This window comes from Sphingomonas folli (genome assembly GCF_019429525.1).
Classification (GTDB): domain Bacteria; phylum Pseudomonadota; class Alphaproteobacteria; order Sphingomonadales; family Sphingomonadaceae; genus Sphingomonas; species Sphingomonas folii.
Window position 1 is genome coordinate 229007 of the sequence record NZ_JAHXZL010000005.1, and the last position, 102484, is coordinate 331490.

Consider the following 102484-nt stretch of genomic DNA (forward strand, 5'->3'; position numbering starts at 1 on the left):
ATGTGGACATGGACTCTCCCTCTCGTCCGGCGGTCGTAACAGACGCGACGACGAGGAGGGAAGGGTCGCGCTCGCGGTCGCCGGGCGCCAGCCGGCCGGCGACCCGGTGCGGCGCCTCACTGCCCCAGCGGCGCCTTGAGCCAGGTGCGCGGGCTGCGCGTGCACAGGCGCGCGCCGACCACCTGGCACTGGCCGCCGGTGGTGTTGAGCGCGCGCGCCTTGCCGTCCTCGACGCTGGCGTCAGCCTGGACGCGGAAGCGCGCGGCGGGGTCGACCGGGTCGGCGGGGCCGGCGGAGAGCCGGTCGCGCGCCATGCTGAGCAACGTGGGTGGCGCGGCTTCGACCGCCTGCGGGGCGGGCAGCAGCAGGAGCAACGCGATCATCCGCTATTCCCCTTCTCACGCGCCGCCGCGGGTCGGCGCCCGAGTCGCGGTACGCCAGCCTAGTCCTGCGCGGCGGGCCCGCCTAGCCGCGCGACCCCGAGCCGCGGCAGCTCGATCGCGGGGCAGCGGTCCATCACCACCTTGAGCCCGGCCGCCTCGGCGCGCGCCGCGGCGGCCTCGTCGATCACGCCGAGCTGGAGCCACACCGACTTGGCGCCGATCGCGATCGCCTGGTCGACCGCCTCACCCGCGGCCGAGGAGCGGCGGAAGATGTCGACCATGTCGATCGGGTCACCCAGCTGCGCGAGCTCGCGGAAGACGAACTCGCCGTGGATATGCTCGCCGGTGAGCTGCGGGTTGACCGGTATGACGCGATAGCCGTGCGCCTGCAGCGTCTTCATCACGCCGTTCGAGGGCCGGTCTGGGCGGTCGGACGCGCCCACCAGCGCGATCGTGCGGGTCTCCTCGAGCAGCTCGCGGATATCGTCGTCGGCGGTCAGCGGCATCGGCGCTCTCCTCGGTCGCGGCGCCCGTGGCGCCTCTGTCGGGACGAACGAGCGGTTACCCTGACGGTTGCGCAGGCCGGCGCCGTAGTTCCCGCGCGCGCAGGAACCGAGCGTAACAGACGCTACATCCAGTGACCTGGGCTCCCGCGTCCGCGGGAGCCTACCTCCCTCAGTTCGCCGCGAGCCACGCCGCGACCTGCGCCGCGATCGGCGCGAAGACGCGGTCGTCGTCGCGCGCCGCCGGGGGCTCGCCCGCGTCCGAGGCGATCCGGATCGCCAGGTCGAGCGGCACGCGACCGAGGAAGGCGATGCCCGCCTCGCGCGCCGCCGCCTCGGCGCCGCCGCGGCCGAACGGGTCGGACACCTCGCCGCAGTGCGGGCAGATATAGCCCGCCATGTTCTCCACCAACCCGATGATCGGCACGCCCGCCTTCTGGAACAGGTCGATCGCGCGCCGCGCGTCGATCAGCGCGAGGTCCTGCGGGGTCGAGACGATCACCGCGCCGGCGGGGCGATGCTTCTGCACCATGGTGAGCTGGACGTCGCCCGTCCCCGGCGGCAGGTCGACCACGAGCGTGTCGGTCAGCCCCCAGTCGGCGTCGATCAGCTGCCCCAGCGCGCCCGCGGTCATCGGCCCGCGCCACGCGATCGCGCGGCCGGGCTCGACCAGCTGCCCCATCGACAGCAGCGGCACGCCGTAGGGCGTCGCCACCGGCAGCAGCACCTTGTCGCGCGCCTCCGGCCGGGTGCCCTCCACCGCCATCAGCCGGGGCTGCGACGGGCCGTAGATGTCGGCGTCGACCAGCCCCGTCCGGCGCCCGCCGCGGGCCAGCGCGATCGCGAGATTGGCCGAGAGCGTCGACTTGCCGACCCCGCCCTTGCCGCTCGCCACGGCGATCAGCCGGCGCCGCGCGCGCTCGGCCGTGACGACGGTGCGCACGTCATGGCCCGGCCGCGCCGCCGCCATCCGCACCGCCGCCTCCAGCGCGTCGCGCGCGGGCGCGTCGAGCCCGCTGGCGTCGATCACCACGCCGATCCGCTGCCCCTCGACGCGCACGGTCGCGCGCTCGCCCGCGACGGCGCGGACCGCCTGCCTCACGTCATTCTCGTCCATGGACATGATCCGTTACGCCTCGCGTCGCGGCTTGCCACTGTTTTTCGGCCGATCCGCACTTATAAAGGCGGGATGATCATCTCGCGACGCTGGCTTCGGCGCCCCATCCCCCTCGCCGCCCCCATCCCCCTCGCGGCACAGAGCAACGGGCCCTGGGGCAACGACGACAACGTCGGTCCGCGCAATCCCTGGTCGGTACCGCCCAGCGCGAAGCGCGCCGGTGCCAAGCCGACCGCGCTCGACGAGTTCATCCGCCGCGCGCGCGGTGGCGGGGGTGGCGGCGGCGGCGGCGAGGGCGGCGGGCCGCACTTCCCGATCGGGGCGAACGCGCGGATGCTGTGGCTGCTCGGCGTCGGCGTGCTGGTGGTGATCTGGCTGGTGCTCACCTCGCTCCACCAGATCGGCCCGCAGCAGCGCGGCGTGGTCACCTATTTCGGCCGCTACTCGGGCATGCTCGAGCCCGGCATCCGGGTCACGCTGCCCGCGCCGATCGTCAACGTCACCAAGGTGGACGTGGAGCAGGTCCGCACCGACGAGTTTTCGCGCGACGGCGGCGAGACCGTGCTGACCGGGGACCAGAACATCATCGACCTGGCCTATACGGTGCGCTGGCGCGTCTCGGACGCGCGCAACTACGTCTTCGAGATCAAGGATCCGCAGGAGACGGTGCGCGCCACCGCGGAGAGCGCGATGCGCTCGGTGCTGGCCACCACCACGCTCAACCAGGCGATCGGCGCGGGGCGGACCGAGATCGAGGCGCGCGTCGCCGAGACGATGCAGCAGATCCTCACCAGCTATCAGGCCGGCGTCCAGGTCCAGGGCGTGTCGATCAAACAGGCCGCGCCGCCGTCGCAGCTCGCCGACGATTTCAACGCGGTGACCGCGGCGCAGCAGGAGGCGGTCGGCAACCTCAACAACGCGCGCTCCTACTCGCAGCAGGTGATCGCGCGCGCGCAGGGCGAGGCCTCGGCGTTCGACCAGGTGTACGAGCAATATCGCCTCGCCCCCGAGGTGACTCGCCGCCGCATGTATTATGAGACGATGGAGGCCGTGCTGGCCAAGACCGACAAGACGATCGTCGAGACCCCGGGCGTGACCCCGTACCTGCCGCTCGACCGCGCGCGCCGCCTGCAGGAGCCGAACGCGGCCGCGGGCGGCACCGCGACGGCCCAGCCGAGCAACGGGGGGGCGCGCTGATGCCCGTGTGGCTCCGCAACCCCGTCGCCGCCGGCCTGCTCGCGCTGGCGCTCGTGATCGTCGCCGCGGCGACCTTCGCGATCGTGCCCGAGACGCAGCAGGCGGTGGTGCTCCGCCTCAACAACCCGGTGCGCCTGATCAACCAGTGGCAGCCGGGCCAGTCGATCGGCCGCACCGGTGCCGGCGTGATCGCGCGTATCCCGTTCGTCGACAAGATCGTGTGGGTCGACAAGCGCGTGCTCGACGCCGACCTCGACAACACGCTGGTGCTCTCGACCGACCAGCTGCGGCTCAACGTCGACGCCTTCGCGCGCTTCCGCATCGTCGATCCGCTGCGCGCGGTGACCTCGACCGGCAGCACCTCGAACACCGAGGAGCGGGTCGCCGACCAGCTCCGCCCGCTGCTCGGCACCGCGCTGCGCAACGAGCTCGGCAAGGTGCCGTTCGCGACGCTGCTGAGCCCCGAGCGCGGGCGCGTGATGGACGAGATCCAGGAGTCGCTCGGTCGCTCCGCCAAGCAGTATGGCGCCGAGATCGTCGACGTGCGGATCAAGCACGCCGACCTGCCCGACGGCAGCCCGCTCGAGAGCGCGCTGCAGCGGATGCGCACCGCGCGCCAGCAGGAGGCCAACACGATCCGCGCGCAGGGGCAGAAGCAGGCGCAGATCGTCCGCGCCGAGGCCGACGCCCAGGCGGCGCGGATCTACGCCGACGCCTTCAGCAAGGACGCGGACTTCTACGATTTCTATCGCGCGATGCAGAGCTACCGCCACACCTTCGGCGCCGACGGCGGGCCCCAGCCCGAGGGCAGCACCAACATCATCATGAGCCCGAACAACGGCTACCTGCGCGAGTTCGAGGGCGGTCGGCGATAGAACCCGCGGCGATGTCGCGCGTTCATATTCAATCGACGTTCATCGCTTGTTCGGCACAGGACGTAGCGTTCCCGCTTTATTCGACAGGGTGATTCAGAGGACATGAAGAAAGTGCGTTACGCCTACGCCCTCACCGGCGCCCTTCTCCTCGGCGGCACCGCTGCGTCGCTGACGCTGCAGAACCCCGCGACCGCGCAGGTCGCGCAGAACGAGCCGGGCGCGATCAGCGCCGCCGCCCCGCGCGGCGGCGCGCCGATGAGCTTCGCCGACATGGTCGCCAAGCTCCAGCCCGCGGTGGTGAACATCTCCACCACGCAGAAGGTGACCGTCCAGCAGTCGGCCAACCCGTTCGCGGGCACGCCCTTCGGCGACCTGTTCGGCCAGTTCGGTGGCGGCGGCGGCGGCGGTGCGCCGGTGACGCGCGAGGGCACGTCGCTGGGCTCGGGCTTCATCATCTCGGCGGACGGCTATGTCGTCACCAACAACCACGTGATCGCGCCCGCGTCGCGCGGCGCCACCGTCGAGTCGATCACGGTGACCCTGCAGGACCGCAAGGAATATACCGCCAAGCTCGTCGGCCGTGACCCGACCAGCGACATCGCGGTGCTCAAGATCACCTCGCCCACCCCGCTGCCCTTCGTGCGGCTGGGTGACTCGAGCCGCGCGCGCGTCGGCGACTGGGTGGTGGCGATCGGGCAGCCGTTCGGCCTGGGCGGCACGGTGACCGCGGGCATCGTCTCGGCGGTGCATCGCTCGACCGGCGCCGGACCGTTCGACACGTTCATCCAGACCGATGCCGCGATCAACCAGGGCAATTCGGGTGGCCCGATGTTCAACCTCAACGGCGAGGTGATCGGCATCAACAGCCAGATCTACTCGCAGTCGGGCGGCAATATCGGGATCGGCTTCGCCATCCCCGCGACGGAGGCCAAGCCGATCATCGACACGCTGGTGAAGGGGCAGCCGGTCAAGCGCGGCTATCTCGGCGTCAGCATCCAGCCGGTGAACGCCGACATGGCGGCGGCGCTCGGCCTGGCGAAGGATTCGGGCGAGATCGTCGGGCGTGTCGAGCCGGGTGGGCCTGGGGCCAAGGCGGGGCTGCGCGCGGGCGATGTCGTGAGCGCGATCAACGGTCAGCCGGTGACGCCGGACAAGACCCTCTCCTACCTCGTCGCCAACGCCGCGCCGGGCTCGACGATCCGGCTCGACGTGATCCGCGACGGCAAGCGCCAGACGCTCAACGCCACGGTGGGCACCCGTCCCTCCGAGGACCAGATGGCGGCGCTGACCGGCGGTAGCGGTGACGACGACGATAGCTTCGGTGGCGACGACGATGGCCAGCAGACCGCGCCCGCGACGAGCTCGCTCGGCATCACGGTGCAACCGCTGACGCCCCAGATCGCGCGCTCGATCGGGGTCGACTCGACCCTTCAGGGCGTGGTGGTCGCGGCGACCGACCCGTCAAGCGACGCGGCGCAGAAGCTGCGGCGCGGCGACGTGATCTCCTCGGTCAACTCGCAGCCGGTGCGCAGCGCGGCCGAGGTCGCGCGCGTCGTCGCGGCGGCGAAGGCGGCGGGGCGGCCGCAGGTGCTGCTCAACGTCACGCGCGGGCGCACCAGCGGCGTCTTCATCCCGGTGAAGATCAAGTAAGGTCGGGGTAGATCGGCAGGGTGGAAGGGCCGCCGCGCCGAGGGGTGCGGCGGCCCTTCGCGTGTCGGCGGTCGAGGAGGGCGGGACGACGCCAGGCCTTTGTTTCGCGAACGCGCGTCATGCGCGCGCACGGGGTTTGCCGCAGCATTCTCCGCGCGGGCGCCCGCTTTCGGTGCGGTGCCTCGTCGTCGCCCCGCCCCCCTCGCCGTCAATCCCGCGAACGCGGGAATCCAGACGCCCGGACCTCTCGGCTTGATCGCTGACGTCAGCGTTTCTGGATCCCCGCCCGCGCGGGGATGACGAAGTAAGAGGCGCGCCGAACGCTGTACGGCGATGGCGCTTGCCGTGCGGACGAAAAAAGATCGGGTCGGTACCGTCGCCCCCGGCCGAGCAGCGCGGTGCCGCCCGCCGCCCCCGTGACGTCGCCTCCGCCGCGTCCTATGACATAGGTGAGCGAGACCAGCGGCAGGAGCGACGACCTTGGCGGACGGCATCTTCATCGGCGCGAACGCGGGCGGCGCGCACCCGCAATGGCTCCAGCTCGCGCGCGCCAACCGCCACGGGCTGATCGCGGGCGCGACCGGCACCGGCAAGACCGTCACGCTCCAGGGCGTGGTCGAGGGCTTCTCGCGTGCCGGCGTCGCCTGCTTCGTCGCCGACGTGAAGGGCGATCTCTCCGGTCTCGCCCTGCCCGGCGCGGCGACCGCCAAGACCCACGCCGCCTTCGCCGCGCGCGCCGCCGAGATCGGGCTGACCGACTGGTCCTACGCCGCCTGCCCGGTGCAGTTCTGGGACCTGTTCGGCGAGCAGGGCCATCCCGTGCGCACCACGGTGAGCGAGATGGGGCCGCTGCTGCTCGCGCGGCTGATGGGACTCAACGAGGTGCAGGAGGGCGTGCTGACGATCGCCTTCCAGCTCGCCGACGAGGAGCATCTGCTGCTGCTCGACCTCGACGACCTCCAGGCGGTGCTGGCGCACTGCGCCGAGCGCGCGCAGGAGCTGACCTCGCGCTGGGGCAACGTCTCCAAACAGTCCGTCGGCGCGATCCAGCGCTCGCTGCTCCAGCTGCGCAGCCAGGGCGCGACGCATTTCTTCGGCGAGCCCGCGCTCGAGTTGGGCGACCTGCTCGGCCACGACGACCAGGGCCAAGGCCTCGTCAACATACTCGCCGCCGACAAGCTGATGGCGGCGCCGCGGCTCTACTCGACCTTCCTGCTGTGGCTGCTGAGCGAGCTGTTCGAGCAGCTCCCCGAGGTGGGTGACCTCGACAAGCCCAAGCTGTGCTTCTTCTTCGACGAGGCGCACCTGCTGTTCGACGACGCGCCCGACGCGCTGCTCGACAAGATCGAGCAGGTAGTACGGCTGATCCGCTCCAAGGGCGTGGGCGTCTATTTCATCACGCAGAACCCGATCGACGTGCCCGACAAGGTCGCGGGCCAGCTCGGCAACCGCGTGCAGCACAAGCTCAACGCCTTCACGCCGCGCGATCAGAAAGCGGTGCAGGCGGCGGCGCAGACTTTCCGCGCCAATCCCGGGGTCGACGTCGCGGCGGCGATCACCGAGCTGAAGACCGGCGAGGCGCTGGTATCGCTGCTCCAGGCCGACGGTTCGCCCAGCCCGGTCGAGCGCACGCTGGTGCGGCCGCCGTCGAGCCGCGTCGGCCCGGTGACGCCTGAGGAGCGCAAGGTGCTGCTCTCCACCGACGCGATCGGCGACCGCTACGACATGCTGGTGGATCGCGAGTCGGCGGAGGAATTGCTCTCGGCCAAGACGCAGGAGGCCGCGGCCGCGCGCGCGGCGGCGGCCGCGCAGGACGAGGCCGGCAAGGCCGCCGCGCTCCAGGCCAAGGAGGAGGCGCGGCAGGCACGCGAGCGCGCCGCCGCGCAGCGCGAGGCCGAGCGCAGCCAGCGCGCCGCGGAGCGCGAGCGCGCCAACGACCCGTGGAACCGCGCGATGACCTCGGCGTCCCGCTCGGCCTCCTCGGCGCTGGGCCGGACGGTGGCGAACGAGGTGACCAAGGCGGTGCTTGGCGGCGGGCGGCGCGGCGGCGCCTCGGGCGGGCTGCTGGGCTCGGTGGTGCGCGGGGTGCTGGGGGGCTTGCTGCGGCGGTGATGTGGGGGCGGTGAGCGGGACGGCGGCGATGCCGGTACGTCCCATCAGGGCGCTTCCACCCCGACGAACGCCGGGGTCCAGCAGGGAGACCTCGGTGACTGGTCCATCCGGTGCGAACCAGCGGGCGCTCCCGCGGACGCTGGAGCCCTGTGCCACGAGCGTCACGTCTCCGGGCCTGGGCTCCGGCGTTCGCCGGAGCACGGATCGATGGAGGTGGACCAGACCCTAGTGGCTCAGCCGACGGCCTCCTCCCCGGCGTTTGCCGTGGCGGCGCGCGCAGGGGGACGATGGGGCACGATCCACCCCCTCGCCCCCGTCGCGCATCGGCGCTACACGCCCGCGATGCCGACCTACACCGCCGTCACCCACGCCGAGCTCGTCGCCGCCGTCCGGAAGCTGGCCGAGTCGCTCGCCGCTTCCGACTGGGCCCCGGCGCATCTCATCGGCATCGGCCGCGGCGGGCTGATCCCCGCGGTCTACCTCAGCCACGCCACCGGGCTGCCGATGCTGGCGGTCGACTATTCCTCGCAGTCGGAGGCGCTCGCCGCCGACGCGATCGGGCGGCTGGCGGCGCGCACGCGCGCGGGCGAGCCGCTGCTGTTCGTCGACGATATCAACGACTCGGGTCGCACCATCGGCCACCTGCGCGCCATGCTCGCGCGCGCGGGCGCGGCGGCGGGCAGCGTCCGCTTCGCCACGCTGATCGACAATGTCGGCTCGGCGCAGCGGGTCGACTATGCCGCGCGCGTGATCGACCGCGCGGTGACGAAGGACTGGTTCGTCTTCCCCTGGGAGGCGATGGCGCCCGACAGCGCGATCGCCGCCGACGCCGCTGAGAGGCCAGAGCGGATCGCGTGAGGGCGGGTCGTCAAGGCGATGGTGGTCGAGCGCAGGCCTACGCCACGCGGACGGGGATCCTCGCCGGCACGGGGAGGGGGACCAGCCACAGGCTGGTGGAGGGGGCTTTCCGCCAGCGCTGCGCTGCGTGGCGAACCCCCTCCACCACCGGCCTGCGGCCGGCGGTCCCCCTCCCCGCCGAGCGGGGAGGATCTCCGGCGCCCCCTACTTCTTGATCAGCCCGATCTCGACCAGCCGCTCGTGGAGATAGCCGTTGGCGGTGATCGGCGTCGGATAGCGGTTCGGGTTCTCCGCGCTGATCGTCTGCGGCAGCGTCTCGATCAGGAAGTCCGGCGCGGGATGCAGGAAGAAGGGCATCGAGTAGCGCGAGTGGCCGCGGCGCTCGGGCGGCGGGTTGACGACGCGGTGCGTGGTCGAGGGCAGCACGTGGTTGGTCAGCCGCTGCAGCATGTCCCCCACGTTGACCACCATCGCGCCGGCGGGCGGCTTGATCGCGAGCCAGCGCCCGCTGTCGCGCTCGAGCAGCTCCAGCCCCGCCTCCTCGGCACCGAGCAGCAGCGTGATCAGGTTGATGTCCTCGTGCGCGCCGGCGCGCACGCCCTCGGCGTCGGCCGGGATCGGCGGGTAGTGGAGCAGGCGCAGCACCGAGTTGCCGTCTCTCACCGCCGGGTCGAACCAGTCCGGCGCGAGCCCGAGATGGCGCGCGATCGCCGAGAGCAGCCGGTCGCCGGCGCGGTCGAAGGCCTCGAACAGCGCGAGGAACGTGTCCTTGAATCCCGCGGGGCGCGCTGGCCAGACGTTGGCCGGCATATCCGCGGCATAGCGGTGCCCCGCCGGCAGCTCGCGGCCGACGTGCCAGAATTCCTTGAGGTCGACGTGCCGGGCGTCCTTGGCGATCTCGGTCTTGAACGGCGTGTAGCCGCGCGCACCGCCCGCGCCGGGGACGTGATAGCCGCGCTTCTCCTCCTCCGGCAGCGCGAACAGCGCGGCGGTCTCGCCCCAGGCGCGCTCGATCAGATCCTGCGGCACCCCGTGGTCGGCGACGATGGCGAAGCCGAACCGCTCGAAGGAGCCGCCCAGCGCGGCGGCGAAGCCGTCGGGGTCGCGCTCCTGGTCGGCGAGGCTGAGCGTGGGCACCGCGGCGGCGGGGGTATCGAGCATGACGTCGGTCCAATCGGTTGATGGAGGCCAGATAAACCTTCCCGTTCCGGGTTGCTACCCGCGCGCTTCGAGGTGACAGCGCGGCGCCCGCCACCTAAGGCGCGCGGCATGTCGACGCCCGCCGCCCCGCCCCCCGCGTCGCCCGCCGCCGCGCCGCCGATCCCGCTGCCCGAGTTCGTCGCGCTGATCGCGGCGCTGATGGCGCTCACCGCGCTGGGGATCGACTCGATGCTGCCCGCGCTGCCGACGATCGGCGCCGCGCTGGGGGCGCCGGGCGCGAACGAGCGGCAATATGTCATCGGCGCCTTCCTGATCGCGTTCGGCGCGGGGCAGCTGCTCCACGGCCCGCTCGCCGATCGGTTCGGGCGGCGGCGCTCGCTGCTCGCCGCGCTGGCGGTCTACGCCGTGGCGAACGCGTTGTGCGCGCTGGCCGGCAGCTTCGCGCTGCTGCTCGCCGCGCGGGTCGTCGCGGGGCTGGCGATCGCGGCGGCGCGGGTGACGACGGTGGCGATCGTGCGCGACTGTTTCGAGGGGCGCGCGATGGCGCGGGTGATGTCGATGACCTTCATCGTCTTCATGATCGTCCCCGTGCTGGCGCCGGGCTTCGGCACGATCGTGCTGCTGTTCGGCGGCTGGCGCGACATCTTCTGGGCGGTGGGCGGCGCGACCCTGCTGGTGCTCGGCTGGTTCGCGCTCCGCATGCCCGAGACGCTCCACGCCGAGGACCGCCACCCCTTCTCGGTCGCGCGGCTCGCGGCGGGGTGGAAGCTGACGCTCAGCGACCGCTGGTCGCTCGGCTACACGCTCGCCGCGACCGCGCTGATGGGCGCGCTGTACGGCTATATCAACTCGATCCAGCAGGTGATGGCGGACGTGTTCGGGCGGCCGCGGCTGCTGCTGCTGATCTTCGCGACGACGGCGGGGACGATGGCGGTCGCCAATCTCGCCAACGCGCGGCTGGTCATGCGGGTCGGCACGCGCCGGCTCGGCCACGCCGCGGTGGTGACGCTGATCCTCGTCGCCGCGCTCCACCTTTTGCTGGCGCTGACCGGGCACGAGAGTTTGCTCGCCTTCGCCGTGTTGCAGGCGGTGGCGATGGGCTGCTTCGGCCTCTCCAGCTCGAACTTCTCGGCGATGGCGATGGAGAAGATGGGGCATATCGCGGGCACCGCCTCGAGCGTGCAGGGCTTCACCAGCGTCACCGTCGGCGCCGCGATCGGCGCGCTGATCGGCCAGCACTTCGACGGCACGACGGTGCCGCTCAACGCCGGCTTCCTCTGCGCCGGCGTCATCGCGCTGGCGATCGTACTGGTGACCGAGCGCGGCCGATTGTTCGCCGCGCGCTGACGGAACCGCGCGCCCTCGCCTGCCGTTCGTTGCGACAGCGTAGATGAGGAGATCGGCATGGGCGGGCAGCATATCCACGGCCAGGGGCCAGGTGACGACGGCTATGACGAGGACGGCTACGACGAGAGCCAGCGCGCCGAGATCCTCGAGGCGACCCGCGACGGCCCGAGCGACGGCACGATCATCACCGATCTCGACCCGGACACCGGCGAGGACGACGAGTCCGAGGACGAGGACGAGCTGGAGATGGTCGACGACGAGGTCGCCGAGCAGGACGGCGAGGCCGAACCCGACGCGGTCGACGTCGAGGAGGACGAGGTGCAGGAGGAGTTCGACGACGGCAGCGTCGACGACGACGAGCTCGACGACCGCGACGACATCGCGCTGAAGCCATGATCGCGGTGCGCGGGGCGCGCGCGGGTGCGCGCTACGCCGGCCTGATCGCGGCACCGCTGCTGGGGACTGCCTGCGGCTCGCCGCAGCACGGCACCGCCGATGCCACGATCGTCCGCGCCGCGGCGCAGGCGCAGGCGAGCGTCGCGGCCTATGAGCGTGCCACCGTGCGACGGGGTGGACAATCATCACCGCGATCGTCGTGCGCGGTGGCCGCGCGCGCGGTCAGCTTCCGCCCCGTCTTCCGCCCCGTCGCGTTGACGGAGGTCCCGGTGACGTCGCGATGGACGGAGAGGCGCGCACTCGTCGCCGTCTCCACCGCCGAGCCGTGCGCGGGGTGACGCAGGCCCGCACGGCTTGACCGTATCGGCCGCGGGGTCCAGCGTCCGACGCGATGCTGTCGCTGCTCCTCGCGCTCCAGGCCGTGCCCGGCGCCGCCCCGCCCGCCACCGCCCCGCCCGAGCGCATCTCGATCCTCGTGCCCGTCGCCGACCAGCGCTGCGCGCGCGGGCACGACGACGCCGAGGTGACCGTCTGCGCGGGGGCGCTGCCCGATCAGTCGCTGCCGCTCCCGGCCGAGGCGACGCCGCCGGGGCCGACACCGATCAATCGCGATCTCACCGGTCTGGGTGCCCTTCACGCCGAGGCGTCGCCGTGCGCGACGATGCAGGGGGGGTGTACCACCGGGGTCAACCTCCTCGGCATCGGCACCGCGCTGGTGCGCGGCGTGCAGAAGCTGGTCGCGCCGGGGAGCTGCTGCGAGGAGCCGGGCGAGGCGACCGATCCCGGCCGGCTGGTGCGCGACGTCGCCGGCGCGTTCCGTGGCGGCGGCGGGTCGCCGAGGCGCGAGCGTGTAGCGATCGACCTCGACGAGCCGGACCTGACGGGTCGCGTTCGACCGTGATCGCCGCTGGCTCGACCCTCGGCGCATGCTGCCCTGCCGAGAGGAGGATCGCCGATGCTCGTGCAGGCGCGCGATCTCGCCGAGCTCAGTCGAGCAGGTGCATCCACATCGGCTCGCCGTGCAGGCTCTGCGAGCCGCGCAGCCGCTCCAGCGCGGCGGCGACGCAGCGCTCGGGCCCCTCGTGCGTGACGATCGCCACCAGCACGCTGCCGTCGGCGAGCGCACCGCGCTGGATCAGGCTCTCGATCGACACCCCCGCGTCGCGCATCGCCGCGGCGATCTCGGCGAGCACGCCGACGCGGTCCGCCACGGCGAAGCGGAGATAGGCCCGGCCGCGGCGCTCGCCGCTGGGCGCGGCGGCGGCCTCGGTCAGCGCGGCGGCGGGCATGGCGAAGGGCGGCCCGAACTCGCCCCGCGCGATGTCGATCAGGTCGGCCACCACCGCGCTGGCGGTCGGCCCCTCGCCCGCGCCGGCACCCTGGAACAGCAGCCGACCGACGAAATTGCCCTCGGCCACCACCGCGTTGGTGGCGCCGGTGACGTGCGCGAGCGGGTGGTCGAAGCGCACCAGATGCGCGTGGACGCGCTGGAACAGCCCCGCGTTATCGGCCTCGGCGACGCCGACGAGGCGGACGCGATAGCCCAGCGCCGCGGCCTCGGCGATATCCGCGGCGAGCAGGTGGCGGATGCCGCTCGCGGCGACCTGCGCGAAGGCGGGTGCGGTGCCGAAGGCGAGGCTGGCGAGGATCGAGAGCTTGTGCGCGGCGTCGACGCCGTCGATGTCGAACGACGGGTCGGCCTCGGCATAGCCGAGCGCCTGCGCCTCGGCGAGCACGTCGGCGAAGTCGCGTCCCTCGGCCTCCATCTTGGAGAGGATGAAATTGCAGGTGCCGTTGAGGATGCCGTAGACGCGCGCGATCGCGTTGGCGGCGGCGCCCTCGCGCAGCCCCTTGATCACCGGGATGCCGCCGGCGACCGCCGCCTCGAACTTGAGCGCCGCGCCGCTCGCCTCGGCGGCCTGGGCCAGCTCGAGCCCGTGATGCGCGAGCATCGCCTTGTTGGCGGTGACGACATGGCGGCCCGTCGACAGCGCGCGGCGCGCGAGCGTGAGCGCCGGGCCGTCGGCGCCGCCGATCAGCTCGACCACCACGTCGGCCTCGGCCTCGGCCAGCGCGGCGGTGTCGTCGACCCAGGCGAAGCGCGACAGATCGACGCCGCGGTCCTTGCTACGGTCGCGCGCGGAGACCGCGACGACCTCGATCGGCCGCCCGGCGCGGCGCGCGATGAGCTCGCGGTTGGCGTCGAGCACGCGGATCACCCCGCCGCCGACCGTCCCCAGCCCCGCCAATGCCACCCGCAGCGCCTGCGCCATCCCCGTGCCTCCTGTTCGCCGGAGCGTGCTAGGCGGTCGGATGGCGGCTGTCGAGCAGGGCGGCCCCCGGCGGACGATTGCAGTTAACGCAACTCGGATTGGAAATATTGCACTTGCGTCATCCCGTGGTGCGATGCACAAAAGCCGTGCCTTTCAGGCATCCTCTCCTAAAAACTTTCCGGCCGGGCTCTGCCCGGCCTTTTTTTTGGCCGTCGCCGCGGCTAGGGTCCGAGTCGCCGCAGTTCTTCGACAACAATAAGCGCGCGGGCAGGATGGATAGGATGCAGCCGGTCGGACCGGCGTGCGAGCGGAGGGGGCGGCGTGGGGCCGCCCCCTCCCGGGCGAGCGTGTCGGCCACGGCACGGGCCGGCCATCATCCGCCGCCTCGATCGACTCGATCGACCTGGTGCGGCTCTGTCATCGAGGCGCGGGCTGTGCCACGGTCGCGCGATGACTGATCCCCGCGCCGACGCCGGCCGAACGCCCACCACCGAACTCACGCTCCGCGGCATCCTGCTCGGCGGTGTCATCACGCTGCTGTTCACCGCCGCCAACGTCTACCTGGGGCTCAAGATCGGGCTCACCTTCGCCACCTCGATCCCCGCCGCGGTGATCTCGATGGCGGTGCTGCGCGCCTTCCGCGGCGCCTCGATCCTCGAGAACAACATCGTGCAGACGGTCGCGTCGGCGGCGGGGACGCTGGCGGCGATCATCTTCGTGCTGCCCGGCCTGGTGATGATCGGCTATTGGCAGGGCTTCCCCTTCCTCACCACCGCGGCGATCACCGCCACCGGCGGGATCCTGGGCGTGATGTTCTCGGTGCCGCTACGCCGCGCGCTCGTGGTCGACACGCCGCTGCCCTATCCCGAGGGGCGCGCCGCGGCCGAGGTGCTCAAGGTGGGCGAGGAGAGCCGCACCGGCGGCAGCGAGAGCGCGCGCGGGCTCGCCGCGATCCTGGGAAGCACGCTCGCCTCCGCCGGCTTCGCCATCCTCACCCAGACGCGGCTGGTCGCGGCCGAGGCGGCGACCTTCTTCCGCGTCGGCGCGGGCGCGACCGGGGTGACCGGCGGGCTGTCCTTCGCGCTGCTCGGCGCGGGACATCTGATCGGCCTCTCCGCGGGCATGGCGATCCTGCTCGGCGTCGCGGTCGGCTGGTGGCTGGTGCTGCCGATCCTCACCGCGATGGCACCGCAGGCGGGCGACGTCGCCGCCTGGGCCAACGGCGTGTTCCGCACCGACGTGCGCTTCTTCGGCGCGGGCGTGATTGGCGTCGCCGCGATCTGGACCTTGATCCGCATCGCCGCCCCCGTCGCCGCGGGGCTGCGCGCCTCGCTCGGCGCCACGCGCGGGGCGGACATGGCGGTGGAGGAGCAGGACCTGCCCTTCTGGGTCGTCGCCGCGGGGACGCTGGCGACGCTGGTGCCGATCGCGCTGCTGCTCCACGCGGTGATCGCGGGCGGGCCGCTGGCGGGCAGCGAGTGGCTGCTGATCGTGGGCAGCCTGCTCTTCGTGCTGGTCGTCGGCCTCGTGATCGCGGCGGTGTGCGGCTATATGGCGGGGCTGATCGGCGCCTCCAACTCGCCCGTGTCGGGGATCGGCATCCTCTCGGTGCTCGCCGCGGCGGCGCTGCTGGCGGGCTGGTTCGGGCGCGGCGGCGACCAGGGCCAGACCGAGGCGCTGGTCGCCTATGCGCTGATCGTCACCGGCATCGTCTTCGGCATCGCCACCATCTCCAACGACAACCTGCAGGACCTCAAGACCGGGCAGCTGGTCGGCGCGACGCCGTGGAAGCAGCAGGTGGCGCTGGTGATCGGCGTGTGTTTCGGCGCGCTGGTGGTGCCGCCGGTGATGCAGCTGCTGTACACCTCGTTCGGCTTCGCGGGCATGCCGGGCGCCGGGCCGAACGCGCTGGCGGCGCCGCAGGCGGCGCTGATCTCGGCACTGGCGCAGGGCGTGCTGGGCGGCGACCTCAACTGGACGATGATCGGCTGGGGCGCGGCGGCGGGCGGCGTGTTCGTACTGCTCGACGAGGCACTGGGGCGCGCCGGCCGGATGCGGCTGCCCCCGCTCGGCGTCGGGCTCGGCATCTACCTGCCGATGTCGGCGACGCTGACCGTCGTGGTCGGCGCGCTGATCGGCCACTTCTACGATCGCTGGGCGGAGCGCACCGCCGACGCGGAGGCGTCGAAGCGGCTCGGCGTGCTCACCGCCACGGGGATGATCGTCGGCGAGAGCCTGTGGAACGTCGTCTTCGCGGGCATCGTCTACGAGAGCGGCACCGACTCGCCGCTGGCGCTGGTGAGCGGGCACGAGCAGGTCACGCTGATCGCGGGGACCTTGCTGTTCGCGGCGGTGGCGTGGGGGCTGTACCGGCGGACGCGGCGGCTGGCGGCGCGGTGAGGGCCTTCATCCTCCCCTGCGAGGGGAGGATAAGGGCGGTCACATCTTGTCGAGCAGCTCGCTGATCGAGACGAAGGCGAAGCCGACCGAGCTGTCGGCGATGCCATAGGGCATGAACAGCTTGTCGCCGTGCTTCATCGCGCCGCACGTATAGACCACGTTGGGGACGTAGCCCTCGCGGTCCTGGTCCGCCGCGGCCAGGATCGGCGAGCGGGTGCGGCCGATCACGCGCGCGGGATTGTCCTTGTCGAGCAGCGCCGCGCCGATCGAATATTTGCGCATCGCGCCCACGCCGTGGGTGAGCAGCAGCCAGCCCTCGTCGATCTCGATCGGCGGCCCGCAATTGCCGATTTGGACGAACTCCCAGGGGAAGACCGGCTTGAGGATCAGCTCGCCCTCGTCCCAATGGGTCAGGTCGTCGGTCTTGAGCAGGTACAGGTTCTCGCCGTCCTGCCGACCGATCGAGAGATATCGGCCGCCGACCTTGCGCGGGAACAGCGCGATGCCCTTGTTGCGCGCGGCGCTGCCGGTCATCGGCACCAGATCGAAGGCGCGGAAGTCGCGCGTGCGCAGCAGCTCGGACTGGATCGTCGCGCCATTGTACGCGGTGTAGGTGCCGAGCCACTCGACGCTGCCGTCGTCGTGCTCGAAATGGACGAGGCGCAGGTCCTCCAGCCCCTTGGACTGCGCGTCGGTGATCGGGAAGATCACCGTGCCCGACAGCGTGCTGTCGCGGTGGCGATGCACCGTCACCGGCCCGGTCGGCGGCGCTTCCTCGTCGGTGCCGATCGCGTCGGTCGCGGTGGCGAAGGGCGGCTCGGGCGCGAGCTTGAGCTCATTATCCGACGTGATGATGCCCTCGCGGAAGGCGACCGAGGAGATGTGCCCCTCGCCCACCGCGCGCAGGCTCATCAGGATCCGCTGCGCGCCGTCCTCCATCCCGCTCTGGTCGGGGTGCGGCACCGCGCTGGGGTTCATCAGCGCCGCGGCCGCGTAGCTGTACTCGTGGCAGAAATAGGCGCCGATCAGCTGGCGCTTCTCGTCGCTGATGCGGCTGCCGTCGAGCCCGTGCGCGGTCGCGATCTCGTCGTAGCGAGTCATGAACACGCGGCGGGTCTGCCAGTGGCGCGCCTCGAAGTCCTTGAGCACGAGGTCGAGCTGGTCGCGCGCCTCCTGCGGGGGCATGTCGAGCACCTCGGCGATCAGCCGCTCCGAGCGGCTGACGCCATTGGCATTGGCGATCCAGCCGATGTGGAAGGGCCGCACCACGACGCGCGACGGATCGGCATGCAGACGCAGCCGGTGGTTGAACAGCTCCAAGGACCAGCCTCGCCTTAGTGAACGTCGGTACGCGCGCGCCGCCGCTCAGGCGACGTCGCGCTGCGTCCCTGCCACTTTTCCGGCGCGGATTGAAAGCCCCGAAATCGCGCACGAGGCCATTTGCAGCGCCAGGATCGACTCGGCGCCCTGATTGCGGTTGAGCCCGGTCGGCATCAGCCCGTCGAAACACCCGCCGTCGCGGTGCGTCGCCAGCGGCAGGTCGAGGTCGTTGACCCCGAGGTACCAGTCGTAGGCGCGCTTGGCCTCGTCGTACCAGCGGGTATCGCCGGTGGCGTCGAACGCCGCGGCGCAGGCGTCGATCGTCGCCTGTGCCTCGAGCGGCTGCTGGTCGAACGGCAGCGGCTCGGCGTAGACCCGGCCGAAGCTCTCCGAGCCGACCGCGCGGAAATGACCCTCCGGCGCGGTCTGCTTGGCGATGATCCACTCCAGCGTGTCGACGCCGCACGCGATCAGGTCCTGGCGCTGCAGGGCGATGCCGGCGCGCAACATCGCCTCGGGTAGGCGCGCGTTGTCATAGGCGAGCACGATCTCGAACCAGCCCCATTCGGGGCGGCGCGCCTCGTCGAGCAGCTTGAGATGCTCGTCGGGGAAGCGGCGCAGGATCTGCGTCGACAGGTCGTGCCGCGGCGACGCCTGCAGCATCGCCGCCGCGCCCAGCATCGCGAAGGCCTGGGCGCGCGGGCTCTCCAGCTCCAGCGCGAGCGTCGCGGTCGAGTCGAACATCGCGCGCGCCCAGTCGCGGTGCTTGGCCTCGTGCGCGTCGCGCGCGGTCACGCCGAGCGCCCAGAGCGTGCGGCCGTTCGAGTCCTCGGAACCGACGTCCTCGCACCACGTGCGGTCGAAGTTCATGAAGTTGCGGAAGCGCCGCGCCTCCGGGTTCCACGCATATTGCAGGAACGAGGCGTAGACCGTCATCCATTTGTCGCGGGTCGCCGCGTCGAGTTCGGGGACGGCGCTCATCAGCATCAGCGCGCGCGCGTTGTCGTCGATGCAATAGCCGTGGCGGCGGTCGGGCACCGAGTAGATCGAGTGCTGCAACATGCCCGTCGAGTCGCTCATCCGCTCGACCGCGGCGATCTCGGGAGGCAACACCTTTGTATCCGTCTCCGCATTGCCGCGGAGACGCCGTGGCTGGGTCGCGATACTCGTCACGATCTCTTCCATTGCTTGCTCCACTACACGAGGCCAGATCATCGTTCGGCCACGCGCATAGGCACGCGAGGACAGACGTCCGAGATTGCGGGCGCTGCCCAGAAGGTTGTTGATCTCGCGCGCGAAGGCGGCGGAATCGCGGAAGTCGACCAGCACCCCGTGACCGTCCGCCAGTATCTCCGTGGCGTGGACGTACGGGGTCGAGATCACCGCCTTGCCGACGCCGACGGCGTAGCTGAGCGTGCCGCTCGTGATCTGGGCCGGGTTGAGATAGGGGGTGGCGTAGATGTCCGCCGCCTGGAGATAGTCGATCAGGTCGTCATGATCGACGAAAGCGTCGATGAAGGCGACGTTGTCGCCGACGCCGAGCTCCGCCGCGCGCGCCTTGAGCGAGTCGCGATACTTCTCGCCCTCGTGCGCCACGAGGTTCGGATGGGTCGCGCCGAGCACGATGTACATCGCGTCGGGGTTCTTCTCGACCACCGCGGGCATCGCCTCGACGATGGTCTCGATCCCCTTGCCGGGCGCGAGCAGGCCGAAGGTGAGGATCACGCGCTTGCCGTCCCAGCCGAAACGCGCCTTGAACGCGTCGGGCTCGGCGAAGGGCCGGTCAGGTACCCCGTGCGGGATCGTCGCGATCGACTTGGGGCTCGCGCCGTAGACACGCTCGAGGATCTCGCGGCCGCGCTCGGCCATGACGATCACCTTCGAGGCGCGGCGCAGCAGGCCTTCCAGCACCGTGCGCTCGGACGCGCTCGGCTTCTCGAGCACGGTGTGAAGCGTCACGATCAGCGGGATCGACAACCGGTCGAGCAGCGAGAAGATGTGCGCCCCCGCCTCGCCGCCGAAGATGCCATATTCGTGCTGGAGCCACAGCACCTGCGCGCCGCTCGCCTCGATCCGCCGCGCGGTGGCGACATAGGCGGAGAGGTCGTGCTGCGGGATCGCCGCGGTCACCGCCTCGGGATAATCGTAGCGGCCCGGGTGATCGTCCATCGCGTAGACGTCGACCTGAACGTCGGGGAATCGCGCCCGCAGCGCCTGGTAGGTGTCCGTCGTGAACGTCGCGATCCCGCACTGTCGCGGCAGGAAGTTCCCGATCAGCGCGATATGGTTGACGTCCTGCGGAACGGCCGACTGGTGCATCCTTCTACCTTCGCTGGTGCAGCACGCGGGCCACGTGGGCGCGCGCTCCCACTCTGAACCAGCCATGGCGTGATTGGTTGCAGTTTTGCTGCGCCGCGACAGGCCGGTTGTCGCTGATCGAGATCAGCCGCGACCGCGGTAGGGTGCGACGCCCTGGTCGGGCAGCCACAGATCGGCCGGCGGCGCGGCCGACTGCCAGAAGACGTCGATCGGCATGCCGCCGCGCGGATACCAATAGCCGCCGATGCGCAGCCAGCGCGGGCGCATCTCCTCGTACAGTCGCTGGCCGATCCCCACCGTGCAATCCTCGTGGAAAGCCGCGTGATTGCGGAACGAGGCCAGGAACAGCTTGAGCGACTTGGACTCGACGATCGTCTCGCCGGGCACATAATCGAGCACGAGGTGCGCGAAGTCGGGCTGGCCGGTCACCGGACAGAGCGAGGTGAACTCGGGCTGGGTGAAGCGCACCAGATAAGTCTGGCCGAGGCGCGGATTGGGGACATAGTCGAGCACCGCCTCCAGCGGCGAGGCGGGGAGCGGGCTGTTCTGGCCAAGATGCATCGGGGTCATGCGCGCGCACATAAGCGCGCGCGCCGCGTAATGCGACCTGTTGCCGGCCTCGCAGGCGCGGCTATGAGAGAGGTCATGGAACCGCTCGTCCCCGCCTCCTGGCTCGCCGACCAGCTCGGCGCGCCCGACCTGCGCGTGCTCGACGCCAGCTACGACGCGCTGCTGCCCGGCGAGCCGCCGCGCGACCACGCCGCGGAATACCGCGCCGGCCACGTGCCGGGCGCGCTGTTCATGGACCTGGCGGGCTTCTCCGATACGTCGAGCGACCTTCCCTCGACCATGCCGGGCGCGGCTCAGTTCGCCGCGCGCGCGGCGCGGCTGGGGATCGAGCCCGCGAGCCGGATCGTGCTCTACGACGACGCGCCCCACCATACCGCGGCGCGCGCCTGGGTGATGCTGCGCGCGTTCGGATATGAGCGGGTCGCGCTGCTCGACGGCGGCCTGGCGGCGTGGAAGCGGGCCGGGCTCCCGCTCGAGCAGGGCGACGGCGCCGTGCCAGCGCGCGCGGTCGACGCCGGCACCGGCACCGGCACCGCGGGGCTGCGCGATCTCGCCGCGATGCGCTCGATCCAGCGCGACGGCAGCGAGCAGATCGTGGACGCGCGCTCCGCGGCGCGCTTCACCGGCGAGGAGCCCGACCCGCGCGCGGGCGTCGCCCCCGGTCACATGCCGGGCGCGCGCAACCTCCCCTACAAGCGGCTGTTCGACGAGGACGGGCGGTGGAAGCGCGGCGAGGCGCTCGCCGCCGCCTTCCGCGACGCCGGGATCGATCTCGACCGACCGATGGTGATGACCTGCGGCTCGGGGATCACCGCCAGCGTGCTCGCCTTCGGCGCGCACCTGCTCGGCCGCGACGCCGCGGTGTATGACGGCAGCTGGACCGAGTGGGGCGCGGACCCGAGCACGCCCAAGGCGACGGGGGCGGCATGAGCGACCGACCAGTGAAGCCCGCCACGCGCGTCGTCCAGGCCGGGCGGCGCGACGAGTGGACCGGCGGGGTCGTCAACACGCCGGTGTGGCGCGCCTCGACGATCCTCTACGACGACGTCGCGCACCTGCGCGCGACCGGCGCGCGCGACACGCACCACCGCCTCTTCTACGGCCGCCGCGGCACGCCGACGCAGTGGAGCCTGGCCGACGCGCTCACCGAGCTCGAGCCCGGCGCCGAGGCCACCTTCCTCTATCCCTCGGGCGTCGCCGCGATCGCGGCCTGCCTGCTGACCCTGCTCTCACCCGGCGACGAGCTGCTGCTGGTCGACAGCGCCTATGACCCGACCCGCTCGCTCGCCGACAGATTGCTCGCGCGGATGGGGATCACGACGCGCTACTACGATCCGCTGATCGGCGCGGGCATCGCCGCGCTGATCGGCGAGCGCACGCGCGCGATCTTCATGGAGAGCCCGGGCAGCCTCACGTTCGAGGTGCAGGACGTGCCCGCGATCGTCGCCGCCGCCCAGGCGCGCGGGGTGGCGACGGTGATCGACAATACCTGGGCGACGCCCCTGCTCTTCCCGGTGATCGGGCTGGGCGTCGATTACGCGGTGCTCGCCTGCACCAAATATATCGGCGGCCACTCGGACGTGATGATGGGCTCGGTGACCGCGGCGCCGGGCCGGTTCGCGGCGCTGCGCGACACCAGCTTCCAGCTCGGCCAGGTGATCAGCGCGGACGACGCCTTCCTCGGCAGCCGCGGGCTGCGCACGATGGCGGTGCGGCTGGCGCAGCACGAGCGCGGCGCGCTGACGGTGGCGCGCTGGCTCGAGGCGCGGCCCGAGGTGGCGCGCGTGCTCCACCCCGCGCTGCCGTCCTGCCCGGGACACGATCTATGGAAGCGCGACTTCGCGGGGGCGTCGGGGCTGTTCTCGTTCGTGCTGGCGGGCGGCGGCGACGCGGCGCGGACCGCGCTGATCGACTCGCTCGACCATTTCGGCATCGGCTATAGCTGGGGCGGGTTCGAGAGCCTGGCGGTGCCGATCGACCCGCAGCGCCATCGCAGCGCGACCGAGTGCGCGTTCGAGGGGCCGCTGGTGCGGCTGCAGATCGGCCTCGAAGACCCGGACGACCTGATCGCCGACCTGGAGCGCGGGCTGGCGGCGTGGCGCGGGGCGGTGGCGGGGTAGCGACGATCCGTTCTCCCGGGATGCGGGAGGCTGGCAAGATCCTCCGCTGCAACGGGAGGTGGCGCGCGCAGCGCGACGGAGGGGTATCACCGTCGGCGTCGGAGGGTGGACTCACCACCCGCGACACCCCTCCGTCAGGCCTCCGGCCCGCCACCTCCCCTCGCAGGGGAGGATCGATGGCAAATCGCTGAATTGGCGATCAGTCAGCCGGCTCGACCGAGACGCGGACCGACCTCCCCACGAGATCGCCCGCCGTCCCCGCCCCTTTACTGCTGCGGCGTCGGCGTCGCGGGCGTGGCCGCCGGCGCGGCCGGCGCCGCAGCGGCGGCACCCGCGCTGGCGCGCGCGTCCTGGCCGTCACCCTGCGGCGCGGCGATGATGTCGCGCGTGGTCTGGCCCTTGTCGACGACGTTGGTCTTGGGGTCGCCCGCCTCCGAGCGGATGCCCGTGGGCGCCGCGCCGGTGCCGCCGGCCTGGTCGACCACGCCGGCCTCGGCCGCGCTGCGCTGCGCCGGACCGCCGAACAAGGCGTCGAGCGCCTGCGCCTGCGGGTTGTTGCCCTGGGTGCGCGCGGCACCCGGCTGCGGCGGCACCAGCGCGAAATCGGGCGGGATGATCAGCGGCGCCTGGCGCGCCACCGCGAACTCGTCGGGGCGGGCGCGGTCGTAGCCGCGCTTGCCGCAGCCGGCGAGCAGGGCGAGCATCGCCATACCGGACACCGCGACGACAGACTTACGCATGGACATTCTCCGAAGGATCGGGGCGCTTCTCGCGGATCAGGAGCGCGCGCACCAGCAGAATCAGCACGCCGATGGTAATCGCGGCGTCGGCGACGTTGAAGACCAGGAAGGGCCGCCACTCGCCGAAATGAAGGTCGGCGAAGTCGACCACATAGCCCAGCCGGACGCGATCGAGGATGTTGCCGACCGCGCCGCCCAGCACCAGGCCGAGCGCGGCCTGCTCGCCGGTCTTCTCCTCGCGGAACATCCACACCGCGACCGCCACCGCGATCGCGCCGGTGAAGGCGACGAGCAGCCAGCGCATCGTGTCGGTCTCGGCGCGCAGCATGCCGAGCGACACGCCCTCGTTCTTGGTGAAGCGCAGGTCGAAGATCGGCAGGATCTCGCGATAGGCGCCGAGGAAGTCGATCGCGAGCGGGCCGGTGACGACCCATTTCACCAGCTGGTCGACCACGAACACGACGAGCGCGATGGCCAGCCCGAGGCGCGGCAGCGAGCGGCTCACGCGCCCGTCCCCACCACGGCGGCGCAGCGGTCGCACAGCGCGTCGTCCACCGTCACCTCGGGCAGGTGACGCCAGCAGCGGCCGCACTTGTGATAGTCGGTCCGGGTCACGTCGACGCCATGGCCCGGGGTCACCTTGGCCACGATGAACGTCTCGGCGAGCTGCGCGGCGTCGAGCGGCAGGTCGGGCACGGTCACCTCGGCCTCCAGGCTGGAGCGCACGATCTTCTCGCGGCGCAGCGGCTCGATCGCCTCGGTCACGCGGACGCGCAGCGCGCGCACCGCCTGCCAGCGCGCCGAGATGTCCTCCGCGGCGGGATCGGGCAGGATCGGCCATTCCAGGAAGTGCACCGAGCTCGCCTCGTCGGGGAAGCGCGTCTGCCACACCTCCTCGGCGGTGAAGACCAGCACGGGCGCGGCGTAGCGCACCAGCGCGTGGAACAGCACGTCGAGCACGGTGCGATAGGCGCGGCGCTTCACGTCGTCGGCGGCGTCGCAGTAGAGCGAGTCCTTGCGCACGTCGAAGAAGAAGGCCGACAGGTCCTCGTTGGCGAAGTCGGCGAGCAGGCGGACGTAGCGGTTGAACTCGAATCCGCGCGCCGCCTCCCTCAGCTCCATGTCGAGCGCGTGGAGCAGGTGGAGCACGTAGCGTTCCAGCTCGGGCATCTCGGCGACCGGCACGCGCTCCTCCTCGGCGAAGCCGTCGAGCGCGCCGAGCAGGTAGCGGAAGGTGTTGCGCAGCTTGCGGTACGCGTCCGAGGCGGTGGCGAGCACCTCCTTGCCGATGCGGATGTCGTCGAAATAGTCGGTCGACACCGCCCACAGCCGCAGGATGTCCGCGCCCGACTCGCCGATCACCTTGAGCGGGTCGACGACGTTGCCGAGGCTCTTCGACATCTTGCGGCCCTGGCCGTCGAGCGCGAAGCCATGGGTGAGCACCGCGTCATAGGGCGCGCGCCCGCGCGTGCCGCAGCTCTCCAGCAGCGACGACTGGAACCAGCCGCGATGCTGGTCCGAGCCCTCGACGTAGAGGTTGGCGCGAGTCCCCGCGCCGTAGCGCGCCTCGACGACGAAGGCGTGGGTGGACCCTGAGTCGAACCACACGTCGAGGATGTCGTTGACCGGCTCATAGTCGGCGAGGTCGTGCGCGTCGCCGAGCAGCAGCTGGTGGTCGGCGGTGAACCAGGCGTCGGCGCCGCCGTCGCGGAAGGCCGCGACGATGCGCGCGTTGACCGCCGGGTCGTTGAGATACTGGCCGGTGGCGCGGTTCACGTAGAGCGCGATCGGCACGCCCCAGGCGCGCTGGCGGCTGATCACCCAGTCGGGGCGGCCCTCCACCATCGAGCGGATGCGGTTCTCCGCGCGCGGCGGCACCCACTGGGTGCGCGCGATGGCGTCGAGCGCGAGCTGGCGGAGGGTGGCGCCGTTGCCACGCTCGGCCTCGTTCGCCGCAGCCGTCCCGGCAGTGGCGGAGTCACCCGCCGCCGCGCCGTTCGCCACGTCCATCGGGATGAACCATTGCGGGGTCGCGCGGAAGATCACCTTCGCTTTCGAGCGCCACGAGTGCGGATAGCTGTGCTGGAAGTCGTCGCTCGCGCCGAGCAGCGCGCCCGCCGCGCGCAGGTCGGCGCAGATCGGCCCCCCGCTAGCCACGAACTTCTTGTTGATGACGCTGCCCTGCCCGCCGAGCCACGCCCAGTCGGCGCGGTAGAAGCCCGCGGCGTCGACCGCGAACACCGGCTCGATGCCGTTGGCCTTGCACAGCAGGAAATCGTCCTCGCCGTGGTCGGGCGCCATATGGACCAGCCCGGTGCCCGCGTCGGTGGTGACGAAGTCGCCCTCGAGGAACGGCCGCGGCGTCGCGAAGAAGCCGCCGAGCTGGTGCATCGGATGACGCGCGGTCGCGCCCTCCAGCACCGGACCCTTGATGAGCGCGACGATCTTGCCCATCGGGATGCCGGTGCGTTTGGTGAAGGCGGGCATCAGCGGCTCGGCGACGAGATAGCGCCGGCCGTCGTGCTCGAACTGGAGATAGTCGATCGCCGAACCGTAGGCGAGCGCCTGGTTGACCGGGATCGTCCAGGGCGTGGTCGTCCAGATCACCGCCAGCGTGCCGGCGAGGCCCGGGTATTCGGGGCAGTCGATCACCTCGAAGCCGACGTCGATCTGGGTCGAGACGACGTCCTCATACTCGACCTCGGCCTCGGCGAGCGCGGTCTTCTCCACCGGGCTCCACATCACCGGCTTGGCGCCGCGGTAGAGCTGGCCGCTCTCGGCGAACTTGAGCAGCTCGCCCGCGATCACCGCCTCGGCCTCGTAGCGCATGGTGAGATAGGGATGGTCCCAGTCTCCCATCACGCCGAGCCGCTGGAACTGCTCCTTCTGGATCTGCACCCAATTGTCGGCATAGGCGCGGCACTCGGCGCGGAACTGCGCGACCGGCACCTGGTCCTTGTCGAGCTTCTTGGCGCGGTAGGATTCCTCGACCTTCCACTCGATCGGCAGGCCGTGGCAGTCCCACCCGGGCACATAGGGCGCGTCATAGCCCATCAGCGAGCGGCTGCGGACGATCACGTCCTTCAGCACCTTGTTCATCGCGTGGCCCATGTGGATGTCGCCGTTGGCGTAGGGCGGACCGTCGTGGAGGATCCAGCGCTCGCGCCCCTGGCGCTGTTCGCGCAGGCGCTCGTACAGCCCGATCCGCTTCCAGCGGTCGAGGATCGCGGGCTCCTTCTGCGCGAGCCCCGCCTTCATCGGGAAGTCGGTCTTCGGCAGGAAGACGGTGGCGCGCCAGTCGCGCGGCGTGTCGGGTGCGTCGGCCATGTGGGGCATGGCCTTAGCGCCGCGTCAGCGCGCCAGCAACGCCCGCGCCGCGGCGCAGTCCGAGTCCATCTGCGCCACCAGCGCGTCGAGCGTGTCGAACTTCGCCTCGGGGCGGATGAAGTCGATCAGCTCGACCTCGAGCGTCTGGTCGTAGAGATCGCCCGAGAAGTCGAAGAAGAAGGGTTCGAGCAGCTCCTTGGGCGGGTCGAAGCTGGGCCGGATGCCGAGATTGGCGGCGCCGTCGAGCACGCGCCCGTCCGCCAGCCGCCCGCGCACCGCGTAGATGCCGTAGGCGGGGCGCAGATATTTGCCCATGTCGAGGTTGGCGGTGGGATAGCCGATCGTGCGGCCGAGCTTGTCGCCGTGCTGCACCACGCCCTCGATCGCGAACGGCCGGGTGAGCAGCCGCGCCGCGCCGCGCGGATCTCCCGCGCCGAGCGCGGAGCGGATCCGCGTGGAGGAGACCGGCTCGCCGCCGAGCATCACCGCGCCCACGGTGTCGACCGAGAAGCCGTTGGCCGAGCCGGCGGCGCGCAGCGTGGCGATGTCGCCGCTCTTGCGGTGGCCGAAGGTGAAGTCCTCCCCCGTCACCACCCCGCCGACGCGCAGCGCGCCGACCAGCCGCTCGGCGGTGAAGGCGTCGGCGTGGAGCCCGGCGAGAGTCTCGTCGAAATGGAACACCACCATGGCGTCGGCGCCCGCGGCGGCGAAGAGGCGCGCGCGCTGGTCGAGCGTGGTGAGCCGGAACGGCGGCGTATCGGGGCGGAAGTAGCGCACCGGGTGGGGATCGAAGGTGGCGACCAGCGCGGGCCGCCCCTCGGCGCGCGCGCGCTCCACCGCGCGGCCGACGACCGCCTGGTGACCGAGGTGAAAACCGTCGAAATTGCCCAGCGCGACGATCCCGCCGGCCAGCCCGGCCGGCACCGCCGAGCCGCCGTCAAGCCGCTCCATGCGCGGCGCCTTAGCGGCTCGGCCGGCGCGGTGCCAGCGTCACCGTGCCAGCGTGACGAAGTCGTAGCCGGGGCGGTCGCCTTCGGCAGGGTGCGACTCGCGCGCCAGCTCGCGCCAGCCGGTGAACGCGGGGACGATCGCGTCCCCCGCCGGCTCGGCATGGACCTCGGTGAGCTCGACCCGATCGGCCCGGTCGAGCAGCAGCGCGAAGATCTCGGCGCCGCCGATCACCGCGACGCGCGCGTCCGGGTCGCCGGCGCGGGCGAGCGCGAGGGCGGCCTCGGGCGAGTGCGCCACCTCGGCGCCCGCGGCATGCCACGCCGGGTCGCGCGTGAGCACGATATGGCGGCGCCCCGGCAGCGGCGCCGGGAAGCTCTCGAAGGTCCTGCGCCCCATCACCATCGCCTGCCCCATGGTGAGCGCCTTGAAGCGCCTGAGATCGGCGGGCAGATGCCAGGGCAGTCGCCCGTCGACGCCGATGACGCCGTTGTCGGCGCGCGCGAGGACGAAGGTGATCATGCGCGCGGGTGGTAGCGGGCGGCGGTGGCGGGGGCCAGTGGTTCGGCGCCCTGCTTGTCTGCCGCCGAGCGGCTCGCCCCACACAGGCGTCATCCTGAACTTGTTTCAGGATCCACTGTCGGGCAGGCGCCGCCGACGACGGACCAGTGGCACCGTGGATCCTGAAACGAGTTCAGGATGACGCCGTTCGGGTCGTTCTGCGCCCTCACCGCCCGATCAGCTCGCGCACCTTGGCGATGCCGAAGCGCAGCGCCTGCTTGGCGTCGACGTGCGGCATCGCCGGCACCTCGGCCGGGTCGACCAGCGCGTGGAGGATCGCCGGCCCAGGTACCGCGAGGAACTCGGCCACGGTCGCGTCCAGCGCGGCCGCGTCGCGCGCGGTGAATCCCGGTACGCCGCACGCGCGCGCGAAGGCGGCGAAGTCGAGGTTGGGAAAGCCGGTGCCCTTGGCCGCGGGCAGCCCCGCCCCTTCCATCTCGAGGTGGACCAGGCCCCAGCCCGAGTTGTCGTAGACCACCACCTTCACCGCCAGCCCGTGCTCCACCGCGGTCATGAACTCGCCGAGCAGCATCGTCAGGCCGCCGTCGCCGACGTGGAGGATCACCTGCCGCTGCCGATCGAGCAGCTGGGCGCCGTTGGCGATCCCCATGCCCGTGCCCACCGCGGCGTTGTTGAACGAGCCGGTGATCCGCTGCCGACCCGTCTGCCGCAGCCAGTTGGCGGCCCACAGGGTCACCTCCCCGGTGTCGGTGACGACGATCGCGTCGGTGGCGGCGCGGTCGCTCACCGCGCGCGCCACCGCCTGCGGGTGGATTTTGTCGCCCGAGCGCGCGGGATCGGCGCGCTCGTCGAGCATCCGGTCCCAGGCGGCGCGGCGCTCCTGCGCGCGGTCCAGGAAGGCGGTGTCGGTACGCTGGGGGAGCCGCTCGAGCAGCGCGCGCAGCGTCGGCCGTACCGAGCCGACGACGCCGAGCTTGACCGGCGCGCGCCGCCCGATCGCCAGCGCGCGCTCGTCGACCTGGATGACGTTGCCGTGCTTGGGCAGGAAGTCGACATAGGGGTAATCGGTGCCGAGCATCACCAGCAGCTCGGCCTGCTGCACCGCGTCGGTCCCGGCGGTGCCGCCGATCAGCCCGACGCCGCCGATCCAATAGGGCTCGTCATAGGCCATGATCTCCTTGCCGCGATAGGTATGAAGCAGCGGCGCCTGGAGCCGCTGGGCGAGCTGGCGCAGTTCCTCGGCGGCGCCGCGGCAGCCCGCGCCGCAGAAGATCGCGACGCTCCTCGCCTCCGCGATCAGCGCGGCCGCGGCGGCGACGTCCTGGTCCGCGGGGGCGACCTCGGGCAGCGGGCGCAGGGTCGCGAGGCTCGGCACCGCGCCGGGCGCGCCCGCGGCGAACACGTCGGGCGGGATGTTGAGGTGGGCGACGCCGCGCGCGCCATACGCCTCGGCGATCGCCTGGTGGAACACCGCGGGGGCCTGCTCCGCCGCCGCCACCGTCTGGGTGTAGGCCGCGACGTCGCGGAACAGCAGGTCGGGCGAGTCCTCCTGCAGATAGTCGGTCCCGCGATGTGCGCCGGGCACGCCGCCGGTGATCGCGAGCACCGGGGCATGGTCCTTGCGCGCCTCGTACAGCCCGGCGACGAGGTGGTTGCCGCCCGGCCCCGTGGTGCCGCAGCACACCGCGAGCCGGCCGGTGAGCTTGGCCTGCCCCGCCGCCGCAAGCGCGGCGCCTTCCTCGTGCCGGACGCCGATCCACTCGATCCGGCTGTCCTGCTCGATCGCGTGGGTGAAGGGGTTGAGCGCGTCGCCGACGATCCCGAAGACGTGGCGCACGCCGACCTGGGCGAGCGTGTCGACGAGCAGTTCGGCGACGTTCGGCATTCGGCATCTCCTGACGGGTACCGCGCCCTAACGCCCTGGGATCGCGGGAGTGCCCGGATCGGTGAGCGCCTGAAGCGTGGCCCGTCGCCATCCCATCTTATTCCGTCATCCTGAACTCGTTTCAGGATCCACCGGCCCGCGAGCGCCGCCGCGTGTGAGTGCGCGGCACCGTGGATCCTGAAACGAGTTCAGGATGACGCCGTCGACGGCGTCGCGCGACTCGCACCCACCCCCTCAGCGCCGCCGCGAGCCCCGCCGCGGCACCAGCGCGTCGAGCGCGTCGGCGTTGTCGCGCCCCCAGGCGTAGAGCAGTTCGACCGGCGCGACGAAGCGCTCGCCCAGCGGCGTCAGCCGGTACTCCACCGCGGGCGGCACGACCGTCTCGACGTGGCGCGTGATCAGCCCGCTCGTCTCCATCTCACGCAGCGTCTGGGTCAGCATCTTCTTCGAGATGCCGGGCAGGCTGCGCTGGAGCACGCCGGTGCGCGCCGCGCCGCCGTGGCGCGCGTGCAGCGTGTGGAGCACCATGCTGGTCCATTTGGTGGCGAACAGCTCGAGCACGCGGCGCGGCGCGCAATCCTCGCGCCATTCGTCGTCACGGCTGCCGGCGTCCATGGTCACCTCCTGGTGCCTAGGGCACGTTCGGGTGCCGTCTAGAAGCTGTCGGCCCGGCTGACTAGCTCCTTAGCGACGCTGGACAAGCGAAAGGATCTGACGTGGCGAAGACGGCATTGGTGGTGGGCGCGAGCGGGATCGTCGGCGGCGCGACCGCGGCGCTGCTGGTGGAGCAGGGTTGGACGGTGCACGGGCTCGCGCGGCGCGCGGTCGACCTGCCGGGCGTGACCCCGGTCGCGGCCGACCTGCGCGACGCCGCGGCGACGCGCGAGGCGATCGGTTCTCTCGCGCCCGACGCGGTCTTCATCACCACCTGGCTGCGCCAGGACAGCGAGGCGGAGAATATCCGCGTCAACGCGGCGATGGTGCGTCATCTGCTCGACGCCCTCCCGGCGCCGAGTGCGCCGCGGCACGTCGCGCTGGTCACCGGGCTGAAGCATTATCTCGGGCCGTTCGAGGCCTATGGCCAGGGCACGCTGCCGCAGACGCCGTTCCGCGAGGAGCAGGGTCGGCTCAACGTCGAGAACTTCTACTACGCGCAGGAGGACGAGCTGTTCGCCGCGGCGGCGCGCGACGGTTTCAGCTGGAGCGTCCACCGCCCCCACACGGTGATCGGCATGGCGGTCGGCAACGCGATGAACATGGGGACGACGCTGGCGGTCTACGCGACCCTGTGCCGCGCGCTCGGCCGCCCGTTCGCCTTCCCCGGCTCGGCGGCGCAATGGGCCGGGTTGACCGACATGACCGACGCGGGGCTGCTCGCGCGGCACCTGCTGTGGGCGGCGGAGACCGAGGCGGCGCACGACGAGGCGTTCAACGTCGTGAACGGCGACGTCTTCCGCTGGCAGTGGATGTGGGAACGGATCGCCGGCTGGTTCGGCCTGGCGCCAGCGCCGTTCGACGGCACGATGCACCCGCTCGAGCGGCAGATGGCGGAGGACGCGCCGGTGTGGCGCGAGCTGGCGCTGCGCGAGGGCTTGGCGGAGCCCGAGCTCGCGCGGCTCGCCTCGCCGTGGCATACCGACGCCGACCTCGGCCGCCCGATCGAGGTGGTGACCGACATGGGCAAGAGCCGCCGGCTCGGCTTCACCGCCTACCAGCCGACCGACGACGCCTTCTTCGCGCTGTTCGAGCGGTTGCGCGCCGCGCGGCTGATCCCCTGAGCCGCGCGGCCCCGCCGCGAAAATCCTAACTTATGTGCAACATAAGCTGACGTCAGCACGTTCGAGCGGCAGCGTGACCGTCCCGATCCACGCCGAACCCCCGCGTGGAGGATGACGATGGACTCGCGTGACTGCGACGTGCTGATCCTGGGTGCCGGTACGGCCGGGCTGAAGGCCTACAAGGCCGCCACCGCGCGCGGCGCCGACACGTTGATCGTCGAGCGCGGGCCGGGCGGCTCGACCTGCACCCGGGTCGGCTGCATGCCCTCCAAGCTGCTCATCGCCGCGGGCCGCGCCGCGCATCAGGCGCGCGCGGCTTCGGAGTTCGGCGTCGACATCGGCGCGGTGACCATCGACTCGGCCCGCGTGTGGCGGCGGGTGCGCGCCGAGCGCGACCGCTTCGTCGAGGCGGTGCTGGACGACTATCACGCGATCCCGGCCGACCGCGTGATCCACGGCGTCGCGCGCTTCCTCGCCGCCGACACGGTGACGGTCGGCGACACGCGAGTCACCGCGCGCGGCGGGATCGTGATCGCGACCGGAGGCCGCCCCGTGATGCCCGAGCTGCTCGAGCCGGTGCGCGATCTCGTGCGCACGCACGAGACGATCTTCGAGCTCGAGACGCTGCCGCGCGCGCTCGCGGTGCTCGGCGCCGGGCCGCTCGGGCTCGAGCTCGGCCAGGCGTTCGCCCGGCTCGGCGTGGCAGTGACGGTGATCGACGCCGGGCGGAGTGTCGGCGGGCTCAAGGACCCGGAGGTCAACGAGGCCGCGATCGCCGCGCTCGGGCGCGAGATGACGCTCGCGCTCGGTGTCGAGGCGGAGGCATCCGCCACCGACAACGGCCGCGCCAGGCTGACGTGGGACGGAGGCGAGGCCGTCGTCGACCTGATCCTCGCCGCGACCGGACGCCCGCCCAGCCTGGCCGAACTGGCGCTGGAGACCACCGGAGTGGCGCTCGACGATCACGGCACGCCCGAGGTCGACCCGCGCTCGCACCGCTGCGGCGACAGCGCGATCTTCGTCGCCGGCGACGCGGGCGCGTGGCGCCCGGTGCTCCACGAGGCCGCGCGTGGTGGCCGGATCGCGGGCGATGTCGCCGCCGGGGGCGAGCCGCCGCGCGAGCTACCCGCGTTCGCGATCGCCTTCACCGAGCCCAACCTGGTGTCGGTGGGATGCGGCTTCGACTCGCTGCCCGAGGGCGCGCGGATCGGCGCGGCCAAGGTCGTCGACAACGGCCGCGCCACCGTCGACGGCGAGGACCAGGGGCTCGTCCGGCTCTACGGCGACGCCGAGGGACGGCTGATCGGCGCGGCGATCGCGGCGCCGAGCGGAGAGCATCTCGGCCACCTCGTGGCGCTGGCGATCGACCGCGGCACCGACGTGGCGACGTTCGCCGACCAGGCGTGGTATCATCCCACGGTGGAGGAGCTGCTCCAGGCGGCGGCGCGCGACCTGCTCGGCCCCGACGACTGAGCCACTTCGTGGGTCAGCGCCCGCCCGGCCGGTGAACGCACGTCATAAGCCCCGCGCGCGCTCACACCGCCACGTCGGCCTTGATCGCGCCGTGCGGGTCATAGCCCTCCACCACGAAGTCCCCGATGTCATAGCCGTCGATCGTGTCGCACCGGCGCACGAGGCGCATCCGCGGCACCGCGCGCGGCACGCGGCGCAGCTGCTCGCGCGCCTGCTCGAGGTGGTTGAGATAGAGGTGGACGTCGCCGCCAACCCATACCAGCTCGCCGGGCGTGAGATCGGCCTGCTGCGCCAGCATCAGCTGGAGCGCGGCGGCCCCGACGAAGTTGAACGGCGCGCCGAGCAGCAGGTCGACCGAGCGTTGGTACAGCAGGCAGTTGAGCCGCCCGCCCGCGCTGACGTGATATTGATAGACCATGTGGCACGGCGGCAGCGCCATCGCGCCCAGCTCGGGCACGTTCCAGGCGTGGAACAGCATGCGCCGGCTCGCCGGGTTCTCGCGCAGCGTGCGGACAAGGTCGGCGATCTGGTCGTACTCGCGCCCGTCCGCCCCCAGCCAGCGCCGCCACTGCTTGCCATAGACCGGCCCGAGCTCGCCCCAGCGCGCCGCGAAGGCGTCGTCGGCGACGATGCGGCGCTCGAACTCCTCCTGCGCGATCGGCTCGCCGGTGGCGCGGCGATAGGCGTCGAGCGGCCAGTCGGTCCAGATGCGGACGTTGTCGCGCAGCAGCGGCTGGATGTTGGTGCCGCCGGTGAGGAACCACAGCATCTCCTTCACCGCGGTCTTCCAATAGACCCGCTTGGTGGTGAGGATCGGCGCGGCACCGTCGGCGAGGTCGAAGCGCAGCATCGCGCCGAACAGCGAGCGCGTGCCGACGCCGGTGCGATCGAGCCGCTCGTCACCGCGCTCGAGCACCTGCGCCATCAGGTCGAGGTAAGGCTGTTCGGGATGGGGCATGCGGCGGGTGGTAGCGGATGCGCGGGCGGGCGTCATCTCCCGCGCCGAGATGCTCTGCTCTCCCCCTCCACCCTCGCGCCCGCCGGGGTGGAGGATAGCTCTCGCATCGATGGCGGCCTGGTACGGCCTTCGCCTATCCCGCCTTCGCCTCGTCGTTGATGCGGCACGCCCTGATCGCGGCTGGATCGGGGCGCGGTCCGGCGGCGCGGAAGGTCGAGAAATAGCCGCCCGCCGAGCGCATCTCGCGGAAATCGACCTGGGCGTAACCGACCGCCGCGAACTCGCACTTCAGCAGCGCCGGCGGGGTGCCGTGGTCGCGCGTCGGGCGGTTGGCGTCGACCACCACCACCAGCCCGCCGCGCCGCAGCGACGGTCGCATCCGCCACAGGAACTCATAGGGCTGCTCGATCTCATGGTACATGTGCACCATCAGGATCCGGTCGAAGCTATTCTCGGGCAGCCGCGGGTCCGCCGGCATGCCGAGCCGGACGCTGACATTCTCCAACCGCTCGCGGGTCACGCGCTCGGCCAGCGCGTCGCGCACCGCGGGCACGATGTCCTCCGCCAGCACGCGTCCCTCCGCCCCGACCCGGCTCGCCAGGCGCGTGGTGTAATAGCCCTCGCCCGCGCCCAGGTCGGCGACCGACATCCCCTTGCGGATCTCGGCCAGGTCCATCACCCGACTCGCCTCGTTGAGCCGATCGCGCGCCTCCTCGGTCGACCAGCGCGACGAGACGATCGTCGCCACCGGCCGGTCGGCCTCGGGGAAGGGACCGGGCTGCTTCGGCTCGTGCTTGATCAACGGCTGCGTGCCGTCGCACGCGGCGAGCAGCAGCGCGGCGGCGAGCAGCGCCGGGCGGGCGAGCGCGCGCGCCACTTAGTCGACGTCCTCCACCGCGACCTTCTCGCCGGTGACGCGCTGCGACAGCGCGGCGGCCATGAAGGTGTCGAGGTCGCCGTCGAGCACGTCGCCGGGCGAGGTCGAGGTCGCGCCGGTGCGCAGGTCCTTCACCAGCTGATAGGGTTGGAGCACGTAGGAGCGGATCTGATGGCCCCAGCCGATGTCGGTCTTGGTGGCGTTGACCGCGTTGGCCTCCTCCTCGCGCTTGCGCAGCTCGTGCTCGTAGAGGCGCGCGCGCAGCTGGTTATAGGCCTCGGCGCGGTTCTTGTGCTGGCTGCGCTGGTTCTGGCACGCCACCACGATCCCGGTCGGCAGATGGGTGATGCGCACCGCCGAGTCGGTGGTGTTGATGTGCTGGCCGCCCGCACCCGAGGCACGATAGGTGTCGATGCGCAGCTCGCTGTCGTTGATCTCGATGTCGATCGAATCGTCGATCACCGGGTAGACCCAGACGCTGGAGAAGCTGGTGTGGCGCCGCGCCGAGCTGTCGTAGGGGCTGATCCGCACCAGCCGGTGGACGCCCGATTCCACCTTGGCATAGCCGTAGGCGTTCTCGCCCTTCACGAGCAATGTCGCGGACTTGATCCCGGCCTGCTCGCCGGCGTGATAGTCGACCAGCTCCACCTTGTAGCCGTGGCGCTCGGCCCAGCGCGTGTACATGCGCTGGAGCATCTCGGCCCAGTCCTGGCTCTCGGTGCCGCCCGCGCCGGCGTTGATCTCGAGATAGGTGTCGTTGGCGTCGGCCTCGCCCGAGAGCAGCGCCTTGACCTTGTCGGCCTGGGCGCGCTCGGCCAGCTGCGCGAGCGCGGTGGTGCCCTCGTCGGCCATCTCGGCGTCGCCCTCGGCGTCGGCCATGTCGATCAGCTCGACCGTGTCGGCCAGCTCGCGCTCGATCGCGCGGGTCGCGCCGATCGCCTCGTCGAGGCGGCGGCGCTCGCGCATCACGTCCTGCGCTTCCCTCGGGTTGTTCCAGAGCGACTGGTCCTCGACGCGCGCGTTCAGCTCGTCGAGCCGGCGCAGCGCGCGGTCCCAGTCGAGCGACTGGCGCAGCAGCGCCAGCGCCGCGTTGATGGTGTCGACATGAGCCTGCGCTTCGGCGCGCATAGGGTATCTCCAGCGGTCACGTCATCCAGCAGGCGCCGGAATCTCGCGCGGCACGGGGATCGCATCGTGGCCGGAGATCCCGGCCGACGCTGGGATGACGAAAGAATGTTCAGCCCGACGACTTAGTAGATGCCCCCCTGCCTCTGCAAGAAGTCGCTGTCGCTCGCGGGCGCGCCGCTCGTCCCGGCGCTGGGCGCCGCGGTCGGCGCGGCGGTGGGCGCGGTGCGACGCGCGCGGCGCGCCTCGCTCTGCGGCTTGAACGCCTCCCAGATCACCGCGGGCTTCGGGTCGTTGCCGGTCGGGAAGGTCCCGTAGACCGGCCGCCCCGAGCCACGGTCGATCCGCACCATGCGGATGCCCGCGGGCGCGCGGAACGGCAGCACCGGCAGGCCCTCATAGGCCTTCTGCGCCCATTCCTTGAACACCGGCACTGCCACCGTGCCGCCCTGCGCGTAGCCGCCGAGGCTGCGCGGCGTGTCGAAGCCGAGATACAGGCCAGCGATCATCTGCGGCGTGCCGCCGATGAACCACACGTCCGTGGGGCCGTTGTTGGTGCCGGTCTTGCCGAACATCGGCCGCCCCAGGTCGCGCAAGGCGGTGGCGGTGCCGCGCTGGACCACGCCCTCGGTGATGTGGACCATCTGATAGGCGCTCATCGCGTCGAGCACCTGGTGGCCGCGCACCGGCAGCCGCGGCATGGCGCGGCCGTTCCAGTCGGGCATGTTGCAGCCGTCGCAGGCGCGCCAGTTCTCGGGCCAGATCACCTGGCCGCGGCGGTCCTGGACGAAGTCGATCAGCGTCGGGTCATGCCAGCGCCCCCAGTTGGCGAGCACGCCATAGGCGTTGACCATCTTCTCCACCGTGGTCTCGCCGGCGCCGAGCGCGTAGCTGAGATACGGCGCATAGTCGCCGATCTGCATCGCCTTGATCAGCTTGACCACCTTGCCCATGCCGGTCTGGGCGGCGGTGCGCACCGTCATGAGGTTGCGCGACTGCTCGATGCCCCAGCGCATCGTGTGCGGCCCCGCGCCGCGCGAGTTGCCGAAGTTGCGGAAGCATTTGTTGCCCAGGGCGGCGCCCTGGTAGACGCAGAACGGCCCGTCGACGATGATCGAGGCCGGCGTCATGCCGTTCTCCAGCGCGGCGGAATAGACGATCGGCTTGATCGTCGAGCCGGGCTGGCGCAGCGCCTGGGTGGCGCGGTTGAACGACTGGACGCTCGAGTCGAAGCCGCCCTGCATCGCGAGGATCCGCCCGGTCATCGGCTCCTGCACGACGAACCCGCCCGAGATCTTCGGCACCGAGCGCAGCGCGAAGCTGCGCCCCGCCGGCGCCACCGCGATGATGTCGCCCGGCGCGATCGCGTCGTACGCCGCGCCGCCGACGTTGCGCACCGGCATCTGCGCGGCGTCGCGCGGCAGCTCGCCGGTGGTGCCGTCGGCGAAGCCGATCCGCCACGCCGCCCCGTCGCGCGCGATCGCGATCGCCGCGCGCCAGTCGCTATAGTCGAGCATGATGTTGGTGTTGAGCAGCGCGCCGTACCAATTGTCGCCGTCCACATCGACGTGGCGCAGCGGCCCCGACCACCCGCGACCGCGGTCGAAGCGCAGCAGGCCGTCGCGCAGCGCCTCCGCGGCGAAGCCCTGGATGCGCTTGTCGAGCGAGGTGCGCACCCACAGGCCGCCGGCGTAGACGCTGTGCGGCCCGTCCTGCGACGTCTCGCCGAACTTGTCGATCAGCTCGCGCCGCACCTCCTCGACGAAATAGCCGCCGACCCGCTCGAACTTGGGCGTGCGCCGCGTGATCGCGCCGATCGGCTCGGCCGCGGCGACGCGCGCCTGCTCCTGCGTGACGAAGCCGTTGCGCACCATCTCGCGCAGCACGTAATTGCGCCGGGTCAGCGCACGATCGGTGTCGCGGAACGGGTCGTAGTTGGACGGTCCCTTGGGCAAGATCGCGAGATAGGCCATCTGCCCCAGCGTCAGCTCGCCCAGCTCCTTGTCGAAATAGGCGTGCGCCGCCGCCTCGACGCCGTAGGCGTTGCGGCCGAGGAAGATCTGGTTGAGGTACAGCTCAATGATCTGCTGCTTGGTCAGCGTCTCCTCGATCTTATAGGCGAGCAGCGCCTCGCGGATCTTGCGCGTCGGCGAGTAAGCGTTGCCGATCAGCAGGTTCTTCGCGACCTGCTGGGTGATGGTGGAGCCGCCCTTGGCGCGCTGCCCGCTGCCGAACTTGCGCGCGTAATCGACCACCGCGCCGGCGAGGCCGGGGAAGTCGACGCCGTGATGCTCGAAGAAGGTGCGGTCCTCGGCGGCGAGGAAGGCCTTCACCAGCAGCGGCGGATATTCGTTGTAGGCCAGCTCGACGCGGCGCTCGCGCGCGTAGGAATAGACCGGCGCGCCGTCGGCGCCGCGCACGTTGGTCGGCAAGGGCGGCTCATAGGCCTTGAGCTTCTCGACCGAGGGCAGGTCGCGCGCGAACACCAGCCAGAACACGCCGAAGGCGACGACGAGCAGCGCCAGGAGGTAGGTCGCCCAGCGCACCAGCCGGCGCTGCCACAGCCCGCGCCAGCGGCCGCCGCGCGGGGCCGCTTCTCCGGGCACATCGAGGGGATCGGAAGCCATCGCGCACGGCGTTTAGCAGGTTCGCGGCGCGGGGGAAGCCGCGCGCGGCGGCGCGGCGGCCGGACGGGGTCAGCGCACCGCCAGCCGGCGCGCGAAATACACCTCGACCGCGCGGCGCACCGTCTCGGCGATCTTCTCGCGGCCGGCGCGGCTGTCGAGAAAGGCGGCGTCGGCCGGGGTCGAGATATAGCCGGTCTCGAACAGCACGGAGGGCATGTCGGGCGCCTTGAGCACCATCAGCGAGGCGGTGCGATGGAAATTGGTCTTCACCGGCATCAGCGGCTTGGCCTCGCGCCCGAGCAGCCGCGCGAAGCCCGCCGAGGCGTTCATCGTCTCGCGCTGGGTGAGGTCGATCAGGATCGAGGTGACGTCGGCGTCGCGCCCGAGCTGGACACCCGCGATCACGTCCGACTTGTTCTCTCGCGCGGCGAGCAGCGCGGCCTCCTTGTCGGAGGCGATGTCGGAGAGCGTATAGGCGGTGGCGCCGGTCGGCGTGCCCGCGCCGACGCTGTCACAGTGGACCGAGATGAAGAGGTCGGCACGCAGCCGCCGCGCGATGCCGAATCGCTCGCGCAAGGGGATGTAGCGGTCGTCGTCGCGGGTCAGCGCGACGCGCGCGCGGCCGCCATCGAGCAGCGCGTCGCGGATCGCCTTGGCGATCCGGAGCGTCACGTCTTTCTCGCGCAGCGCCGCCCGCGGGTTGATCGCGCCCGGGTCGTTCCCGCCATGACCCGCGTCGATCACCACCAGCGGCCGCCCCTCGGCGCCGGCCACCTTGGGCAGGCGCAGACCGCGCGCGGGGGGCGGCACGGCGACGGACACCTTGTAGCCGGCGCGGTGCGCGTCGCGGTCGGCGCGCGACTTCCACGGCAGGAAGTCGAGCGACGGCGCCTCCCCGTCGGCGTCGCGCGGCGTCGCGGCGGCGATCGGCGCGAGCGCCACCAGCGCGGCGAGCGCCAGCGCCGCGGCGCCGCGCCTCGTCTGTCCCGTGCACCACCGTGGCGTGCGGTACGTTCGCGGTATCATCCCCGCCCCTTATCGCGCCGAACCTCACGCGTTGGTTAACGAACTGGGCCGCGCGAGGAAATAGCGGCGTGAATCGTGCCGGTTGATGCGGCGGTTCGGCGATGCTACCGGGATCATGACCGGAATGTTGCGCGATCCACGCGCGACGCAGCTCCGGCGCCACTGCCCGCCCGGCGCGACGCCGGCCCCGGGTCATCAGGTTGACGCTCGCAATGCCGCACCCCGCCCGACCGCTGCCCCGCCCGGCCTCTGCCGGCGGTCGCGCGGTCGCGGGTCGCCCCGCCAGCACCTCGCGCGGGGCGGCGCGGCACGCGACAGCAGCACCCATCACCATCCGCGCGGCCGGCCCTCACGGGCGGCCGGCAGCGCCCTATCGTCGCGCCGCCGCCCTTGTCGGGCGTGGCGGCGCGTGGAGACCGTTCAATGACCATGCGTATGCTGATCGACGCACGCCACCGGGAGGAAACCCGGGTCGCCGTCGTCAAGGGTAACCGGATCGAGGAATTCGATTTCGAGAGCGCCGAGCGCAAGCAGCTCAAGGGTAACATCTATCTCGCCAAGGTGACGCGCGTCGAGCCGTCGCTCCAGGCGGCGTTCGTCGATTATGGTGGCAACCGCCACGGCTTCCTCGCCTTCAGCGAGATTCACCCCGATTACTATCAGATCCCCAAGGAGGATCGTGACGCGCTGCTGCGCGAGGAGGCCGAGCACGCCGCCGAGGAGGCCGCGCTGCGCGCCGAGCAGGACGCGTTCGACGACGCCGAGTTCGACGGCGACGAGGACGAGCTGGACTCCGACGAGCACGACCATGACGACGCGGTCGACGACGCCGCCGAGGAGACGGGCGAGCCCGAGGACGACGCCGGCGCCGAGCCGCGCCAGCCGCGTCGTCGCCGCGGCCGCGCCAGCGTCAACGACGACCAGGTCGAGGCGCTGCGCCAGCGCCGCATGTCGCTGCGCCGCCGCTACAAGATCCAGGACGTCATCCGCCGCCGCCAGGTGCTGCTGGTGCAGGTCGTCAAGGAGGAGCGCGGCAACAAGGGCGCCGCGCTGACCAGCTATCTCAGCCTGGCCGGCCGCTATTGCGTGCTGATGCCCAACACGTCGCACGGCGGCGGGATCAGCCGCAAGATCTCCAACGCGGGCGATCGCAAGCGGCTGAAGACGATCATGGCCGAGCTGGCGCTGCCGCCCTCGATGGGCTGCATCGTCCGCACCGCCGGGCTGCAGCGCACCAAGACCGAGATCAAGCGCGATTTCGATTACCTCGCGCGGCTGTGGGACGAGATCCGCGAGAAGACGCTGTCGAGCAGCGCCCCCGCGCTGATCTACGGCGACAGCGACCTGATGAAGCGCGCGATCCGCGACATCTACAACAAGGACATCGACGAGGTGATCGTCGAGGGCGGCGAGGGGTATCGCCAGGCCAAGGAGTTCATGCGGCTCCTGATGCCGAGCCACGCCAAGAAGGTGAAGCATTACAGCGACCCGGTGCCGCTGTTCCAGCGCGCCGGCGTCGAGGAGCAGCTCGCCGCCATGTACCACCCGGTGGTGCAGCTGAAGTCGGGCGGCTATCTCGTCATCAACCCGACCGAGGCCCTGGTGTCGATCGACATCAACTCGGGCCGCTCGACGCGCGAGCACAATATCGAGCAGACCGCGACCGCGACCAACCTCGAGGCGGCGCATGAGATCGCGCGCCAGCTGCGGCTGCGCGACATGGCAGGCCTGGTCGTCATCGACTTCATCGACATGGACAATGGCTCCAATGTCCGGAAGGTCGAGAAGGCGATGAAGGAGGCGCTCAAGAACGACCGCGCGCGCATCCAGGTCGGCCGCATCTCCAGCTTCGGGCTGATGGAGATGAGCCGCCAGCGGCTGCGCACCGGCGTGCTCGAGGCGTCCACCCGCCCCTGCCCGCACTGCGAGGGCACCGGCTTCGTCCGCACCGCCTCGTCGTCGGGGATCTCGGCGCTGCGCCTGATCGAGGACGAGGCGGCGCGCGGGCGCGGCTCGCTGCTGACGCTGCGGTGCAGCCAGGAGGCGGCCTTCTACGTGCTCAACCGCAAGCGCGCCGACATCGCCGAGATCGAGGACCGCTACGGCGTCCAGGTCGAGATCATCCCCGACGAGGAGCAGGAGGGTGCGCGCATGTCGGTCGAGGCCAACGGCCCGCCGCCCGCGCACGCCCCCAAGTTCGACCGCCCCATCGTCGAGGTGGAGGATGACCTGATCGAGGACGAGGTCGAGGAGGAGTTCGAGGACGAGGAGGTCGAGGAGACCGCCGCCGAGCCGCGCGCGCGCGCCGACCAGGGCGACGACGAGGGCGGCCGCGGCAATCGTCGCCGGCGCCGTCGTCGCGGTCGTCGCGGTCGCACGCGTCCCGAGGGCGAGAGCGACGGTGACGTCGAGGCCGGAGAGGCCGAGGACGAGGAGGAGCTCGCCGAGGCCGCCGGGTCCGCCGAGGACGAGGAGGAGACCGTCGAGGTCGACGCCGAGGCACCGGCCGAGGCAGGCGAGCGCGAGGGCGGCCGTCGCCGTCGCCGCGGTCGTCGCAACCGGCGTCGCGAGGGTGACCGGGTCGAGGAGGCCGCCGCGCCCGGCGAGGCGCCGGCCGAGCTGACCGCCGAGCCGGTGGCGGACGTCGTCGAGGCGGAGCCCGAGGCCGACACCGCACCCGAGCCAGCGCCGGCCCCGAAGACCCGTCGTCGCCCGCGCGCGCGCGCCGCGGCCGCGCCGGTGAGCGAAGCCGAGGTCGAGGCCGAGGAGCCCGAGGCGGAGACGCCGACCCCGGCGCCTGCCGCGGACGAGGCACCGGCGAAGCCCAAGCGCACCCGTCGCAAGAAGGCGGTCGAGCCGATCGCCGAGGCGGCCGACGCCGGCCCGGTCAACGACGGCCTGCCCGCGCCCGACGCGGACGAGCCCGAGGCGGTCGAGCCCCCCGCCAAGCCGAAGCGCACGCGCCGCAAGAAGGCCGACGCGGCGCCCGTCGCCGAGGCACCCGCCGCGGCCGAGCCGGAGGCGGCCGCGGCGCCCGAGCCCGACGCCGAGGCGGAAGCCGCGACCGCCGACGGCGAGGCCACGCCGCGTCGCGGCTGGTGGCAGCGCACCTTCGGCGCCTGACGTCGTGCGCCGGGCTTCAGCCGCGGTTCAGTGGGACCGCGGCAGGACGCCCGGCGCATGACCTCATCGATGCTCCTCCCGGCGCCGCCCCTCCCGGACGATCGTGAGGAGAGCGTCGTCGTGACGTCTGCCACCGACAGCCGCCGTGTTCCTGCGCACGCAGGAACCCAGGGCCGCGCGCGGCGGAGCCGATCGTTTCGGCCGCTCGCTCGCGCGGCTGGACCGTTTGCATCGGGCGTTCGTCCCTCCCCATCACTCCCGAGCCGCTCCGGAGCCCAGACATGCGCGCCTTCGCCGACCGGGGGGAACGCGGCGCGGTGGATCCCGGAGCACGTCCGGGATGACGGCAGGTGGGTGCGGGCGCGCACGTCGCTCGCCCCCGTCCGTGCGTGGCGTCGCCTCGTCGCCGCCGCCGCGACCGCGATCCTCCTCCTCGCCCAGCCCGCGCACGCGCAGTCGATCCTGCGCGACGCCGAGACCGAGGCGCTGCTCCGCGACATGTCGGCGCCGCTCGTCACCGCCGCCGGTCTGCGCCCGCGCGACGTGCAGATCGCGCTGATCAACGACGATTCGATCAACGCCTTCGTCGTCGGCGGCCAGACCGTGTACGTCCACTCCGGGCTGATCCAGGCGGCGGACACCGCCAATCAGGTGCAGGGCGTGATCGCGCACGAGCTCGGCCATATCGCCGACGGCCACGTGATCACCAGCAGCGAGGGCCAGCGCCCAGCGATGGGGATCTACCTGCTCTCGATGGTGCTCGGGCTGGCCGCGATGGCGGCGGGCGGCGGCGAGGCGGGGGCGGGCATCCTCTCCGCCGGCCAGCAGGCCGCGATGGGCAAGTATCTCGCCTTCTCCCGCGTGCAGGAATCGACCGCGGACGCCTCGGCGGTGCGCTATCTCAACACCGCGGGCATCACCGGGCGCGGCATGCTGGAGTTCTTCAAGAAGCTGCAGCAGCAGGAATACCGCTACGGTACCAAGAACATCGATCCGTTCATGCAGTCGCACCCGCTGTCGGGCACGCGCATCCAGACGATGACCGCCGACCTGCAGGGCTCGCCGGCGTGGAAGAAGCCGCTCGATCCGGCGATGGAGGAGCGGTTCAAGCGGATCCGCGCCAAGCTCGACGGCTATCTGCTGCCGCCCGCGCAGGCGCTGCAGAAATATCCGGACAGCGACCAGACGGTCTACGCGCATTACGCGCGCGCCTATGCCTATCATCGCGCCGGCTATCCCGACAAAGCCGACGCCGAGGCCGAGGCGCTGGTCGCCAAGGAGCCCAACGACCCCTATTTCCAGGAGATCATGGGCCAGATCCTGCTCGAGGCCGGCAAGCCCAAGCTGGCGATCGCGCCGCTGCGTCGCGCCACCGAGGGGTCGCGCTCCGACCCGCTGATCGCGACCACCTACGGCCACGCGCTGATCGCGACCGAGGATCCCAAGAATTATGACGAGGCCAAGCGCATCCTGAAGACGGCCGTGGGGCGCGACGACGAGAATCCGTTCGCCTGGTTCCAGCTCGGCACCGTCTACGAGCTCACCGGCGACGAGCCGCGCGCCGCGCTCGCCAGCGCCGAGCGCGCCAGCATGATGGGCGACGACCGCACCGCCGCCGACCGCGCGCGCTACGCCATGGCCGGGCTGCCCAAGAACACGCCCGACTGGATCCGCGCGCAGGACATCGCCATGACGTCGCAGGACGGGCTCGACAAGAACAGGAAGAAGCGACGGTGAACAGACTGTGGCTGCTCGGCATGGTGGTGCTGGGCGCACTCTTCGGCGCGGCCGGCATGTGGCTCGCCGGGCGCGTCGCCCCCGCCCCGCTCGCCGACGGCGACCGAATCCGCATCGAGCGCGTGGTGCGCGACTATGTCCTCGCCAACCCCGAGATCATCCCCCAGGCGATCGAGCGCCTGCAGGCGAAGGACGCCTCGCGCGCGATCGCGGCGTCGCGCGGCGCGATCGAGGAGCCCTATGCCGGCGCCTGGATCGGCAACCCCAAGGGCGACGTCACGCTGGTCGAATATTACGACTATAACTGCGGCTTCTGTCGCGCCAGCCTGGCGACGATCGAGCAGCTCGTCGCCGAGGACAAGAACCTGCGCGTGGTGTTCAAGGAACTGCCGGTGCTCGCTGACAGCAGCCGGCTGGCGGCGCGCGCGGCGCTGGCCGCGGCGGCACAGGGGCGCTTCAAGCCGTTCCACGACGCGCTCTACGCCGCCGGGCCGGTGAGCGCGGCGACGATCGCGGCGGCGGCGAGGGCGAGCGGGGTCGACCTGGCCAAGCTCCCCGCCGACGCCGACTCGACGATCCGCGCCAACCTGGAGCTGGCGCAGAAGCTCGGCATCACCGGCACGCCGAGCTGGGTGGTGGGCGACGAGCTGCTGTCGGGCGCGCTGCCGATCGAGCGGCTCAGGGACGCGATCGCCAAGGCGCGGGTATCCTAGGCTTCCCATCGGAGCCTCACGACCGATCGGGTCATCCTCATCGACCCTCTCACCCACCCACGCCTACCACCGTCATCCCCGCGCAGGCGGGGATCCAGACGCGCGGACCTGCCGATGGAGGCGCAACGTCAGCGTGTATGGATTCCGCCTCCGCGGGGATGACGGCCATGGGAACGGTTGGTAGGCAACGAACGCGACGGAAAGCCGTACGCCCCCTCTTTGGCACGCGACCCCATCGCGAAACGCCGTGTTTCGCCGCTTGCCGCCCCCCGCCCCGCACCCTAACTGACGGGCGAAGCAGGGAGACGACATGCCGGAACCGATCCTGACCGTCGCCGGCGTGTCCAAGACCTACAGGAACGGTCCCACCGCGCTCAAGACCGTCGACCTCAGCGTCCAGCGCGGCGAGATCGTCGCGCTGCTCGGCCCCAACGGGGCGGGCAAGACCACGCTGATCAGCATCATCTGCGGCATCGTCACGCCTTCCTCGGGCAGCGTCACCGTCGCCGGGCACGACGTGGTGCGCGACTATAAAGCGGCGCGCCGCGCGATCGGGCTGGTGCCGCAGGAGCTCGCCACCGACCAGTTCGAGAGCGTGCTCGCCACCGTCACCTTCTCGCGCCGCCTGTTCGGCCGCTCGGGTCATTCCGACTATATCGAGCAGGTGCTGCGCGACCTCTCGCTGTGGGAGAAGCGCCACGCCAAGATCAAGGACCTGTCGGGCGGGATGAAGCGCCGCGTGCTGATCGCCAAGGCGCTGGCGCACGAGCCCGAGATCCTGTTCCTCGACGAGCCGACCGCGGGCGTCGACGTCGCGCTGCGGCGCGACATGTGGAAGCTGGTCCACCGCCTCCGCGAGCAGGGCGCGACGATCATCCTCACCACGCATTATATCGAGGAGGCCGAGGAGATGGCCGATCGCGTCGGCGTGATCTCGCGCGGCGAGCTGCTGCTGGTCGAGGAGAAAGAGGCGCTGATGGCCAAGCTGGGCAAGCGCCAGATGGACCTCACCCTGGTCGAGCCGCTCGCGGCGGTGCCCGAGGCGCTCGCGCGCTGGTCGCCGACGCTGGAGGACGAGGGGCACACGCTGCGCTACGTCTTCGACGCCAAGGCGGAGAACACCGGCATCCCCGAGCTGCTCGCCGCGGTGGCCGAGCAGCACATCGCCTTCAAGGACCTGGAGACGCGCAAGTCGAGCCTCGAGGACATCTTCGTCGACCTGGTGGGGCAGCGCGCATGAACCTGCACGGCATCTGGGCGATCTACCGCTTCGAGATGGCGCGCTTCGGGCGCACGATCTGGACCAGCCTCGCCACCCCCGTCATCACCACCACCCTGTATTTCATCGTCTTCGGCTCGGCCATCGGCTCGCAGATGAGGAATATCGGCGACGTGCCCTACGGCGCCTTCATCGTGCCCGGCCTGATGCTGCTGACGATCTTCTCGGAGAGCGTCTTCAACGCCAGCCTCGGCATCTACATGCCCAAGTTCACGGGTACGATCTACGAGCTGCTCTCCGCGCCGCTGTCGGCGGTGGAGACGGTGATCGGCTATGTCGGCGCGGCGGCGACCAAGTCGATGGTCATCGGGCTGGTGATCTTCGCCACCGCGCACCTGTTCGTCGACCTGGACATCGCGCACCCGCTGCTGATGCTCGGTTACCTGCTGCTGGTCGCGGCGAGCTTCTCGCTGTTCGGCTTCTGCCTCGGCATCTGGGCCAACGGCTTCGAGCAGTTGCAGGTGATCCCGCTGCTGGTGATCACGCCGCTGACCTTCCTCGGCGGCGCCTTCTACTCGCTGTCGGTGCTGCCAGAGCCGTGGCGCACGGTGACGCTGTTCAACCCGGTCGCCTATCTCATCAACGGCTTCCGCTGGACCTTCTTCGGCGTCAGCGACGTCGACGTGCTCGCCTGCGTGGCGGTGACCGCGGGCTTCGGCGCGCTGTGCCTCGCGACGGTGGTGACGATCTTCCGCACGGGGTGGCGGCTGAAGAGCTGAGCGGGAGCGATCCGGCAGTGCTCCCGCGCGCGCGGGTGCCCAGTGTCGCCGTCGTCGCGCTCGCCTCTTTAGGTTCCCGCCTCCGCAGCGGTACTGGCGCCGCTCACCGCACCCGCCCCGACAGCACCGGCCGGACCACCAGCGCGTTGAGGTCGATCGCGACGTGGAGCAGCACCGCCGCCGCCAGCGAGCCGCTGAGCAGATAGGCGAGCGTCAGCACCGCGCCCACCAGAGCGGTGGCGATCACCCCCGTCGCGCCCTGGTACGCGTGGGCGGCGCCGAACAGCGCGCACGCTACCGCCGCCGCGACGAGCGCGGGCGCGCCGCACAGCACCAACAGCAGCGGCAGCAGCAGCCGGAAGAACAGTTCCTCGGTCACCCCGGCGCTCACCGACAGCAACGCGCCCCAGGCGAGCTCGCCGCGCGTGGTCGGCAGCACCGACTCGACGTCGCCGAGCGTCACCGATCGGCCGCGCCAGCGCTCGACCAGCCCGGCGATCACCCCGCCCACCGCCAGACCGCCGAGCGTCGACCAGGCGAGCAGGTCGAGCGGCATCGTCCCGCCCACGAGCTCGATCGCGGCCACCCGGGCGGGCGCGAACTCGGGCGGCAGCTCCGCCAGCGTGTCGAGCCTTCCCAGCGCAGCCAGCGCCACCAGGCTCACCAGCGCGAAGTGAAGCGTCGGCCGCAGCGCGCGCAGCAGGAAACGACGCCGCCGCGCATCGCCGCCGGGGCGATAGAGCCAGCGATAGTGGCGGGCGCCACCGCGCAGGAACAGCGCCAGGCTGGCCAGCGCCACCGCCAGCCACAAGGCCGCCGCCACCTGCCCCATCGGGTCAGCGCTCGAGGCGGTGCTCGCCCTTGACCCAGCGCACCGTGCCCGACGAGGCGCGCATCACCACGCTCTCGGTCGTCATCTTGTCGCGGCGGCGCTTCACGCCCTCCAGCAGCGAGCCGTCGGTGACGCCGGTGGCGGCGAAGATGCAGTCGCCCTTGGCGAGCTCCTTGAGGTCATATTGGCGGTCGAGATCCTCGATCCCCCATTTGCGCGCGCGCGCGCGCTCGTCGTCGTTGCGGAACAGCAGCCGGCCCTTGAACTGGCCGCCGACGCAGCGCAGCGCGGCGCAGGCGAGCACGCCCTCGGGGGCGCCGCCCGAGCCCATGTACACGTCGATCGTCGTGTCCGGGTCGCTGGTCGCGATCACCCCCGCGACGTCGCCGTCGCCGATCAGCACCACCCCGCAGCCGAGCGCGCGCAGCTCGGCGATCAGCGCCTCGTGCCGCGGCCGGTCGAGCACGCAGGCGACGATGTCCTGCGCGCGCACGCCCTTGGCGGCGGCGATCGCCTCGACGTTCTGCGTCGGCGTGCGATCGAGGTCGATCACGCCCGCGGGCAGGCCCGGGCCGACCGCGAGCTTGTCCATGTACACGTCGGGCGCGTTGAGCAGCCCGCCCGCCTCGGCGATGGCGAGCACCGCCAGGCTGTTCGGCCCCGACTTGGCGCAGATCGTCGTGCCCTCGAGCGGGTCGAGCGCGATGTCGATCGCGGGACCCTGGCCGGTGCCCACCTTCTCGCCGATGTAGAGCATCGGCGCCTCGTCGCGCTCGCCCTCGCCGATCACCACGGTGCCGTCCATGTCGAGCTCGTTGAGCGCCGCGCGCATCGCCTCCACCGCGGCGGCGTCGGCGGCCTTCTCGTCGCCGCGGCCGGTCAGTTGGGAGGCGGCGATCGCCGCCGCCTCAGTGACCCGCACCATCTCGAGCACGAGGACACGGTCGAGTACCTTGCTGGCCTGGGGCATGAGTCACCTTCGCTGCGACATGGTGCCACCGTCGATACGGCGCGGACATGACGCTGTCGAGGCGGAATGTTTTACATGTTCAACGCCGGTGTGCGAGGCCGGGCCGCTGCCGCGGGGATCACAGCGTGATCGCCGCCTTCAATCCCACCACGCCGACATCGTCTACCCCGCGCATGCCGCCCGGCTGACAGACCCATTGCAGATTGGGGCGCAGCTCGAGCCAGTCGGCGGGGTGGAGGCTGTAATATACCTCGGCGGCATATTCGGCGTCGCGCGCGGGGGTGCCGGGGACCAAGCTGTCGGCGCGCGCGGCGCGGCCGTTGACGTTGGTGCGCGCGAGTGCCAGCCCAAGCACGTCGCCGGGCAGCGCCGGCACCAGCCCCTTGTAGAAGAGGCCGAGCGCGACCTGATTGTCGGTGATGCTCGTCTTCCGGTCCGCCTGGGTGACATTGAGGAACATGCTGAGCCCGTTCAGCGCCTTGCCGTCCTTCGACGTGCCGGTGAGCTGCTGCTGCATCGACAGGTACACGCCGTAGCGACTCGACCGCCGCAGCGGCGCTGTACCGGTGAGCACGAGCGGGCGATGGTCGCGATCGAGCAGCACGTCGTCGCCGTCCGCGGTCGCGAGCCAACCGCCGACCTTGTACGAGCCGACCTTGCCCTCGTCGCCCCCGCGCGTGAGCCCGCCCTCCAGCGGGATCAGGACGCCCGTCGCACCGCTGAAACGACCGACGAAGAAGCCGGTGTCGAGGTTGCGCGGGTTGATCTCATAGACCGCGCCCTGGACATAATGGCGGTCGTCAAGCGCGACGCGGACGCGCGCGCCCCATTGGCTCACCGGCCAATTGTACCAATAATCGCCGGCGAGATTGCCCGGCTGCGCGCCGCAGAAGCTCAGATTCATGAAGTGACACGAGAAAGCGGCGAAGTCCTCGCCCGGGTTGGTGCGGCCGAGCTTCACCTCGGTGCGCTCGCCCAGCTTCTGCTCCCACCACAATTGCGTCACACGCACGGTCTGGCCGCGGCCGTAGACTTCCTGCACCTGCTGCAGCGTGCCGAGCCCGGCGTCGGTCGTGAGATCATAGCCGCGCCGCCACGTCACCGTCGCCTGGAAGGCGCCGCCGGCCAGGCCGACCAGTCGCTCGAGATCGAGCAGCGCGCCGACGTCGAACTGCCCGGTCTCGCGGAACAGCCGCCGCTCGCCGCCCGCGACATTGTAGCCGCTCTCCGAGGCGTAACGGGCCGTGAGGCCGATGCCGCGGCGGCCGAGTCGGGTGCGGATCTCCTGCCAGTCACCGATCAGGCCGGGCGGCGGCGAACTCTGCGTGTCCCCGATCAGCGACGAGGGCGAGGTATCGCCCGCGCGGCGACGGACCGGCGCGCGCGGGCGGCGCTGCGTGTCGCCCGACTGGGTCGCGGTGGCCGGACCGGGCGTGGTGGCGTCGGGCGCGGGCGGTGTCCCCTGCGGCGCGGGCGCCTGCGCCGCGTCGGCCGGGGGCGACGCCCCCACGTCGACCTGCTGCGCACGCGCCGCGCCCGTCGCGAGCAGCGCCGCCGCGGCGAGCGCCGCGGCGATCATCTTCGTCATCTTACCCCTCGGCGCACGGCCCGTCGTTACGCGATGCCAACGAACGTGACGGCGATTGGTTCGCGCGATCGTCGTGGGTCCGTTCGACGCGCGCGGCCGACGTGCCGGCCCGCGCGACCTCGGCGCCCGCGCCCGCGGGAGCCGGTCGCGTCAGGCGGCGCCGTGGCAGTGCTTGTACTTGCGACCCGAGCCGCACGGGCACGGCGCGTTGCGGCTGACCTGCCCTTCCCAGCTCGCCGGATCCGCGCCCAGGTCGGCGGCGGTCGGCTGCGGGATCTGCAACGGCGGCAGCTGGGTCGTCACCAGCCCGAGCGTGCCCGCGTCGATGTCGTTGGAATTGTCCTCGCCGGTGAACGGGTCGAAGTGGGTGGTAATGAAGTCGGGCAGCTCGGGCAGCGGCGGCGGCTCCTGCATGCGGAACTGCGCGTGCGCGATCGTCTTGGTCACGTCCTCGCGGATGGCGTCGAGCATGCGCTGGAAGAGGTTGAACGCCTCCTGCTTATACTCGTTGATCGGCGTCTTCTGCGCATAGGCGCGCAGGTGGACCACCTGGCGCAGCGCGTCGAGCGTCGACAGATGCTCCTTCCAGTGATGGTCGAGGTTCTGCAGCAGGATCGACTTCTCGACCTGGGTCCAGGTCTCGGGCTCGAGGTCGGCCGACTTGCTCGCCACCGCGGCATCGGCCTCGGCCTGGACTCGCTCGGTGACGATCTCGGGATCGATCGCGTCCTCCTTGAGCCACTCGTCGATCGGCAGCTCGAGGTTGAGGATGTCGGCGAGACGCGCCTTCATCCCCTCGATGTTCCACTGCTCGGGATAGGAGTTGGGCGGGCAGGACTCGCCGACGATCGCGTTGACGGTCTCGGCGCGCATGTCGCTGACCACCTCGCCGACGGTCTCGGCGTCCATGATGTCGGCGCGCTGCTCGTAGATCACCTTGCGCTGATCGTTCATCACGTCATCGTATTCGACGACCTGCTTGCGGATGTCGTAGTTACGTGCCTCGACCTTCTTCTGCGCGGTCTCGATCGCCTTGGTCAGCCACTTGCTGCCGATCGCCTCGCCGTCGGCGATGTTGCTGCGCATCATCTTGGCGAACAAGGTGTCCGGCCCGAAGATGCGGAGCAGGTCGTCGTCGAGCGACAGGTAGAAGCGGCTCAGGCCGGGGTCGCCCTGGCGCCCCGAGCGGCCGCGCAGCTGGTTGTCGATGCGGCGGCTCTCGTGCCGCTCGGTGGCGAGCACGAACAGCCCGCCCGCCTCAAGCACCTTCTGCTTCTCCGCCGCGATCTCGGCGCGGATCTGCTCGATCGCCGCGTCGCGCTCGGGACCCTCGGGCATGCCCGCGAGCTCGTCCTCCACGCGCATCTCGAGATTGCCGCCGAGCTGGATGTCGGTGCCGCGGCCCGCCATGTTGGTGGCGATCGTCACCGCGCCGAGCCGGCCGGCCTGCGCGACGATATGTGCCTCGCGCTCGTGGTAGCGCGCGTTGAGCACCGAGTGGTCGACGCCCTCCTGGCGCAGGAACTCGCTCAGCAGCTCGGACTTCTCGATCGAGACGGTGCCGACCAGCACAGGCTGGCCGTTCTCGGCATGCTCGCGGATCTTCTTGGCGATCGCGCGGAACTTGTCCTGCGTGTCCTTGTAGAACTCGTCTTCCTCGTCGACGCGGTGCACCGGCTTGTTGGTCGGGATGGTGACGACGTTCATCTTGTAGATGTCGAAGAACTCGGCGGCCTCGGTCGCGGCGGTCCCGGTCATCCCTGCCAGCTTGGGGTACATGCGGAAATAGTTCTGGAAGGTGATCGAGGCCATCGTCTGGTTCTCGGGCTCGATCTGGACGCCCTCCTTCGCCTCCACCGCCTGGTGCAGCCCGTCCGACCAGCGCCGGCCGTCCATCATACGGCCGGTGAACTCGTCGATGATGATGACCTTGCCGTCCTTGACGATATAGTCGGTGTCGCGCTTGAACATCACGTTGGCGCGGAGTGCCTGGTTGAGGTGGTGGACCACCTGCGTGTTCTCGAAATCGTAGAGGTTGGCGCCCTGGAGCAGCCCGGCGGCCTCGAGCATACGCTCGGCCTTCTCGGTGCCGTCCTCGGTGAGCACGATCGTCTTCTGCTTCTCGTCCTTCTCGTAATCCTCGGGCGCGAGCTGCTTCACGATCGCGTCGACGCTGATGTACAGCTCGGACTTGTCGTCGGTCGGCCCCGAGATGATCAGCGGGGTGCGCGCCTCGTCGATCAGCACCGAGTCGACCTCGTCGACGATCGCCATCGCGAACGAGCGCTGCACCATCTGCTGGCGCTCATATTTCATGTTGTCGCGCAGGTAGTCGAAGCCGAACTCGTTGTTCGTGCCGTAGGTGATGTCGGCGGCGTAGGCGGCGCGGCGCTCCTCGTCGGTGAGGTTGGGCACGATCACGCCGGTGGTCAGCCCGAGGAAGCGGTAGACGCGGCCCATCCAGTCGGCGTCGCGGCTGGCCAGATAGTCGTTGACGGTGATGACATGGACGCCGTCGCCCGGCAGCGCGTTGAGATAGGTGGCCAGCGTCGCCACCAGCGTCTTGCCCTCGCCGGTACGCATCTCCGCGATCTCGCCGCGGTGGAGCACGATGCCGCCGATCATCTGCACGTCATAGTGGCGCTGGCCGAGCACGCGACGCGCCGCCTCGCGCACCGTGGCGAAGGCCTCGGGCAGCAGCTGGTCGAGCGTCTCGCCGTCGGCCAACCGCTCGCGGAAGCGAACGGTCTGCTGCGCGAGCGTGGCGTCGTCCATCGCCTCGAGCGCCGGCTCGTAGGAGGCGATCTTGGCGAGCGTCGGGCTGAGCGACTTGACGTAACGGTCGTTGGACGAACCGAAGAGGGTCTTGGCAAGGCCGCCGAACATGGGCTTGATCCTGTAACTGGGGCGCGCCGCGGCGCCGTCCTCGGCGCGCGCACGCTGATCTATGGGGGAGAGCGGGAGCGGCGCGGCGCTAGACGCGCCGGCGGCCCGCGAAGATCGGCTCGCGCGGCGTCAGCGCGAGCGCGGTGGCGCGCGGCGCGGCGGCGCTGGCGGGCAGCGCGGCGAGCGCCTGCGCCGGGCGTACCGCGACGCGGCGCGCGGCCGAGACGATCGCGGCGGCGCGCGCCTGCTGTGCCACCGCCTGCGCCGGCTGCGCCTGACGCGCGCTCGTCCCCACGCCGGTCAGCGCGGACAGCAGGGCCGAGAGGAGCAGCAACAGGTTCACGGGCTTGGACATAAGACGAGACGAAGCGCGCGTCCACCGGCGCCTCGTCGAGTAAACCATCAATTTGTCAGCGTCTGGGCGTCCCGTCGCGTGGTCGAGCGGTACCGATGACGCGCTTCATATAGGCGTCGATGTCCCGGAAGTCGCGGATAGTCCAGACGTGCGGCGGCACCCGGACGCCGTTCTCGCGCAATGTTCGGGGGATCAGGTCTCCGTTCGGCTGCAGGATGATGGAGGAGACGATGACGCCGGGGTAAGCGGCCAGGCGCCTCCTGAATGCCTCGGTCGTCAGGTCGGGTGTGGGCGGATGTTTCTTGCGCGACAGCGGGCCGTCGCCACGCGCGTCGGCGCCGTGGCACATGGCGCATCGCTCCGCATAGAGCCGCTGTCCGTTCTCGAGCGGCGCTCCGCGGAGAGCGGTCGCCGCCATGACGGCCGCGTATAGCGCGACAACACGTCGCGCCCCGCGCGCCCCGGCGCTCCCGCCGGTCGACATGCTGCATTCCCCACGATGCTGCACCACGGCGCCCCTTTGCCTGCCTCCACGCCGCGCCTAAGAGGGCGCCATGTCGACGTCCATGTCCCCGCTCGCCACTCCCTTCCCCGATATGGCGAGCGTCGCCGGCGTGACGCTGCGGGTCGCGCGCGCGCACTACAAGGCGTGGGACCGCACCGACCTCACGCTCGCGGAACTCGCCCCCGGCACCACCGTCGCCGGCGTGCTGACCCGGTCCAAATGCCCCTCGCCCGAGGTGGAATGGTGCCGCGCCGCGCTGGTGCTGGGCCAGGCCCGCGCTCTGGTCGTCAACGCGGGCAACTCGAACGCCTTCACCGGGCATCGCGGGCGCGCCGCGGTCGAGGCGATCGCGGCGCAGGCGGCGACGCAGCTCGGCTGCCAGCCGTCCGATATCTTCGTCGCCTCCACCGGCGTGATCGGCGTGCCGCTGCCGATCGACCGGGCGCAGGCCGGCGTCGCCGCCGCCTTCGCCGCGCCCGAGGCGAACTGGCGCGACGCCGCCGAGACGATCGGCACCACCGACACTTATCCCAAGGGTGCGAGCGCGACCGCGGTGGTCGACGGGCGCACCGTGACGATCGCGGCGATCATCAAGGGATCGGGGATGATCGCGCCCGACATGGCGACGATGCTCGGCTTCCTCTTCACCGACGCCGCGGTGGAGGCGCCGTTCCTCCAGGCCGCGCTCGCCGCGGCGAACGCGCGCACCTTCTCGTGCATCACGGTCGACGGCGACACCTCGACCAGCGACACCGTGCTCGCCTTCGCGACCGGGGCGGCGGGCAACGCGCCGCTGGCCGACGACGACAGCCCCGGCGCCGACGCCTTCCGCGCCGCGCTCGCCGACGTCTGCCGCCAGCTCGCGCTGCTGGTCGTGCGCGACGGCGAGGGCGCGACCAAGCTGATCGAGGTGACGGTCGAGGGCGCCGAGAGCGACGCCTCGGCGCACCGCGTCGCGCTGTCGATCGCCAACTCGCCGCTGGTGAAGACCGCGATCGCGGGCGAGGACGCCAACTGGGGCCGCGTCGTGATGGCGGTGGGCAAGGCGGGCGAGCCGGCCGAGCGCGACCGGCTGTCGATCCGCTTCGGCGCCACCCAGGTGGCGCGCGACGGACTCGCGGTGGAAGGCTATGACGAGGCGCCGGTCGCGGCGCACCTGAGGGGGCAGGAGGTCGAGATCGGCGTGGACCTCGGGCTCGGCGAGGGACGCGCCACGGTGTGGACCTGCGACCTCACGCACGGCTACATCTCGATCAACGCCGATTATCGCAGCTGAGGCGGCGCGGCGGCCGCGCCGGGACGGGATCGTAGCGACCGACAGGGGGCGCGGTGGATGCTCCCCTGCAAGGGGGGGTGGCGCGCGCAGCACGTCCGAGGGGTGTCGCGGGATGTGAGTCCGCCGACGCTCGCCGGCCGGGTCACCCCTCCGTCAGGCCTGCGGCCTGACACCTCCCCTGCAAGGGGAGGATGAGCTCATGTCGACGATTCAGTCCGCGCCCAGCGTCACCGGACCCGCGATCCCCGCCGGCGCCTCGCCCTCGACCAGCAGCAGCACGACCCGCTCGCCCGCCCCCGCCGGCACGCGCGCCTGGAGCGGCCCCGGCGCCGTGTCGCGCTTGCTCGCGACCGGGCGGCCGTCGACGAGCAGCTCGGCGCGACCCGAGACCTTCTCGAAGCGGATGATCCCGCCCTCGGCGCCGACCCGCCGCCACGGCCGCACCACCGCGCGCCACGCGCGCCAGTCCGCGCCCGACTCGCCGGGCACCAGCGCGCCGGGACGGACGAACGCCCAGCTGTTGTTGTCGCCGTCCGGCGGCGCGGCGTCCGCGGCGGGGCGCTCGCGCGACGCGGGCGAGCGGCGCCACTCGGCGAGCGGCTGCGCGCGGCGCTGCTCGGGCCAGTTGGCCGGCGGCACCACCGCGTGCCGGTCGATCGTCGCGCGCGCGCCCCGGAGCCCCGGCGCGGTCGCGCTGAGGATCACCGCGCCGCCGCCCACGCTAGCCCGCACGATCACCTGCGCGAGTCCGTTGAACAGGCTGCGCGAGACGCCCTGCTCAGGCTCGTGGCTGTTGGGATCGCCGTTGCCCAGCCCGATGATCGCGGCGCCGTCGACCGCGAAGCGCACGGGGAGGTCGGCGGTCGGCACGTGCCGGCCGCGCGAGTCGGTCGCGTCGACCGTCACCGGCAGCGAGTCCTCGCCGTCGCCGAGCATCACGCGCCGCGCCGGGGTGAGCCGCAGCGCCACCGGCGCCCCCGCGGTCTCGTGCGCGGCGCGCGCCACCGCGCGGCCGCCGCGGCGCGCGACGGCCTCGATCCGGCCGGGCGCGTACGGCACGTGCCACTCGTTGCCCATGATCCGGTCGACCTGCTGCGTGCCCAGCGCGCGACCGTTCAGCGACAGCGTCACCTCCTCGGCGTTGCTCATCACCAGCACGCGGACGGGCTGGCGCTCGCGCCCCGGCCAGGTCCAGTGCGGCGCGATCGACACGACCGCCGCGTCGTCAACCCAGTGCGCGCGGTGCACATCATAGGCGGTCTTGGGGAAGCCGCAGAGGTCCATGATGCCGAAGAAGCTCGAGATCGTCGGCCAGGCATAAGGCGTCGGCTCGCCGTGATAGTCGAAGCCGGTCCAGGTGAAGCCGCCCGCGACGAAGCGCCGCTCGGCGATCGCGCGCCACGTCGCGCGGTGCGTCCCGCCCCAGCTCGCCGCCTCGTCGTCGTAGGAGGAGATGACGTGGCGCGCCGGGTCGCTGGCATAAGCGCCGCGCGTCTCGAACGCGCTGGTGTCCTCCGAGCTGGTCATCGCGCGCGTCGGGAAGAGCCGGTGGAACCGGTCATAATCGCCCTGGTAATAGTTGAAGCCGGTGACGTCGACGACGCTCGACACGCTGTCGGGCTCGAAGAAGGCGCCGTTCATCGCCGCGGTGACCGGGCGGCTGTCGTCGAGCAGGCGCACCGCGTGCGCCATCCGCCGCACCATCTCGACGCCCGCGGGCGTGCCCTGCATCGGCTCCTCGTTGAACACCGACCAGAGGATCACGCACGGGTGATTGCGGTCGCGCCGCACCAGCCAGCGCAGCTGCGCCATATAGTCGGGCGCGGGGTTGAACTGGCGGTTCTCGTCCATGACAAGGAAGCCCAGCTCGTCGCACAGGTCGAGGAACTCGGCCGCGGGTGCGTTGTGCGAGCAGCGGATCGCGTTGCAGCCGATCGCCTTCAGCCGCTCGAGCCGCCAGCGGTGCAGCGAGTCGGGCATGGCGACGCCGACCCCGGCATGGTCCTGGTGGAGACAGACGCCCTTCAGCTTCACCGGCCGGTCGTTGAGGAAGAATCCCTCCTGAGCGTCGAAGCGAGCGGTGCGGAAGCCGATGCGGGTACGGCGCTCGTCGACGATCCCCTCGCCCGTCACGCGCGTGACGACGGTGTAGAGCGTCGGGCGCTCGGCCGCCCATAGCCGCGGCGTCCCCGCGACGAGCGTCAGCCGCGCCTCGGCCTCGTCGAGCGCGGTGACGGTCGCGTCGGTCTCGGCCCGCGCGACCTCGCGCCCGTCGGGATCGAGCAGCCGCGCCGCGATTCGCACCGCGCGCTCGTCGCGCGCGACGCTGGTGAGCGTCACCGCCACCGGGACCCGCCAGGCGCCGTCGTCGCCGCGGCGCGGGTCGCAGTGGACGCCGTCGCTCGCGATCGACACCGCCGGTCGGCGCACGAGCCAGGCATGGCGGTAGAGCCCCGCGCCCTCGTACCACCAGCCTTCCATCGCCTCGGCGTCCACGCGGATCGCCACCGTGTTGAGCTCGTCGCCGAAGCGCGCGAACGGCGTCAGGTCGACGTAGACGCTGGTGTAGCCGGACCAATGATGCGCCACGACGCTGCCGTTGACCCAGATCGTCGCGTTGGTGGCGATGCCATCGAAGTGCAGCTCGATCCGCTGCCCGCGGTCGCGCGCGTCGAGCGCGAGATGGCGGCGGTACCAGCCGATGCCGCGCGGGCGATAGCCTTGCGCGACGTTGGCGCTTTCCACGAACGGCTGTGCCGACGCCCAGTCGTGCGGCAAGCGGACCCGCTGCCAGTCGGAATCGTCATAGTCGATCGCCGCCGCGCCTTGTGCATTGCCGGCCTTGACGCTGAGATAGGTCGCGTTGTGCGTGTCGAGCCGCGGCAGCGCGATATCGCCCTCGTGGAACAGCCAGCCGCGCTCGAGCCGCACCCGCGTGGGATCGCCGACGAACGCGCGCGGCGGCAGCGCGTGGCTGGGCGCAGGCATCGGCAGCCCGTCGCCGGCGGTGCGCCGCGCGATCGGCGCGGCGGCGAGCGGCGCGCCCGCGACGGTGGCGAGCGCGGCGGTGCCGCGCAGCAGGTCACGACGATGCATCAGAGATCGGACAGCTCGGCCACGAAGTCGTACGCGTCGCCGCGATAGTAAGAGCGGGTGAACTCCACCGCGCGCCCATCGCGCAAGAAGCCGCGGCGCTCGATCAGCAGCCCGGCATGGCCCGACTCGACGCCGAGCATCCGCGCGTGCTCGCCCCCGAACGGCACCGCGCGCAGCCGCTGCAGCGCGCGCGCGGGCCGGCTGCCCGCCGCCTGGAGCGCGGTGTAGAGCGAGTCCCCGACCGCCTCGGCGGAGGGCAGGCAGTAGCCCGCGATGGTCGACAGCTCGAGCGCCATCGGCTCGTCGTCGGCGCTGCGTAGCCGGTGGAAGCGATAGACCGCCGCGCCGGGCGAGAGACCCAGCGCCATCGACTCCTCGGGGCTTACCGTCCCCGCCGCGCGCAGGATCCACTGGCTCGACGCCACCTTGCCGCGCGCCGCCATGTCCTCGGTGAAGGAGGAGAGTTTCGAGAAGCTCTTCTCGACCCGTCCCGCGACGAACGTGCCCGCCCCGCGCCGCCGCGTCAGCAGCCCCTCCTCGACCAGCCCGCCGATCGCCTTGCGGACGGTGATGCGCGACACGTCATATTCCAGCGCCAGGTCGCGCTCGGCGGGGATGGCGTCGCCCTGCTGGAGCTTGCCGCCCCCGATCCCGTCGCGGATCACCTGCTGCAGCTGGAGGTAGAGTGGCGCCGCATTGCCCCGCCGGAACTTTCCGATCTCCTCGGCGAACCCCATTCTCTTCTCCCCTGCCGGCCGTCATCGCCGGATAACAGCAGCGTACCTGAAGCGACCAGGTGTCACAATCGCCCAGCGGCGGACGATAGGACCACTCGGTGCCACCCGCCGCCCGCGCTTCGGCGACGCAATCGTTCCCATCGCTGCTGAACGAGGAAAGCACGCCTCGCCAGCGACTTAGTGGTGAATACACATCGCGTAACCAAAATGAAATTTCTTGTCGCATGATTGGTATACTTTGGTTATATCATGCTGAAATCGCGGGAGCGGGGTCAACCCGACGGTGCGGTCGCAGGGCGGACACGGGCTTTCACATCGGGCGGACGGCCATCGCGGCGGCGCTCAAAGGGGAGAAGAAGACGATGCGTTTGCGGCAATTGGTCCTACTCTCGACCGCGCTGACCGGTCTCGCCGGCACCGCGCAGGCGCAGCAGACACCGCCCGCCACCACGCCGCCGAGCGAGGCCGCGCCGCCGGTCGACGCGCCGGGCGAGGCCACCGGCGAGGACGTCGTCGTCACCGGCTACGCGCGCAGCCTGCGCCAGGCGATCGAGGTTAAGCGCAGCGCCAACGCGGTGGTGGACGCGATCTCGGCCGAGGACATCGGCAAGTTCCCCGATCGCAACGTCGCCGAGTCGCTGTCGCACATCCCCGGCGTGTCGATCGACCGCCGCTTCGGCGAGGGCGAGAAGGTCGCCATCCTGGGCACCGACCCCGCGCTCAACCGCATGCTGCTCGACGGCCATGGGCTCGCCTCGGCCGACTGGGGCGGCAACGACAACGATCCCAGCAGCCGCACCTTCAACTATTCGCTGCTCGCGCCCGAGCTGGTCGACCGGCTCGAGGTGTACAAGTCGCCCGAGGCGCGGATCGAGGAGGGCAGCCTCGGCGGCACCGTGATCGTGCGCACGCGCCGCCCGCTCGAGCTGGAGAAGAACAGCGTCTTCGCCTCGGGCGGCTACACCTACAACGACCGCGCCGACAAGGGCAGCATTCGCGGCTCCGGGCTGTACAGCTGGAAGAACGACGCCGAGACCTTCGGATTCCTGATCGCGGCCACGTACGACAAGCAGAACCTGGTGCGCTCGGGCGTCGAGTTCTTCGGCTATGACAATGCCGACGGCAGCGGCAGCCCGTTCCTGACCACCAACGCCGCGGGCCAGCGCGTGCTCAAGAACCCCAATGCGGTGATCAGCGGCGGCACCGCGGCGGACCTCGACAAGGCCGCCTCGCCGTTCGGCATCAACTATGCCTATTTCCAGCAGCAGCGCGAGCGCGCCAGCGTCGCGGGCACGGTGCAGTTCCGCCCCGCCGACGGCCTGACGCTCACGCTCAACGGCCTGCACATCGACGGCAATTACAACAATTACAGCCAGGCGATGTACACCATCCCGGGGGCGTGGACCGGCGACGTGCTGCAATCCGCGACGATCGCTAACGGGGTGGTGACCGACGCGACCTTCGCCGGCGCCACCAGCCAGAGCGCGCAGCTCGACACGCTCGTGCGCAAGACCAAGCTGAAGACCGACAATCTCAACTTCTACGCGGACTGGGAGGGCGACAGCGGCGCCAAGGTCTCGTTCGCGGGCGGCTGGAGCAAGGCCACCGGCGGGCGCAATCCCGAATATTTGTTCAACGTGCAGACCAAGTCGCCGTTCAGCTATTCCTTCACGCCGAGCTCGGCCACCGTCAACTTCACCCAGGACATCACCGACCCGGCGGCCTATTTCAGCAACCCGAACAACAACAACGCCTTCATCGAGGGCGATCCGGTGATCGTCAACGGCCAGCAGCTGGTAGCGGCGCAGATCGGCGGGCTCGACTATAGCGTCACCACCGACCGCGACATCTACGGCGGCTTCGACGCGACGATCCCGCTCGGCGGCGTGTTCAAGGAACTGCTGCTCGGCGCGCGGGTGACCGACCACGTCAACCGCATCGACGCGCGCGGGATCAACACGTACCTGCAGCAGTCGCGGCTCGGCTCGCAGCTCGGCGTCGACACCGGCGTGACCCCCGACGGCATCTTCGACGGCACCGGCGGCAGCGGCAACGCCACCCGCTTCCTCAACCTGTCCGAGCAGGCGGTGATCGACATTCTCACCAACGCGATCAACACGCCGCTGGTGGAGAAGGTCGGCGCCTCGACCAGCGTGACCGAGCGCACCGCGGCGAGCTACGTCCAGCTCAACTTCGACCAGGGGCCGGTGCGCGGCAACATCGGCGGGCGCATGGTCTACACCAAGGACGTGTCACGCTACGCGCTGACGCTGGCGACCGACCCGAACGGCACCGCGCCGGTGAAGCCGGTGCCGACCAGCACCTCGACCGACTATCTCAAGTTCCTCCCCAACGTGAACATCGCCTGGGAGATCACGCCGCAGCTGATCCTGCGCGGCGCGGCGGCGCGCGTGATCTCGCGCCCGCGCTACCAGGACCTCGCCGCGACCACCTCGCAGAACGACGTCACCTTCGACGCGGGCGGCGGCAACCCCACGCTCAAGCCGTACCAGGCGACCAACTACGAGATCACCGCGGAATATTACCCGCGCCCGGGCGCGCTGCTCTCGCTCGAGCTGTACCGCCGCGACATCTCCAACTACATCCTCAACATCCGCGAGCAGGGTCAGTCCTTCTACAACGCGCTCGCGGGCCGCGTGATCAACACCTACACCGTCCAGCGCCCGGTCAACGCCGGCAGCGCCAAGGTGAACGGCGTGCTGGTCAACGGGCAGGCCGAGATCTGGGGCGGCTTCGGCATCCAGGCGAACTATTCGTACCAGGACAGCAGCACCGACCCGGTCCCCGGCATCGACGCGACCTTCGATCTGCCCTATCTGTCGAAGCATACCGTCAACGTGATCCCGTATTTCGAGAGCGGGCCGTTCCAGGCGCGGGTCAGCTACAATTACCGGACCGATTATTTCCGCACGATCGGCCGTCTCGGCTCGCCCGAGAAGGTCGCGCCGTACAGTCAGCTCGACGCCTCGGCCTCGATCAACCTCAACAAGAACATCACGCTGACGTTCAACGCGCAGAACCTGCTCGACGAGACCTATCTCCAGTACAGCAACACGCGCGACCGGCCGTCGGCCTTCTACAAGAACGGCCGCACCTTCGTGGGGAGCGTCTCCTTCCGGATGTGAGGACGCTCGTCGTGCCCCGGCGCCGCCTGGGGCCCAGATCGGAAGGCGTCGGTGACATCCACCAGCGTCCCCCGACTAGGCCTCGGCCCTCGCCGGCAACAGGCGGGGGAGCGGCAGTGATCAGCCGTTCCCCCGCCTCCATCCGCTCTTTCTTTTTGTGGCCGAGGCATGGACGCCCGGCAGCGCATCGGCCATGATACCTCGTAATACCAAAACGTAACCAAGGGGTAGGCATGATCCGCAGCGCGCTGGGAGCCTCTATCGGGGCGGCATTGGTGGTCGCGACACCGGCGACGGCGCAGCGCGACGGCGACGTCCCCAGGCTGCTGCCCATGCCGCGCTCGATCACGCGCGGGCCGGGCACGCTGACCGTCGCCGCGGGCAGCGGTGTGGCCGCGGAGACGCCGCTCGCCGAGCCAGCGGCCAGGCTGCTGATCGATCACGTCCGCACCGCGCGCGGGATCGCGCTCGCCCCCGCCGACGCCGCGGCCGCCCGCGTTCGCTTCGTCGCCGACGCCTCGATCAAGGGCGACGAGGCCTATCGTCTCACCGTCGCGCGCGACGGTGTCCGCGTCGCCGCCTCCGCCGCGCCGGGCTTCGTCCACGGCGCGATGACGCTGGTGCAGCTGCTCAGCCCCGACGCGCGTCTCGGCCAAGCGGTGCGCGTGCCCGCGGTGACGATCGAGGACTCGCCGCGTTTCGGCTGGCGCGGGCTGATGCTCGACACCGCGCGCCACTTCCTCCCGCTCCCCGAGATCGAGAAGATCGTCGACCAGATGGCGGCGGTGAAGCTCAACACGCTCCACCTCCATCTCAGCGACGACCAGGGCTGGCGCTTCGAGGTGAAGCGCTACCCGAAGCTCACCGAGGTCGGCGCGTGGCGCACCCCGCCCTCCACCGGCGGCGCGGCACCGACCCAGCGCTACGGCGGCTTCTACACGCAGGACGAGCTGCGCGGCCTGGTCCGCTACGCCGCCGAGCGCGGCATCACGATCGTCCCCGAGATCGACCTGCCGGGCCACGCGCAGGCGCTGGTCGCGGCCTACCCCGAGTTCGGCGTGCTCGGCGACCGACCCGAGACCGGCAACGGCTGGGGCATCTTCCCCTATCTGCTCAACCCGGGGCCGGAGGGCGTCGCCTTCGTCAAGCAGGTACTCGACGAGCTGATCGACGTGTTCCCCGGCACCTATGTCCATCTCGGGGGCGACGAGGCGGTGAAGGACCAGTGGGAGCGCAGCCCCGCGGTGCAGGCGCAGATCAAAGCGCTCCACCTCAAGGACGAGAACGCGCTGCAGAGCTGGCTGATCGACGAGCTCGGCACCTATCTGTCGAGCAAGGGCCGGCGGCTGATCGGCTGGGACGAGATCCTCGAGGGCGGCCTTCCTCCCTCGGCCTCGGTGATGTCATGGCGCGGCGAGAAGGGTGCGGTGGACGCGGCGAACCAGAACCACGACGTCGTGCTCTCGCCCGCGCCGACGATGTACATCAACTATCTCCAGAGCCACCATGCCGACGAGCCGCCCGGCCCGATCCAGGTGCAGACGCTCGCCGACACCTACGCCTATGACCCGATGCCCAAGGGGCTCGATCCGGCCAAGGCGGGGCACGTGCTCGGCGCGCAGATGAACCTGTGGAGCGAGTATCTCGTCACGCCCTACCAGTATCAGCACTCGATCTTCCCGCGGCTCGCCGCGCTGGCCGAGAACAGCTGGATCGAGCGGCCGCGCGACTTCGCCGGCTTCCTGACGCGACTCCAGCCGCAGGTGGCGCGCTGGAAGCGCGGCGGGGTCGAGGTGGCGGACAGTGCCGCGGCGGTGGCGTTCGCCTTGCCGGGTTCGCGCGGCGACACGCTGCGCGGCAACGGGGTGAAGCTGACGCTCGCGCAGGACGCGCCGCAGGGCACGATCCGCTACACGCTCGACGGCTCGGCGCCGACGCCCAAGTCGCGGCGCTACGCCGCGCCGCTGTCGCTGGCCTCCGGGCAGACGGTCCGCGCCGCGCCGTTCGACACCGCTGGCGTCGCGCTCGCCGCGCCGCGCGCGTTCGACACCGGGCGGGAGGCGCTGCTCACGCGCGTGTCGGGCGAGCTGGCCGCCTGCCCCGGCGAGACCCGTGGCCTGCGCGTGCCGCTCACCGCCGACGCGACCGCCAACACGCCGACCTATGACGTCAACATCTTCAACCTGTGCAGCGTCTACCCCGCCGCGCCGCTCGACGTGGCGGGCGGCTTCACCGTCGAGGTCGCGCGGCTCGCGCGCAACCACGGGCTGGCGCACGACGTCGACAAGGTGCGGCGCCACTTCAACGTGACGCCGCACGGCGAGCTGCTGGTGATGGTCGGCTGCCCCGCGATGAAGGACGGCAAGCCCGTCCCCGACGCCCCCAGGCCGGTGATCGCCGCCAGCTTCCCGCTGCCCGATCCGGCGAGCGCGCCGCAGCGGCAGCGGTTCACCGGCACGCTGCCGGCGATGGAGGGCGATCGCGACCTCTGCTTCCAGTTCACCTCCCCGCTCACCGAGCCGCTGTACGCGATCGAGCGGGTCAGCCTCACGGACCGTCGCTGATGCGTCGTACCGCCCTGCTCTGCCTGCCGCTCCTGTTCGTCGCCGGCGCCGCGGCCGCCGCTCCCAAGACCGTCACCTCGCTCGATACCGGCTGGCGCGTGCGGATCGACCCCGCCGACGCCGCCGCGGCGAAGGCGCATCCCCGCGCCGCCGCATGGTTCGCCGCCACGGTCCCCGGCAGCGTCCAGCAGGACCTGATCGCCACGCGGCAGGTACCCGACCCGTTCCTGCGCACCAACGAGGCCGCGATCCAATGGGCCGGGCTCACCGCCTGGCAGTATCAGCGCGCGCTCGACGTCACGCCCGCGATGCTGGCGCGCGACCACCTCGACCTCGTGTTCGACGGGCTCGACACCTTCGCGACCGTGTCGATCAACGGCCGGGTCGCGCTCACCGCGGACAACGCGCATCGCCGCTGGCGGGTCGACGCCAAGAGGTGGCTCAGGCCCGGGCGCAACGAGGTGACGATCGCCTTCGCCTCGCCGATCCGGAAGCTGCAGCCCATGGTGCTCGCCGAGGCGAACCCGCTGCCGGGCGAGTATGACTCGGCGTTCGGCGACGAGCCCAAGGGCAAGCAGACCTCGCCGTACATCCGCAAGCCGAAATACCACTACAGCTGGGACTGGGGCCCGCGCATCGTCAACATCGGCGTGTGGCAGGACGTGCGGCTGGAGGCGTGGGACGAGGCGCGGCTCGACCGCCTGCTGGTCGAGCAGGTCGCGCTCAACGACCGGGAGGCGCGGCTCGCCGCCAAGTTCGAGGTGATCGCCGACCGCGCGCGCGCCGCGACGCTGCGCGCACAGGTGACGGGCCCCGACGGCGGGACCGTCACCGCCGAGCAGACCGTGTCGCTCGCGCCGGGGCTCAACCGCGTCACCGTGCCGCTCGCGATCGCGTCGCCGCGGCGCTGGCAGCCGGTCGGCTATGGCGCGCAGCCGTTGTACCGCGTCCGCGGCGCGCTGGTCGAGGACGGCGCCGCGAGCGACAGCGCCGAGCGTCGCATCGGCCTGCGCACCGTCGAGCTGATCCGCGGCGGCGGCGCCTTCGGCTTCCGCGTCAACGGCATCCCGATCTTCGCCAAGGGCGCGAACGTGATCCCGTTCGACAGCTTCCCGTCGCGCGTGACGTCGGCGACGATGCGCGGGCTGCTGCGCGACGCCAAGGCGGTCAACATGAACATGCTGCGGATCTGGGGCGGCGGCCATTATCTCCCGGACTCGTTCTTCGACGCCGCCGACGAGATGGGGCTGATGATCTGGTCGGACTTCATGTTCGGCGGCTCGGTCACCCCGCCCGACGCGGCGTTCCGCGAGAACGTCCGCGTCGAGGCCGAGGAGCAGGTCGCGCGCCTCTCGGGCCACCCCTCGATCGTGCTGTGGGCGGGCGGCAACGAGGTGCTGTCGGGCTGGGAGAATTGGTCCGATCGCAAGGCATTCAAGAAGCGCGTCGGGGCCGACGAGCAGGAGCGGATCGGCACCGGCATGGCGGTGCTGTTCGACCGCGTGCTGCGCGACGCGGTGCGCGACTATGACCCGGCGGTGCCGTACTGGCCCGGCTCGCCCTCCACCGGTTACGAGGGTCCGGTCGACACCGACGCCGCGGGCGACCGCCATTACTGGGACGTCTGGTCCGGCTCCAAGCCGGTCGAGAATTATCTCGACAGCTGCCCGCGCTTCATGAGCGAATATGGCTTCCAGGCCGCGCCCGACCTCGCCACGATCGAGGACTTCGCCGGCACGCGCAAGCTCACGCCGGACGCGCCGGTGATGCGCGCGCACCAGAAGTTCCTCGCGGGCGCGGGCAACGAGCGGCTGATGTTCTACCTGCGCGAGCGGCTCGGCGAACCGCGCGACTTCGCCGACTTCGTCTATCTCACCCAGGTCAACCAGATGCAGGCGATCGAGCTGGCCGCGCTGCACCACCGCGCCTGCCGGCCGACCAACATGGGCTCGCTCTACTGGCAGCTCAACGACGTCTGGCCCGCGATCTCCTGGTCGAGCATCGATCACTCGGGGCGATGGAAGCTGCTCCACTATGCCGCGCGCCGCTTCTTCGCGCCCCAGGCGATCGTCGCCGAGCATCGCGACGGCAGGCTTCGGATCGCGGTCGTCTCCGACGCGACCCAGCCGATCGCGGCGCGCTGGCGCGTGCGCGCCTTCGCCACCGACGGCAGCGCGCTGGGCGAGCGCGGCGGCGACCTCACGCTGGCGCCGCTGGCCGCCGCCGAGGTGGCGTCGCTCGCCGACGCCGAGCTGTTCGCCGCCGCCCCGCCCGAGGCGAGCTACGCGGTCGCCGAGCTGACCGTCGATGGCGCGGTGGTGAGCCGCCGCGTGGTCGAGCGCGTGCTGCCCAAGGCGATGCGCTGGCCCGATCCCGGCCTGAGCGCGCGCTGGGACGGGCGCACCGTCACCGTCACCGCGCGGAAGCTGGCGCAGGCGGTGATGCTCGACTTCGGCGCGACCGCGGCGCAGGCGTCCGACGACGGCTTCGACCTCTTGCCGGGCGAGAGCCGCACCATCACGATCGAGTCCGCGGCATCGCCCGCCGCGCTGAGGCGCGCGCTGGTGCTGCGCTCGCTGGGAGGAAGCAAGTGATCTGGCTGTTACTCGCGCAGGCCGCCGACCCGGTGGCCGCGACCGTCGCGACCCTGACGATCGAGGAGAAAGCGGCGCAGCTGCAGAGCACCGCGCCGGCGGACGCCAAGGCCAAGCTGCCCGCCTATGACTGGTGGAACGAGGGGCTGCACGGGCTGGCGCGCAACGGCTATGCCACGGTCTTCCCGCAGGCGATCGGCATGGCCGCGACCTGGGACGCCGACCTGGTGCACCGCATCGGCGACGTGGTCGCGACCGAGGCGCGCGCGCGCTTCAACGCGCAGGCAGTGGACGCCGATCGCCGCATCTACCAGGGGCTGACGATCTGGTCCCCCAACATCAACATCTTCCGCGATCCGCGCTGGGGCCGCGGGCAGGAGACCTACGGCGAGGACCCGTATCTCACGGGCAAGCTCGGCGTAGCCTTCATCACCGGGCTGCAGGGGCCGAACCCGCTCTACCCGAAGGTGATCGCCACCCCGAAGCATTTCGCGGTGCACAGCGGCCCAGAGGCCGGGCGCGACGGCTTCGACGTCGACCCGAGCCCACAGGACCTGGAGGCGACCTACACCCCCGCCTTCCGGCTCGCGATTACCGAGGGCAAGGCGCGCTCGCTGATGTGCGCCTACAACTCGATCCACGGCGTCCCCGCCTGCGCCTCCTCGCCGCTGCTCAACGACCGGCTGCGACGCGACTGGGGCTTCACCGGCTTCACCGTCTCCGACTGCGACGCGGTCGCCAACGTCCACCTCTTCCACCATTATCGGCTCGACGCCGCCGGCGCCGCCGCGGTGTCGGTGCGGGGCGGCAACGACCTCAACTGCGGCAACACCTATGCCGCGCTGCCCGAGGCGGTGAGGCGCGGGCTGGTGAGCGAGCAGGAGGTCGACCGCGCCCTCGTCCGCTCGCTCGAGGCGCGCCGCGCGCTCGGCATCGCCTTCGGCGCGACCAGCCCCTGGTCCCGGATCGCGGCGAGCGAGGTCGGCACGCCCGCGCACCGCGCGACCGCGCTGGAGGCGGCGCGCAAGGCGATCGTGCTGCTCAAGAACGACGGCGCTCGGCTGCCGCTCGCGGCCGGCACCAAGGTGGCGGTGATCGGCGCCAACGCCGACGATCTCGGCGTGCTCCAGGGCAATTACCACGGCACCGCGGCGGCGCCGGTCACGCCGCTCCAGGGCGTGCGCGCGCGCTTCCCGGGCGCGACCTACGCGCAGGGCTCGGTGCTCGCCGACGGCGCGCCGGTGGTGCTGCCCGAGACCGCGCTCAAGGGGCTCACCGTCGGCTATACCGCGGGCGAGCGCACCGTCCCCGCCGCGCCCGCGCGCACGATCGACCTCGACCTGAACCGCGCCGCCCCCGCCCCCGATCTGCCGGCGACCGGCTATGTCGCGCGCTGGACCGGCGCGCTCCAGCCGCCCGCGGCGGGGCGCTACCGGCTGGTGCTCGACCAGACGCAGTGCTGGAAGAACTGCACCACGCACGACAGCGCGCGGCTGACGATCGGCGGGCGCGTGCTCCACGACGGCGCGCTGCCCAAGGGTCGGGTCGAGATCGACTATGACAGCGACGGCAGCGCGCAGCCGCTCGAGCTGGTGCTCGACCATCGCAGCGAGGACGACAGCTTCCGCCTGCTGTGGCTGCCGCCCGCCGACGCGCTGCTGGACGAGGCGGTCGCCGCCACGCGCGCCGCCGACGTGGCGGTGGTGGTCGGCGGGCTCTCGCCCGACCTCGAGGGCGAGGCGCTCCAGGTACAGGTGCCCGGCTTCGTCGGGGGCGACCGCACCGACATCGCGCTGCCCGCGCCGCAGCAGCGGCTGCTCGCCGCGCTCAAGGCGACCGGCAAGCCGATCGTGCTGGTGCTCGCCAGCGGCAGCGCGGTCGCGGTCGATCCCGCGGTGGCGGACTCGATCCTGGCCCTGTGGTACCCCGGCGAGGCGGGCGGCACCGCGCTGGCGGACGTGCTGTCGGGCGCGACCAACCCGTCGGGCCGGCTGCCGGTGACCTACTACAAGGCCACCACCGACCTGCCCGCCTTCGTCGACTATGGCATGAAGGAGCGGACCTACCGCTATTTCACCGGCACGCCGCTGTGGGGGTTCGGCCACGGGCTGAGCTACACCCGCTTCGGCTATGATCGCGTGAGCGCACCCGCCGCGCTCGCCGCCGGGGCGCCGCTGACGCTCACCGCGCGGGTCACCAACCAGGGCCAGCGCGCCGGCGAGGAGGTGGTGCAGGCCTATGTCGTGCCGCCCGCCATCAAAGGAGGCAGCTTCACCGCGCCGGTGCTGCAGCGGCAGCTCGCCGGCTTCACGCGGCTCGCGCTCGGGCCGGGCAAGAGCGGCACCGCGCGCCTCACGATCGACCCGCGCTTCCTCAGCGTGGTCGAGCGCGACGGCCGCCGCCACGTGCCGCCGGGTGCCTATCGCGTCTGGGTCGGCGGCGGTCAGCCGGGCGACGCGGCAGGAAACTGGGTCGACGTGACTCTAACGGGCGAGGACGAAGACCTGCCGAAGTGAGGGCGCCTCGCCTTACCACCTCGTCACCCCGGACACGTTCCGGGGCCTACCTCTCAGCGCACCTCGCGATCGCGGCGTGCGCGGCACGGTGGATCCCGGACCGAGTCCGGGATGACGGCTTAGGAGAAGACTGAACATGACGATCGACCGCCGCACCTTCGTGGGCGCCGCCGCGGCGCTGGCCGCCGCCCCCGCGGCCGCGCGCGCCGCCGCTCCCGCGGCCTTCGCCAGCAAGCGCCCGCCGCTCGGCGAGCGCCGCTTCACCAGCCGCGCGGTGGAGCAGGAGATGCGGCGCGTCGCGACCAAGATCGGTGATCCCAAGCTGCGCTGGATGTTCGGCAACTGCTACCCGAACACGCTCGACACCACGGTGCGGCTGGGCACGATCGACGGCCGCGCTGACACGTTCGTGATCACCGGCGACATCGACGCGATGTGGCTGCGCGACAGCTCGGCGCAGGTGGCGCCATACGTTCATCTCGCCAAGGCCGACCCGCGGCTGGCCGAGCTGTTCCGCGGGCTGATCGCGCGCCAGGCGCGCTGCATCCTGATCGATCCTTACGCCAACGCCTTCCTGGAGGATCCCAAGGCCAAGACACAGCTGGAATGGTCGCTCAAGGACGTCACCGAGCTCAAGCTGGGCGTCGCCGAGCGCAAGTGGGAGATCGACTCGCTCTGCTACCCGATGCGGCTGGCGCTGCAATATTGGCAGGCGACCGGCGACGCGCGCCCGTTCGACGCGACCTGGGCCGAGGGCGCGCGCGCGAGCATCCGCACCTTCCGCGAGCAGCAGCGCAAGGACGGGCCGGGGCCGTACCGCTTCCTGCGCGTGTCCGACCGCAACACCGAGACGATGCCGCTGCGCGGCTATGGCAACCCGATGAGGCCGGTCGGGCTGATCGTCTCCGGTTTCCGCCCGTCGGACGACGCGTGCCAATATCCCTTCCTGATCCCGTCCAACCTCTTCGCGGTGAGCGCCCTGCGCGGCCTGGCGACGGTCGCGAACGCGGCCAAGCACGACGCCGCGCTGGCGCAGGAGGCGAGCGCGCTCGCCGACGAGGTCGACGCCGCGCTGCGCGCCTATGGCACGATGAGGCTGCGCGACGGGCGCGAGGTCTGGGCCTATGAGGTCGACGGCTACGGCAACGCCTATTTCATGGACGACGCCAACGTGCCGTCGCTGTCGGGGCTCGCCTATCTCGGCTGCGTCGCCCCCGACGACGCCTTGTGGCGCCGCACGGAGGCCGCGGCGTGGAGCGACGTGAACCCCTATTTCTTCCGCGGCCGCGCCGGCGAGGGGATCGGCGGTCCGCACGCGGGGGTGCGGCAGATCTGGCCGATGTCGCTGATCGTGCGCGCCTTGTCGACGAACGACCCGGCGGTGATCCGCGCCTGCCTCAGGACGATCCGCGACACCGACGCGGGCACGGGGTTCATCCACGAGAGCTTCGACCAGGACGATCCGACCACGTGGACGCGCCACTGGTTCGCCTGGGCCAACGGGCTCTTCGGCGAGCTGATCGTGCGGCTGGCGACCACGCGGCCCGCGCTGCTCGCGGAGGCTTTGTGATGGGGCGGAACGGGGTCGAGACGCTCGCCGCGATCACATGTGCCCCGGCGGAGGCCGGGGCCCAGGTGGGTGACGCTGCGCAGGGATCACCACGGCCTACCCAGCTGGGCCCCGGCCTTCGCCGGGGCACAGGCGAAGGTCGCGCCGCTGACTCGCTCACCGTCCCCCGCCTCCAGCTCAGCCGCCGCACGCTGCTCGCCACCGCTGCCGGCACCGCGCTCGCCGCCCCGCTCCCCCTCGCCGCCGCGGCGCGCGCCACACGAACCGCGCCCAACCTCTTCGTCGGCACCGGCGGCGACGGCCACACCTACCCGGGCGCGACGCTCCCCTTCGGCATGGTGCAGCTCTCGCCCGACACCGACGTCGAGCGCTGGGACACCTGCTCGGGCTATCACCACGGTGACTCCTCGATCATGGGGTTCAGCCACACGCACCTCTCGGGCACCGGCATCGGCGACATGCTCGACGTGCTGCTGGTGCCCACCCGCGGCGCGGTGAAGCTCACCCCGGGGCCGCTCGCCGATCCCGACGCGGGCTACCGCCAGCGCTACTCGGACGAGCACGCCGAGCCCGGCTATTACCGCGTGAGGCTGGAGAGCGGCGTGCGCGCCGAGCTCACCGTCACCGATCGCACCGGCTGGCATCGCTACACCTTCCCCGCGGGCGCGGCGCACGTGCTGGTCGACCTGTCGCATCTCGTGCTCGACAAGAGCGACGCCAAGCCGCTGATCGACGAGGCATCGCTGCTGCTCGACGCGGACGGCACGCTGACCGGCAGCCGCCGCGTCCATCGCTGGGCGAAGGGGCGGCGCATCCACTTCGCGCTCCAGCTCTCACGCCGGCCCGACCGCGTCACCTTCTACGGCGACGACGACGAGGAGCAGCCGGCCGGCGCCAGCGGCGTGCGGGGCAGGCGAGTCAAGGCGGTGCTCCACTTCGACGAGGCAGGCGGCGCGCCGCTGCTGGTCCGCTGCGGCATCTCCGCGGTCGACGTCGCGGGCGCGCGCGCCAACCTCGCCGCCGAGGCGCGCGGCTGGGACTTCGACTCGGTCCGCCGCGCCGCCGCGCGCCGCTGGGCCGAGCAGCTCGGCGCGATCGCGGTGGAGGGCGGCAGCGCCGACCAGCGCGTCATCATGGCCTCGGCACTTTACCATGCCATGGTCGCGCCGACGCTCTTCTCCGACGTCGACGGCCGCTACATCGGGCTCGACCGCAAGCCGCAGCGCGTCCCCGCGGGCGAGCGCGCCTTCTCGACCTACTCGCTGTGGGACACGTATCGCGCGCTCCACCCGCTGCTGACGCTCGTCGCCCCCGACCAGGCCGGCGCGCTGGTGCGCGACCTCGTCCGCCAGACGCAGCAGAGCCCCTACGGCCCGCTCGTCTGGCCGCTCCAGGGCGTCGAGACCGGGACGATGATGGGCTGGCACGGCGTCTCGGTGCTCGCCGAGGCGCAGGCCAAGGGCATCCCCGCCGACTATGCCGCGGCGTGGCCGGCGATCCGCAGGCGCTCGTTCGACTTCGCCGCGCCCGACCTCGACAACAGCAAGGGTCGCGACCTGTACGACGCCAAGGGCTATGTGCCCGCCGACGTCTGGTTCGAGAGCGTCAGCCGGACGCAGGAATATGCCTATGACGACTGGGCCTCGTCGCACCTCGCGCGCGCCGCGGGGCAGAGTGCGGACGCCGAGCGGCTGGCGAAGCGCTCGGGCAATTGGCGCAACGTGATCGACCCCTCGATCGGCTTCGCGCGCCCGCGCTTCGCCGACGGCGGCTGGTGGAAGGACTATGACCCGATCCAGCTCGGCCACATGCCCAAGCCGTGGTGGCGCGACTATACCGAGGCGAACGGCTGGCAGGCGACCTTCCTCAACCAGCACGACGTATACGGCCTGATCCGCCATCTCGGCGGCGACCGCGCGTTCGAGGCCAAGCTGGACGCGCTGTTCACCGCGCCCTCGACCCTGCCCGCCAACGCGCCCCCCGACATCGCCGGGCTGGTTGGCCAGTACGCGCACGGCAACGAGCCCGACCAGCACGCACCCTATCTCTACGCCTATGCCGGCGCGTCGTGGAAGACGCAGGCGATGGTGCGCCGGCTCTGCGTCGAGATGTACCAGAACGCGCCCAAGGGCGTGATCGGCAACGACGATTGCGGGCAGATGAGCGCCTGGTTCGTGTTCTCGGCGCTGGGCTTCTACCCGGTCGACCCGGTCGAGGCGGCCTATGTCTTCGGCTCACCCTTGTTCGAGCGCGCGACGCTGCGGGTCGGCGCGGGCAAGCGGCTGGTGATCGAGGCGCCGGGCAACCGCGCCGAGACGCCCTATGTCGCCGCGGTGACGTGGAACGGGCGGCCGTGGAGCAAGAGCTGGATCAGCCACGCCGAGCTGGTGAAGGGCGGCACGCTGCGCTTCACGATGAGCGCGACGCCGGTGCCCGGCTTCGGCCGCGCGGTGACGGATCGGCCGCCGTCGTTCGGGCGGGTGCCGGGGTGAGAGCCGCCATCCCTCTTCTTACCACCGCGGCGAACGCCGGGGTCCAGGTGTGCGCCGCACGCGAGACGCGGCGACCTCACCCGATAAGACGCCGGCACTCGCCGGAGTGGTGCTATCCTCTCACGTCGCGCCCAGATCGGAGCCGCCCATGACCGACCTCACCCGCCGCACGCTGCTCGCCGCCGGTGCCGCCAGCGCCGCGCTCCCCGCCGCCGCGCAGCGCACCGCCGCGCCGAGGCCCTGGGGCGCCACGCCGTCGCCGCGCCAGCTCGCGTGGCACGCGCGCGAGCAGTACGCCTTCGTCCATTTCTCGATCAACACCTTCACCGATCGCGAATGGGGCTATGGCGACGAGAGCCCGAGACTCTTCGATCCCACCGACTTCTCCGCCGACCAGATCGTCGCCGCGGCCAAGGCGGGCGGCATGCGCGGCATCATCCTCACCGCCAAGCACCACGACGGCTTCTGCCTCTGGCCGACCCAGCTGACCGAGCATTGCATCCGCAACAGCCCGTACCGACAGGGCAAGGGCGACATCGTCCGCGAGATGGAGCAGGCGGCGCGCCGCGCCGGGCTCGCCTTCGGCCTCTATCTCTCGCCCTGGGACCGCCACCATCCCGAGTACGGGCGGCCCGGCTACATCGACTATTTCCGCAAGCAGGTGGTCGAGCTCTGCACCGGCTACGGCGAGCTGTTCGAATTCTGGTTCGACGGTGCCAACGGTGGTGACGGCTATTACGGCGGCGCGCGCGAGACGCGCAAGATCGACGCGCCGCGCTACTATAATTGGCCCTCGATCGTGGCGCTGGTCCACCAGCACCAGCCGATGGCCTGCACCTTCGACCCGCTCGGCGCCGACGTGCGCTGGGTCGGCAACGAGGACGGCGTCGCGGGCGACCCGTGCTGGCCGACCATGCCCAACCACCCCTATGTGCAGAGCGAGGGAAATTCTGGCGTGCGCGGCGCGCCTCTGTGGTGGCCGGCGGAGACCGACGTCTCGATCCGCCCCGGCTGGTTCTACCACGCCGACGAGGACGCCAAGGTCAAGGACCCCGCTCGGCTGCTGCGGCTATACGACGAGTCGGTCGGGCGCGGCACCAACCTCAACCTCAACCTGCCGCCCGACCGCCGCGGCCGGCTCCACGACCATGACGTCGCGGTGCTCAAGAGCTTCGGCGACGCACAGGCCGCGACCTATGCGACCGACCTCGCGCGCGGCGCGGTGGCGCACGCCAGCGCCGAGCGCGGGCCGGCCTTCGCCGCCGCGCGCGTGCTCGACGGGCGGCGCGACACCTATTGGTCGACCCCCGACGCGATCACGAGCCCGACGCTGACACTCGACCTGCCGCCGGGCCGCGGCTTCGACGTGATCCGGCTGCGCGAGCACCTGCCGCTCGGCGTGCGCGTGACCCGCTTCGCGCTCGACCTGGAGGAAGGCGGCGCTTGGCGCACCGTCGCGGAGCACGAATGTATCGGCGCACAGCGGATCATCCGCCTGCCGCGCCCGAGCGACGCGCGGCGGCTGCGGCTGCGCGTGGTCGAGGCACCGGCCTGCCCCGCGATCAGCGAGATCGCCTTGTTCCGCCAGGTCGCGCCCGCCGCGGTGGCGCCGGTGCGCTCGTCCGACCCGACCGTGCTCGCCAAGGACGGCTGGCGCATCGTCGCCGCGAGCGGGGCCGGCGCCGAGGCGCTGATCGACGGCGACGCGGCGACGCGCTGGACGGTCCCCGCGCCCTCCGCGGCGGCACCGGCGAGCGTGACGATCGACCTGGCCAAGCCGCTGACGCTGACCGGCTTCAGCCTCACGCCCTCGCGCACCGTGGCGAAGGACGCGGCGCCGCCGCGCGGCTATCGCTGCGAGACCAGCGCGGACGGCACGACGTGGCAGCCGGCCGCCAGCGGCGAGTTCGGCAACATCGCCTATGCGCTGTCGACGCAGCGGGTGGCGTTCACGCCCCGCCGCGCGCGCTACCTGCGCGTGGCGTTCGACGCGGTGGCGCTGCCCGCGCCGCAGCTCACCGTGGCGGAGATCGGGGCGTACGGGGGAGCATGAGAAGGGCGCGAGGCGCCGGCCAGACCCGCGCGCCTCTCCCGTCACGCCGGGCTTGACCCGGCATCCATGACGCCGCGAGCGTCGCGTGCGCGGACAGAGGGACGCGGGCTCGAGTCCGAGATGACGGTACAAGAGGGATAGAGGCGCCCCCCTCCGCAGGCGACGTCGCTCTCAGCTCCCCATCCACCCGCCCTTGAACCCCGCGCGCTCCAGCCCGGCGCGGATGTACGGGTTGCGCTGCATGGTCTTCCAGATCAGCCCGCTGCGCCAGTTCTCGATCATGCAGGCGATCGGCCCCTGGTCGATGCCGAGATAGTCGCTCGCCACCCAGCCGATGCCGGGCACCACCTTGCCGTGCTTCAGCGGCAGCCCCGGCATCGTCAGCGTCGGGTTGAAGCTGTCGAAGAAGCCGTACTGCCCGTAGATCGCGGTGCCGTAGCGCTGGTACATCTCGCGCGCGGCGGGCAGCACGATCTCGGGCGCGAAGGCGATCGAGCCCAGCGCCGCGGTCGGCGCGATCGTGCCGTCGTCGCGGTCGCCCGGGCCGCGCGCCGAGTAGGAGAAGAACTCGCGGTTGCGCCCGTCGATCTCGCGGACGAAGTCGCCCGGGCCGTCGCACGCGGTGAGGCCCCAGACGTTCTCGTCATAGCCGCGCCAGCCCGGCGGGTTGTTGATGCAGTAGCGCCGCTGCGCGTAGGTGGCGCGGCGGCTGTTCTCGAAATAGTCGAGCCCCCGCCGCACCGAATAGGCGTCGCGCACGCCGCGGAAATCGAGCCACACCTGGCTGTATTGATGCCCGAACAGCGGCGGGAAGGCGGTGAAAGGATTGTCGTACTTCTCATCCCACGAGGGATCGAAGCGGTCTGTCCACTCGACCCAGGTGGTCGGCGGCAGCGCGTGCGTGGGCGAGCCGAGCGCGAGCACGTAGAGGATCAGGCTCTCGTTGTAGATGTTCCAGTCCGAGCCGATGAAGCCGCTCTCCGGGTGCCAGCCCATCGCCACGAAGGGCGCGCGCGGCGTGATCCAGTCCCACTCGACCGCGCGGTAGATCTGGTCGGCGAGGTCGCGGATCTGCTTCTCGCGCGCGTCGGTGGGATCGTCGAACCAGGTCTGCGCGAACAGCACGCCGCCGAGCAGCAGCGCGGTGTCGATCGTCGACAGCTCGCAGCGCGCGAAGCGATGGCCCTTGGTGGTGCCGAGGAAGTGGTAGAAGAAGCCCTTGTAGCCGCTGGTGTCGTCGCCCGGCCCCTGCGGCGCCTCGGCGAAGAAGCGCAGGGTGGTGAGCGTCCGCTCCGCCGCGGCGGGGCGCGTGATCCAGCCGCGCGTCGCCGCGATCGGATAGGTGGTCAGCGCGAAGCCGACCGCCGCGATCGAGGCGAAGCTGGGCGTCGGCCAGCGATCGGGCGCGAGCCCCCTCACCTGGTCGGTGGTGTTCCAGAAGAAGCTGACGGTGCGCTTCTGGATGTCGTCCATCAGCGGGTCGCTCGCCGAGGCGGGGGTGGTGCCCAGCTCGGGCAGCACGCCGGGGAAAGCGAGCCGCGGCACGCGCGGTACGGGGGCGGCGCAGCCCCCGGCCAGTGCCGCGCCGCCCACGGCGGCGGCGCGCAGCATGTCACGTCGATCGAGGATCATGCACCTCCTGCGAGTGGGAAGAAGCGGACGGCGTGGCGCGCGCCGTCCGCCATGGCAAGGGTCAGAAGCTGAACCCGGCCGACAGCTTCACCGTGCGCGGCGGGTTGCCGCCGATGCTGTAGGTCGAGCGCTCGCGGTAGACGCTGGGCGAGGCCGCGGTGCGCGTCGTGTCGGTGGGGTCGTTGTTGTAATCGACATAGTTGCGGTCGTTCATCGCGTTGAGGATGTCGACCCGCAGGCGAACGCGGGTCTGGTCGCTGAGGAAGCCCAGCGGCACATATTTGGTGAAGGCGAGGTCGAGCTGGCGCCGGCCCCAGCGATCGCCCAGCCCGAACACCTCGGAGCCGACGATCTGGCGCTCATAGGGCGTCGCGGTGTCGAGTAGCGCGCGCTGGAACAGCGGCGACTCGATCTGGAACTTGGCCGACAGCGTCACGCCGATCGGCGTGTCGGCGCTCCCCGCGACGACGAAGCGATGGCGCGGCACCACGCCCGAGCGCAGCATCGGGTAATCCGAGGCACTGGGGAAATCGAGCAGGAAGTAGGCCGCCTGATCGTTGTTGGGCCGGTTGTCGGTCGCCGCGGTGAAGGTGTAGGTCGCGTCGAGGCTCCACGGCGAGGCCGCCGAATAGGCCTTGGTCAGCTTGACATAGGCCGAGTCCGCCTTGGTCTCGAGCCCGTTGTCGCCGATGATGATCGCGCCGTAGCCGGAGGGAGCGAACGACACGTCGGGGCCCTGCGGCGCGCCGGTCGTCGACGACGGCGCGAAGAAGGAGCCGTCGGGTCGGCGCGTGCCGAGCAGGTAGACGAAACCGTCCTTGCTGACGATCCGGGTATAGCCCAGCTCGAGCTCCACCGGGTTGAAGCGGCCGCGGATGCCGAGGCTGAACTGGTCCGAATAAGGGATCTTGAGGTCATTCTTGATGAAGCGGAACTCGCGCCCGCCCGGCACGCCGTTGCCCGCCAGCTGCTGACGCCCCGCCTCAGTGAGATAGGCGTCGCTCCACGGGATGCAGGTCGCGCTCGGCGTGCACGGATTGACCGTATCGGCGCCTTGGAACAGGAACTGACGGCGCTGGAAGCGGCCGTTCGACAGCTCCTGCTGGAGGAAGTCGAACTGGTTGCGGTCGTACGACCGGCCATAGCCGCCGAACACGGTGAAGCGGCCCTGCTCGTCGAGCCGGTAGGTGAAGCCGACGCGCGGCTGCCACGCGCCCTTTAACGCCTTCCGGTTGTTCCCGGTCGAGATATAGTCGTTGATGTCATAGTCGGCGCTGACGAGGTTCGGATAGTTCGCCGGCGACACCGCGGCGAGATCCTCCGCCGAGGTGACGTAGTTGAGGAACGCCGGCGTGCGCTCATAGTCCCAGCGCACGCCGAGGTTGAGCGTCAGCCGATCGGTGACGTCCCAGTCGTCCTGGATATAGGCGCCGAACTGGAAGTTGTTCGAGCGGATGCGCGGGTCACCCAGCGAGCCGTTGGCGCCGAACTCCAGGCTGTACGGGATCGCGCTGTTGAAGCCGCTCGCGCTCGGCAGCGTCGTGTCGTACGAGTAGAGCGGGTTGATCAGGTTCTGCTCGAGCGAGTTGAGCTTCACCCACTTGGCCTTGGCGCCGACCTTGATCGTGTGCCCCTCGAAGCCGGTCCAGGTGAAATCGTCCTGCACGGTCCAGCCGGTCTGCCCCTTGTCCTGCAGGCTCAACCCGGCGCCGTCGCGGAACAGGTTGAAGGTGCTCACCCCGGTCGGCGTGCGCGAGGTGGCGCGGAACTGCTGGCTGATGCCGTCGGTGGCGGGCTGCGGCGACCAGCTGACGTCCTCGTAGGAGACGCGGAAGTCGTTGACCCACTTCTCCTCGCTGTGCTGCCACCGGCCCATCGCGCGGATCTCCTCGACCTTGGTCAGCGTCGCGGTGGAGAAAGCGGCGATGCCGTTGCTGATCTGATAGCCCGACTCGTTGCGATACTTGCCGGTGATCTCGAACAGGTCCTTGTCGGTCGGCGTCAGGTCAATCTTGCCGAAATACAGGTCCTGCTTGAAGGTCGAGTTGAACGAGCCGAACAGGTCCTGATACTCCGCCGGCAGGCTGCTCACCGCGATGCCGTTGCCGGGCAGGATGTCGACCGGGATCTCGCGGCGCTTGCCCTCGTAGCTGACGAAGAAGTGCGCCACGTCCTTGACGATCGGGCCGCCCAGCGCCACGCCATATTGCTTGTCGGTGGAGGCCACCTTGTCGATCTTGCTCGGGAAGATCTCGGTCGGGCGGCGATCGCGCAGGTTCTGGTTGGTATAGTCGAAGAAGCCGTCGCCGTGGAACTCGTTGGTGCCCGACTTGGTGCCGGCGACGATCGCGACCGAGCCGACCTGGTCGAACTCCGCCTTATAGTTGGACGAGAGCACCTGATACTCGCCGATGGCGAGCTGCGGGAACGGGTTGCCCGGCGAGCTGTCCTGCCCGGTGAGGCCGCCGCGCAGCACGTAGTCCTTCTGGCTGACGCCGTCGATGAAGACGTTGACCGAGTTGCTGCCCTGCGCGCCGCCCTGGATGCGCGAGCTGCCGTCGGCGCTCTCGATGAAGCGCACGCCCGGCGCAAGATCGGCGAAGGCGAGGAAGTTGCGGCTGTTCTGCGGCAGCTGCTCGATCAGCCGCTGGGTTACGTTGATGCCGACCTGCCCGCCCGAGAGCGAGCGCAGCCGACTGCCGGTGACGATGATGTCGCCCGGCTCCGCCTGCGGCGTCGCCCCGCCCTGCTCCTCGGTCGTCGCGTCGCCGGTCGCGCCCTGGGCGGGTTCCGCGGCAGCGCCCGGCGCCGTCGTCGGCGCGGCGGGCGCGGACAGATCGAGGTCGAGCCCGGCGTTCTGGCCCACCCGGAGCGTGAACTGGTCCGAGTTGCGCACGCCCGCCTTGGTGCGAATCTCGAGCCGATAGGCACCCGCGCGCAGCGAGGCGAAATTGTAGCTGCCGTCCGGCCCGACCACGGTGGACCGACGGTAGTTGGTCGCGACCTCGACGATCGTCACCTCGGTGACGGGATTGTCGGGGGTCGATCGGATCACGCCGCGCAGCGACGCCTGCCCCACCTGTGCCGCCGCGGGCGCACTCCAGGTCGCGGCGAGCGTGGCGCCGAGCGCCCCGAAAGCGCCGAGCGCGGTCGCGCGCGCCATCGCCCCGCGCATCGTCCTGCGCCGGCTCGAGCCCATGATCATGACTGTCTCTCCCTGTCCGTTTCTGTTGTCGTGTCGCGCACCACCAGACGCGGGACGATCGCCTCCGCGTCGGCCGGGCCGACCTCAACCAACCCCTCAGCCGGCGCGACGATCCGCCGCGCCAGAAGCTGCACCGCGCGTGCGCCGAGCGCCGCGATATCGACCCGCATCGTCGTCAGCGCCGGCGTCACCAGTCGCGCCAGCGGGATGTCGTCGAAGCCAGCGACTCGCACCTGTGCCGGCACCGCGACGCCGTGACCCTTGAGCGCGACCAGCGCGCCGATCGCCATCGCGTCGTTGGCGGCGAACAGCGCGTCGGCCTGGATCTCGCCGCGCGCGACCTGCACCGCCGCGGCGGCGCCGCTCGCCTCGTTGAAGTCGCCCTGGATCACCGTCAGCGCCACACCGGCACGCGCGGCCGCGGCGACCGCGCCGGCGCGACGCTCCTCGGCGTCGACGTTGCCCACCGGCCCAGCGACATGCGCGATCGCGCGCGCGCCGGCGGCGACGAGATGCTCCACCATCGCCGCCGCGCCCGCCGCATTGTCGACGCGCAGCGCCGCGCCGGCGAGCCCGGGCGCGCAGTTGAGGAACACCGCCGGCAGCCCCGCGGGGAGCTGCGCGCGCAGCTCCGCCGCGCCGAGCTGCGGCGCCATCACCACCAGCCCGTCGACCTGCCCGCGCAGCGCCGCCAGCGTGTTGAGCCCGCGCCCGTCCTGCAGCACCGTGAGCAACAGCGCGAGCTTCTGCGCCGCCACCTCTCGGTCCATGCCGCGCAGCAGCTCGGAGAAGAACTCGCCGTGCAGATCGGGCAGCACCACGCCGATCGCGGAGGTCCGCGCCAGGCTGAGGCTGCGCGCGCCGGCGTGCGGCACATAGCCGAGCCGCGCCGCCGCTTCCTGCACGCGCGCGCGCAGCTCGGGCCGGACCCGCTCGTGCCCGTTCAGCGCGCGCGACACCGAGGCGACCGACACCTGCGCCTCCCGGGCGACGTCACGGATCGTAGCGTTCGGCATGCGCCGGCTGGACACCCTCTCCCGGAACGGCGCGCACGTCGCGCATTGCCGTCGTTGATGTAACCGTTTACACGTAACAATCGAGACGATCAATCCTGCCGGGGTCGAGGAGAGGACATGGCTCAGGACGTATCACGGCCGTCGCGCCGCGCCTGGTTGATGGGAGCGGGCGCGACGCTCGCCTGGGCCGCCAGTCCGGCGCGCGCGCTGCTCGCCCAGGCCGCACCGGCGCCGCTGCCCGCCGCGGTCGAGTCGCTCGTCGCACGCATGACCGTGGAGGAGAAAGCGGGTCAGCTCACGCTGATGGCCGCGGCCTGGGCGGGCGGCGCGGCGACCGCGCTCAACCCGGCGGGCGCGGGCGCCAGCTTCGAGGGACAGCTGCGCGACGTGCGGCGCGGCCGGCTCACCGGCGTGTTCAACGGCAATGGCACGGCGATGGCGCAGCGGATGCAGCGCGCGGCGACGACGCAGTCGCGGCTCAAGATCCCGCTGCTGTTCGCCGCCGACATCATCCACGGCTTCCGCACCGTTTTCCCGGTACCGCTGGCCGAGGCGGCGAGCTTCGACCCCGAGCTGGCGCGCCGCACCGCGCGCGCCGCGGGGGCGGAGGCGGCGGCGTCGGGGATCGACTGGACCTTCGCGCCGATGGTCGACATCGCGCGCGACGCGCGCTGGGGCCGCGGCGTCGAGGGCGCGGGCGAGGACGTGCTGCTCGGGCGGCTGATGGCGGCGGCGCGCGTGCGCGGCTTCCAGGGCGAGAACGGGCTGGCCGATCCGCGCGCGGTCGCCGCCTGCGCCAAGCATTTCGTCGCGTACGGCGCGGGCGAGGGCGGGCTCGACTATAACAGCGTCGACGTCTCGGAGCGGACGTTGCGCGAAGTCTATTTCCCGCCGTTCGAGGCGGCGCTGGCGGCGGGCGCGCCCACGGTCATGGCCTCGTTCAACGAGATATCGGGCGTCCCCGCCACCGCCAACGACTGGCTGCTCACCGAGGTGCTGCGCCGCGAGTGGGGCTTCGGCGGGCTGGTCGTGTCCGACTATACCGGCGACGAGGAGCTGATCGCGCACGGCCTCGCCGCCGACGCGCGCGAGGCGACCAGACTGGCCTTCCTCGCCGGCGTCGACATGTCGATGCAGAGCGGCTTCTACCTCCGGCACCTGCCCGACCTGGTCGCGACGGGCGAGGTCCCCGCGGCGCGGCTCGACGAGGCGGTGCGGCGCGTGCTCGCGCTCAAGGTGGCCTTGGGGCTGTTCGACGACCCGTTCCGCCGCATCGACCCCGCGCGCGAGCGTGCCGAGGTGCGCACGCCCGTCACGCTGGCGCTGGCGCGCGAGGCCGGGGCGCGCTCGATCGTGCTGCTCAAGAACGACGGCCAGCTGCTGCCGCTGCCGCGCTCGGGCAAGCGCGTCGCGCTGATCGGCCCGTTCGTGTCCGGCCAGCACGACCTGATCGGCCCGTGGAACGTCTACGGCAGCGATGCCGGCGCGACCGACCTCGCCACCGCGGTGCGCGGCGTGGTCGGCGACGCGGCGCAGGTGAGCGTCACGCCGGGCACGGCGGTCCACGCACCGCTGCCCGGCGGGATCGCCGCCGCGGTCGCCGCGGCGCGCGCCGCGGACGTCGCGGTGCTCGCGATCGGCGAGGCGCAGGACATGTCCGGCGAGGCACAGTCGCGCTCGGCGGTGGTGGTGCCCGAGCCGCAGCTCGCGCTGGTGCAAGCGGTCGCGGCGACCGGCACGCCTCTGGTGGTGCTGCTGCGCACCGGGCGCGCGCTCGCGCTCGACGCCACGGTGCTCGACGCGCGCGCGATCGCGGTGACCTGGTTCCTCGGCTCCCAGGACGGCCCGGCAATCGCGGACATGCTGTTCGGCGCGGTCCCGCCCTCGGCGCGCCTGCCCGTCTCCTTCCCGCGCGCGACCGGCCAATCGCCTTATTACTACGCGCACAAGTCGACCGGGCGCCCCAACCCGCCGGGGCCGCTCCAACCGTTCAAGGCACATTATCGCGAGTTCGAGCAGAGCGCGCTCTTCCCCTTCGGCCACGGCCTGACCTACGGCGACGTCGCTTACTCGGACCTCGCGCTGAGCGGCGAGCGGCTCGCCCCGGGGAGTTCGCTCACGGTGCGCGCCACGGTGACCAACCGCGGGCGCCACGCCGCGGAGGAAGTGGTGCAGCTGTACGTCCACGACGTCGCGGCCAGCGTCACCCGGCCTGTGCGCGAGCTGAAGGCGTTCCAGCGCGTCGCGCTGGCGCCGGGCGAGCGCAAGACGGTGACGTTCGTCCTGCGCCGCGACGACCTGCTGTTCGTCGGGCGCGAGCTCGAGCGCACGGTCGAGCCCGGCACCTTCCGCCTGTGGGTCGCACCTTCTGCGGAGGCGCAGGGGCTCGGCGCCTCGTTCACGCTCGGCTAAGCCACTGCCCCGACATGTCGCGTCGTTGTAAGAATGTCACAGGGTTTTGCAAATTTATTACCGCGGTGTTGCGGCAGCGCTACCAGGCTTGTTTCTCCGAGCCCCACCGGTTTGAGTGGACCCAATCGATAAAAAGGGTACCACCATGAGATTGTCGCGTTTTCTCTGCGCCACGGCGATCGCCGGGGCCGTCGTCGCGCTCCCGGGCGCCGCGCTGGCCCAGGCAGGGTCGCCGACCCAGGAGCAGGACGCCACCGCGCCGGGCACCACTGAGGTCGGTGCCGAGGACGTCGTCGTCACCGGCTCGCGCATCCGCCGCCCGAACGACGATTCTCCTATTCCGATCACCACGATTACCGCACAGGACATCTTCGAGACCGGTCGCATCTCCATCGGCGACACGCTCAACCAGCTGCCGCAGCTGCGACCGTCGCTCGGCTCGCAGAACTCGACGTCGGGGCTCGGCACGCGCGGCGTCAACTTCCTTGACCTGCGTGACCTCGGCCGCTCGCGCACGCTGGTGCTGGTCAACGGCCGCCGCCACGTCTCGGCCGACATCATCAACAACGGCAATGCCGTCGACATCAACACCATCCCGACCGACCTGGTCGAGCGGATCGACATCGTCACCGGCGGCGTCTCGTCGGTGTACGGGTCGGACGCGATCGCGGGCGTCGTCAACTTCGTGCTCAAGGACAGCTACGACGGACTGCAGCTCCACGCGCAGAACGGCATCAGCACCTATGGTGACGCCGGCAACCAATATGTATCGGCGCTGGCGGGAAAGAACTTCGCCGACGGGCGCGGTAACATCGCCGTCAATGCCGAGTTCGCGCACCAGCAGGATTATTACGCGTCCGGCCGGCCGAACCTGCGTCAGAACAACGGCTTCATTGTAACTGACACCGATGCCGCCAGCGCGCCGTCCGACGGCGTGTTCGACCGTACCTTCTACAATGACCTGCGCGGCGCGACGATCTCGCTCGGCGGGCAGGTCGGCATCCGCTACCGCGCGGGTACCGCGCCGTGCGGCGCGGACTCGGTCGGCAATTCCTTCACCTGCGGCTATCTCTTCCAGCCCGGCGGCGCGCTGGCGGCACAGACCGGCACCCGCGTCGGCCTGGCGCCGAACGGCAACTTCGTCGGCGGCAACGGCACCACCAGCCGCGAGGGGAACCTCCTGGTCCTATCGCCCGATCTGAAGCGCTACGTCGTCAACGTGATCGGCCACTTCGAGGTCTCGCCCGCGTTCGTGCCGTTCATCGAGGCCAAGTACGTCCGCACCGAAGCCTTCGGCTCGCAGAGCGGCCCGTTCTTCTCGCAGGGGACCACGCTGGCCGACGGGATCGATGCGGGCTTCGCCGATCGCTCCTACTCCAACGCCGGCTCCGTGACGAACCGCGAGGGCATCCGTCTCGACAACCCGTACCTGGACAACGCCGCGCGCGGCACGATCTCGCAGCAGCTGATCGCCGCGATCAATTCCGGCGTGAACCCGAACACGGGCGCGGCCTTCACCGGCGCCAACGCGGCCGCGAACCAGGCGGCGGCGCTGGCACAGGTGGCGGCGGGCACCTACCGCTTCTCGCTGCGCCGCAACTGGGTCGACCTGGGCACGCGCGACGAGCGGATGGTACGCGACACCTATCGCGCCGTAGTCGGCGTGCGCGGCGACTTCAACGACGATTGGCACTATGAAGTGTCGGCCAATTACGGCCAGCACAAAGAAAATAGCGTCATCACCGGCAACGTGAACACACAGCGCTACCTGCTGGCGGTGGACACGACGCGCAACGCCGCCGGCCAGATCGTGTGCCGCTCACAGGTCGACCCGGCCTATGCCGGCGAGGACATCGGCGGCGATCCCTCGCGTCTCGCCGCTGATATCGCCGCCTGCGTCCCGCTCAACCCGTTCGGGCAGGGCTCGGTCAGCGACGCGGCACGCGCGTACCTGATCAACCCGACCACTGCCGAGGGCAAAGCGACCCAGTTCGTCGCCAGCGGCTATGTCGCCGGTGATCTCAGCCAGCTGTTCGAGCTGCCCGGCGGCCCGGTGGGCTTCTCGGTCGGCGCCGAATATCGTCGCGAGACGCTGACCTACGACCTCGATCCGCTGACTCAGGCGGGCTACAACTTCTACAACGCGATCCCGAGCTTCCGGGCGCCCGCGTTCGAGGTGAAGGAAGCGTATGGCGAGATCTCGGTCCCGCTGATCAAGGACGTGTTCCTGATCAAGGAACTGACGCTCTCGGGCGCGGGCCGCGTCGCCGACTATAAGGGTTCGGTCGGCACCGTGTTCGCATGGAACGGAAATGCCGTCTGGCGTCCGATCAACGACCTGCAGCTGCGCGGCGGCTATGCCAAGTCGGTGCGCTCGCCCTATCTCGGCGAGACCTACGCGCCGGCCGGCCAGAACTTCACGCCGGCGCCGGCGGATCCCTGCTCGGCGCGTAACATCGGCACAGGATCGGCCAACCGCGCTGCCAATTGCGCCGCAGCGGGCATCCCGACCAGCTACGACTATGTCTACTCCTCGTCACTGGAGATCAACAGCGGCGGCAACCGCAACCTGTCGGAGGAGACGTCCAAGTCGATCACGCTGGGCGCGGTCTTCCAGCCGAGCTTCGTCCGCGGCCTGTCGGTGTCGGTCGACTATTACGACATCAAGGTCGAGAACGTGATCACCTCGCCGGACGTGCAGCAGGCACTGAATGCCTGCTACGATGCGCCGTCGCTGGACAATCAGTTCTGCGCACTGTTCCAGCGCGCCGGCGCGGATGGTGGTCCGAACGGCGAGGAGCCGTATCGGATCATCGAGGGGTCGTACCAGGACTCGCCGCGTAACTACGCTCAGCTGCGCGCGCGCGGCATCGACACCCAGGTCGCGTACAACCACGACTTCGGCATCGTTCGCGCCTCCCTTGAGGGTGTGTGGACCCACATTCTGCAGCGGGACGACTTCACCGATCCGTCCAACCCCAACTTCAAGAACGTCATCACCGACGAGCTCGGCACGCCGTCCGATCGCTTCAACATCAGCACCAACCTGAAGTTCGGCGCGTTCACGATCGGCCACACGCTGCGGTGGATCGACAGCATGTACCTGAACACCTGGGAGGACTATAATGGCGTCAACGGCGAGCCGCCGCAGAACGCCGATTATGCGCCGATCAAGAAGTATCCGACCGTCACGTACAACGACATTCGCTTCTCGCTCGACGTGAACGACCAGTTCAACTTCTACGGCGGCGCCACCAACATCGGCGACGTCAAGCCGCCCTACGGCCTCACCGGCATCGGCCTGGGCTCGGGCATCTACGACAATCGCGGCCGCTTCATCTACATGGGCCTTACCGCGAAGTTCTGATGCGCGGATCAGCGTGTTAGGGAAGAGGGGTCGGGCATCTGCCCGGCCCCTTTTTTTCGTTCGGTACGGAGCGGCAGATGGCGGTGGAGGAAGCAGAGCGGCTCGCGGCATCGGGGCAGGCGGTCGCCGCCGCCGAGCTGCTCGCCGCCGCCGCGCGCGGCGGCGACGCCGATGCCGCGATGCTGCTGGCGGTGTGGCTGCTGCGCGGCACGCCGCTGCGACGCGACCTTCCGGCCGCGCGAACCTGGCTGCGCCGCGCGGTGGAGCTCGGCCACGTCGACGCCGCGCTGACCGAGGTGGCGCTCACCGCCAACGGCAGCGGCGCGCCGGCGGACTGGCCGCGCGCGCTCGCGCTGCTTCGCACCGCCGCCGCGAACGATCCCGTCGCCGCGGCGCAGCTGGCACTATTGCGGGCGATGGCGCTCGACGACGACGGCCAACCGAGCCGCCTGGCCGCCCCGGAGACGCTGAGCGCCGCGCCGCGCATCGTTCGCCATCCCGCGCTGCTCACGCCCGCCGAGTGCGCGCATCTCGCCACCGTGGGCGCCGCGCTGCTCGAGCCGGCGCGCGTGATCGACCCGCGCACCGGCGCCTGGGTGGCGCATCCGATCCGCACCTCCGACGGCGGCGCGATCGGGCCGACGCGCGAGGATCTCGTCGTCCGCGCGATCAACGCGCGCGTGGCGGCGATCAGCGGCACCACCGTCGCGCAGGGCGAGCCGTTGACGGTCCTGCGCTATCGCCCCGGTCAGGAATATCGCCCCCACCTCGACACGATCCAGGGCGCCGCCAACCAGCGGATCGTGACCGTGCTGCTCTACCTCAACCAGGGCTTCGGCGGAGGTGAGACGCACTTCCCCGACGCGGGCGTCACCGTCACGCCGCGCGGGGGCGACGCGCTGCTGTTCGCCAACACGCGCGCGGACGGCCGCCCCGACGCGGCGGCGCGCCACGCCGGGCGGCCCGTCACCCAGGGTGCGAAATGGCTGGCGACGCGATGGATCCGCGCCGCACCGGTCGATCCCTGGACGATCACCTGAGCGGCCCGGGCGAGCCGCGCCCGCCCGGCCCCCCGGGCCTCAGCCGACGTAACCGAAGGCGTCGCCGGTGAAGCTCAGCTGGCCCGGCTGGATCCCCTTGAGCAGGATCGTGTTGCCGTCCCCGAGATCGATCAGCGTGTCGCTGCCGACGTCGGTGACGACCGGGGTGCCGTCGAGCGTATAGGCGGCGATGTCGATCGTGTCGCCGCGACCGAAATCGCGGATCGTGTCCTTGCCGAAGCCGTCGGCGAAGACGAAGCGGTCGCTGCCGCTACCGCCGGTGAGCATGTCGTTTCCAGCACCGCCGACCAGCGTGTCGTTCCCCGCCTCGCCGCTCAGTCCATTGGCGCCGTCGCTGCCGCGGATCACGTTGTTCAGCGCGTTGCCCGTGCCGCTGTAGGCGCCGCCGCCGAGCGTGAGATTCTCGACCTCGGCGGCGAGACGATAGTCGACCGAGGCGAGCACGGTATCGATGCCCCCGCCGCTGAGCTCGATCACCTGGTCGCCGCGGCTATCGACGACATAGGTGTCGTTGCCGCCCTCGCCGCGCAGCGTGTCGTCGCCCTTGCCACCGTCGAGCCGGTCGTCGCCCGCGCCGCCGTACAGCGTGTCCTTGCCGCTGCCGCCGTAGAGTTTGTCATTGCCGTCCCAGCCGCGCAGCAGGTCGTTGCCGTCGAGACCGTACAGCGTGTCGTCGCCGCGGCTGCCGTACAGCTCATTGTCGAGACCGTTGCCGGTGCCCAGGCGCGCTGCACCGAGGAGGTACAGCTTCTCGACCTGCGAGCCCAGCGTATAGTCGATCGCGGCATAGACGGTGTCGATCCCCTGATTGGGGTCCTCGATCACGACGTCGCCGCGATTGTCGACGTAATAGGTGTCGTTGCCCTGCTCGCCGCGCAGCACGTCGGCGCCGCTGCCGCCGTCGAGCCGGTCGTCGCCCCATCCGCCGAGCAGCAGGTCGTTGCCCGCGTCGCCGAACAGGCTGTCGTTGCCGCGCATGCCGTGCAGCTCGTTGGCCAACGCGTTGCCGAGCAAGGTGTCGTTGCCGTCCCCGCTCACCGCATTCTCGATCTGTGTGCCCGACGCGATGGTGAAGGCGCGCGTCCCGCCGAAGCTGGTCACGCCGCCCTGTTTCAGCGAGATCGTCACGTCGCTGGCGATGGCCGCGGCGTTGATCCAGTCGGTGCCGCCGTCGCTGTCGACCAGCATGTGCCGCCCGTCCTCGCCCGCGATCGCGGCCATGGTGAAGAACTCGTTGGTGTAGGTGTAGACGTCGCCGGTGCCCGGGGCGGCACCGTACATGTCGAGCTTGAGCGTGTTCACCGTCGTGCGATTGGCGTCGTAGGTGCCGAACACGCCGGCGGTCTGCTCGAACTGGAAGGTCCAGGTGCCGAGCGTGTCGACACCGCGGAAGCCGCTGAGCCCGAAGGTGAAGGTCTGCGACGCGTCGGTGACGGTGGTGGCGTTGGTGTCGCTGAGGTCGATATAGCCCTCGGTACCGTCGGGCGCGATCAGCTTGATCTTGAGCCCGACCGCGCTGGCGTTGAACGAGGAGGTGCCGTCGCCGAGCAGCGTCGAGAAGTTGAGCGTGAGATCGAGATGCTCGACGTCCACGTCCTGGGTCACGCGGAACTGGAAGCTGGTCGGCGTCCCCACGAAGTCGTGGAACTGTGTCAGCGCGGTGTCGGCCGCGGTGGCGACCGAGGTCTTGCCGACGCGGATCGTGCCGGTCGAGGCGCTCACCTCGTTGGCGCTGGTCTTGGCCGCGCCGAACAGCGACCAGACCTCGGCGAGACGTACCGCGTTGTACGCGTCGACGGCGCCGTAGCCGTAATCGTTGCTGTAGTGCATCGCCCCGCCGTTCCAGCCGGCGTCGTCGCCGTTGAGCTGGAACTGGCGGTTGTTGAGCACATAGGTGAGGCCGCTGATCGTCGAGGTCGCCGCGGTCTGGCCGGTGTCGAAGGCGACCGGGAGCTTCGCCGAGGCGGCGAGGATGTCCTTGATGTCGCGCCAGCCGAGCTCGCCGTTGGCGTCGAGGATGAGGCTGACGACGCCGCTCACCACCGGGGTCGCGCCCGAGGTGCCGCCGAACGTGTCGGTATAGTCCTCGGCGCCGCCGGGCTTGGCGAGCGTGTTGTAACCGTCGCGCCCGAGCAGGTCGGTGGTCACCTGCCCCGTCCCGCCGAGCTCGGCATAGTCGTTGGACGGCGCCGAGACGAGCAGGTGCGCGCCGCTGTCGACATATTGCGACGAGCTGCCGTCGACCTCGCGATAGGCCCCCACGGCGATGACGTGACGGTCGCTCTTCCAGCTGTCGGCCTGCCCGTCGATCACGTCGTTGCCGGCGGCGGCGACGTGGGTCGTGCCCAGCCCGCCGCGTCCCTCGGCCGAGCCGTAGCCGAGCGCCGTCACCATGCCGTTGGCGAACGAGCCGGCGGTGGTGCGCGCCGCGGCGGTGGTGACATAGTCGAGCCCGCCCCAACTGTGATTGGTGACGTCGTAGCGCGCCGACTGTTTCACCGCCTCGAAGAATTTGGTGAGGTCGGCGCCGTTGACGAAGATCCCCTCCTTCGAATCGTCCTCCGAATAGGGGTCGAAGATGTTCACGCCGGTGAGGTGCGCGCCATAAGCGACGCCCACCCCGCCCGCGCCGTTGCGCTCGGCCGCGATCAGCCCGGCGACCGAGGTGCCGTGCGGGCCCGAGGCGGGGCGATAGTCGCCGTCATAGACCTTGCCGTCGACCACCACCTGCTTGGAGGCGTCGTAGTTCCCGTCGAGGTCCCAGTGCGCATATTGCACGCCCGAGTCGTAGACGCCGACGGTCACGCCCTTGCCGGTATAGTCCTTCCAGACGGTCTGCAGGTCGCCGAGGCGCTGGAGGTGCCACTGATCCTTGGCGAGCGGGTCGGCGACGTCGATCGCGTAGAGCTTGAACGCGGTGGTGACCGCCTTGCCGGTCGAGAGGTCGAACGCCGGGATCGGCCCGGCGGCGACGGCGGCCGCGGGGACGACGCCCGGCTGCGCGCTCAGCCCGGCAGCATCGAGTGGCCCGGTCGTCGCGCGCTGACCGGTCGCGGCGGCGCGCGCCGGGGCGAGCGCGGCCATGTCGCCGGGGCCGTATGTACCCTGATCGATCCGCTGCCCGGCGGTACGCGACGCTATGTTGAGCTTCGATGCCATGCCTGTCTCACTCCCGGTGAAGGTCGGCCGGCCAAGGATGCACGAACGCCCGGCGGTGGGGCCGCCGTTGTCGTCGCCGCCCCTTCCCTGACTGGTCGGACGCACGTTGTTGCTCGAGCAAGAATGAGGTTAACTATGGTGAAGGAAGCTGACAAGGCGCAGAATTTCACCGCCGCAATAAAGCGTCATCGACGGAAACTTTCGCGATACTTCTTCTGAGAGGGATCAGACGCAACGATCGTGCGAGGTTGAGTGGCTCGCCGCCCGCACGGGCGCGCTCCAATCAGCCGCAGGTGATCTCCACGACGCGCCCCGCCGAATCGAGGATCACGTTCAGCCGATCCTCGCGCAGGTCCATCGTCCGCGGCTGGCCGACGCGGAGCACGCGCACCTCTCGGTGACCGCCGCCGAGCAGCGGCGCGCGCATGTCCTCGGACCATCGCTTGCCGACGAGATCCGCGCCGGCGCACCCCGACACCGCCCCGGCGCCGGCGAGCCGTCGCTGCTGCGCGCCGGGCGGCGGGAGACGCGAGCGACCGTGTGGCTGCTGATCGGGCGCATTGGTCATCAGCGTCGCTCCGAGGATGAAGAGGATGAACATGACGGTCCTCCGGGCTGGGACAGAGGTACATCCTACTCGATCCCGCGACGCACAGGGAAGCGCTCGCCCGTTCGCCGAACTGGGTACCAGCTTTTCTCCCACCGTTTTCGCTAGATGACAGCGGCGATCGACTATGTCACAGGCCCGCCATGATCGACGTCACTCGCGAACTCGTCGCTTATGCGATCATCGGCGCGGTCCTGCTGGTCGGCATCCCGAGCGCGATCGTCATACTGCGCCGGCGCCACCGCCAGAAGCTTCGTCGTCGCGGCATCAAACGTTACGGCCACTGATCGCCGGGCCCGTTCGAGCCCGCGAGGCTCGCCCGGGCGCGTCGCCGGCCGCGAGCCGTCTCAGCCGGCGCGGCGGCGCGCCGCCATCTCCTGATAGAGCCGCTCCACCGCGCTGCTGCCGGTCGAGCGGAAGAGCCCCGGTACCACGGCGTGGACCAGACATGCGGTTCCTGCACCCAGCAGCGTGATCCCGAAGCGTGAGGCGACCCGCGCGTGCGCGAGATAGCTCTCCCCGACGGCGCGCGGGTGATCGACGAACATCCGACTGAGCATCTCGCCCCCTCCTCCACTCGGCGAGGAGGATAGCGCCGATCATCGGCGATGAGCGTCTCTTCTATCAGCATTTCAGGGGTGGATTTGGCCATTTCGTGCTATGATCGAGCTCGCATGGAGAATATCTCCCTCGACTCGACCGATCGCCGGCTGCTCGGTCTCCTCCAGGAGGATGCCGCGATCTCGGTGGCCGATCTCGCCGCCCGGGTGGGCCTCTCGGCGACGCCGTGCTGGAAGCGAGTCAAGCGGCTCGAGCGGGTCGGGCTGATCCGGTCGCGGGTCGCGCTGCTCGACCGCGCCGCACTCGGTCTCGACGTCACCGTCTTCGTCGCGGTGCGCACGACGCAGCACAGCGACGAGTGGCTGCAGACCTTCGCCGAGGGCGTGGCGCGCATCCCGGAGGTGGTGGAATTCTACCGGATGAGCGGCGAGGTCGACTATCTGCTCAAGGTCGTGGCGCGCGACATCGCCGATTATGACCGGATCTACCGCAAGCTGATCAAGGTCGCGCCGCTGCACGACGTCAGCTCCTCCTTCGCGATGCAGGAGATCAAGTCGACGACCGCGCTGCCGCTGTAGCCGCGACCCCGCCCGATGTGCCCGCCGCCATCTCGGCGCCGCGCCGCGCCACCGCGTGCAGCGTCCGCTCGAGCAGGGCCGTCAGCGCGCGATCATGGTCGAGCACGTCGAGCCCCGCGCGAGTCATGCCACCGGGGCTCGCCACCGCGTCGGCCAGCGCGGCCGGGCCACGCTCGCTCGCCGAGGCCATAGCCGCCGCGCCGTCGACGGTGGCGAGGGCCACCGCCGCGGCCTCGTCGCGCGACAGGCCGATCGCGACCCCGGCATCGGTCAGCGCGTCGACGAAGCGGAACAGGAAGGCGGGACCGGTGCCCGACAGCGCGCCCGCGGCGGCAAAGCGCGCGGCATCGTCGAACCACTCCACCAGCCCCAACGGCGCGAGCAGCCGATCCACCACCGCGCGCGCCGTGGCCGGCGCCGCGGGCGCGTGCACCGCGACCACGCCGCGGCCGAGCTCGACCGGGAGGTTGGGCATGGTCTGGATCGGCACGGGGCCCGGGAAGGCCGCCGCCAAGCGGGCCGGATCGGCGCCGGCGAGCATCGAGACGAGCAGCGGCGCCGCGCCGACCGGGGCGCGATGCACCGTCGCCACCGCGTCGAGTTGCTGCGGCTTGATGCCGAGGATCACCGCGTCGGGCGGCGGCGCGTCGGGCAGGTCGCGCGCCTGGCGCACGCCGACCGGCAGCACGCGATGCTGGCGATTGACGACGTCGACGTCCTCGGCCGCGACCACCCCGCTCGCCAGCCAGCGCCGCAGCATCGCCGAGGCCATGTTGCCGCAGCCGATCATCCATAGCCGCATCGCGCGTCAGGCCTCGCCCGCGGTCTCGACCATCGCCGCGGCGATCGCCTCGCTCGGGGACTTGCCGCCCCACAGTACGAATTGGAACACCGGGTAGAAGCGCTCGCACTCGTCGATGGCCGACTCGACCAACAGCTCGGCGGTACTCAGCGCCATGGTCGCGTCGCCGTCCTCGGCCTCGATCGCGGTGGCGTTGCGATAGAGCAGGATGCCGCTGCTCGACCAGATCTCGAAATGCCCCATCCACAGCTGCTCGTTGACGAGCGCGAGCACCTCGTAGACCGGCGCGCGCCGGCCCTCCGCCACCTTCACGTCGGGGAAGGCGAGCAGCTGGAGCACGCCGTCCTCCTCGCGCCACAGCGCGCGCAGCTCATATTCGGTCCAGCTGCCCTTGATCGAGGCGGTGATCTCGTCCTCGCCGCGCTCACACGGCCAACCATGCGCGAGGAAATAGGCCTCAAGCATGTCGAGCGGTGCCTCGCCCGCATTGTCGTCGTCCGCCTCGTCGAGCATCAGTGTCTTATCGCTAGGCACGCGGCCCCCTCTCCTGGCGCGACGCGATCAGACGCCCGACTTGGCGGCCAGCGCCGCCTCAAGCGTCTCGATCCGCGCGCGCAGCGCGTCATTCTCGTCGCGCGCCGCGGCGGCCATCGCCTTCACCACCTCGAACTCGTCGCGCGCGACGAAATCCAGCCCACCGATCCACTCGCGCGCGCGCGCGCGCGCGTTCGCCTCGGCCTCGCGCCCGACGCCGGCGAGAGTGCCGGCCGCGCCGTTGAAGAGCTTGGCGAGGTCGCCGAACAGATGATTCTCGGACTGCATAAGATCATTTTCCTGTAGAGGCGATTAACCGACCATCTGGGACGCCGCGGCCGGCGACACAAGCCGTTCCGCGTCGGGGTTGAGCTGATCGATACGCCAGTTGAGCGTGCCGGCGAAACCCAGCCACATCATATACGGGACCAATAGCCACGCGGCGCGGCGGCGCACCTGCGCGAAGACGAAGGTGGTGAGGATCGTCAGCCCGAGGATCGCGACGATCAGCAGGAACGCCGCGGACACCTGGTGCGCGCCGAAGAACAGCGGCGTCCACACCAGGTTGCCGGCGAACTGCGCCGCGAACAGGGCGACCGCCAGCCACCGCAGCCGCGCCCCGCGCGCGCTCAGCACCAGCGCGAGCGCCACGCCCATCATGACGTAGAGCAGCGACCAGGCGACGGGGAACAGCCAGCCCGGCGGCGTCAGCTCGGGCTTGGCGAGCGCGCGATACCAGCCGTTCGAGTCACCGGAGGGCACCGTCCGCCCCGACAGGAAGCCGAGCAGCAGCACGCCGGGCACCGCCAGCGCCGCCCAGCGCAGGAAAGACATCCGCAGCTGCTCCCTGGAAGCGACAACCCCCACGCTCGTCTCCCTGATCGGTCCGTCCCGGTACTGCTGCCGCAACGCCCTACTCAGGTAAATGGTGCTTGTACCATTTTCACCCGCGCGCCGCGGCGACGAGGAACTCGACGTTCCCCTCGGGCCCCGTGATCGGGCTCTCGACCACGCCCTGGACCTGCCAGCCGCGCTGCTCCAGCCATGCGACCACCTCGCCGCAGACGCGCGCGTGGACCAGCGGGTCACGCACCACCCCGCCCTTGCCGACCTCGGCCCGGCCGGCCTCGAACTGCGGCTTGATCAGCGCCATCACGCGGCCGCCGGGCCGGACGAAGCCGAGCGGCACCTCGAGCACCTTCGCCAGGCCGATGAAGCTCGCGTCGCACACCACCAGGTCGATCGGCTCGGGCACGTGCGAAGCGGTGAGCAGCCGCGCGCTGGTCTGCTCGTGGACGACGACGCGCTCGTCCTGGCGCAGCTTCCAGGCGAGCTGGTTGGTGCCGCTGTCGACCGCATAGACCCGCGCCGCGCCGCGGCCGAGCAGCACGTCGGTGAAGCCGCCGGTCGAGCTGCCGACGTCGATCGCCGTCGCGCCGGCCACCGCCCAGCCGAACTGGTCGAGCCCATGGGCGAGCTTGATGCCGCCGCGCGACACCCAGGGGTGATCGCGCCCGCGCACCTCCAGCGGCACGTCGTCGGCGAGCGCCTGGCCGGGCTTGTCGACCTTGCGCTCGCCGGCGAAGACCAGCCCCGCCATCACCAGCGCCTGCGCGCGCGTGCGCGACTCGGCGAGGCCACGATCGACGAGCATCTGGTCCACGCGCTGCTTGGGCATGCCGCCCTATCGCGCCCCCGGGACGGCGCCGCAACCGCTCGTCGCTCGGCCGGGTCGGTTCGCGTCAAATGCTGCGTTGCAGGATTGCCGATCGATTTAGTAGGTTATAGCTGAAGGTCCGAGGCCGCGGCGCTGCCGACCCCTAGACTGATCGTCGCGGCCTCACCCAGAGGAGGTGTGTCATGGGACATTCCGCGTTCGACCTGTCGGTGCAGCCGACCGTCCTGACCGTCCCCGGGCTGGGTGGCTCGGGGCCCGCGCACTGGCAGACCCTGTGGGAGAAGAGCCGCCCCGACGCCGCCCGGATCGAGCTGGGCATGTGGGATCGGCCGCATCGCAACGCCTGGGTCACCAAGATCGACCAGGCGGTGGCGAGCGCGCGCGCGCCGGTGATCCTGGTCGCGCACAGCCTCGGCTGCGTCGCGGTGGCGTGGTGGGCGTCGCTCAGCCCGCAGCCTTACGGCTGGCCGGTCGCGGGCGCGCTGCTGGTGGCGCCCGCCGACGTCGATCGCGCCGGCGTCGCGCCTGAGCTCGCCCCGTTTGCCCCCACGCCGAAACAGCCGCTGCCCTTCCCCTCGATCGTGGTCGCGTCGAGCGACGATCCCTGGGTGACGCTCGACCGCGCGCACAGCCTCGCGGTCGACTGGGGCAGCCACTTCATCGACTATGGCGCCTGCGGGCACATCAACGCGGCGAGCGGGCTGGGCCGCTGGCCCGAGGGGCTCGAGCTGCTCGACCGCGTGATCGCCGCGGCCGGTGGCCCGCACGGCGAGGCGCGCACGCCCGGCGACGCGCGCGCCATCCTCGCGCGGCCGCGCGAACGCGGGGCGGAGCTGCGCGCGTGACGGGCCGAGGACCTGCCACGCGCCCCCTCCACGCTCCTCACTCGCGCGGCACGCGCTCCGTCGTCGCCGCCGCGAGCAGCGCGATCCCCAGCGCCGCCCCCGTCGCGCGCCACAGCGCGACATTGTCGGGCGCGGCATAGTCGGCCGTCCCGAGGAATGCTCCCGCCACCAGCCCCGACCACAGCAGCAGGTAGGGCAGCCAGTCCCAACGCGCGCCCTCGCCCATCAGCGCGCCCGCGAGATGCTGGCCCAGCTTGACCAGCGCGCCGGTCATGTAGGTGACCCCCACGCTCACCTCGCCGTCGCGCTGGAACACGGTGTTGAGCCCGCCCATCGCCAGCGCGAGCAGCACCGTGCCCAGCCCGCCGAGCGGGCCGAACTCGGGCAGTGCCGCCGCCACCGCGAGCGGCACCGCGGCAAGCACGATCACCCCCGGCCGCCGCCACCGTCCCAGCGCCGCGCCCGCGGTGGCGCCGACCACCACGCCCGCGACGAAGGCGAGGATCAGCGCGGCCGCGGTGAGCGCCAGCGGCGAACCGCCCGCCAGCGCCACCGCCAGCCGCGTCGAGTTGCCGCTCATGAAGGAGACGAACAGCCCGTTGAGCCGCAGGAAGCCGATCGCGTCGACATAGCCCGCCAGCGCCGCCAGCGCGATCGCCAGCCACCATTCGCGTCGTGGATGCCGGGTCACGCGTCGATCGCTTCCTCGTCCATGCGCGCCGCATTCTCCTGGATGAAGGCGAAGCGGTGCGCCGGGTTGGTTCCCATCAGCCGGTCGACCAGATCCTTCACGCCGGCGCGCTCCTCATATTCCTGCGGCAGCGTGATGCGGATCATGCTGCGCTTGGCGGGGTCCATCGTCGTCTCGCGCAGCTGAAGCGGGTTCATCTCGCCCAGACCCTTGAAGCGCGCCACCTCCACCTTCTTGCCCTTGAAGACCGTGCGCTCCAGCTCGGCACGATGCGCGTCGTCGCGCGCGTAGAGCGACTTGGCGCCGACCGTCAGGCGATACAGCGGCGGCTGCGCGAGGTGCAGGTGCCCCTGTCGGACCAGCTCGGGCATCTCCTGGAAGAAGAAGGTCATCAGCAGCGTCGCGATATGCGCGCCGTCGACGTCGGCGTCGGTCATGATGACGATCTTCTCGTAGCGCAGCTGCTCGGGGCGACAGTCCTTGCGCGTGCCGCAGCCGAGCGCCTGGATCAGGTCGGCGATCTCCTGATTGGCGAGGATCTTGGCCGAGGTGGCCGAGGCGACGTTGAGGATCTTGCCGCGGATCGGCAGGATCGCCTGAGTCTTGCGGTCGCGCGCCTGCTTGGCCGAGCCGCCCGCCGAGTCGCCCTCGACGATGAACAATTCCGTGCCGTCCGAACTGTCCGCGGAACAGTCGGTCAGCTTGCCGGGCAGCCGGATCTTCCGCGCCGAGGTGGCGGTCTTCCGCTTGACGTCGCGCTCGGCCTTGCGCCGGAGCCGCTCGTCCATCCGCTCCAGCACATAACCCAGAAGCGCCTTGCCGCGCTCCATATTGTGGCCGAGCCAGTGGTCGAAATGGTCGCGCATCGCCTTCTCGACCAGCCCCGCGGCCTCGGGCGAGGTCAGCCGGTCCTTGGTCTGCGACTGGAACTGCGGCTCGCGGATGAAGACGCTGAGCATCAGCTCGCTGCCCACCATCACGTCGTCCGCGGTGAGCTCCTTGGCGCGCTTGTTGCCGACGAGCTCGGCGAACTGGCGCAGACCGCGCACCAGCGCCTGGCGCAGCCCCTGCTCGTGCGTTCCGCCATCGGGGGTCGGGATGGTGTTGCAATACCAGCTGTAGCTGCCGTCGCTCCACAGGGGCCAGGCGACCGCCCACTCGACCTTCCCCTGCTGGTCGGGGAAATCCTGCTGGCCCGCGAAGAAGTCGGCGGTGGCACAGTCGCGGCCCGCGATCTGCTCGCGCAGATGATCCGACAGGCCGCCGGGGAATTGGAACACGGCCTCGGCGGGGATACCGCCCTCGCGGTCCCCGTCGGGGATCAGCTCGGGCGCGCAATGCCAACGGATCTCGACGCCGGCGAACAGATACGCCTTGGAGCGTGCCAGCTTGTAGAGCCGCGCCGGCTTGAAGTGCAGCTCGGGGCCGAAGATCTCGGTGTCGGGGGTGAAGGCCACCGAGGTGCCGCGCCGGTTGGGCGCGGCGCCGACGGTCTCGAGCGGGCCGAGCGTCTGCCCCTTACTGAAGCGCTGGCGGTACAGCTGCCGGTCGCGCGCGACCTCGACGACGGTGTCGCTCGACAGCGCGTTGACCACCGACACGCCGACGCCGTGAAGCCCGCCCGAGGTCGCATAGGCCTTGCCCGCGAACTTGCCGCCCGAGTGGAGCATCGAGAGGATCACCTCGAGCGCCGACTTGTCCGGGAATTTGGGGTGCGGGTCGACCGGCATGCCGCGGCCGTTGTCGACGATCGTCAGGCGGTTGCCCGGCTCCAGCGTGATCTCGATGCGGGTGGCATGGCCCGCTACCGCCTCGTCCATCGCGTTGTCGAGCACCTCGGCGGCGAGATGGTGCATCGCGCGCTCGTCGGTGCCGCCGACGTACATGCCGGGCCGGCGGCGGACCGGCTCCAGCCCCTCGAGCACCTCGATCGACGAGGCGTCATAGGCGGGGGTGCCGGCGGAGGGGGAAGCGAACAGATCGGCCATGACGGTCATATAACCACGCGGCGCCGTCGACCCAAGCGCCGCCGACGGTTGCCGCGGCAATGATTTCTCACGAAACCCAAGCGGGACCGGGGTCGTTCGCGGATCGTTCGATCAGGGAGTGACCTACATGAGAGTATATCTTGCCGCCGCGGCGATCGCGGCGTCGCTGGCGGCTGTCCCCGCGGCGGCGCGGGACACCACGACGGGCGATCCCTCGGTGAGCGGCGGTTTCTCCGGCATCTACGCCGGCGCCGCGGGCGGCTATGACGTCCAGCCCAATGACGGCGGCTCGCGCATCGAGTTCGACCGCAACCTCGACGGCCGCTTCGGCGACACCGTGCTGACCGGTACCGGGGCAGACGCCTTCGCGCCGGGCTTCTGCGGCGGCCGCGCGCGCGCCGCGCAGGGGCCGCGCAACGGCGGCCCGGGCTGCGCCAAGGACCGCGACGGCTGGAGCTATTACGGCCGCGTCGGCTTCGACCAGCAGAGCGGGCCGATCGTCTACGGCGTGGTCGGCGAGTTCGGCCGCACCCATATCAACGACAGCACCACCGGCTTCTCCTCCACCCCGGCCAATTACGTGATGTACCGCCAGGTCAACTGGGAGGCAGCGGTGCGCGCGCGCGCCGGCTACACGCCCAACGACTCGACGTTGTTCTACGGCACGTTCGGGCCCTCGCTGGCGCGGATCGACAGCGAGTTCTCCTCGAGCCAGAGCACCAACAGCTTCACCGCGCGCGGGCGGCAGGACCAGTTCGGCTTCCAGGGCGGCGGCGGCATCGAGCAGCGCCTCGGCGACCATTTCTCGGTCGGGCTCGAGTACGTCTATCACCAGTATCAGGACGACGACTATCGCGTCCGTGCCGCCGGGCCGGCCGCCACGCCCTTCACCAACGCCGCCAACGGCGGGACGATCGAGGGCACCGACTTCCGCCGCTCGGACGATAAGTTCCGCTGGCACAGCCTGCGCGCCACCGCGGCGTTCCGCTTCTGAGGTGATCGGGGCGGCCGCGGACGAGCGCCCGCCCCTCCTCCTCGTACACCGGCGAAGGCCAGGCCCCAGATGGGGGGCCTGGTGCGTCCCACAAGCGCACCCGACCGGCCCCCGGCCTTCACCGGGGCACAGCACCCATCCTCTCGCCGTCGCTTGCCCTCAGCGCAGGCGCGGGCCGCCGAACGGCAGCGGGGGGGCGCGACGGTCGCGGCGGGGCAGCTGTGCCTGATAGGCGTGGCCGCAATGGTCGACGCAATAGGGGAAGCCTGGGTTCACCTTGTCGCCACAGAAGTGAAAGTCGGGCTCGCCCGGGTGGCCGAGCGGCCATTTGCAGATCTTGTCGTTCAGATCGAGCAGCGAGGTCTTGTTGGCGAACTCGGGCGCGGTGCGCGCGGGCACCAGCCGCCGCGGCGGCGCGGGCGCGATCGGCGGCTGCTGCTCGCCCGGGGCCTGGCGCACGAAGCCGCCGGGACCGACCGAGCGCAGCACCGGCTCGCGCTTCGCCGGCGGCGCGCTGGGCGCCGCCTCCTCGGTCGACTCGTCGTCCGCACCGGCCGCCGCCGCGTCCGCGCTCGACTCGGTCGCGAAGGCTGGTGGGGCCGGGCGCGCGGCGGGTGCGGGCGCGGCGGCGCGCACCGGCGCGGGCTTGGGCGCGGGCGGCGGCGGCGCCGCGGCAGCCGGCGCCGGCTCGGCGGCGCGCGACTCCGCCATGGTCG

General features: G+C 71.2%; 77 protein-coding genes (1 of these 77 only partly in view). 34 read left to right on the forward strand and 43 right to left on the reverse strand.

Translation table 11 applies throughout. The features are described 5' to 3' along the window. The 4 genes from KZ813_RS09735 to KZ813_RS09750 form a co-directional block, all read right to left on the reverse strand. Positions 1–10, reverse strand: partial view of an amino acid permease gene (locus tag KZ813_RS09735; protein WP_219754783.1) — the 5' portion only. It extends 1391 nt beyond the left edge of the window; the window shows 10 of its 1401 coding nt (coding positions 1–10); the start codon lies at positions 8–10; its stop codon lies off the left edge, out of view. A 106-nt stretch (positions 11–116) separates the two neighbouring features. Further along, a complete protein-coding gene (locus KZ813_RS09740; protein ID WP_219754784.1) occupies positions 117–383 on the reverse strand; it encodes a hypothetical protein in 267 nt (88 codons plus the stop codon). Positions 384–442: 59 nt separating this feature from the next. Continuing rightward, entirely contained in the window at positions 443–889 is a 447-nt protein-coding gene (locus KZ813_RS09745; RefSeq protein ID WP_219754785.1) for a CoA-binding protein, read from the reverse strand. Positions 890–1058: 169 nt separating this feature from the next. Next, the gene (locus tag KZ813_RS09750) at positions 1059–2009 is read right to left on the reverse strand and encodes an Mrp/NBP35 family ATP-binding protein (RefSeq protein ID WP_373369268.1); all 951 of its coding nucleotides are present in this window, start codon (positions 2007–2009) and stop codon (positions 1059–1061) included. Between the two features lie 66 nt (positions 2010–2075). On the opposite strand from KZ813_RS09750, the gene hflK reads away from it, so the two are divergent. From hflK to KZ813_RS09775, 5 genes are all read left to right on the forward strand, one after another. Then, on the forward strand, positions 2076–3200 hold the full coding sequence (gene hflK / locus KZ813_RS09755) for a protease modulator HflK (RefSeq protein ID WP_219754786.1): 1125 nt from the start codon (positions 2076–2078) through the stop codon (positions 3198–3200). Beyond that, a complete protein-coding gene (gene hflC / locus KZ813_RS09760; protein ID WP_219754787.1) occupies positions 3200–4075 on the forward strand; it encodes a protease modulator HflC in 876 nt (291 codons plus the stop codon). Before hflK ends, hflC begins: the two co-directional genes overlap by 1 nt. A 102-nt stretch (positions 4076–4177) precedes the next feature. Further along, positions 4178–5725 carry a Do family serine endopeptidase gene (locus KZ813_RS09765; protein WP_258046617.1) on the forward strand — a complete coding sequence of 516 codons (1548 nt, stop codon included), beginning with the start codon at positions 4178–4180 and terminating at the stop codon, positions 5723–5725. Positions 5726–6205: 480 nt separating this feature from the next. Then, positions 6206–7837: a helicase HerA-like domain-containing protein gene (locus KZ813_RS09770; RefSeq protein WP_219754788.1), complete on the forward strand. Its 1632-nt coding sequence runs from the start codon at positions 6206–6208 to the stop codon at positions 7835–7837. Positions 7838–8179: 342 nt separating this feature from the next. After that, positions 8180–8695, forward strand: a complete 516-nt coding sequence (locus KZ813_RS09775) for a phosphoribosyltransferase (RefSeq protein WP_219754789.1) — start codon at positions 8180–8182, stop codon at positions 8693–8695. 204 nt (positions 8696–8899) lie between these two features. Here the strand turns inward: KZ813_RS09775 and KZ813_RS09780 are convergent, their stop codons facing one another. After that, positions 8900–9856 (reverse strand): isopenicillin N synthase family dioxygenase, encoded by a 957-nt coding sequence (locus KZ813_RS09780; protein ID WP_219754790.1) that lies wholly within the window; start codon positions 9854–9856, stop codon positions 8900–8902. 108 nt (positions 9857–9964) lie between these two features. Here KZ813_RS09780 and KZ813_RS09785 point away from each other — a divergent pair, with 108 nt between their 5' ends. From KZ813_RS09785 to KZ813_RS09800, 4 genes are read left to right on the forward strand one after another with little or no spacing between them, the layout of a single operon-like run. Then, positions 9965–11203, forward strand: a complete 1239-nt coding sequence (locus tag KZ813_RS09785) for a multidrug effflux MFS transporter (RefSeq protein WP_219754791.1) — start codon at positions 9965–9967, stop codon at positions 11201–11203. A gap of 57 nt (positions 11204–11260) precedes the next feature. Further along, on the forward strand, positions 11261–11599 hold the full coding sequence (locus KZ813_RS09790; RefSeq protein WP_219754792.1) for a DNA primase: 339 nt from the start codon (positions 11261–11263) through the stop codon (positions 11597–11599). Then, a complete protein-coding gene (locus tag KZ813_RS09795; protein WP_219754793.1) occupies positions 11596–11937 on the forward strand; it encodes a hypothetical protein in 342 nt (113 codons plus the stop codon). Before KZ813_RS09790 ends, KZ813_RS09795 begins: the two co-directional genes overlap by 4 nt. A gap of 53 nt (positions 11938–11990) precedes the next feature. Then, a complete protein-coding gene (locus tag KZ813_RS09800; RefSeq protein WP_219754794.1) occupies positions 11991–12500 on the forward strand; it encodes a hypothetical protein in 510 nt (169 codons plus the stop codon). A gap of 85 nt (positions 12501–12585) precedes the next feature. Here the strand turns inward: KZ813_RS09800 and KZ813_RS09805 are convergent, their stop codons facing one another. After that, positions 12586–13872 carry a homoserine dehydrogenase gene (locus KZ813_RS09805; protein ID WP_219754795.1) on the reverse strand — a complete coding sequence of 429 codons (1287 nt, stop codon included), beginning with the start codon at positions 13870–13872 and terminating at the stop codon, positions 12586–12588. A gap of 450 nt (positions 13873–14322) precedes the next feature. Between KZ813_RS09805 and KZ813_RS09810 the strand changes: the two genes are divergently transcribed. Next, complete coding sequence (locus KZ813_RS09810; RefSeq protein ID WP_219754796.1) at positions 14323–16272, forward strand: OPT family oligopeptide transporter; 1950 nt, start codon at positions 14323–14325, stop codon at positions 16270–16272. 39 nt (positions 16273–16311) lie between these two features. Here the strand turns inward: KZ813_RS09810 and KZ813_RS09815 are convergent, their stop codons facing one another. From KZ813_RS09815 to queF, 3 genes are all read right to left on the reverse strand, one after another. Then, positions 16312–17592 (reverse strand): glycoside hydrolase family 130 protein, encoded by a 1281-nt coding sequence (locus KZ813_RS09815; RefSeq protein WP_219754797.1) that lies wholly within the window; start codon positions 17590–17592, stop codon positions 16312–16314. Positions 17593–17637: 45 nt separating this feature from the next. After that, the gene (locus tag KZ813_RS09820) at positions 17638–19911 is read right to left on the reverse strand and encodes a glycosyltransferase family 4 protein (protein ID WP_219754798.1); all 2274 of its coding nucleotides are present in this window, start codon (positions 19909–19911) and stop codon (positions 17638–17640) included. Positions 19912–20034: 123 nt separating this feature from the next. Then, entirely contained in the window at positions 20035–20481 is a 447-nt protein-coding gene (gene queF, locus KZ813_RS09825) for a preQ(1) synthase (protein ID WP_219754799.1), read from the reverse strand. A 75-nt stretch (positions 20482–20556) separates the two neighbouring features. Between queF and KZ813_RS09830 the strand changes: the two genes are divergently transcribed. Continuing rightward, positions 20557–21411 (forward strand): sulfurtransferase, encoded by an 855-nt coding sequence (locus KZ813_RS09830; protein ID WP_219754800.1) that lies wholly within the window; start codon positions 20557–20559, stop codon positions 21409–21411. Continuing rightward, the gene (gene metC / locus KZ813_RS09835) at positions 21408–22601 is read left to right on the forward strand and encodes a cystathionine beta-lyase (RefSeq protein WP_219754801.1); all 1194 of its coding nucleotides are present in this window, start codon (positions 21408–21410) and stop codon (positions 22599–22601) included. The genes KZ813_RS09830 and metC overlap by 4 nt, the downstream gene beginning before the upstream one ends. Before the next feature lie 266 nt (positions 22602–22867). Here the strand turns inward: metC and KZ813_RS09840 are convergent, their stop codons facing one another. The 7 genes from KZ813_RS09840 to KZ813_RS09870 all read right to left on the reverse strand — a co-directional run bounded on the left by KZ813_RS09840 (position 22868) and on the right by KZ813_RS09870 (position 30638). Next, entirely contained in the window at positions 22868–23341 is a 474-nt protein-coding gene (locus KZ813_RS09840; RefSeq protein ID WP_219754802.1) for a DUF3035 domain-containing protein, read from the reverse strand. Beyond that, complete coding sequence (gene lspA / locus KZ813_RS09845; RefSeq protein ID WP_219754803.1) at positions 23334–23846, reverse strand: signal peptidase II; 513 nt, start codon at positions 23844–23846, stop codon at positions 23334–23336. Before lspA ends, KZ813_RS09840 begins: the two co-directional genes overlap by 8 nt. Next, positions 23843–26668 carry an isoleucine--tRNA ligase gene (gene ileS, locus KZ813_RS09850; RefSeq protein ID WP_219754804.1) on the reverse strand — a complete coding sequence of 942 codons (2826 nt, stop codon included), beginning with the start codon at positions 26666–26668 and terminating at the stop codon, positions 23843–23845. The genes lspA and ileS overlap by 4 nt, the downstream gene beginning before the upstream one ends. 24 nt (positions 26669–26692) lie before the next feature. Continuing rightward, positions 26693–27619, reverse strand: coding sequence for a bifunctional riboflavin kinase/FAD synthetase (locus KZ813_RS09855; protein WP_219754805.1), 927 nt, complete (start codon positions 27617–27619; stop codon positions 26693–26695). Between the two features lie 39 nt (positions 27620–27658). Further along, positions 27659–28138, reverse strand: coding sequence for a dihydrofolate reductase (locus KZ813_RS09860; protein ID WP_219754806.1), 480 nt, complete (start codon positions 28136–28138; stop codon positions 27659–27661). Between the two features lie 205 nt (positions 28139–28343). Beyond that, positions 28344–30023, reverse strand: coding sequence for a thiamine pyrophosphate-binding protein (locus KZ813_RS09865; RefSeq protein WP_219754807.1), 1680 nt, complete (start codon positions 30021–30023; stop codon positions 28344–28346). A gap of 234 nt (positions 30024–30257) precedes the next feature. Beyond that, positions 30258–30638, reverse strand: a complete 381-nt coding sequence (locus tag KZ813_RS09870) for a winged helix-turn-helix transcriptional regulator (RefSeq protein WP_219754808.1) — start codon at positions 30636–30638, stop codon at positions 30258–30260. Positions 30639–30739: 101 nt separating this feature from the next. On the opposite strand from KZ813_RS09870, the gene KZ813_RS09875 reads away from it, so the two are divergent. After that, positions 30740–31801, forward strand: coding sequence for an SDR family oxidoreductase (locus KZ813_RS09875; RefSeq protein ID WP_219754809.1), 1062 nt, complete (start codon positions 30740–30742; stop codon positions 31799–31801). Between the two features lie 117 nt (positions 31802–31918). Next, positions 31919–33274: a dihydrolipoyl dehydrogenase gene (locus KZ813_RS09880; protein ID WP_219754810.1), complete on the forward strand. Its 1356-nt coding sequence runs from the start codon at positions 31919–31921 to the stop codon at positions 33272–33274. 61 nt (positions 33275–33335) lie between these two features. On the opposite strand, the gene thyA is transcribed toward KZ813_RS09880, so the two are convergent. From thyA to KZ813_RS09905, 5 genes are all read right to left on the reverse strand, one after another. Further along, entirely contained in the window at positions 33336–34232 is an 897-nt protein-coding gene (thyA, locus tag KZ813_RS09885; RefSeq protein WP_219754811.1) for a thymidylate synthase, read from the reverse strand. A 133-nt stretch (positions 34233–34365) separates the two neighbouring features. After that, on the reverse strand, positions 34366–35109 hold the full coding sequence (locus KZ813_RS09890) for a class I SAM-dependent methyltransferase (protein WP_219754812.1): 744 nt from the start codon (positions 35107–35109) through the stop codon (positions 34366–34368). Next, positions 35110–36237: a peptide chain release factor 2 gene (prfB, locus tag KZ813_RS09895; protein WP_219754813.1), complete on the reverse strand. Its 1128-nt coding sequence runs from the start codon at positions 36235–36237 to the stop codon at positions 35110–35112. A gap of 122 nt (positions 36238–36359) precedes the next feature. Then, positions 36360–38861 (reverse strand): penicillin-binding protein 1A, encoded by a 2502-nt coding sequence (locus KZ813_RS09900; RefSeq protein WP_219754814.1) that lies wholly within the window; start codon positions 38859–38861, stop codon positions 36360–36362. Positions 38862–38930: 69 nt separating this feature from the next. Continuing rightward, positions 38931–39887, reverse strand: coding sequence for an N-acetylmuramoyl-L-alanine amidase family protein (locus KZ813_RS09905; RefSeq protein WP_219754815.1), 957 nt, complete (start codon positions 39885–39887; stop codon positions 38931–38933). A gap of 435 nt (positions 39888–40322) precedes the next feature. Between KZ813_RS09905 and KZ813_RS09910 the strand changes: the two genes are divergently transcribed. From KZ813_RS09910 to KZ813_RS09930, 5 genes are all read left to right on the forward strand, one after another. Then, positions 40323–43010, forward strand: a complete 2688-nt coding sequence (locus tag KZ813_RS09910; protein ID WP_219754872.1) for an Rne/Rng family ribonuclease — start codon at positions 40323–40325, stop codon at positions 43008–43010. A 354-nt stretch (positions 43011–43364) separates the two neighbouring features. Then, the gene (locus KZ813_RS09915; protein WP_308461849.1) at positions 43365–44747 is read left to right on the forward strand and encodes a M48 family metalloprotease; all 1383 of its coding nucleotides are present in this window, start codon (positions 43365–43367) and stop codon (positions 44745–44747) included. Continuing rightward, positions 44744–45460: a DsbA family protein gene (locus KZ813_RS09920; protein WP_308461850.1), complete on the forward strand. Its 717-nt coding sequence runs from the start codon at positions 44744–44746 to the stop codon at positions 45458–45460. The genes KZ813_RS09915 and KZ813_RS09920 overlap by 4 nt, the downstream gene beginning before the upstream one ends. A 310-nt stretch (positions 45461–45770) precedes the next feature. After that, positions 45771–46700 carry an ABC transporter ATP-binding protein gene (locus KZ813_RS09925; protein ID WP_219754816.1) on the forward strand — a complete coding sequence of 310 codons (930 nt, stop codon included), beginning with the start codon at positions 45771–45773 and terminating at the stop codon, positions 46698–46700. Then, positions 46697–47458, forward strand: coding sequence for an ABC transporter permease (locus KZ813_RS09930; RefSeq protein WP_219754817.1), 762 nt, complete (start codon positions 46697–46699; stop codon positions 47456–47458). The genes KZ813_RS09925 and KZ813_RS09930 overlap by 4 nt, the downstream gene beginning before the upstream one ends. Before the next feature lie 103 nt (positions 47459–47561). On the opposite strand, the gene KZ813_RS09935 is transcribed toward KZ813_RS09930, so the two are convergent. The 6 genes from KZ813_RS09935 to KZ813_RS09960 form a co-directional block, all read right to left on the reverse strand. After that, entirely contained in the window at positions 47562–48290 is a 729-nt protein-coding gene (locus tag KZ813_RS09935) for a CPBP family intramembrane glutamic endopeptidase (RefSeq protein ID WP_219754818.1), read from the reverse strand. Positions 48291–48294: 4 nt separating this feature from the next. After that, entirely contained in the window at positions 48295–49260 is a 966-nt protein-coding gene (gene glpX / locus KZ813_RS09940; RefSeq protein WP_219754819.1) for a class II fructose-bisphosphatase, read from the reverse strand. Positions 49261–49378: 118 nt separating this feature from the next. Next, positions 49379–50848, reverse strand: a complete 1470-nt coding sequence (locus KZ813_RS09945; protein WP_219754820.1) for a carbohydrate porin — start codon at positions 50846–50848, stop codon at positions 49379–49381. 150 nt (positions 50849–50998) lie between these two features. Continuing rightward, positions 50999–53734: a preprotein translocase subunit SecA gene (gene secA, locus KZ813_RS09950; protein WP_219754821.1), complete on the reverse strand. Its 2736-nt coding sequence runs from the start codon at positions 53732–53734 to the stop codon at positions 50999–51001. Between the two features lie 88 nt (positions 53735–53822). Next, the gene (locus KZ813_RS09955) at positions 53823–54089 is read right to left on the reverse strand and encodes a hypothetical protein (protein WP_219754822.1); all 267 of its coding nucleotides are present in this window, start codon (positions 54087–54089) and stop codon (positions 53823–53825) included. 55 nt (positions 54090–54144) lie between these two features. After that, a complete protein-coding gene (locus KZ813_RS09960; protein WP_219754823.1) occupies positions 54145–54507 on the reverse strand; it encodes a c-type cytochrome in 363 nt (120 codons plus the stop codon). Positions 54508–54643: 136 nt separating this feature from the next. On the opposite strand from KZ813_RS09960, the gene argJ reads away from it, so the two are divergent. Next, positions 54644–55870 (forward strand): bifunctional glutamate N-acetyltransferase/amino-acid acetyltransferase ArgJ, encoded by a 1227-nt coding sequence (gene argJ, locus KZ813_RS09965; protein ID WP_219754824.1) that lies wholly within the window; start codon positions 54644–54646, stop codon positions 55868–55870. A 210-nt stretch (positions 55871–56080) separates the two neighbouring features. Here argJ and galA read toward each other — a convergent pair whose 3' ends face one another. Together galA and KZ813_RS09975 are read right to left on the reverse strand one after the other, a co-directional pair. After that, positions 56081–58966 carry a beta-galactosidase GalA gene (gene galA, locus KZ813_RS09970; protein ID WP_219754825.1) on the reverse strand — a complete coding sequence of 962 codons (2886 nt, stop codon included), beginning with the start codon at positions 58964–58966 and terminating at the stop codon, positions 56081–56083. Further along, complete coding sequence (locus KZ813_RS09975) at positions 58966–59703, reverse strand: GntR family transcriptional regulator (protein ID WP_219754826.1); 738 nt, start codon at positions 59701–59703, stop codon at positions 58966–58968. The genes galA and KZ813_RS09975 overlap by 1 nt, the downstream gene beginning before the upstream one ends. 362 nt (positions 59704–60065) lie before the next feature. Between KZ813_RS09975 and KZ813_RS09980 the strand changes: the two genes are divergently transcribed. The 7 genes from KZ813_RS09980 to KZ813_RS10010 all read left to right on the forward strand — a co-directional run bounded on the left by KZ813_RS09980 (position 60066) and on the right by KZ813_RS10010 (position 76638). Then, positions 60066–62849 (forward strand): TonB-dependent receptor, encoded by a 2784-nt coding sequence (locus KZ813_RS09980; RefSeq protein WP_219754827.1) that lies wholly within the window; start codon positions 60066–60068, stop codon positions 62847–62849. 233 nt (positions 62850–63082) lie between these two features. Continuing rightward, on the forward strand, positions 63083–65413 hold the full coding sequence (locus KZ813_RS09985) for a beta-N-acetylhexosaminidase (RefSeq protein ID WP_219754828.1): 2331 nt from the start codon (positions 63083–63085) through the stop codon (positions 65411–65413). Beyond that, on the forward strand, positions 65413–68007 hold the full coding sequence (locus tag KZ813_RS09990) for a beta-mannosidase (RefSeq protein WP_219754829.1): 2595 nt from the start codon (positions 65413–65415) through the stop codon (positions 68005–68007). Before KZ813_RS09985 ends, KZ813_RS09990 begins: the two co-directional genes overlap by 1 nt. Further along, positions 68004–70523: a glycoside hydrolase family 3 C-terminal domain-containing protein gene (locus KZ813_RS09995; protein ID WP_219754830.1), complete on the forward strand. Its 2520-nt coding sequence runs from the start codon at positions 68004–68006 to the stop codon at positions 70521–70523. Before KZ813_RS09990 ends, KZ813_RS09995 begins: the two co-directional genes overlap by 4 nt. A gap of 136 nt (positions 70524–70659) precedes the next feature. After that, positions 70660–72093, forward strand: coding sequence for a glycoside hydrolase family 125 protein (locus tag KZ813_RS10000; RefSeq protein ID WP_219754831.1), 1434 nt, complete (start codon positions 70660–70662; stop codon positions 72091–72093). Further along, positions 72093–74585: a GH92 family glycosyl hydrolase gene (locus tag KZ813_RS10005; protein WP_219754832.1), complete on the forward strand. Its 2493-nt coding sequence runs from the start codon at positions 72093–72095 to the stop codon at positions 74583–74585. Before KZ813_RS10000 ends, KZ813_RS10005 begins: the two co-directional genes overlap by 1 nt. Positions 74586–74733: 148 nt before the next feature. Next, positions 74734–76638 carry an alpha-L-fucosidase gene (locus KZ813_RS10010; RefSeq protein ID WP_219754833.1) on the forward strand — a complete coding sequence of 635 codons (1905 nt, stop codon included), beginning with the start codon at positions 74734–74736 and terminating at the stop codon, positions 76636–76638. 171 nt (positions 76639–76809) lie between these two features. Here the strand turns inward: KZ813_RS10010 and KZ813_RS10015 are convergent, their stop codons facing one another. From KZ813_RS10015 to KZ813_RS10025, 3 genes are all read right to left on the reverse strand, one after another. Next, a complete protein-coding gene (locus tag KZ813_RS10015) occupies positions 76810–78267 on the reverse strand; it encodes a glucoamylase family protein (RefSeq protein WP_308461852.1) in 1458 nt (485 codons plus the stop codon). 64 nt (positions 78268–78331) lie between these two features. Then, positions 78332–81475, reverse strand: coding sequence for a TonB-dependent receptor (locus tag KZ813_RS10020; protein WP_258046618.1), 3144 nt, complete (start codon positions 81473–81475; stop codon positions 78332–78334). Beyond that, entirely contained in the window at positions 81472–82491 is a 1020-nt protein-coding gene (locus KZ813_RS10025) for a LacI family DNA-binding transcriptional regulator (RefSeq protein WP_219754835.1), read from the reverse strand. The genes KZ813_RS10020 and KZ813_RS10025 overlap by 4 nt, the downstream gene beginning before the upstream one ends. A 117-nt stretch (positions 82492–82608) precedes the next feature. Between KZ813_RS10025 and KZ813_RS10030 the strand changes: the two genes are divergently transcribed. The 3 genes from KZ813_RS10030 to KZ813_RS10040 all read left to right on the forward strand — a co-directional run bounded on the left by KZ813_RS10030 (position 82609) and on the right by KZ813_RS10040 (position 89310). After that, a complete protein-coding gene (locus KZ813_RS10030) occupies positions 82609–84903 on the forward strand; it encodes a glycoside hydrolase family 3 N-terminal domain-containing protein (protein WP_258046619.1) in 2295 nt (764 codons plus the stop codon). A 145-nt stretch (positions 84904–85048) separates the two neighbouring features. After that, positions 85049–88270 (forward strand): TonB-dependent receptor domain-containing protein, encoded by a 3222-nt coding sequence (locus tag KZ813_RS10035; RefSeq protein WP_219754836.1) that lies wholly within the window; start codon positions 85049–85051, stop codon positions 88268–88270. Between the two features lie 77 nt (positions 88271–88347). Then, positions 88348–89310, forward strand: a complete 963-nt coding sequence (locus tag KZ813_RS10040) for a 2OG-Fe(II) oxygenase (RefSeq protein WP_219754837.1) — start codon at positions 88348–88350, stop codon at positions 89308–89310. Between the two features lie 39 nt (positions 89311–89349). Here the strand turns inward: KZ813_RS10040 and KZ813_RS10045 are convergent, their stop codons facing one another. Next, the gene (locus KZ813_RS10045) at positions 89350–92490 is read right to left on the reverse strand and encodes a S8 family serine peptidase (protein WP_219754838.1); all 3141 of its coding nucleotides are present in this window, start codon (positions 92488–92490) and stop codon (positions 89350–89352) included. A gap of 283 nt (positions 92491–92773) precedes the next feature. Continuing rightward, positions 92774–93091, reverse strand: coding sequence for an I78 family peptidase inhibitor (locus KZ813_RS10050; protein WP_219754839.1), 318 nt, complete (start codon positions 93089–93091; stop codon positions 92774–92776). A 149-nt stretch (positions 93092–93240) separates the two neighbouring features. Between KZ813_RS10050 and KZ813_RS10055 the strand changes: the two genes are divergently transcribed. Continuing rightward, positions 93241–93384 carry a hypothetical protein gene (locus KZ813_RS10055; protein WP_219754840.1) on the forward strand — a complete coding sequence of 48 codons (144 nt, stop codon included), beginning with the start codon at positions 93241–93243 and terminating at the stop codon, positions 93382–93384. A 60-nt stretch (positions 93385–93444) separates the two neighbouring features. On the opposite strand, the gene KZ813_RS10060 is transcribed toward KZ813_RS10055, so the two are convergent. Continuing rightward, positions 93445–93657, reverse strand: a complete 213-nt coding sequence (locus KZ813_RS10060) for a DUF6356 family protein (protein WP_219754841.1) — start codon at positions 93655–93657, stop codon at positions 93445–93447. A 114-nt stretch (positions 93658–93771) separates the two neighbouring features. On the opposite strand from KZ813_RS10060, the gene KZ813_RS10065 reads away from it, so the two are divergent. Further along, a complete protein-coding gene (locus KZ813_RS10065; RefSeq protein WP_219754842.1) occupies positions 93772–94236 on the forward strand; it encodes an Lrp/AsnC family transcriptional regulator in 465 nt (154 codons plus the stop codon). Here the strand turns inward: KZ813_RS10065 and KZ813_RS10070 are convergent. From KZ813_RS10070 to KZ813_RS10090, 5 genes are all read right to left on the reverse strand, one after another. After that, positions 94208–95038: a pyrroline-5-carboxylate reductase family protein gene (locus KZ813_RS10070; protein WP_219754843.1), complete on the reverse strand. Its 831-nt coding sequence runs from the start codon at positions 95036–95038 to the stop codon at positions 94208–94210. The genes KZ813_RS10065 and KZ813_RS10070 overlap by 29 nt on opposite strands. A 6-nt stretch (positions 95039–95044) precedes the next feature. Continuing rightward, positions 95045–95551, reverse strand: a complete 507-nt coding sequence (locus KZ813_RS10075; RefSeq protein WP_219754844.1) for a type III secretion system chaperone family protein — start codon at positions 95549–95551, stop codon at positions 95045–95047. A 48-nt stretch (positions 95552–95599) separates the two neighbouring features. Next, positions 95600–95860, reverse strand: a complete 261-nt coding sequence (locus KZ813_RS10080) for an accessory factor UbiK family protein (RefSeq protein ID WP_219754845.1) — start codon at positions 95858–95860, stop codon at positions 95600–95602. Positions 95861–95884: 24 nt separating this feature from the next. After that, positions 95885–96406: a TspO/MBR family protein gene (locus KZ813_RS10085; protein ID WP_219754846.1), complete on the reverse strand. Its 522-nt coding sequence runs from the start codon at positions 96404–96406 to the stop codon at positions 95885–95887. Positions 96407–96515: 109 nt separating this feature from the next. Further along, entirely contained in the window at positions 96516–97250 is a 735-nt protein-coding gene (locus KZ813_RS10090; protein WP_219754847.1) for a TlyA family RNA methyltransferase, read from the reverse strand. A gap of 182 nt (positions 97251–97432) precedes the next feature. On the opposite strand from KZ813_RS10090, the gene KZ813_RS10095 reads away from it, so the two are divergent. Continuing rightward, complete coding sequence (locus KZ813_RS10095; protein ID WP_219754848.1) at positions 97433–98095, forward strand: RBBP9/YdeN family alpha/beta hydrolase; 663 nt, start codon at positions 97433–97435, stop codon at positions 98093–98095. A 37-nt stretch (positions 98096–98132) separates the two neighbouring features. Here the strand turns inward: KZ813_RS10095 and KZ813_RS10100 are convergent, their stop codons facing one another. Beyond that, complete coding sequence (locus KZ813_RS10100; protein ID WP_219754849.1) at positions 98133–98786, reverse strand: YoaK family protein; 654 nt, start codon at positions 98784–98786, stop codon at positions 98133–98135. Then, entirely contained in the window at positions 98783–100774 is a 1992-nt protein-coding gene (parE, locus tag KZ813_RS10105; protein ID WP_373369269.1) for a DNA topoisomerase IV subunit B, read from the reverse strand. Before parE ends, KZ813_RS10100 begins: the two co-directional genes overlap by 4 nt. A gap of 127 nt (positions 100775–100901) precedes the next feature. Here parE and KZ813_RS10110 point away from each other — a divergent pair, with 127 nt between their 5' ends. After that, positions 100902–101768, forward strand: a complete 867-nt coding sequence (locus tag KZ813_RS10110; protein ID WP_219754851.1) for an outer membrane protein — start codon at positions 100902–100904, stop codon at positions 101766–101768. A 159-nt stretch (positions 101769–101927) separates the two neighbouring features. Here KZ813_RS10110 and KZ813_RS10115 read toward each other — a convergent pair. Continuing rightward, the coding region (locus tag KZ813_RS10115; RefSeq protein ID WP_219754852.1) for a GcrA family cell cycle regulator at positions 101928–102484 on the reverse strand (557 nt) is incomplete at its 5' end.

Coding starts and splice junctions, on each gene's coding strand:
- KZ813_RS10080 (WP_219754845.1), bottom strand. CDS start 95,860: ATGCAGTCCGAGAATCATCTGTTCGGCGACCTCGCCAAGCTCTTCAAC.
- KZ813_RS09945 (WP_219754820.1), bottom strand. CDS start 50,848: ATGACGAAGATGATCGCCGCGGCGCTCGCCGCGGCGGCGCTGCTCGCG.
- KZ813_RS09980 (WP_219754827.1), top strand. CDS start 60,066: ATGCGTTTGCGGCAATTGGTCCTACTCTCGACCGCGCTGACCGGTCTC.
- KZ813_RS10000 (WP_219754831.1), top strand. CDS start 70,660: ATGACGATCGACCGCCGCACCTTCGTGGGCGCCGCCGCGGCGCTGGCC.
- KZ813_RS09955 (WP_219754822.1), bottom strand. CDS start 54,089: ATGTCCAAGCCCGTGAACCTGTTGCTGCTCCTCTCGGCCCTGCTGTCC.
- KZ813_RS09785 (WP_219754791.1), top strand. CDS start 9,965: ATGTCGACGCCCGCCGCCCCGCCCCCCGCGTCGCCCGCCGCCGCGCCG.
- KZ813_RS10085 (WP_219754846.1), bottom strand. CDS start 96,406: ATGTCTTTCCTGCGCTGGGCGGCGCTGGCGGTGCCCGGCGTGCTGCTG.
- ileS (WP_219754804.1), bottom strand. CDS start 26,668: ATGGCCGACGCACCCGACACGCCGCGCGACTGGCGCGCCACCGTCTTC.
- KZ813_RS09935 (WP_219754818.1), bottom strand. CDS start 48,290: ATGGGGCAGGTGGCGGCGGCCTTGTGGCTGGCGGTGGCGCTGGCCAGC.
- KZ813_RS09930 (WP_219754817.1), top strand. CDS start 46,697: ATGAACCTGCACGGCATCTGGGCGATCTACCGCTTCGAGATGGCGCGC.
- secA (WP_219754821.1), bottom strand. CDS start 53,734: ATGTTCGGCGGCCTTGCCAAGACCCTCTTCGGTTCGTCCAACGACCGT.
- KZ813_RS10070 (WP_219754843.1), bottom strand. CDS start 95,038: ATGCGGCTATGGATGATCGGCTGCGGCAACATGGCCTCGGCGATGCTG.
- KZ813_RS09820 (WP_219754798.1), bottom strand. CDS start 19,911: ATGCACCAGTCGGCCGTTCCGCAGGACGTCAACCATATCGCGCTGATC.
- KZ813_RS10050 (WP_219754839.1), bottom strand. CDS start 93,091: ATGTTCATCCTCTTCATCCTCGGAGCGACGCTGATGACCAATGCGCCC.
- thyA (WP_219754811.1), bottom strand. CDS start 34,232: ATGCCCCATCCCGAACAGCCTTACCTCGACCTGATGGCGCAGGTGCTC.
- KZ813_RS10025 (WP_219754835.1), bottom strand. CDS start 82,491: ATGCCGAACGCTACGATCCGTGACGTCGCCCGGGAGGCGCAGGTGTCG.
- KZ813_RS09750 (WP_373369268.1), bottom strand. CDS start 2,009: ATGTCCATGGACGAGAATGACGTGAGGCAGGCGGTCCGCGCCGTCGCG.
- KZ813_RS10090 (WP_219754847.1), bottom strand. CDS start 97,250: ATGCCCAAGCAGCGCGTGGACCAGATGCTCGTCGATCGTGGCCTCGCC.
- KZ813_RS09975 (WP_219754826.1), bottom strand. CDS start 59,703: ATGGGGTTCGCCGAGGAGATCGGAAAGTTCCGGCGGGGCAATGCGGCG.
- KZ813_RS09960 (WP_219754823.1), bottom strand. CDS start 54,507: ATGGCGGCGACCGCTCTCCGCGGAGCGCCGCTCGAGAACGGACAGCGG.
- KZ813_RS09990 (WP_219754829.1), top strand. CDS start 65,413: ATGCGTCGTACCGCCCTGCTCTGCCTGCCGCTCCTGTTCGTCGCCGGC.
- KZ813_RS10030 (WP_258046619.1), top strand. CDS start 82,609: ATGGCTCAGGACGTATCACGGCCGTCGCGCCGCGCCTGGTTGATGGGA.
- KZ813_RS09830 (WP_219754800.1), top strand. CDS start 20,557: ATGGAACCGCTCGTCCCCGCCTCCTGGCTCGCCGACCAGCTCGGCGCG.
- KZ813_RS09925 (WP_219754816.1), top strand. CDS start 45,771: ATGCCGGAACCGATCCTGACCGTCGCCGGCGTGTCCAAGACCTACAGG.
- KZ813_RS09790 (WP_219754792.1), top strand. CDS start 11,261: ATGGGCGGGCAGCATATCCACGGCCAGGGGCCAGGTGACGACGGCTAT.
- KZ813_RS09880 (WP_219754810.1), top strand. CDS start 31,919: ATGGACTCGCGTGACTGCGACGTGCTGATCCTGGGTGCCGGTACGGCC.
- KZ813_RS10020 (WP_258046618.1), bottom strand. CDS start 81,475: ATGATCATGGGCTCGAGCCGGCGCAGGACGATGCGCGGGGCGATGGCG.
- KZ813_RS10010 (WP_219754833.1), top strand. CDS start 74,734: ATGACCGACCTCACCCGCCGCACGCTGCTCGCCGCCGGTGCCGCCAGC.
- KZ813_RS09745 (WP_219754785.1), bottom strand. CDS start 889: ATGCCGCTGACCGCCGACGACGATATCCGCGAGCTGCTCGAGGAGACC.
- queF (WP_219754799.1), bottom strand. CDS start 20,481: ATGACCCCGATGCATCTTGGCCAGAACAGCCCGCTCCCCGCCTCGCCG.
- KZ813_RS09775 (WP_219754789.1), top strand. CDS start 8,180: ATGCCGACCTACACCGCCGTCACCCACGCCGAGCTCGTCGCCGCCGTC.
- hflC (WP_219754787.1), top strand. CDS start 3,200: ATGCCCGTGTGGCTCCGCAACCCCGTCGCCGCCGGCCTGCTCGCGCTG.
- metC (WP_219754801.1), top strand. CDS start 21,408: ATGAGCGACCGACCAGTGAAGCCCGCCACGCGCGTCGTCCAGGCCGGG.
- KZ813_RS09840 (WP_219754802.1), bottom strand. CDS start 23,341: ATGCGTAAGTCTGTCGTCGCGGTGTCCGGTATGGCGATGCTCGCCCTG.
- galA (WP_219754825.1), bottom strand. CDS start 58,966: ATGCATCGTCGTGACCTGCTGCGCGGCACCGCCGCGCTCGCCACCGTC.
- KZ813_RS10045 (WP_219754838.1), bottom strand. CDS start 92,490: ATGGCATCGAAGCTCAACATAGCGTCGCGTACCGCCGGGCAGCGGATC.
- KZ813_RS09905 (WP_219754815.1), bottom strand. CDS start 39,887: ATGATACCGCGAACGTACCGCACGCCACGGTGGTGCACGGGACAGACG.
- KZ813_RS09765 (WP_258046617.1), top strand. CDS start 4,178: ATGAAGAAAGTGCGTTACGCCTACGCCCTCACCGGCGCCCTTCTCCTC.
- KZ813_RS10055 (WP_219754840.1), top strand. CDS start 93,241: ATGATCGACGTCACTCGCGAACTCGTCGCTTATGCGATCATCGGCGCG.
- KZ813_RS09740 (WP_219754784.1), bottom strand. CDS start 383: ATGATCGCGTTGCTCCTGCTGCTGCCCGCCCCGCAGGCGGTCGAAGCC.
- KZ813_RS09985 (WP_219754828.1), top strand. CDS start 63,083: ATGATCCGCAGCGCGCTGGGAGCCTCTATCGGGGCGGCATTGGTGGTC.
- KZ813_RS09805 (WP_219754795.1), bottom strand. CDS start 13,872: ATGGCGCAGGCGCTGCGGGTGGCATTGGCGGGGCTGGGGACGGTCGGC.
- KZ813_RS09780 (WP_219754790.1), bottom strand. CDS start 9,856: ATGCTCGATACCCCCGCCGCCGCGGTGCCCACGCTCAGCCTCGCCGAC.
- KZ813_RS09800 (WP_219754794.1), top strand. CDS start 11,991: ATGCTGTCGCTGCTCCTCGCGCTCCAGGCCGTGCCCGGCGCCGCCCCG.
- KZ813_RS10060 (WP_219754841.1), bottom strand. CDS start 93,657: ATGCTCAGTCGGATGTTCGTCGATCACCCGCGCGCCGTCGGGGAGAGC.
- argJ (WP_219754824.1), top strand. CDS start 54,644: ATGTCGACGTCCATGTCCCCGCTCGCCACTCCCTTCCCCGATATGGCG.
- glpX (WP_219754819.1), bottom strand. CDS start 49,260: ATGCCCCAGGCCAGCAAGGTACTCGACCGTGTCCTCGTGCTCGAGATG.
- prfB (WP_219754813.1), bottom strand. CDS start 36,237: ATGCGCGCCGAAGCGCAGGCTCATGTCGACACCATCAACGCGGCGCTG.
- KZ813_RS09865 (WP_219754807.1), bottom strand. CDS start 30,023: ATGCCGAACGTCGCCGAACTGCTCGTCGACACGCTCGCCCAGGTCGGC.
- KZ813_RS10095 (WP_219754848.1), top strand. CDS start 97,433: ATGGGACATTCCGCGTTCGACCTGTCGGTGCAGCCGACCGTCCTGACC.
- parE (WP_373369269.1), bottom strand. CDS start 100,774: ATGGCCGATCTGTTCGCTTCCCCCTCCGCCGGCACCCCCGCCTATGAC.
- hflK (WP_219754786.1), top strand. CDS start 2,076: ATGATCATCTCGCGACGCTGGCTTCGGCGCCCCATCCCCCTCGCCGCC.
- KZ813_RS10035 (WP_219754836.1), top strand. CDS start 85,049: ATGAGATTGTCGCGTTTTCTCTGCGCCACGGCGATCGCCGGGGCCGTC.
- KZ813_RS10065 (WP_219754842.1), top strand. CDS start 93,772: ATGGAGAATATCTCCCTCGACTCGACCGATCGCCGGCTGCTCGGTCTC.
- KZ813_RS09810 (WP_219754796.1), top strand. CDS start 14,323: ATGACTGATCCCCGCGCCGACGCCGGCCGAACGCCCACCACCGAACTC.
- KZ813_RS10075 (WP_219754844.1), bottom strand. CDS start 95,551: ATGCTCGACGAGGCGGACGACGACAATGCGGGCGAGGCACCGCTCGAC.
- KZ813_RS10005 (WP_219754832.1), top strand. CDS start 72,093: ATGGGGCGGAACGGGGTCGAGACGCTCGCCGCGATCACATGTGCCCCG.
- KZ813_RS10110 (WP_219754851.1), top strand. CDS start 100,902: ATGAGAGTATATCTTGCCGCCGCGGCGATCGCGGCGTCGCTGGCGGCT.
- KZ813_RS10040 (WP_219754837.1), top strand. CDS start 88,348: ATGGCGGTGGAGGAAGCAGAGCGGCTCGCGGCATCGGGGCAGGCGGTC.
- KZ813_RS09900 (WP_219754814.1), bottom strand. CDS start 38,861: ATGGCTTCCGATCCCCTCGATGTGCCCGGAGAAGCGGCCCCGCGCGGC.
- KZ813_RS09910 (WP_219754872.1), top strand. CDS start 40,323: ATGCTGATCGACGCACGCCACCGGGAGGAAACCCGGGTCGCCGTCGTC.
- KZ813_RS09860 (WP_219754806.1), bottom strand. CDS start 28,138: ATGATCACCTTCGTCCTCGCGCGCGCCGACAACGGCGTCATCGGCGTC.
- KZ813_RS09855 (WP_219754805.1), bottom strand. CDS start 27,619: ATGGAGCGGCTTGACGGCGGCTCGGCGGTGCCGGCCGGGCTGGCCGGC.
- KZ813_RS09795 (WP_219754793.1), top strand. CDS start 11,596: ATGATCGCGGTGCGCGGGGCGCGCGCGGGTGCGCGCTACGCCGGCCTG.
- KZ813_RS09870 (WP_219754808.1), bottom strand. CDS start 30,638: ATGGACGCCGGCAGCCGTGACGACGAATGGCGCGAGGATTGCGCGCCG.